General features: G+C 62.8%; 102 protein-coding genes (2 of these 102 running past the window's edge). 27 read left to right on the forward strand and 75 right to left on the reverse strand.

Going from position 1 to position 115343, the window contains the following annotated elements; all coding sequences use genetic code 11:
* From GAU_RS17190 to GAU_RS17220, 8 genes are all read right to left on the reverse strand, one after another.
* Positions 1-145, reverse strand: partial view of a VOC family protein gene (locus GAU_RS17190; protein WP_015895180.1) — the beginning only. 260 nt of this gene lie to the left of the window's left edge; 145 of the gene's 405 nt are visible here — the first part of the coding sequence; the start codon lies at positions 143-145; its stop codon lies beyond the left edge, outside the window.
* Positions 146-148: 3 nt separating this feature from the next.
* A complete protein-coding gene (locus tag GAU_RS17195; protein WP_015895181.1) occupies positions 149-415 on the reverse strand; it encodes a hypothetical protein in 267 nt (88 codons plus the stop codon).
* Positions 416-574: 159 nt separating this feature from the next.
* Complete coding sequence (locus tag GAU_RS17200; protein ID WP_015895182.1) at positions 575-886, reverse strand: hypothetical protein; 312 nt, start codon at positions 884-886, stop codon at positions 575-577.
* Between the two features lie 61 nt (positions 887-947).
* Complete coding sequence (locus GAU_RS17205) at positions 948-1442, reverse strand: hypothetical protein (RefSeq protein ID WP_015895183.1); 495 nt, start codon at positions 1440-1442, stop codon at positions 948-950.
* Positions 1443-1755: 313 nt separating this feature from the next.
* Positions 1756-2163 (reverse strand): VOC family protein, encoded by a 408-nt coding sequence (locus GAU_RS17210; protein ID WP_015895184.1) that lies wholly within the window; start codon positions 2161-2163, stop codon positions 1756-1758.
* The gene (locus GAU_RS17215; protein WP_015895185.1) at positions 2160-2408 is read right to left on the reverse strand and encodes a hypothetical protein; all 249 of its coding nucleotides are present in this window, start codon (positions 2406-2408) and stop codon (positions 2160-2162) included. Before GAU_RS17215 ends, GAU_RS17210 begins: the two co-directional genes overlap by 4 nt.
* Positions 2409-2716: 308 nt before the next feature.
* Entirely contained in the window at positions 2717-3076 is a 360-nt protein-coding gene (locus GAU_RS22330) for a hypothetical protein (protein WP_156799105.1), read from the reverse strand.
* A complete protein-coding gene (locus GAU_RS17220) occupies positions 3073-6732 on the reverse strand; it encodes an RHS repeat-associated core domain-containing protein (protein WP_015895186.1) in 3660 nt (1219 codons plus the stop codon). The genes GAU_RS22330 and GAU_RS17220 overlap by 4 nt, the downstream gene beginning before the upstream one ends.
* 126 nt (positions 6733-6858) lie before the next feature.
* Here GAU_RS17220 and GAU_RS21340 point away from each other — a divergent pair, with 126 nt between their 5' ends.
* A complete protein-coding gene (locus GAU_RS21340) occupies positions 6859-7647 on the forward strand; it encodes a sigma 54-interacting transcriptional regulator (RefSeq protein ID WP_015895187.1) in 789 nt (262 codons plus the stop codon).
* Positions 7648-7969: 322 nt separating this feature from the next.
* Here GAU_RS21340 and GAU_RS17230 read toward each other — a convergent pair whose 3' ends face one another.
* The gene (locus tag GAU_RS17230; RefSeq protein ID WP_015895188.1) at positions 7970-8683 is read right to left on the reverse strand and encodes a hypothetical protein; all 714 of its coding nucleotides are present in this window, start codon (positions 8681-8683) and stop codon (positions 7970-7972) included.
* A 29-nt stretch (positions 8684-8712) separates the two neighbouring features.
* The gene (locus tag GAU_RS17235; protein WP_015895189.1) at positions 8713-9390 is read right to left on the reverse strand and encodes a hypothetical protein; all 678 of its coding nucleotides are present in this window, start codon (positions 9388-9390) and stop codon (positions 8713-8715) included.
* A 208-nt stretch (positions 9391-9598) separates the two neighbouring features.
* Here GAU_RS17235 and GAU_RS17240 point away from each other — a divergent pair, with 208 nt between their 5' ends.
* Both GAU_RS17240 and GAU_RS17245 read left to right on the forward strand, forming a co-directional pair.
* Positions 9599-10348 (forward strand): PEP-CTERM sorting domain-containing protein, encoded by a 750-nt coding sequence (locus GAU_RS17240; protein ID WP_015895190.1) that lies wholly within the window; start codon positions 9599-9601, stop codon positions 10346-10348.
* 194 nt (positions 10349-10542) lie between these two features.
* Positions 10543-11292: a PEP-CTERM sorting domain-containing protein gene (locus GAU_RS17245; protein ID WP_015895191.1), complete on the forward strand. Its 750-nt coding sequence runs from the start codon at positions 10543-10545 to the stop codon at positions 11290-11292.
* A 100-nt stretch (positions 11293-11392) separates the two neighbouring features.
* Here GAU_RS17245 and GAU_RS17250 read toward each other — a convergent pair whose 3' ends face one another.
* From GAU_RS17250 to GAU_RS17260, 3 genes are read right to left on the reverse strand one after another with little or no spacing between them, the layout of a single operon-like run.
* Positions 11393-12373 (reverse strand): patatin-like phospholipase family protein, encoded by a 981-nt coding sequence (locus GAU_RS17250; RefSeq protein ID WP_015895192.1) that lies wholly within the window; start codon positions 12371-12373, stop codon positions 11393-11395.
* A 2-nt stretch (positions 12374-12375) separates the two neighbouring features.
* Positions 12376-13908, reverse strand: a complete 1533-nt coding sequence (locus GAU_RS17255; protein WP_015895193.1) for an aldehyde dehydrogenase family protein — start codon at positions 13906-13908, stop codon at positions 12376-12378.
* A complete protein-coding gene (locus GAU_RS17260; protein WP_015895194.1) occupies positions 13905-14651 on the reverse strand; it encodes an SDR family oxidoreductase in 747 nt (248 codons plus the stop codon). Before GAU_RS17260 ends, GAU_RS17255 begins: the two co-directional genes overlap by 4 nt.
* A gap of 103 nt (positions 14652-14754) precedes the next feature.
* Between GAU_RS17260 and GAU_RS17265 the strand changes: the two genes are divergently transcribed.
* Together GAU_RS17265 and GAU_RS17270 are read left to right on the forward strand one after the other, a co-directional pair.
* A complete protein-coding gene (locus GAU_RS17265) occupies positions 14755-15651 on the forward strand; it encodes an AraC family transcriptional regulator (protein ID WP_015895195.1) in 897 nt (298 codons plus the stop codon).
* Positions 15652-15844: 193 nt separating this feature from the next.
* Positions 15845-16351, forward strand: coding sequence for a putative adhesin (locus GAU_RS17270; RefSeq protein WP_015895196.1), 507 nt, complete (start codon positions 15845-15847; stop codon positions 16349-16351).
* Positions 16352-16484: 133 nt separating this feature from the next.
* Here GAU_RS17270 and GAU_RS17275 read toward each other — a convergent pair whose 3' ends face one another.
* The 4 genes from GAU_RS17275 to GAU_RS17300 form a co-directional block, all read right to left on the reverse strand.
* On the reverse strand, positions 16485-16715 hold the full coding sequence (locus tag GAU_RS17275) for a hypothetical protein (RefSeq protein WP_041265653.1): 231 nt from the start codon (positions 16713-16715) through the stop codon (positions 16485-16487).
* 1312 nt (positions 16716-18027) lie between these two features.
* Positions 18028-19707: a tetratricopeptide repeat protein gene (locus tag GAU_RS17290; protein WP_156799107.1), complete on the reverse strand. Its 1680-nt coding sequence runs from the start codon at positions 19705-19707 to the stop codon at positions 18028-18030.
* A 131-nt stretch (positions 19708-19838) separates the two neighbouring features.
* Positions 19839-20324, reverse strand: coding sequence for a VOC family protein (locus tag GAU_RS17295; protein WP_015895200.1), 486 nt, complete (start codon positions 20322-20324; stop codon positions 19839-19841).
* A gap of 65 nt (positions 20325-20389) precedes the next feature.
* Positions 20390-21457, reverse strand: coding sequence for a hypothetical protein (locus GAU_RS17300; protein ID WP_015895201.1), 1068 nt, complete (start codon positions 21455-21457; stop codon positions 20390-20392).
* A 144-nt stretch (positions 21458-21601) separates the two neighbouring features.
* Here GAU_RS17300 and GAU_RS17305 point away from each other — a divergent pair, with 144 nt between their 5' ends.
* Positions 21602-23362 carry a S8 family peptidase gene (locus tag GAU_RS17305; RefSeq protein WP_015895202.1) on the forward strand — a complete coding sequence of 587 codons (1761 nt, stop codon included), beginning with the start codon at positions 21602-21604 and terminating at the stop codon, positions 23360-23362.
* Positions 23363-23385: 23 nt separating this feature from the next.
* Positions 23386-24726 carry a hypothetical protein gene (locus tag GAU_RS17310; protein ID WP_015895203.1) on the forward strand — a complete coding sequence of 447 codons (1341 nt, stop codon included), beginning with the start codon at positions 23386-23388 and terminating at the stop codon, positions 24724-24726.
* A 79-nt stretch (positions 24727-24805) separates the two neighbouring features.
* Here GAU_RS17310 and GAU_RS17315 read toward each other — a convergent pair whose 3' ends face one another.
* Both GAU_RS17315 and GAU_RS21345 read right to left on the reverse strand, forming a co-directional pair.
* Positions 24806-26425: an ABC-F family ATP-binding cassette domain-containing protein gene (locus tag GAU_RS17315; protein ID WP_015895204.1), complete on the reverse strand. Its 1620-nt coding sequence runs from the start codon at positions 26423-26425 to the stop codon at positions 24806-24808.
* Positions 26426-26547: 122 nt separating this feature from the next.
* Positions 26548-27120, reverse strand: a complete 573-nt coding sequence (locus GAU_RS21345) for a cupin domain-containing protein (protein ID WP_015895205.1) — start codon at positions 27118-27120, stop codon at positions 26548-26550.
* A gap of 135 nt (positions 27121-27255) precedes the next feature.
* Between GAU_RS21345 and GAU_RS17325 the strand changes: the two genes are divergently transcribed.
* Both GAU_RS17325 and GAU_RS17330 read left to right on the forward strand, forming a co-directional pair.
* Positions 27256-27858, forward strand: coding sequence for a winged helix-turn-helix domain-containing protein (locus GAU_RS17325; protein ID WP_015895206.1), 603 nt, complete (start codon positions 27256-27258; stop codon positions 27856-27858).
* Entirely contained in the window at positions 27855-28664 is an 810-nt protein-coding gene (locus GAU_RS17330; protein ID WP_015895207.1) for an SRPBCC family protein, read from the forward strand. The genes GAU_RS17325 and GAU_RS17330 overlap by 4 nt, the downstream gene beginning before the upstream one ends.
* 3 nt (positions 28665-28667) lie before the next feature.
* Here GAU_RS17330 and GAU_RS17335 read toward each other — a convergent pair whose 3' ends face one another.
* From GAU_RS17335 to GAU_RS17350, 4 genes are all read right to left on the reverse strand, one after another.
* Entirely contained in the window at positions 28668-30647 is a 1980-nt protein-coding gene (locus GAU_RS17335) for a serine hydrolase domain-containing protein (RefSeq protein ID WP_015895208.1), read from the reverse strand.
* A gap of 81 nt (positions 30648-30728) precedes the next feature.
* Positions 30729-31460: a CPBP family intramembrane glutamic endopeptidase gene (locus tag GAU_RS17340; RefSeq protein WP_015895209.1), complete on the reverse strand. Its 732-nt coding sequence runs from the start codon at positions 31458-31460 to the stop codon at positions 30729-30731.
* 9 nt (positions 31461-31469) lie between these two features.
* Positions 31470-34040 carry a serine/threonine-protein kinase gene (locus tag GAU_RS17345; RefSeq protein ID WP_015895210.1) on the reverse strand — a complete coding sequence of 857 codons (2571 nt, stop codon included), beginning with the start codon at positions 34038-34040 and terminating at the stop codon, positions 31470-31472.
* 5 nt (positions 34041-34045) lie between these two features.
* Entirely contained in the window at positions 34046-34573 is a 528-nt protein-coding gene (locus tag GAU_RS17350; RefSeq protein WP_156799108.1) for a DinB family protein, read from the reverse strand.
* 248 nt (positions 34574-34821) lie between these two features.
* On the opposite strand from GAU_RS17350, the gene GAU_RS17355 reads away from it, so the two are divergent.
* On the forward strand, positions 34822-35430 hold the full coding sequence (locus GAU_RS17355; RefSeq protein ID WP_041265656.1) for a hypothetical protein: 609 nt from the start codon (positions 34822-34824) through the stop codon (positions 35428-35430).
* Positions 35431-35745: 315 nt separating this feature from the next.
* On the opposite strand, the gene pdeM is transcribed toward GAU_RS17355, so the two are convergent.
* From pdeM to GAU_RS22655, 7 genes are all read right to left on the reverse strand, one after another.
* Complete coding sequence (gene pdeM / locus GAU_RS17360) at positions 35746-36414, reverse strand: ligase-associated DNA damage response endonuclease PdeM (protein ID WP_015895212.1); 669 nt, start codon at positions 36412-36414, stop codon at positions 35746-35748.
* Entirely contained in the window at positions 36411-38966 is a 2556-nt protein-coding gene (locus tag GAU_RS17365) for a ligase-associated DNA damage response DEXH box helicase (RefSeq protein ID WP_015895213.1), read from the reverse strand. The genes pdeM and GAU_RS17365 overlap by 4 nt, the downstream gene beginning before the upstream one ends.
* Positions 38963-40552, reverse strand: coding sequence for an ATP-dependent DNA ligase (locus GAU_RS17370; RefSeq protein ID WP_015895214.1), 1590 nt, complete (start codon positions 40550-40552; stop codon positions 38963-38965). Before GAU_RS17370 ends, GAU_RS17365 begins: the two co-directional genes overlap by 4 nt.
* A complete protein-coding gene (locus GAU_RS17375; RefSeq protein ID WP_015895215.1) occupies positions 40549-41625 on the reverse strand; it encodes a ligase-associated DNA damage response exonuclease in 1077 nt (358 codons plus the stop codon). The genes GAU_RS17370 and GAU_RS17375 overlap by 4 nt, the downstream gene beginning before the upstream one ends.
* 92 nt (positions 41626-41717) lie before the next feature.
* Complete coding sequence (locus GAU_RS17380) at positions 41718-42182, reverse strand: hypothetical protein (RefSeq protein ID WP_015895216.1); 465 nt, start codon at positions 42180-42182, stop codon at positions 41718-41720.
* Between the two features lie 153 nt (positions 42183-42335).
* The gene (locus GAU_RS17385; RefSeq protein WP_015895217.1) at positions 42336-42959 is read right to left on the reverse strand and encodes a response regulator; all 624 of its coding nucleotides are present in this window, start codon (positions 42957-42959) and stop codon (positions 42336-42338) included.
* On the reverse strand, positions 42952-43392 hold the full coding sequence (locus GAU_RS22655) for a histidine kinase (protein ID WP_041265658.1): 441 nt from the start codon (positions 43390-43392) through the stop codon (positions 42952-42954). The genes GAU_RS17385 and GAU_RS22655 overlap by 8 nt, the downstream gene beginning before the upstream one ends.
* Positions 43393-43578: 186 nt before the next feature.
* Between GAU_RS22655 and GAU_RS17395 the strand changes: the two genes are divergently transcribed.
* The 6 genes from GAU_RS17395 to GAU_RS17420 all read left to right on the forward strand — a co-directional run bounded on the left by GAU_RS17395 (position 43579) and on the right by GAU_RS17420 (position 47478).
* Positions 43579-44286, forward strand: a complete 708-nt coding sequence (locus GAU_RS17395; protein WP_015895219.1) for a VOC family protein — start codon at positions 43579-43581, stop codon at positions 44284-44286.
* A gap of 71 nt (positions 44287-44357) precedes the next feature.
* Positions 44358-44708, forward strand: coding sequence for a hypothetical protein (locus GAU_RS21350; protein ID WP_231847934.1), 351 nt, complete (start codon positions 44358-44360; stop codon positions 44706-44708).
* Position 44709: 1 nt separating this feature from the next.
* Positions 44710-45819: an SMP-30/gluconolactonase/LRE family protein gene (locus GAU_RS17405; protein ID WP_015895221.1), complete on the forward strand. Its 1110-nt coding sequence runs from the start codon at positions 44710-44712 to the stop codon at positions 45817-45819.
* 26 nt (positions 45820-45845) lie between these two features.
* Complete coding sequence (locus tag GAU_RS21355) at positions 45846-46481, forward strand: hypothetical protein (protein WP_015895222.1); 636 nt, start codon at positions 45846-45848, stop codon at positions 46479-46481.
* Positions 46482-46528: 47 nt separating this feature from the next.
* Positions 46529-46723 carry a 2TM domain-containing protein gene (locus GAU_RS17415; RefSeq protein ID WP_197526009.1) on the forward strand — a complete coding sequence of 65 codons (195 nt, stop codon included), beginning with the start codon at positions 46529-46531 and terminating at the stop codon, positions 46721-46723.
* Positions 46720-47478 carry an alpha/beta hydrolase gene (locus tag GAU_RS17420; protein ID WP_015895224.1) on the forward strand — a complete coding sequence of 253 codons (759 nt, stop codon included), beginning with the start codon at positions 46720-46722 and terminating at the stop codon, positions 47476-47478. The genes GAU_RS17415 and GAU_RS17420 overlap by 4 nt, the downstream gene beginning before the upstream one ends.
* A gap of 47 nt (positions 47479-47525) precedes the next feature.
* On the opposite strand, the gene GAU_RS17425 is transcribed toward GAU_RS17420, so the two are convergent.
* The 3 genes from GAU_RS17425 to GAU_RS17435 form a co-directional block, all read right to left on the reverse strand.
* Entirely contained in the window at positions 47526-48155 is a 630-nt protein-coding gene (locus GAU_RS17425) for a Pr6Pr family membrane protein (protein WP_015895225.1), read from the reverse strand.
* A gap of 64 nt (positions 48156-48219) precedes the next feature.
* Entirely contained in the window at positions 48220-49125 is a 906-nt protein-coding gene (locus GAU_RS21360; RefSeq protein WP_169307723.1) for an alpha/beta hydrolase, read from the reverse strand.
* Between the two features lie 103 nt (positions 49126-49228).
* Positions 49229-50305, reverse strand: coding sequence for a serine hydrolase domain-containing protein (locus tag GAU_RS17435; RefSeq protein WP_052574521.1), 1077 nt, complete (start codon positions 50303-50305; stop codon positions 49229-49231).
* Positions 50306-50422: 117 nt separating this feature from the next.
* Between GAU_RS17435 and GAU_RS17440 the strand changes: the two genes are divergently transcribed.
* Positions 50423-52135, forward strand: coding sequence for an FRG domain-containing protein (locus GAU_RS17440; protein WP_015895228.1), 1713 nt, complete (start codon positions 50423-50425; stop codon positions 52133-52135).
* A 567-nt stretch (positions 52136-52702) separates the two neighbouring features.
* On the forward strand, positions 52703-53632 hold the full coding sequence (locus tag GAU_RS17450) for a creatininase family protein (RefSeq protein ID WP_015895229.1): 930 nt from the start codon (positions 52703-52705) through the stop codon (positions 53630-53632).
* Positions 53633-53714: 82 nt separating this feature from the next.
* Here the strand turns inward: GAU_RS17450 and GAU_RS17455 are convergent, their stop codons facing one another.
* Both GAU_RS17455 and GAU_RS17460 read right to left on the reverse strand, forming a co-directional pair.
* Positions 53715-54218 (reverse strand): cytochrome b562, encoded by a 504-nt coding sequence (locus GAU_RS17455; RefSeq protein WP_015895230.1) that lies wholly within the window; start codon positions 54216-54218, stop codon positions 53715-53717.
* Positions 54219-54289: 71 nt separating this feature from the next.
* The gene (locus GAU_RS17460) at positions 54290-54616 is read right to left on the reverse strand and encodes a YbjQ family protein (RefSeq protein ID WP_015895231.1); all 327 of its coding nucleotides are present in this window, start codon (positions 54614-54616) and stop codon (positions 54290-54292) included.
* Between the two features lie 866 nt (positions 54617-55482).
* Here GAU_RS17460 and GAU_RS17465 point away from each other — a divergent pair.
* The gene (locus GAU_RS17465; protein WP_015895232.1) at positions 55483-56526 is read left to right on the forward strand and encodes a hypothetical protein; all 1044 of its coding nucleotides are present in this window, start codon (positions 55483-55485) and stop codon (positions 56524-56526) included.
* A 42-nt stretch (positions 56527-56568) separates the two neighbouring features.
* Here GAU_RS17465 and GAU_RS17470 read toward each other — a convergent pair whose 3' ends face one another.
* The 25 genes from GAU_RS17470 to GAU_RS17595 form a co-directional block, all read right to left on the reverse strand.
* Entirely contained in the window at positions 56569-57744 is a 1176-nt protein-coding gene (locus GAU_RS17470; RefSeq protein WP_015895233.1) for a hypothetical protein, read from the reverse strand.
* Positions 57741-58517, reverse strand: coding sequence for a hypothetical protein (locus tag GAU_RS17475; RefSeq protein ID WP_015895234.1), 777 nt, complete (start codon positions 58515-58517; stop codon positions 57741-57743). The genes GAU_RS17470 and GAU_RS17475 overlap by 4 nt, the downstream gene beginning before the upstream one ends.
* Positions 58518-58525: 8 nt before the next feature.
* The gene (locus GAU_RS17480) at positions 58526-65725 is read right to left on the reverse strand and encodes a hypothetical protein (protein ID WP_015895235.1); all 7200 of its coding nucleotides are present in this window, start codon (positions 65723-65725) and stop codon (positions 58526-58528) included.
* Positions 65726-65749: 24 nt separating this feature from the next.
* The gene (locus GAU_RS17485; protein WP_015895236.1) at positions 65750-67960 is read right to left on the reverse strand and encodes an ATP-binding protein; all 2211 of its coding nucleotides are present in this window, start codon (positions 67958-67960) and stop codon (positions 65750-65752) included.
* The gene (locus GAU_RS17490) at positions 67957-69936 is read right to left on the reverse strand and encodes a hypothetical protein (protein ID WP_156799115.1); all 1980 of its coding nucleotides are present in this window, start codon (positions 69934-69936) and stop codon (positions 67957-67959) included. The genes GAU_RS17485 and GAU_RS17490 overlap by 4 nt, the downstream gene beginning before the upstream one ends.
* 28 nt (positions 69937-69964) lie before the next feature.
* Positions 69965-70195, reverse strand: coding sequence for a hypothetical protein (locus GAU_RS17495; protein ID WP_015895238.1), 231 nt, complete (start codon positions 70193-70195; stop codon positions 69965-69967).
* A gap of 54 nt (positions 70196-70249) precedes the next feature.
* Positions 70250-72922: a hypothetical protein gene (locus GAU_RS17500; RefSeq protein ID WP_015895239.1), complete on the reverse strand. Its 2673-nt coding sequence runs from the start codon at positions 72920-72922 to the stop codon at positions 70250-70252.
* A gap of 12 nt (positions 72923-72934) precedes the next feature.
* Complete coding sequence (locus GAU_RS17505) at positions 72935-74827, reverse strand: hypothetical protein (protein ID WP_015895240.1); 1893 nt, start codon at positions 74825-74827, stop codon at positions 72935-72937.
* Positions 74828-74834: 7 nt separating this feature from the next.
* Positions 74835-76361, reverse strand: coding sequence for a hypothetical protein (locus GAU_RS21365; protein ID WP_015895241.1), 1527 nt, complete (start codon positions 76359-76361; stop codon positions 74835-74837).
* Positions 76362-76391: 30 nt separating this feature from the next.
* Positions 76392-78608, reverse strand: coding sequence for a phage tail protein (locus GAU_RS17515; protein WP_169307724.1), 2217 nt, complete (start codon positions 78606-78608; stop codon positions 76392-76394).
* A 34-nt stretch (positions 78609-78642) separates the two neighbouring features.
* The gene (locus GAU_RS17520; protein ID WP_015895243.1) at positions 78643-80589 is read right to left on the reverse strand and encodes a putative baseplate assembly protein; all 1947 of its coding nucleotides are present in this window, start codon (positions 80587-80589) and stop codon (positions 78643-78645) included.
* A 2-nt stretch (positions 80590-80591) separates the two neighbouring features.
* On the reverse strand, positions 80592-81002 hold the full coding sequence (locus GAU_RS17525) for a GPW/gp25 family protein (RefSeq protein ID WP_015895244.1): 411 nt from the start codon (positions 81000-81002) through the stop codon (positions 80592-80594).
* A gap of 1 nt (position 81003) precedes the next feature.
* Positions 81004-81717 (reverse strand): hypothetical protein, encoded by a 714-nt coding sequence (locus tag GAU_RS17530; protein ID WP_015895245.1) that lies wholly within the window; start codon positions 81715-81717, stop codon positions 81004-81006.
* A 43-nt stretch (positions 81718-81760) separates the two neighbouring features.
* A complete protein-coding gene (locus tag GAU_RS17535) occupies positions 81761-82228 on the reverse strand; it encodes a phage baseplate assembly protein V (protein ID WP_015895246.1) in 468 nt (155 codons plus the stop codon).
* Positions 82225-83460 (reverse strand): phage late control D family protein, encoded by a 1236-nt coding sequence (locus GAU_RS17540; RefSeq protein ID WP_015895247.1) that lies wholly within the window; start codon positions 83458-83460, stop codon positions 82225-82227. Before GAU_RS17540 ends, GAU_RS17535 begins: the two co-directional genes overlap by 4 nt.
* Before the next feature lie 10 nt (positions 83461-83470).
* Positions 83471-84163, reverse strand: a complete 693-nt coding sequence (locus tag GAU_RS17545) for a CIS tube protein (RefSeq protein WP_015895248.1) — start codon at positions 84161-84163, stop codon at positions 83471-83473.
* Entirely contained in the window at positions 84163-84354 is a 192-nt protein-coding gene (locus GAU_RS17550) for a hypothetical protein (RefSeq protein WP_015895249.1), read from the reverse strand. Before GAU_RS17550 ends, GAU_RS17545 begins: the two co-directional genes overlap by 1 nt.
* Positions 84355-84356: 2 nt before the next feature.
* On the reverse strand, positions 84357-84923 hold the full coding sequence (locus tag GAU_RS17555) for a phage tail protein (RefSeq protein ID WP_015895250.1): 567 nt from the start codon (positions 84921-84923) through the stop codon (positions 84357-84359).
* Positions 84923-86971, reverse strand: coding sequence for a phage tail sheath family protein (locus tag GAU_RS21370; RefSeq protein WP_015895251.1), 2049 nt, complete (start codon positions 86969-86971; stop codon positions 84923-84925). Before GAU_RS21370 ends, GAU_RS17555 begins: the two co-directional genes overlap by 1 nt.
* 41 nt (positions 86972-87012) lie before the next feature.
* On the reverse strand, positions 87013-87450 hold the full coding sequence (locus GAU_RS17565; protein ID WP_015895252.1) for a phage tail protein: 438 nt from the start codon (positions 87448-87450) through the stop codon (positions 87013-87015).
* A 62-nt stretch (positions 87451-87512) separates the two neighbouring features.
* Entirely contained in the window at positions 87513-90875 is a 3363-nt protein-coding gene (locus GAU_RS21375; RefSeq protein WP_015895253.1) for a phage tail sheath C-terminal domain-containing protein, read from the reverse strand.
* A 99-nt stretch (positions 90876-90974) separates the two neighbouring features.
* The gene (locus tag GAU_RS17580; protein ID WP_015895254.1) at positions 90975-92174 is read right to left on the reverse strand and encodes a hypothetical protein; all 1200 of its coding nucleotides are present in this window, start codon (positions 92172-92174) and stop codon (positions 90975-90977) included.
* Positions 92171-92803, reverse strand: coding sequence for a DUF4255 domain-containing protein (locus tag GAU_RS17585; protein WP_015895255.1), 633 nt, complete (start codon positions 92801-92803; stop codon positions 92171-92173). Before GAU_RS17585 ends, GAU_RS17580 begins: the two co-directional genes overlap by 4 nt.
* A 1-nt stretch (position 92804) precedes the next feature.
* On the reverse strand, positions 92805-93182 hold the full coding sequence (locus GAU_RS17590; RefSeq protein WP_015895256.1) for a hypothetical protein: 378 nt from the start codon (positions 93180-93182) through the stop codon (positions 92805-92807).
* Positions 93183-93435: 253 nt separating this feature from the next.
* On the reverse strand, positions 93436-94155 hold the full coding sequence (locus GAU_RS17595; protein WP_015895257.1) for a LuxR C-terminal-related transcriptional regulator: 720 nt from the start codon (positions 94153-94155) through the stop codon (positions 93436-93438).
* A 252-nt stretch (positions 94156-94407) separates the two neighbouring features.
* Between GAU_RS17595 and GAU_RS17600 the strand changes: the two genes are divergently transcribed.
* Positions 94408-94881 carry a BON domain-containing protein gene (locus GAU_RS17600; RefSeq protein ID WP_052574523.1) on the forward strand — a complete coding sequence of 158 codons (474 nt, stop codon included), beginning with the start codon at positions 94408-94410 and terminating at the stop codon, positions 94879-94881.
* A gap of 31 nt (positions 94882-94912) precedes the next feature.
* On the forward strand, positions 94913-95335 hold the full coding sequence (locus GAU_RS17605) for an SH3 domain-containing protein (protein WP_015895259.1): 423 nt from the start codon (positions 94913-94915) through the stop codon (positions 95333-95335).
* A 48-nt stretch (positions 95336-95383) separates the two neighbouring features.
* Here GAU_RS17605 and GAU_RS17610 read toward each other — a convergent pair whose 3' ends face one another.
* From GAU_RS17610 to GAU_RS21380, 4 genes are all read right to left on the reverse strand, one after another.
* Positions 95384-95785: a DUF7079 family protein gene (locus GAU_RS17610; RefSeq protein ID WP_041265664.1), complete on the reverse strand. Its 402-nt coding sequence runs from the start codon at positions 95783-95785 to the stop codon at positions 95384-95386.
* Between the two features lie 17 nt (positions 95786-95802).
* Complete coding sequence (locus GAU_RS17615) at positions 95803-97614, reverse strand: CocE/NonD family hydrolase (protein WP_015895261.1); 1812 nt, start codon at positions 97612-97614, stop codon at positions 95803-95805.
* Positions 97615-97734: 120 nt separating this feature from the next.
* Entirely contained in the window at positions 97735-98160 is a 426-nt protein-coding gene (locus tag GAU_RS17620) for a hypothetical protein (protein ID WP_015895262.1), read from the reverse strand.
* Between the two features lie 136 nt (positions 98161-98296).
* On the reverse strand, positions 98297-99148 hold the full coding sequence (locus GAU_RS21380; protein WP_015895263.1) for a helix-turn-helix domain-containing protein: 852 nt from the start codon (positions 99146-99148) through the stop codon (positions 98297-98299).
* A gap of 114 nt (positions 99149-99262) precedes the next feature.
* Between GAU_RS21380 and GAU_RS17630 the strand changes: the two genes are divergently transcribed.
* Positions 99263-101020, forward strand: a complete 1758-nt coding sequence (locus GAU_RS17630) for a serine hydrolase domain-containing protein (protein WP_052574525.1) — start codon at positions 99263-99265, stop codon at positions 101018-101020.
* On the opposite strand, the gene GAU_RS17635 is transcribed toward GAU_RS17630, so the two are convergent.
* The 3 genes from GAU_RS17635 to GAU_RS17645 all read right to left on the reverse strand — a co-directional run bounded on the left by GAU_RS17635 (position 101001) and on the right by GAU_RS17645 (position 106576).
* On the reverse strand, positions 101001-101744 hold the full coding sequence (locus GAU_RS17635) for a hypothetical protein (protein WP_156799116.1): 744 nt from the start codon (positions 101742-101744) through the stop codon (positions 101001-101003). The two genes, GAU_RS17630 and GAU_RS17635, sit on opposite strands and share 20 nt — an antisense overlap.
* Positions 101745-101892: 148 nt before the next feature.
* Positions 101893-103554 carry a M20/M25/M40 family metallo-hydrolase gene (locus GAU_RS17640; protein ID WP_015895266.1) on the reverse strand — a complete coding sequence of 554 codons (1662 nt, stop codon included), beginning with the start codon at positions 103552-103554 and terminating at the stop codon, positions 101893-101895.
* Between the two features lie 58 nt (positions 103555-103612).
* A complete protein-coding gene (locus GAU_RS17645; protein WP_169307725.1) occupies positions 103613-106576 on the reverse strand; it encodes a sensor histidine kinase in 2964 nt (987 codons plus the stop codon).
* A gap of 487 nt (positions 106577-107063) precedes the next feature.
* Here GAU_RS17645 and GAU_RS17650 point away from each other — a divergent pair, with 487 nt between their 5' ends.
* A complete protein-coding gene (locus GAU_RS17650) occupies positions 107064-108518 on the forward strand; it encodes a hypothetical protein (RefSeq protein ID WP_015895268.1) in 1455 nt (484 codons plus the stop codon).
* Between the two features lie 47 nt (positions 108519-108565).
* Here the strand turns inward: GAU_RS17650 and GAU_RS17655 are convergent, their stop codons facing one another.
* From GAU_RS17655 to GAU_RS17685, 7 genes are all read right to left on the reverse strand, one after another.
* Positions 108566-108940: a VOC family protein gene (locus GAU_RS17655; RefSeq protein ID WP_015895269.1), complete on the reverse strand. Its 375-nt coding sequence runs from the start codon at positions 108938-108940 to the stop codon at positions 108566-108568.
* 19 nt (positions 108941-108959) lie between these two features.
* The gene (locus GAU_RS17660; RefSeq protein ID WP_015895270.1) at positions 108960-109406 is read right to left on the reverse strand and encodes a hypothetical protein; all 447 of its coding nucleotides are present in this window, start codon (positions 109404-109406) and stop codon (positions 108960-108962) included.
* Positions 109407-109747: 341 nt separating this feature from the next.
* Positions 109748-110152 (reverse strand): Bor family protein, encoded by a 405-nt coding sequence (locus GAU_RS17665; protein WP_015895271.1) that lies wholly within the window; start codon positions 110150-110152, stop codon positions 109748-109750.
* A 138-nt stretch (positions 110153-110290) separates the two neighbouring features.
* A complete protein-coding gene (locus tag GAU_RS17670) occupies positions 110291-111019 on the reverse strand; it encodes a hypothetical protein (protein WP_015895272.1) in 729 nt (242 codons plus the stop codon).
* 159 nt (positions 111020-111178) lie between these two features.
* Positions 111179-111391 carry a DUF4287 domain-containing protein gene (locus GAU_RS17675; RefSeq protein WP_015895273.1) on the reverse strand — a complete coding sequence of 71 codons (213 nt, stop codon included), beginning with the start codon at positions 111389-111391 and terminating at the stop codon, positions 111179-111181.
* A gap of 23 nt (positions 111392-111414) precedes the next feature.
* Complete coding sequence (locus GAU_RS17680; protein ID WP_015895274.1) at positions 111415-111927, reverse strand: DUF6886 family protein; 513 nt, start codon at positions 111925-111927, stop codon at positions 111415-111417.
* A gap of 68 nt (positions 111928-111995) precedes the next feature.
* Entirely contained in the window at positions 111996-112718 is a 723-nt protein-coding gene (locus GAU_RS17685) for a VOC family protein (RefSeq protein ID WP_015895275.1), read from the reverse strand.
* Between the two features lie 61 nt (positions 112719-112779).
* Between GAU_RS17685 and GAU_RS17690 the strand changes: the two genes are divergently transcribed.
* On the forward strand, positions 112780-113679 hold the full coding sequence (locus tag GAU_RS17690; protein WP_041265665.1) for an alpha/beta hydrolase family protein: 900 nt from the start codon (positions 112780-112782) through the stop codon (positions 113677-113679).
* A gap of 24 nt (positions 113680-113703) precedes the next feature.
* On the opposite strand, the gene GAU_RS17695 is transcribed toward GAU_RS17690, so the two are convergent.
* Positions 113704-114303, reverse strand: coding sequence for a GNAT family N-acetyltransferase (locus GAU_RS17695; RefSeq protein ID WP_015895277.1), 600 nt, complete (start codon positions 114301-114303; stop codon positions 113704-113706).
* Between the two features lie 102 nt (positions 114304-114405).
* On the opposite strand from GAU_RS17695, the gene GAU_RS17700 reads away from it, so the two are divergent.
* The 3 genes in view from GAU_RS17700 to GAU_RS17710 are tightly spaced (at most 9 nt apart) and all read left to right on the forward strand, a layout consistent with a single transcriptional unit that may run on beyond the window.
* On the forward strand, positions 114406-114762 hold the full coding sequence (locus GAU_RS17700; RefSeq protein WP_015895278.1) for an ArsR/SmtB family transcription factor: 357 nt from the start codon (positions 114406-114408) through the stop codon (positions 114760-114762).
* Positions 114763-114771: 9 nt separating this feature from the next.
* Positions 114772-115317, forward strand: a complete 546-nt coding sequence (locus GAU_RS17705; RefSeq protein WP_015895279.1) for an SRPBCC family protein — start codon at positions 114772-114774, stop codon at positions 115315-115317.
* Positions 115314-115343 carry the 5' portion of an alpha/beta fold hydrolase gene (locus tag GAU_RS17710; protein ID WP_015895280.1) on the forward strand. It continues 834 nt past the right edge of the window, so 30 of the gene's 864 nt are visible here — the first part of the coding sequence; its start codon is at positions 115314-115316; the stop codon falls past the right edge of the window. The genes GAU_RS17705 and GAU_RS17710 overlap by 4 nt, the downstream gene beginning before the upstream one ends.

A 115343-nucleotide genomic window follows, 5' to 3' on the forward strand; every position in this document is an offset into this window, starting at 1 on the left:
GGCACTGATCACGCGAGATGCCTGCCAGATCGATGTCGGTGGCATGCCAGTCGACGTCGAAGCCCAACTGGTCACGGTAGTACGCCGTGGACGTGGCCACATTGCCCACCGGGATCTCTGGTACTGCGGCGGAGAGCGGTTGCATCGGCTAGATGAACTTCCAACGCACCAGCACCGCCACGACCGCCGGCACCCCAAAGAGCAGAAACAGGATCGGCAGCTCCTCCCCGACTGAATATCCGGCCTTGGAGACGCCCACCCACATGTTGGCAGCAGTGATGGCCAACCAGAGACCCATGCCGAGCCCCAATGCCCAGTTCGGGGCCGACGGAAAGTGTTCACCGAACAGCTTGGACACGATCAACAGCGAGGCCATCAGCAACAGGCCTGAGACTAGGAAGAGTGCGGTTCGCATGAGGAGAGCTGCTGGGGAATGTCAAACGAACAATCCACCATCTTACACGCAGGGTAGCCGGCTTGCTTAGCGATCGGCTGGCGAACCAGGATGGCATACAGTGCGAGTCCGAGACCAACAGGAACGATGCGGATAGCGCTACGGCCCACTATGTGAACGTCAGTCCTGCCGCTCGAGCCAATCGGTGAGGTCAGTCGAGCCATCAGATTGCGGTTTGCCATGGTGGCTCATCGTGTCCCAGAGGCCGGCATTGAGCGACTCGTCCTGCACACGCTGCTCTTTCCACACCTGGCCTCCGTTCACCGCTGCTGTCGCGGCAGCCATGTCCATGGACGTCGCGTCGGCGAGGACGATGATCGACTGTCCCTTGGAACAGCCCGCATCACGTAGCAGCGCAACGACCTGATCGAGTGACTGACCGGAGTGGATCGCATTCCGAACGCGCTCGCGGAGTTCTGCATCTCTACTCACAATGTGCTCCGACGGGAAACCATAGAGCCTCCCTTTGCGGCCAATGGCGCATGCGCCCAACTCATGGATAGTCGCGGGAACCGAGGTATTCCCTCCCCGGCTCCCGATGTGTCAGTTGAAAGACGAGATCGTTGAAGTCTGGCTCCCCAAAGCCGTCGCTGCATCGCGCAAGGATCGAGCCATCCGGCTGAGGTACGAGTTCCATAGCCGCATTGTTCAGCCGGTACATCGTAGAGCCGTACTTTTCGTCCCGCCACTGATTGAAGAAGATCACACGCGCACCAGTCTTGGCCTTCACGACTTCGAGTGTCACAGCTTTGGGGGCCGTATCGGTCCAGAGCCCGATACTCTTCGCCATTGTTCCCGCGACCCGGATCTCACAGTGCTCGCATGTGATCCCGATACCCTGCACCGGACGATCGGCGGAGCGAAGAAACCGCAGCGCGATGGTGTCTCCGTTCGCTGCCGCAAGGACCAGTTTCGCATGGAGTTCCCGACCGTCGTATTGGATGGGGGCTCCGTTGGTCGACTCGAACTGGTCAGTGAAAGTAGTCATCGACGTGTTTCCGTATTCAGGAGTTTGATCACTCTTGCGGAGACCCGCCGAGCTTTCGGAGCGGATCCATCTGCGCGTGCTGCTCAGGTGTCACCCAACTCGACCGACCTCCCATCAACCCTCGCCGCTAGGCCGCTCTTCATTCGTTCCACGTTGCTACTACCCCACCTCCACGCCGCCCCTCAAGTAGTTCTTCAAGAAGTAAATGGAAAAGATCAATCAGCAGAAGAAGAAGATCGCGAGCTGAATCCGGCTGGCGATTGATGATGCACAACGGGGCCGCCGAACACGGCGCCCCCGTTTGTCTATCTGGTCATTGCGATGATTCGGTCAGGCGTTCCGGCGTCGCGAAGTCGTGGAACACCCGAAATCGATTGCCGTCGGGATCGGCGGCCGTGAACTCATGCAGCCCCCAGGGCTTTGATTCGGGCACCGCGAGCACGATGGCGTTGGCGGCGTGCCAGAGGCTGTGCAGATCATTCACGGCCTCGATGCTGTCCAGGTTGAGCCAAATCACGACGGGGCTGGTGTTGCCACGTTGCTCGCGAAAGGCTGGCCCTGAGAGGAAAAGCCGGCACTGATCACGCGAGATGCCTGCCAGATCGATGTCGGTGGCATGCCAGTCGACGTCGAAGCCCAACTGGTCACGGTAGTACGCCGAAGACGTGGCGACATCAGCTACCGGAATTTCGGGTGCTGCCGCCGGCAATGTTGTTTTCATGGCCGAACCGCGACAGACGATTCGCGCGTCCCGCACCGACGATCCACGCCATACCCCGCTGGATCCGGATACGACAGGAGGTCCACCGCGATGGAATCCGCTCGTGTGTGCGCCCTGGCGTAGGCGCCGTCACAGGCACTCGCACTGCTCACCGCGTGTACGGGCGCGATGGCCAGACGATAGGCGAAAAACCCAAGTGCCAGCAGTAGGCCAGCGGCAAAACCGTATCGACCTATCGTACGCATCGTTCCCTCTGCGTGAAGTGATGAGTATGCTCTCATGTAAAAGCCGCGCTTTGAGTACTCAGACTATCTGTGCACAGCGAAGACGATTCGTTTGGTATCTCCGGCTCCGTACTCAGCAGGCTGCGAACACTATCTCAACTAAAGAGCTCAAAGAAATTCGAGCCAGACCAACAGTGGCGCCCGGCAATAGAAGAAATCCGATCAAACATCTGATCGGATTTCTCTTATTACTGCAGAAAATCTCGCACTAACACATCAAATAGTGCCTTGGCAGGTTCTTCGAATTAGAGGATACGGAACCCCATCTATCATGAACTGCTCGATCGTCGTACGATCAAGTGCACGGTTCCTCCTCGCTCATCGGACACATCCTCGAAATGCTCATGCGGATCAGGATCTGATGAGTCCAAACGCGCCAAAGCGACGAGATAGATACCAAAAGCCTCAAGCGCCCGCGCACTGCCACTAAGTTGGACTTGCAATCGTTTCCCTAACAGCTCCGGTGGAAAGCCAAGAGTCTCATCGTCATCAACGTAGACCGCTACTCGAAGCTCATCCGTAAACTCAGGATCTACGGGGCGCGCTGTATAGATCCCACGTTCTGGATCGTCCACGCCTGCGTAGTAGGAAAGCAATATTTCGGCGGGCCTAGCGGTCGTATCACTCACGGTGACTCCTTGAGTTTGCGCAGTTGCTCGAGTGCACGCTCGACTCCGCGACGAATGGTTGGGTTCTCACGAATGGCCTTGGGTAGTTTGTTCATATCATCGGGACCGCCGATCCTCGTCTTTGGAACTCCACCTCGGCCTTTTCCCTGGACATGCACGTTGCCGGGAGTGTTGCCTGTCGGTTCTTCCCAATCGACTCGGGTCCGGCCAAGTCCCGGAATATCAACGGTGGCCGTGGTGTGGCTCTTACTGGCCAAGATCAAGCCATCAACCGCCGCACCAGTGACAGCGCCTACAAACGCTCCTTTCATGGCACCTATACTCACACCTGGGACAGTGCCGATGCCCCCCAAGAAAAATCCACCGGTTCCTCCGCCGACGCCACCGAGCAAAGCGCCTGTTGCGGCACCTGCAACAGTCCAGAATCCGGTACAATCGGATAGGTTGTCGTTATGCGGCGGACACAATCCAAACGGATCCGAAAAGTTCGCCGGATTGCTCCCCGCAAACCCGTACAGATTCAGCCCGCCCGCCAGCCCGATCGGATCTTCCTGCGTGAACCGTCCGGCGCCCGGATCATAGTACCGATTCCGTCGATAGTGCGTTCCCGTCGCGGTCTGCTTGTCGTCCAGCAGCGTCCCGCCAAACGCGCTCGGCAAGTACTTCGGTCGCTCATACGCGAACCACATGTTCGGCAACCCGACCTGAAGATTCGCCGTGCGCGTACCACCACCCGCCAGGTTGATCGTCCGACTACACTCTGCCTTCCCATCGGCACACGCCGCCACGCCCACCTTCCCCAGCGCCGTCCACATCAGTGAGACCGTCGTGGGCGGGAACACGATGCTCGAGTCGCCCTGGAAGCGATCGACGTAGTTGTACCGGGTGAGCGCTACCGGCTGGTCGAGCGTCAATCCATAGGTATAGAGCACCCGTCCGAAAAACGGATTCGGATCCTGGCTGTTGAGCACCCGTGGGTACCGCGGCAGAAACAGGTCGTTGTCCAGCACGCTATCCGGCTCAGCGCTACGCGTCGGTACTTTGACCGGCACCTGGATTTCGATGAGCTCCCGGTCCCCGTCCCACACCGTGCGCCGGAGCGTGCTCATGTCGCAATTGAGCCGATCGCGTCCGTTGTCGTTGGCAAGTTCACACTGACGATCCGCACGCACCCAGACGCGGCGCCCCAGTGCATCGTAGCGATAGGTCTCGAACGCACGCCGGCGATCATCGTCCAGCGTCGTTGAACGCCACCGATAGTCCGCTGCCGCAAGCTTGCCATCAGCCGCGTAGTAGGATTGGCGTCGTTCACGAAATCGACTGTCGTCCGCACTGCCTTCGGTACGGTGATACGACTGAGTGTTTCCTGCCGCATCGTACGCATAGGTACGCGCTCCGCCCGTACCGCCTACCTGCCCGAGGACCCGACCTACGTTGGCCTGATAACTTGCGGAATAGGTGAACGACTGTGACGCACGGCTCACGCCGCTATTGAGGCCACCACCGGTCCGCGAACTGTTGAACGTGGACGTCGTGTCGGTCAGCATGTTTCCCAGCGCATCGTAGGTCAAACTTTCTCGGCTTTCGACCCGCGCGCTGCCACCTTGGATTGCAGCCTGCTGGCTCATACGACTCGATGCCAAGTGTCCGAATCCGGTATACATGAACTGCGCGGTGTCCCGGAAGCCGGCCGCATCGTAGCGCGATTGACGAAACCCACGCGCGTCGAACGCGGACCGCGCCGAACGCACTGGCGATACGCCGATGCGCCCGTTCGTGGTACTAGGATTGGAGATGACGTTTAGGCTGTCATAGCCCGCCGCACCGTAGGTCCAAAACTCATTGTAGCCACCTGGGAAACTCAGCGATTCCGGTTCGCCTCGGTCCGTGTAGCTGTAGGTGTACGTATTGCCGAGTGGATCGGCAACAGCCAGCAACTCATCGCGATACGGGTGATAGACGCGCAGCAGGCTGTCCTGCCCAGCCGCCGCGAGCTGCGAAGGCAGTTTCACAACGGTGCGTCGCCCTCGCAGGTCGTGGCGGAACGTCAGCAGATAGTTGTGCTTCGCGGTGTCGACCGCTGCCGCATTGGAGGCACGCAGGTTCTGCCGTTCCGTGGCCAGCAATCCATTGCGGAGATAGGTGCGCGTGACACGCGCGTCGCGGTTGTTGGCGGTGAGAATACGCCCCGCGCTGTCATAGGTGAACCGCTGGGTATCCACCGGAATCAGATAGTTGCTCCCACTATTTGGCTTCCAGGGAAAAGCGAACGTATCGTATGTCGTGTCCGCCACAGTCGGGTACTGCACCGCCGACAACCGACGCGTCAGCAATTCGTTCGCCAGACCATACGTCATCGACACCGTGTCACTCTTGCGCGTGATCACGCGCTCCACGTTGCCCGCCGCATCGTAGAACGTGCGCTCGACAGCGTTGTCGGGGGCCGTCTCCACGATGCGCCGCCCCGCGCTGTCGTACTGCCACTGGGTGGTGATGGCGCCGATGCCCGCGTCCGGCAATGACGACTGTCGCTGCAACCACGTGAGGCGCCCTTCACGGTCATATCGGCTTCGCGTGGTCAGCGTCTGCGTACTCACGCCCAGCGGCGCGGTGACGGTGACGATGGAATCACGATCCATCCGATTGAACGTGGTCGCGGTGCACTGCTGCGGTGGCGTGCCACCGATACTGAGGTCGACACAGGTCTGTGCCACGCGCCCGATCGCATCATTCGACGTGTGCGTAGCCGAATGGATAGTGGTCGTCCCACCAATCCGCGACGCGGTCCGCACGTCTGAGACATTTCCCTGCGCATCGTACTGCAGCGAGTCGAAGTCTGTCCGCCCCGCCACGGTGTTGGGCTGTACCACGGAAACGAGCAATCCGGACGCCGGTGAGCCCGCCGACCCGTAGTTGAGTGTCGCGCGTCCCGCGGCTCCCCGGGAATCCTCGCGCGTGAGCACATTGCCGCGGGTGTCGTACGTGAACTGCATCCAGCCATCCATCGGCAGGAACATCGTCGTCACCCCATCGGGCCACTGCGTGCTGCCATACACGTAGCTGTAGACACTCGACATCGCCGGCCCGAGGGCATCGACATCGGTGCGCGTCTGTACGTTGCCGCGCTCGGTGTACGTGTACTGCTGCACGAATCCGGTGGGATCGGTCGCCTGGGTGACGAGTCCGGGAAACCGCGTATCGGTGCGTTGAAATGTGGAGACACTGCCGCGCGGGTCGCGGAAACTGTCCACCGCACCGTACCGGTTCACCGTGATATTCCAGGTATCGGCCACGGCGCGGGGGCCGTCGATCGTTGTGCTCGCCTCCGAGGTATGGGGCAGAACCGACGCGCCACAGGGGCCGCCACCCAGTATTCCGCGCGTCTCTGCGGCACACATCGACCAGGTGATCGGATCGGTGGATCCCATGCCGGCATATACCGTCGTGCCCGCAAGTCGCATGGCACCATCGAACGTGAACGCACGCGTGCGCGCGTGCTTGTCGCTTCGTGATACCATCAGGTTGGCCACCGTGCTGCTGTATGCGAAGGTGGTGGCAAAACCGTCGGGATCGGTGATGGAGACAAGCCGTCCACTATTCACCGAAGCACCAACCGTGCGCGGTGTGCCCGACACCGCCGGTGGCGTGACCTGCATGAGCTTCTGGTTGCCGTCGTAGGCAAACGTGTAGGTCAGCCCACCCCGTGGCAGCGTGATACCAGAGAGTCGTCCGCCCGTGCGCGCGAACGTCGTGGTATCATCGAGCCGATTGACGGTCGCGATGTGTTCGCCGGCGCATTGCAGGACACCGACGGGTTTCTCGTCGAAGCGGATCGTGGCACGGCATTTTTCGACGAGATCGGCACGCTCGCGCCCGCGGCGCAGGGTAAGCTGCTGCGCGCGCTCGAGACGGGCGCCTTTCGTCCGGTCGGTGCACGACTCGATCGCCGCAGCGATTTCCGCATCGTCGCCGCGGCCAATCAATCCCTGATGCGCAGCGTCGATGCCGGTACGTTTCGGGCCGATCTAGCCTACCGCCTCTCGGGATGTGTCATTGCCCTGCCACCACTTCGCGCGCGCCCTGACGATATCGCGCTGCTCGCCGAACACTTTGGCTCACATGCCAAAGCGCGTGTCATTCGGTTTGCACCGGGAGCGCTGGCGTTGCTCGTCGCACATCCATGGCCCGGCAACGTTCGGGAGCTACGGCTCTTTGTCGAGCGAGTCGCACTGCTGGCCGATGATCCGACGGTGACGATGAGTGACGTACAAGCCATGCTCACCACAACGGCATATGATCGCGCCTTTCCGCCCCCGCGGTCGGTGCAGGAATCGATGTCGTCATCGGTGGCGGAAGGCGACGCCACAGAACGCATCGACGAAGAGCGACAGCGGCTTCGGCATCTGCTCGACACCGCCGACTGGAATACCAAACGTGTCTGCGCCCAACTGGGGATCCACCGCTCCACACTGTATCGCCGCATGGCGCGGCTTGGCATTGCGACGCATCGGCCAACACCGCGCGCGACTGTTGCAGCACACGCACCGCTCGATGTCACACCAACCGAATGAAACCTGCGCGTGTTGGTGTCATTGAGGCCGGTCTGCGCCGAGTGTGCGTTCTTCCGCGATCATGAAGAGGTAGATCTTCGCGGCAAGACGCGCCGCCGTGGATGCAGAGGGCGTCGTGGATGCAGAGGGCGTCGTGGATCCACAGGGTCGAGAAAACACCCGTGCATCGAGTTCATCGAAATACTCCAGCTCGCTTCACAGGAGCGCCGCCCAACGATAGCCATCGAAAGTGTCGTTCACGAAGCCGAGCCCAAGCATTGCGATCTGCGGGCGCGTGGCGGAGATCCGACGAACCTGTGGCGAGTACGCACAACATGGCGCTTCACTCCGACCGGTCTGATGCACCAGACGCCGGCAGTGCACGACCAATCGTGTCCATGACCGCGCCCATGCGCGCACGCACCGCGTTCGTGGACGACACCCAATAGCGACGCGCGATGGCCAGCACACCACCGGCTCCGACCATGCCCGCACTGACGCCGAGCACCGGAGCGGTTTCGGACCATGTCATGCCGGCCAACGCAGCCATCAGCACACCAAAGCCGGCAAACGCCGCTACCGTGGTCAGGGTGCCGCGTCGATCCATGGCGATGGCCGCATCGACGCCGTCGGCAACCGGATGCACGGTCACGGTGAGTGCCTCCAGCTCGCCGCCATCATGCCATGTCATGCCCAGTGCGCTGGCATGCCCGGCGTGTATACCGGCCGCGTGCCCTTCAGCGATACGCACCGCCGACAACAACCGCGTCGCCATCGGCTCGTCGAGCATCACCGGGAAATGCGCCGCATGCTGCAGTCGCAACGGACCGCCAATCAGCCGTTCCAACAGCGCAGGGGGCTTCCGGACGAGATGCTGCCGCGCGGCCTGCGCCACGAGGACAGGATCGATTCCCACCTGCGCAGCAGCGGCCTGCATCTCGGACAGCGTCAGCCCCGAAGGCGAAGAGCCCTGCACCTCCGCGCGGCCGGACATCTCGGTCGCCGTGCGCAGGATGAGGGCAAACTCCTCGTCGCTGTAGACCCGGTTGTTCGCCACGACCAACCCCTGTTCGTGTAGCAGGCCGCTTACGATGTGGAGAGCAGCCGTACGGCCTGTTCAGCGATCGCTTCCATCTGCCGCTCGCGCTTCCGCGCCCAACCGGGCAGACGCACCACGTTGGCACCCAGTGCGGCGATGGCCATCGTGCCGAACATACCAAGAACCAATAGCGCCTTCTCCGGCTTGCCGGCTGCCGCCACCACACCACCCATCAGCAACGCCATACCGCCGAACAGCGATCCGAGCACATTCAGCACCATCGCGCTGTCATTCAAAGTACGAAGCCTGAGCTGCTGACCATGTGCCGTCGGTTCGACGGTGATATGCAGATTGCCTTCCGACCACTCGCGCATGCCACCCGAGGTGGCCATCTGGCCCTGTGTGTCGAACGTTGTCCGAAACAACGACACCAACTGCTCCCACTCCCGGTCAGAGGGAGCGCGCGGAAGATCGATCACCCGCGACACACCGATCGGCAATCCGAACGACCGTCGCACAGGCGCGACTTTCATTTGCGCATCGAGCAGCGCGGCCGCTGCGGCCACGCGCGCAGGCTCGATGCCCGCTTCCTGGCCAATATGCTTGAGCTCGCCGAGTGTCATGCCGCCTGATTCTGCCGACAGCGATGGGTCTCGTGCATCGTTCGCGGTGGCGAGACTGAAGATCTCGCGCACTTCGTCGTCTCTGTATCGACGCTCGGTCATGTCATCGATTGTACGGCGACCGCATGCCTTCCGCCACGAGCGGTTCCACACAGAGTGGCTCAGCCATACGTGGCATCGAATCGACACTTCCGATCATTTCCGATGTTTCTGAGCAATGAAAAGTGAATATATGGATGTAAGACGTTGGTCCAATAGTTGCAGTTTCTGTAAGGATCTGGTCCCTCCTTCCATCCCAAGCCCCTCCCCAATGCGCCTTGTTCACTTTCTGCGCGACTCGGCTGTGGTTGTTGCGCTCACGGCATCACTGGCCACCACCGCATCCGGCCAGGTGCTGCATGACAATGGACCAGCGGTCATTGGCGGCCTTTCGGTCCTTCGCCCCGGCGCCGCCATTTTCGGTGTCGGTATGCAGACCGACGTTCCCAATGCGGTAGCCGACGACTTCACGGTCGCGGTGGCAGGCGGATGGAACGTGACGGGATTCAGCTTCTTCGGATATCAGACCGGTGGCGTCAATGGCGCCTTCACGTTCACCGGTTTGAGCTGGAGCATTGTGGCAGGTGATGTCAACACCGGCTCGGTGGTGCAGTCGGGATCGGTGGTCCCCACCAATGGTGGCCTGGTCGGTTATCGCGTGAGTGGAACGGATCAAGGATCCACCACCCGTGCGATTTTTCAGATCGACGCCGATGTCCCCGATTTTGTATTGGGCATGGGGCAATACTGGCTGCAGTGGAGCATGACCGGCACCGGGATTTCCGGCCCCTGGCAGACCTCCACCGCCGACGGGGTGGAAGGCAACGCCCATCAGAGCCTGGATGGCACGGACTTCGCGCTTCGCTTGGATGATCTTGACGGCCTGAGCATGGAATACCCCTTCATCATCCGCGGTACGGCGGCGAGTACCGTCGTTCCGGAGCCGTCGACCTGGTCGATGATGATCGTCGGTGGTTTGGCCATGGTGGCGTTTTCCCGTCGTCGCCGTCGCATCGACTGAACACTCGGCGCCTCCTGCCGCGCACGGCCCGCTGACCGATCTGGTCGGCGGGCCGTTGCATTGGCCCGACGGTTTCCGGGCAACAGGACCCATCGCCCGCATGCGATCAGCGACAATCCATATGCCAGTCGCTGGTCCAAAAATTGCTGTTTCAGGAAAGTGTCTGTCCCTCCCTCCATCCCAGCCCCCTCCCCATGCGACTCGCCCACTTCCTGCGCGGTTCCGCCGCTGCTGTCGCCCTCTCTGCCTCGTTGGCTGGAACTGCGTCTGCGCAGGTCCTGCACGACAATGGGCCGGTCGTCCCGCCCTCCGGCCCCTCGGTGATCCGGGCAGGCGGCACAATGTTTGGCGCCGGGATGCAGACCAACGGGCCGAATCGGGTGGCCGACGATTTCACGGTCGCCGTGGCCGGCGGTTGGAACGTGACAGGGTTCAGCTTCTTTGGGTACCAGACCTTCTCGAACAGCGCGTTCACGTTCACCGGCCTGAGCTGGAGCATTGTAGCCGGTGATGTGAATACCGGATCGATAGTGGCGTCGGGCTCGGTGGTTCCCACAAATGGTGGCCTGGTGGGCTATCGCACCACGGCATCGACGCTCAGCAACCAAGACCGCGCAATTTTCCAGATCGATGCGGACGTGCCGGATTTTACGTTGGGCGTTGGCTCGTACTGGTTGCAGTGGAGCGTGGCCGGCAGCCTGGCCGCGGGTCCCTTCCAGCCCCCCACCTCCGACGGCGCCGTGGGTAACGCCCAGCAGAAGCTCGGCAGCGCGAACTTCGGAAACCTTCTCGACGCCGGTGATGCCTCGGGCGTGGAACTCCCGTTCATCATCCGCGGAACGGCGGCGAGCACCGTCGTTCCGGAACCGTCGACCTGGTCGATGATGGTCGTCGGTGGTTTGGCCATGGTGGTGCTGGCGCGTCGTCGCCGTCGCATCGACTGAACACTCGGCGCCTCATGCTGCGCACGGCCCGCTGACCGATCTGGTCGGCGGGCCGTTGTTGTTTCCCCTCGTCTCATCCGAGGTATGCGCGCGCGCATCGCTATCGGCACACCGCGAGACGCTTCGCCGCATGCCGACAGTCGTCCATGACGGCGTACGCGGCTTCGTAGCCAGCGCGAATCACCAGTGCCTGCGCCTCCTTCGAGGACATGCTGGGCACGACAATTTCCGGTGCGATCAACAAGTCCGCTTGTGCCACTTCGGATTCGGCCAGGAGACAACTTTGCGTGCGCATCACGTTGCCAATGACGGTGGTCGCCCCCGTTCCTCCCGGGCGCGGGCTTCGGCAATAGATATCCACCGCGATCACAATATCGGCGCCCATCGCGCGCGCGAAATGCACGGGCACGAGACTGGTGGCGCCGCCATCGATCAGATGCCCTCCGTCATACGACACGGGAACATTGATGCCCGGCACCGCCGCCGACGCCTGAACGACCCGTCCAGCGGATCCCGCATCGAGCAATACGGCCTGCCCGCTCTCCAGATCGGTCGCCACGGCCGCAAACCGCCGCGGAAAGTGTTCGACCGGCACACCGCTGGTGACATCGTCCATCCACTCGGCCAGATGATCGCCGCGCATCAATCCTTTCGTGCTCACCGTGAAATCGATCAGCGACGACACCTTGATGTCGCGTGCTGCCGACTCGATCTGATCCGGTGTCAGACCACTGGCGTAGGCAGCGCCCACCACCGCTCCGGCTGACGTTCCCACGATGATGTCGGCGCGTACACCCAGCTCCTCCAGCGCGCGCAGCACGCCCACATGCGCAAACCCGCGCAGCCCACCCCCGCCGAGGACCACGGCCACCACCGGATGCGCCGTGCGTTGTGCAGCGCGCCCAATGGTACCGTGCTGCTGCGACGCTGCCCTGACGCGCCGGATCTCGGCGAGATCATGCGGAACGAGATTCGCCGGCGGCTCCTCACGCTGCGAAGCGCAGCCCACGATGACCGCCGCCGAAGCGGCGATCACCAGGGTCATCGTGTAGACGGCCGAGCGCTTCATGATCCAACGCATGATCAGGCGCTCCGGTTGGCATTGCGCGCCAGCGGAAAGTCTGCCGGCACCGCAATCGTCTTCGTCTGCAGGTATTCCTCGAACCCCTCGATACCCATTTCCCGACCGATACCGGACTGCTTGTAGCCACCGAATGGTGCGTTGGGAGAGAAGAAAAATGCCCCGTTCACATTCATCGTACCGGTGCGTACGCTACGCGCCACGCGCAGGGCCCGTTCCGGCGACGCGGATATCACGGAGCCCGAGAGTCCGTAGATGGAGTCGTTGGCGATCCGGATCGCGTCATCATCGTCGTCGAACGGAATCACCACGAGCACCGGGCCGAAGATCTCCTCCTGTGCAATCGTCATCGAGTTGTCGACATCGGCGAAGAGCGTGGGCTCGACGTAGTACCCCGTGGTCAAATGCGCTGGTGTACCACCACCCACCACCACACGCGCCCCTTCGGCCTTGCCCTTTTCGATATAGGCCAACACCCGCTCGCGCTGCGCGGCATTGATCATCGGGCCCATGATGTTGTTCGCGTCGTTCGGATCGCCGTATGGCACCTGTCGATAGATGGACTCGAGAATGGCAATGGCCTCGTCGTAGCGCGATCGTGGCACCAGCAAGCGCGTGTTCAGGACACAGCCCTGGCCTGCATTGGCGCACACATAGGCCGCTCCGGCCAACGCCTGCGGAAAGTCCGCATCGTCGAGCACCACCATTGCCGACTTGCCGCCCAACTCCAGCAACGTGCGCTTGATGGTGTGCGACGCACTCTCCATGACACGACGTCCCGTCGCCGTCGATCCGGTGAAGGAGATGACATCCACACGCGGGTCCGCCGTGAGCATGGCGCCCAGGGCCCCGCTGGCAGTGGACGTGAGCACATTGAATGCCCCCGGTGGCAGATCAGGGCACTGCGATGCCACGCGACCCAGCATGGTGGCCGACCATGGCGTGTCATGCGCTGCCTTGAGCACCACGGTGCATCCTGCCGCCAACGCCGGAATGATCTTCTGCAGGTTGGTTTGCACAGGGGCGTTCCATGGGGTGATGGCCACCACCACGCCGGCGGCTTCCTGGCACACCAGGCGTCGCGCTGGGCCACCCATGGGTGAGCCGAGGTCTTCGATCTCCCGCTCGAACGCATAACTCTCGAGCAACGACAGCGAGTAGTTGATATCGGCCACCGAACTATCGAGCATCGGGCCGTGCGTGAAAGTGATGGGGCATCCACTTTCGGCGACGATCTGTCGACGCCATTCGTCGGCCACCGCCAGCAGACCGTCACGGAACTGCGTGAGTGCGCGGAGGCGACGAGGGACATTGGTCGACCAATCCGATGTATCGAAGCAACGACGTGCGGCAGCCAGGGCGCGGTCGGCATCGACCAAGGATGCGGCGGCAACCATGCCCGCCACCGCTTCGGTCGCGGGGTTGATGACATCGTAGGTACGCCCCTCTTCGGCGTCGACCAACGCACCATCGATGAACAGACGCGATTCCGCGTTGAGCGGAGACGGCGTGTGCGTGTGTGTGTGCGTATTCATGACGCCACCTGCACGAGTGCCACGGCGTCTGCACCGGCCGCGAAGTGCAGCCGATCCGAGACATCGTTCGCCGCCTGCAGCACCGTTTCCGCCACATCGATTTCACGGGTTGTGGCCGTGATCGTCCCGTATCCCGCAAACACACGATGCGCGAAGGGCTCGTAAGCGGCGGGAATCAATCCCTGCATGCGCTGCTGGCCGTTGGCCGTGAAACTCGTTGACGGACCGTACCCCGGCTCCACCAGCTTGACGCGCACGCCCAGGTCGCGGAGTTCGAGTTCCAATGACGCAGTGAATCCTTCGATGGCCGTCTTGCTGGCGGTATACGCTGCCACCAGCGGAAACGGTGCCAGTGTGGTGCTGGACGTGACATTCACGATGGTCCCCGTGCCGCGCGCGCGAAACGCGGGGAGGATGGCCTGACACATGGCCATGACACCAAACGTGTTGGTTTCGAAGATGTCGCGCACCGTGGACATGGGCGTGACCTCGAACGCGCCGAACAAACCCACACCGGCGTTGTTCACCAGCACATCGACCGGACCGGCCGCAGCCAGCGCCGCGGCGATGCTCTCCGGCTTGGTGACATCGAGCGGCAACACCTGCAGGTTCGGGGATGCCGGAAACAGCTCCTGCCGCGGCGTGCGCATGGTGGCAACCACCTTCCAGCCCTGCGCGAGGAAGTGACGAGCGGTCTCCAGGCCATAGCCGGAGGAACAGCCAGTGATCAGGACGGTCTTCATGTTTGACTCCGAGGTGTGAGGGTTGACTCGGAGAGAACGATAGGTCAGCATTTTCGGACTTATAGCCACATAAAGTCCGTTCTTTTTTAGTCAGAGTCCTGCCATGAACGACCCACTGTCCGAAGTCGTTCGACTGCTGCACCCACGGGCCGCCTTTGCCAACATCATCAGCGGCAAGGGAAACTGGGCGGTGCGTTATGGCGAATTTGGGTTGCCCAGCTTCTGCATCGTGCTGGACGGCAGTTGCCTGCTGACGGTCGACGGGCACGCGCCTATCACCATCCGCGCAGGAGACTTCATTCTGCTGCCCACGACACCGGCGTTCACGATCTCGAGCTTCGCGCCCGCGCCGCCGGTGCATTTTGACCCCAATCAGGTGGCCAGCTTTCGCGGCGAACTGCGGTATGGCCAGCAGGACGGTGCCCCGGACATGCGTTCCCTGGGCGGCTCGTTTCTGTTCGACAGTACCGATACCGGGCTACTCGTTTCGTTGTTGCCTACCGTCGTGCACATCCAGGACTCCCCGCGCTTGTCACAACTGGTGCAGATGGTGAGTGAAGAGTCCACCGAGCAGCAGCCAGGCAGTGAGTTCATGCTCTCCCGATTGGTGGAGCTATTGCTGGTGCAGGCGATGCGTTCGACCGCCACCGGTAGTGCTCCTCCAGGATTGTTGCGGGGCCTGGGCGATGAACGCCTGTCGCGTGCGCTGAAGGCCGTGCACGCCCACGTGCAGCACCCCTGGACCATCGAGCAACTGGCCCGCATCGCGGCGCTCTCCCGCTCCGCGTTCTTCGAACGTTTCACGCGCATGGTGGGAGCGACGCCGATGGAGTACGTGATGGCGTGGCGCATGGAGATCGCCAAGGGTCTCCTGCGCGACAACGTGCTGTCGGTGTCCGAAGTGGCAGAACGTGTGGGATACGGCTCGACCAGCACATTCAGCGTGGCGTTCAGTCGTCATGTCGGACAATCACCGCGACACTTTGCGCGAAGCCCGTGAACGCATCATGGCAACACGACCCGTGGTATCGATACACACCGGACACGTCGTCACGACCCGTCTTCCTTGACAGGAGAAATGCAGTGCGCGAGCATGCCGTCATGTTTTTGACGATGTGATTCTTCGCAGTACTGCGCCGCATCAACGGTCAGTTTTCATTCATCAGATTTGGGAGCCGTATACAGTGGCAAACATGTTTCTCAGTGGGCATGGTGGTTGGAAGCCGGCGTTTGGATACGTACAAGTTCCCCGTGGTGTGTCGGTGGCGTTCTACACGCACTTCGCCAAGAACCTGATCACGGGCATGGAATACAAGATTCTCGACGGCTCCTACACGACCGTCGATCGGGTCATCGGTGAATACTCACAGTGCCCCAACATGCAGATCTCGGGTCAGGAAGCTGCCTGGACGACGAAGAGCGAAAGCAAGCTCAATAAGGCGTACTGGGGCGACAAATCGATGGTCATTGGTGTGCCGGAAGGGCAGAATGGCAAGCTCCAGGAGTTTTTCGACCTGCTGTCGAAGACCATGAATCGCGGCGACACCTGCACCATCCACTGGCTGGCCTGCTCCACGCTGCAGTTGTCCCAAGTCGGTGGGCGTAACCACGGCTTGAATGCCGGCGATTTCAAGCATGACCCGAACTCACAGGGCCGCTATCGCATCAGGAACCCGGACGGCTCGTTCCTCTGGATCTGATGTCACACGCTGGCTCCTGACGCTGGCGACCGGCGCGGTTGTACATGATGAGACACGGCCCGCAGATCTTGCTGATCTGCGGGCCTTTGTTCTTCCTGCCCATCATGGAACTCACTTCGCGTTCACGTCTCGTCTAGAAGGTCCACGACAGTGCGAGGCCGCGGCCAGAGCTCGATGATGCACCAAGCCGCCAACGCGAATCCGGCACCGGTTCCCACCGATCGCTGATCATGAGGCTGCCGAAGATCATGCCGACAATGAGCCCCACACCAGCGCCGAGTCCGCCCAAGTGCCACGCATCGCGGGCACTCCCCCTGCCATTGGGGTCGATAACGCCACCGGAGAAGCCCGCAAGCGCGCCCAACGTGCCGCACCGGTTGATAGGCGCTGACTTCGGTGACCTGAATCTTCACACCAGCCGCGAGCGAGTCAGCGGACTGCGCGGTGCCTATGGCCGGTCGTAACAGAAACCACGCGGCTGCGCACCACAGCGATCGATACCAAATCCCATGCCTCGACGAGTTCATGTCGCCCTCAGGGAGAAGCGCCGGGGTGCCAACGTGAAGACGGCACGGTCTTCCATTCCTCGGTCGTGAGGAAGCTGCCAACGATCGTGCCGAGCACGAGCCCCACGCCAGCACCCAGGATGCCGAACGTTATCGCCGAGGTGCCGTCCCCTGCCGATCCCCCTACGACAGCGCCCAAGCTAGCCCCAATCCCCACGCCGAAGCCCAACCCTTCACCCGCTCGGCGATACTGGCCCCTGCTGATCTCTACGCGTGACACACTCGGTATGAAGAATGCCGAGACGGGATCGGGTGATCCATCTCGTGAACCGCGAGCGAGCCAGATCGAATCGCGACTGATAGCCACCAGGCGGCCCACATGCCGTATCGGCTGATACGCACTGACTTCCGTGAGTCGAAGTTTCGCGCCGGGCGCGAGGGAGTCAGCAGATTGCGCGGTGCTCAGAGCGGGCCGTAGGAGACACCACACAGCCGCACACCACAGCCAACGATGCCATGCTCGAAATCGGAACGTGCGCATATCTCTCCTTTCGAAGGCTCCACCATGAGTTCGCGCCGGTCTCCTGCTTCGACTAGAACGACCAGGACATTCCGAGTCCTCGGCTGGCACCTGGTCTCGTGCCAAGACGCCAGCGGGTATCCGGCACAGGTTGCCACTGGTCGCTGACGATGAGGCTGCCGACGATGACGCCGACAATAAGGCCGACTCCGGCGCCGATCAGGCCTCCAACTAGGGCGGTGTGTGTATTCCAGTTGTCCTCGGACGAGCAACACTCTTCCATTCCCAAGCCTCCCACGACGCCGAACAATCCGGCCCCTGCCACCGCTCCGAATGCGAGGCCCTTTCCGGGGTGCCTGCGCCGCCCCGTACTGATCTCCACGCGGGACAGATTCGGTGTCGCAAACACCGCGACGTTGCCTCGTGTACCCTGCGCGAGCCAAATCGAATCGCGACTGGCGGCCACCAGACGCCCAACGTGAACTACAGGTTGATAGGCACTGACTTCCGTGACACGCATCCTCGCGCCGGGCGCGAGGGAGTCAGTGGACTGCGCGGTGCCCATGACCGGTTGCAACAGGCACCACACGGCTCCGTACCAGAGCCCACGATGCCATACCCGAAATCGGGATGTGCGCATATCCCTCCTCTTAGAAAGCTCCACCGAGGCGTGAGCCTTTCAGCTCCACATCGGCAAACTGCCAAGCGGTCTTGAAATGCCCACGCTGCGTCGCAGCATCGGCAGTTTTACCCTGTGCCTCGAGCGCCAGAGCGAGACCGAGTGTGGACCAGCCGTTGTGCGGATACTGCTGCAGATCCTTCTCGTACACCAGTTGCGCCTCACTGGCTCGCCCGGCCTTGAGCAGGGCGGCCCCCAGCGACTGTCGCGTGGGATAGTACCAGAACGGCGGCTCGGTGTACGGCAGAGCATCCTGACCAGCCACAGCGGCCGTGAACTCCGTGATGGCGGCGCCGGTGTTGTTGCTCGCCAATGCGATCTCGCCCTGCAACAGGTCTTCGGCGATCTGCAGCAACTTGCTGGCCGGATAGTCGTTGCCGTCGAGCACCATCACTTTCGGATTGGCTTTCAGTGGCGTGAGCGCGGCCAGCTCCTTTCGTGCACCAGCCACATCGCCGGTGTTCGCCAGCGCCACACCGCGTGCATAGTGCCAGATGGCGTTGGAATAGCCGAGATCACTGCGTGGTTGCGGTTCGGCGAGGATCTCATCCCAGTGCGCGAACTGAATCAGCGACAGCAATGGAATAGTCTTGAAAAACTCCACGGTCGGGAACTGATCGATCTGCGCGAGGCTGACATTGTCGGCCAGCTTGCGCCCCGCTTCGATAGCGACCTTGCTCTGCCCCTGCATCGACGCCGCGGACCAGAGGAAGTGGATGTTGTGCGGGTAGTACATCGCCGGATAAAAACCCTGCGCATTGCACTGCTTGATGTAGTCCTCGTCGATCTTGGCGGCCTGCACATTCGACTGGGCCGCATCATTGTATCGACCGACGCGCCAGTAGATGTGCGCCGGCATGTGCACGAGATGCCCCGATCCCGGCACGAGTGGCAGCAGCAGATCCGCTGCCTTTTCCGCTTTCTCCGGCGTAGCCGACGCTTCCATGGCGTGGATGTAGAGATGCAGCGCCAGCGGATGTTTCGGGCTGCGCATCAACGTGTTCTCCAGCGCCGCGATCACCGGCACAATCTCCGGCCGTGGTGTGGTCGCATCGGACCAGTAGTTCCACGGCATGGTGTTCATCCAGGCTTCGCCATACAGCGCAGCCATGTCGTCATCGCTGGGATATCTCTCGACGAGCTCTCCCATCGCGCCCGCATAGGCGAAGTCCAGTGCCTCACGGTCTTCCACCGGCTCTGCGGCGTAGCGCGCAGCAAGCGCGGTGATCAGTGCCTGCTCCTTTTCCGGTTTCGATTTGGCCAGCGCCTGAGCTTTGGTGAGCGCCGCCCATGCCGCCCGCTGCTCTTCGGGCGACATGATGGCCTTGCCCTTGGAGGTCACATTGATATTCGGACCGGTGGCCAGGGCTTCACCCCAGAAACACATCGCGCACGCCGGATCGAGTTTCTGCGCGGCACGGAACGACCGGATCGCTTCGGCGTGGTTGAAGCCGAAGGCGAGCATCATGCCCTGATCGAAATAGCGCTGTGCCCCCGGATCCTTGGTATCGATGGTCCGATGGAAAGCCTCCATGCCTTTGAACAGGGGCGCTCCGGCGCGCGCGACCAGCTCAGCGTCGGATTCGACTTTGGGCGTACAAGCAGCAAGACCAGCCAGCAGGGACACTGCGGCAAGCGTGGCGCGGCGCATCGGACTCTCCGGACGAATGGGCGGAGAACGTAGCACGGCCGAGGATGCCTGGACAGCCTTCATCACAGCAACCGACTGAAGAAAGCGGCCGTCCAGGTTGCCGCGCGGGGCCCGTCATGAACAGCGCCGACTCACCCGCGCCGCGCCGCCTCGATGACAGCCACATCGATCTTCTTCATCTGCATCATCGCATCGAACACGCGCTTCGCGACCACCGGATCAGGATCCGCGACGCCCGCCGTCAACGCGACCGGTGTGATCTGCCACCATAGCCCCCACCGATCCCGACACCACCCGCACTGACTCTCTTCGCCACCGTTGCCGACAATTGCATCCCAATACCGATCCGTTTCCGCCTGGTCGGTCGTGGCGACCTGAAACGAGAATGCGAAGGTGTGCGGAAAGCCGGGGCCGCCGTTGAGCCCGATACATGGGATGCCCATCACGGTGAACTCCACCGTCAGAGCATCGCCCTGCTTCCCCGATGGAAAGTCGCCCGGCGCCCGATGCACCTTGCCGACCGACGAATCCGGGAAGGTTTCCGCATAGAACCGTGCGGCACCCTCCGCATCACCATTGTACCACAGACAAATCGTGTTCTTGGCTGGTGTTGGCATATCGCGGCTCCGTTGCGACGGGTCTTCAGAGATGGGAATGCAGAAAGTACATCCGGTATCCAACGTCAGCGCTCGCGCGCCAGGAATGCCTCCAATCCATCGTCGCGGAAGTCACACTTGGGGAAGATGAGTTCATATCGCGCCTTGGATTCCGTACCACGCTGCACCACCGTCACCTCTGGCTTCCGTTCAGCGGTGGCGTAGGCACGCATGAGCAGAGAGCGGATGGCCAGATCCTCTGAAGGCAACGAGTAGCCCGCAATGACCCACCGATCCGCTGTTCGCATCCACTCCAGCGTCGTGCGCCATACACTCAGCAGATTGGCGTCGCGGACCTCTCGCACATGCGATGGAGCCACGATGTGCAGCTCGAGACGCACATCCTGTCGACAGTGGCAGGTGTTCGGATCGATCAGCTCTTCACGAAAGGCCAATGACGAAATGCTGCCCAGCGGATTGAAGTAGACGTACCCGCAGCTACTGCACCGCAACTGGTTCACCGATCCGTGCAGCTTGTACACCCGCAGCCGCGGATCCTGTGAGGGGCGACTACGCTCCCGGCCGTCCCCCACGTGCCGCCAATCGAAGCCCAGATCGATACGCTTCGTGACCTCCGACTCCCCCAGGCGACGGTACAGCGTCGACTCGATGCTGATGTCGTAGTTGGTGGTGATCAGCGCCGCCGCGTCGCTCCGCTGCGCAAACCAGGTGGAGATGCCATCGGCCAACTGACGCTGTCGCTGGACGACATCCGCTGCGACACCACGCCGACTACGGTGGTCGTCGAGGATGAGATAGGTGATCGCCTGCTTGAGCAGATCCCGGAATCGTTGCAGCGCCCCCTGCCCGCCGACCGACAACGACTCACCATTGGCCAGGGCATACTCCACCAGCGAGAAGGCCTCGGTGATGAGAGGCAGGCTCTGATCCGTCGAGTCGTCAAATCCCGGGTACAGTGTGCGCAGAAAGGCCTGCAACGCGGTGCGGTCGGCGGCCTCCTTGCGGCCATCGCACAGCCCCTGAAACAGCGAATGATCCAGCAGTTGAGTCCGCACCAACGGCAATAGCTGGTTGGTGAGCGGATACCCCAGCGCATAGGACGCGCCAGCTCCGGTGAAAAACGCAGTGCGCATGCTTCTATCCTGTGACGCAACGGTGAACAACGCCAGCAAGCCGCAAGGCTCAGCTCGCACCTGACGACGAACCTGCTGGTCGGATGCTCGCAGGCACGCAATATTCTCAGCCGTCTGCTGCACCGCTATCACCACAGAGGAATCATGGCCGAGCGACGCAAGAAGGCGCCTTCCAAGTCGGCCGGGAAGGACGCGGCATCACAGCCTGCCCGCTCCGCCAAGGAGAAGGAGCATGAGGAACTGCGCCGAAACATGCTGCGCTCCATCATCACGGAACCGTTGCTTTCACGGATCCAGGAGCAGCCGCGGGCCAAGTTCGATGTGATCATCTCCCTGAACGAGTTGTATCAGGGAGGTCTGGAAAGCGCCCTGGAGCAAGTACAACGGCGCGCGGTGGACTGGGGCGTCAAATACTCCTCCGTCTCCAGCTATGTCTTTGCCCGACTCACGGCCGCGCAGATTCAGAAGCTGGCCCGGGAGACGCAGGATCTGGTGGCGGAGAACCGTCGTGCCGAGACGGTGGTCTATCGCATCTGGGAAGACAGTGACATCGCCGTCACGCTCACGCGGTCGCTGACCACCGTGAAGGCCGATGCCGCCCAGCGCGCCTTTCACGCGCTCGGCGAAGGCATCGTGTGGGCCGTGCTCGATTCGGGCGTCGACGGACGGCACGCCCACTTCGCCGAGAAACAGACGCTGCACGGGCGCATCGATTCACTGGGTGTACGGACACCGATCGAGCACCGCGACTACACACCCGATGGCGATGCGCAGAACCCAACGCCGGGCGATGCGACGCTCAGGGACAACGCGACCCAGCGGACCGGCCATGCCAGTGCCCTGGTCGATCGTCTCGGACATGGCACGCACGTCGCCGGCATCATCAGTGGGTACTGGACCACCGAGGAGAAGGGTGGTCTTCGTGTGGTGGGCACCGAAATGCGGGATGAGAACAGCGGTGCCGGCAGCACCAGCAAGCCGCTGATCTCCCGCGAAACACTCACGTCCATCAGCGGCGTGGCCCCGCTCAGCAAGGTGGTGAGCCTCAAGGTCATCGCCGATGTCACCCGCACCGACGACTTCAAACAGACGCGGGGACAGGGCAAGGTGAGCTGGGTACTCCGGGCCATCGACGATATCCAGAAGTGGAACCAGAACGGGCGACGTCTGTTGATCCACGGCGTGAACATGAGTATCGGATACGACTTCGATCCACGCTGGTTTGCGTGCGGCCAGAGTCCGCTGTGTGCTGAAGTGAATCGACTCGTGAAGTCGGGCGTGTGTGTGGTGGTATCGGCCGGCAACAGCGGCTACTCGTCGTACATCTCGGGCAGCGGCACAGAGTTGAACAGCTACAACAATCTGAGCATCACCGATCCAGGCAACGCGGAGCTGGCCATCACCGTGGGCTCCACGCACCGAGACATGCCGCACCTGTACGGTGTGTCGTACTTCTCCTCACGCGGCCCCACCGGCGATGGACGGCGCAAGCCCGACCTCCTCGCGCCCGGTGAACGCATCCGATCGTGTGCCGCCGGGATCGAGCAGGAACGGTACGGCGTAGATCCGGAGATTCACCCATCGCCCAAGGTGGAAGCGGCAAAACCCAAGAAGCCGGGAACACTCGCGCATGCCGTGGAGGGACCACCGCAGCCGCTGCAACCGAACGCCGATCGCGCTCCCGAAAACGGCAAAGTGCTCTACTGCGAGCAGACCGGAACCAGCATGGCGGCGCCTCACGTGTCAGGCGCCATTGCCGGTTTCCTGTCGGTGCGCACCGAATTCATCGGGCAACCGGAACGTGTCAAAGAACTGTTTCTCAAAGGCGCGGTGGACCTTGGTCGTGAACCGTCATTTCAGGGGCACGGCCTGCTCGATCTCATGAAAGTCCTTCAGGCAGTCTGATCATTCAGCGAACGGAGTCGCATATGAGTACCCTGTCAGGCTTCGACTATGTTGCCCTGCCCTACGATGGTGAAGGGAAGCCGACATCGGCAAAGGCATTGAACGAATTGCTGGCGCTGGTCAAATCCACGAAGGCCACGGATGTACTGCTGTTGGCACATGGCTTCCGCAATGATGAAAAGGAGGCCTCCAGCCTGTACGAACGGTTCCTCGACAATTTTCGCACGCACCTGACCCACGCGAATATCGCGGCGGCCATGAAGGACCGTCGGTTTGTCGCGGCCGGTGTGTTCTGGCCTTCGAAGACGTTCTATGAAAAGCCGGACAAGGATGAGGGAGGCACGCAGAGCTTCGACGGTGATGATGCGCGCGACGACGTGCGTCAGCAGCTCGCGGCGATCGATGACGGCACCTTGAGTGCGACGCAGAAGAAGGCGCTCACCAAGGCGATCGCCATGTTTGACGACATCGAAGACGATACGGACAAGCAGGATGCGTTCGTCAAGTTGCTGCTGTCGGTGGTCGAAGAGGCCGACGAGGATCCCACCGAAGGGCTGGAGTTGCTGAAGGCGCAGAGTGGATCGGAGCTGCTGGCCAAGCTCGGCCGCCCTGTCATCCTGCCCACGGCGCAGGACGGCGAAGGTGGCACCGCCGCGATCGGCACCCGCAGCGGCAACGATGGCGAGGAGGGTCGCCCGCTGTTCATTGGCGGATACATCAAGTCGGCCGCCGGGCGTGTGGGGCAACTGCTCAACATGACGACGTGGTATACGATGAAGAACCGCTCGGGCACGGTGGGTGGTGCGGGCGTGGCCGATGCCGTGCGTGCGCTCAAGACCATTCCGGGTGTGCGGGTGCATCTGATTGGCCATAGTCTTGGCGGCCGCGGCATGGCCGCCTGCGCGAAGGCGTTGAGTGCCGCCCCGATGGTCCAGGCCGACTCCCTCTCATTGCTCGAGGCGGCGTTTTCGCACTACGGATTCAGCAAGGACAATGGACACGGCACCCGCGGATTCTTCCGCGATGTGATCGACAAAGGGGTGGTACGCGGGCCGTTGATCTCCACGTATTCGTATCAGGATACGGTGGTGGGCAAGGCATACTCCATCGCATCACGGCTGGCCGACGACAACGTCAAGGCGATCGGTGACAAGGACGATCAGTTTGGTGGCATTGGCCGCAACGGCACGCAGCGTTACGCAGAAGCCACCAACCGCACGCTCGCCAAAGTGGGTGACAAGTACGCCTTCACGCTGAAGGTCGTGAACAACCTCGATGGCAGCGGTGGGCTCATCAAGGATCACAGCGATGTCACGAATCCCGAGGTGACGTACGCGGTCGCGTGCGCGATTGCGGCAACGTAGATCCGGTGGGAACAATGACACCGAGGCCCGTCTTTCTCGCGAAAGGCGGGCCTCGTGTGCAAGCCGGATGGCGCTCGCGCTATTTGCGTGCTGCCCGACGGGCCTGCTCTTCCTCCCACTCGGTGAATGGGGCATCGAAGTCCACCAGGCGTGTTCCATCGAACCACCATACGCGCGTGGCCACCTCGCGCAGGAAGGCACGATCGTGACTCACCAGGAGTACGGTGCCATCGTAGTCCTCCAGCGCGTCTTCCAGCACTTCGATGTTTTCGACGTCGAGGTGGTTGGTGGGCTCGTCGAGCACCAGCAGGTTGGCGTGTGCCAGCGTCATGAGCGCCAGTGCCATGCGGGCGCGCTCACCACCGCTCAGAGAGGCCACTTCACGCAGCACCGAATCGCCACTGAAGCCGAAGGCGCCGAGACAGTTCTGGATCTGCCCGCGATTCCACAGCGGGCGCTTGTCCTGAATGGTGTCGTACAGCGACTTGCGCAGTGGCAGGTCGCCAAGATCCTGACGGAAGTAGGCCGCCGTGATCGATCCACCGACGCGCGCGGTGCCACTCGCCGGTTCCAGATCGCCCATGATAGTGGAGATGAACGACGACTTGCCGGCACCGTTGGGTCCCACGAGCGCCACGAAGTCATTGCGGCGCAGTACGGCCGTGAAATCGTCCACCAACACACGACCGGGCACTTCCACACGCAGCGCATCGATCGCGATCACCTGATCGCCACCACGTTCAGACGGCTCGAACGACAGTGACATCGCGGCCGGATCACCCGGCGGTGGCGCGAGACGGGGCAGCCGTTCGAGACGCTTCCGCTTGCCCTTCGCCTGAAAGGAGTTCACACCGGCAATGTTCCGCATGATGTACTCCTCTTCTTTCTTCACGTACGCCCGTTGTTTCTCCAGCTCCCGCTCACGCGTGAGCCGCCGTTCAGCGCGCTGGGGCACGAACTGACTGTAGTTGCCCTTGTACCACTCACTCGATTTGGCCTCCACATGCAGAATGTGCGTGCAGACGGCATCGAGAAATGCGCGATCGTGTGATACCACAATCACCGTCTCGTCCGCCTCCCTGAGCCAATCCTGCAGCCAGGTCGTGGTGTCGAGATCGAGGTGATTGGTGGGTTCGTCGAGCAATAGCAGGTCGGCGGGTGCGATGAGCTGCGCCGCCAGGCCCACACGTCCGCGCTCACCACCGGAGAGTGACGAGATGAGGCGTGTCTTCGACTCCTCCGCATCAAAACCCAGGCCCTGCAACACCGCATCGACGCGGGCATGGTAGATGTAGCCGCCCATGTCCGCGAATCGTTCCTGGTCGTGTCCGAAGCGCTCGAGGAATTCCTCGGTGACATGCTCGCCCATTTCGCCCAGTTCGATGGCTTGCTGCGCTAGGCGCTGCTCGAGCGCGACCACTTCACGCCACGCGGCGGCACCCGCTTCCCAAACCGTCGTAGCGCCTTCGAACGCACGGTGCTGATCGAGCAGCGCGTGACGCAACCCCGGCTTGCGAGCCACACTGCCCGCATTCGGCTGCATCTCGCCGGTGATGACTTTGAAAATCGACGTCTTGCCCGCGCCGTTGCGCCCGATGATACCCCAGCGCTCGCCTTCGCCCACCGTGAACGTGATGTTCTTGAACAGTTCGGTCGATCCGAAGGAGATGCCGACGTTGGAAACAGAAAGCAGGGTCACGCGAAGTGGGGACAGGACCGGGGCACTGCGGCAGTCACGGGATCGTGCTGCTGGGTGCAAAGCGGCGTGCAGATCAGTGTGAAAATCTAAGCCCCGCGTCCCCTCCGCTCCTACACGGCACGTTACGGATTGCCGTAGGTCATCTGACAGCTATGCCGTTCTTCCGCTGCACCGGTAGGCGTTTGGACCGGCATGCGGCCTGCCGCGCTGTCGCTGACCGAACGGCCAATGAACTGAAAGCACCGCTCCACCGCTCCGCGCGGGAACACGAACATGATCCGCGCCGGCGTCCGGCTGCGATTTTCGACGGTGATCCAATGCCGGGGAGGCAAATACACCACACTGCCCGCCGGCGCGACGTGCACCGAGTCGTCCAACAGGAAGGTCACCTCGCCCTGCTGGACAATGAGCACTTCTTCGTCGAGTTCATGACGATGTCGCGGCACGCGAGTCCCGGGTGGGAGTTCCTCCGCGCCGAGGAAGAGATAGCCCGCTCCCGTGGTCGACGGGCCCACCTTCAGCCGGATCGCCCGCCCATCGGGCAGGATGCGCCGCTCACCGTCTTCGGGACGGACGACCTGGGGCTTGGCGGCCGTATGCAGAGCGGCATTGACCTGGCCGTGCGCCGACCGCACGACCAAGAGTGTCGCGGCCGCAACGGTCAGTACGGTGGCAACCTGTGGCGGGACTCTCATCGGGTGGGGGAGGACGGAGGGTGGGTATCTGTCGCAGGGGCAGAAATTATGGCGCCCCGACCATACCCGGCCAGACCGCATACCATGGGCAGGTGGCTCCTTGCCAAGATCTTTTGTCAATACTACCATCTGCCTATGTCCGACATCCACGTCATTGAGGATCCCGCGATCGCCACCGTGGCCCTCGAGCCGATGCGCAGCCGGCTGCTGTCCGAGCTCGCCACGCCCGCTTCGGCCGCGACACTGGCGACACGGGTGGGCCTGACGCGGCAGAAGGTGAACTACCATCTGAACGCGCTGGAGACTCACGGACTCGCGCGCTTGGCCGAGGAGCGCAAATGGGGCGGGCTCACGGAGCGACTACTGGTCGCGACCGCGTCGTCCTATGTGGTGTCACCCAGTGCGATGGGTGCGATCGCCGTCGATCCGGACCGCGAGACGGATCGCATGTCGGCGAACTACCTCATCGCCCTTGGGGCGCGGATAGTCCGCGAAGTGGGTGGTCTGGTGCGTCGAGCGAAAGCCAACGACAAACGCCTGGCCACGTTGTCGGTGGACACCGAAGTGCGATTCCGCTCACCGTCCGACCGCGCGGCGTTCAGCAACGAGTTGACTGACGCGATCACGCGTCTCGTGTCGAAGTACCACGATGATTCCGCCCCCGGTGGCCGAGCGCACCGCCTGGTGATCGTGGCCCATCCCCTCCCGCAGTCATCCGAGCCCAAGGAGCCAGCATGAGCGTGAAATTGGACGCCAACGGTCGCCGTTCCATCGAAGTCGAAATCGAAGTGCCCGGCACGCCGGAAGAAGTCTGGCAGGCCATCGCGACGGGTCCCGGTATCTCGGCGTGGTTCGTGCCAGCGCAGATCGAAGAGCAAAACGGAAAGCCGGTCACCTGCACCCTCGAATTTGGCCCCGGCATGGTGGTGCACTCTACGGTCACCGGATGGGATCCCCCACGTCAGTTCAACCGTTCGTCGGATGGCTGGGTGCCGGGTTCACCGCCAATCGCCACCGAATTCAGTGTGGAAACACGCGCCGGTGGTGTGTGCGTGGTACGTGTGGTGCAAAGTCTGTTTGCGGATACCGACGACTGGGATGGACAGCTCACCGGCGCCGAAGAAGGCTGGCCGGGCATCGGCCGTATCCTGCGGCTGTACCTGACGCACTTCCGCGGACAGCCCTCGGCCACCCTGCAGCTCATGGCACCAGTGGCAGGAACACAGGCGGACGCGTGGGCCACATTGACCAACGCCGCCGGCATCAGCCAGGTGCGCGTCGGACAACAGTTTGTCGCGCCGTCAGGCACACCGGAGTTCGGTGGTGTGGTGGAGTACCTCAGCGATAGTCCATTCGGCGCCCTGCTGCGACTCGACACACCGGGACCCGGAGTGGCCGCGTTGGGCACGATCGAATTTGGTGACACCGTCATGGCGACCATCACCTTCTTCATGTACGGCAGTAGTGCAGCCGACAACGTCGCGCGCATGACGCCGGTATGGCAGGCCTGGATGCAGGAGCAATTCCCGATGCCTGCCAGCTAAACGTTACCGTACCCGCGCGAACCTGATGTCTCGCGAACGACCATTGCTGGCGTAAAACGCGATGATCTGACCGTTTCGATCGCGCTCGAACGCCAGCGTGACGTCGGCAAAGTCTCCCGTGCCACCGAAGGTCTCGCGGGCACGGGGGGTGAGCGGCGCCGGCGTGAGTCGCCGCTGCGCAAGCACGAGTCGTCCGCCCTTTTCCGTGATATCGTGGAAGGTCTCGAGCTCCTCGCTGAAGTATCGCCCTGTGAAGGTCGTCAACTCCGCGGCCGTGGGCATCCACGGCTTCTGGGGCTCTCCCACCACGGGCGACGCCTTCTGATCGCTACCCTGATGCCAGGTCAGCCCCGTCACCTTCCCCTGCGCATCACGATGAAAGGTCAGCGATGCCGGCAAACCACGAAGCGTAAACGCTGAATCCGACGTGGGGCTCAGTTGCACGCGTGGCTGTCCCGTGGGTTGCACGATGAGCGAATCCGCCGAACGACTGAAGGTGAGCACCATCTGCGGCGCCGCATCGAGCGCGTAGCGACCCACGAACTGGTCGAATCGTGTGACATCGTATGATCTCGGGTCAAACGCCGCCGACGCGGTCACAGGCGGCGTGAGCTCTGGCAGAAACGCCTTCGCGATGCGATAGGCAATGCTGGCGTCGAAACTGCCATCATTGCTCTGCACCGTGACACCGGCATCGAGCTCGGGATAAAACACGAGCTGCGAACGATGCGACAGATCAGCACCACCATGCTGGATGCGCTTCACGGGCCCCTGCGAGTCGACATACAGACCGAGTCCGTACCCCGTGGACTTGCCGTTCGGCAGTGTGAAGGGCGTCGTCATCTGCGCGATACTCTGCTTGTGGCCCACCCGAGGGTTGGCAAGGTTTTCCACCCATCGCTGCAGGTCGCCCACCGTGGTGTAGACACCACCGGCGCCCAGTGCCGACGCCAGATCGCCAAGTGCACGCCAATCTCCATTGGGGGCACGGGAGTACCCCACCGTTGCCCCTCGCACGGTGGAAGACCGGTCGGTCCGTATCACGGTGCGCGTCATTCCCAGCGGCACGAACACACGCTGCGTCATGAACTCCGAAAACGATTGTTTGGCGATCCGTTCGACGATCATTGCCGCCAAGGCAAACGAGGTGTTGTTGTAGTTGAACTCCGCACCGGGTGCATTCTGCAATGATGGTTGGCGCTGGATCAGCGCGATCATCTCGTCGCGGCTCACGTAGTCGCCTTCGCCCAGCTTTCGGCCGGCAATCGTGAGTGCATTGTAGATCTCGCGATAGCCCGTGGTGTGTGTCAGCAGATGACGAACGGTCACCGTCTTGCCAAAATCCGGCAGTTCGGGGATGTACTTTCGCACATCGTCATCCAATGAGAGCTTCCCGTCTTCCACGAGCAGCATGACCGCGAAGGCGGTGAACTGCTTCGTGGTCGAGCCGATATTGGTTGGTGTGGTCGCAGTGAACGGGATGTCGTAGGCGAGGTTGGCCATCCCGTACCCTTTGGCCATCAGGGTACGACCACCACGCCAGACGGCGACCACAGCCCCCGGACCATCGGTACGGTCCCATGGCGCCAACAACTGATCGGTGAACTTTTTCGCGTCAGCCGAGAGCGCCTCGCGCGCGACCAGCGTGACCACGATATCGCCGGCCAGCGAATCGAGACCGATGACGTGCACCTGATGGGCGCCCTTCTCGAGCGTCTCCACTTGCAGCCGTTCCATGCCACGTGGCGCCGCATTGACGCCGCGAATAGCCGTGCCTTTGGGACCAAGGATGCGCACGCCGACATTGGCCGATAGCTGGTCGACCATCACACGCACGACAAATGCAGAATCCGCATCGACGCCGTACTTCAGCGTATCGCCTCGGGCGATGTGCGCGCGCTGCGGACGACCGACGGCGAGCGTGGATTGTGCCTGAAGGGGCGTTGCGAGGAACAGGAGCGCGACGGCGAGGAGGGATTTCATCAGGAGGGGATGAGGTGTCTCCCCTTGGTCCCATCCTCCCCATGGAGGGTTTACGTCGCCATCAAGGCTGTTGTTTGTCCCTCAGGTTTTGAACAGTGAGTCCACCAATACGTCGGCCAGCGTGTGGCTGATCCAGGCTGGCCAGAGACTCCGGTAACGGACGGTGAGCCAGGCCCACACCACACCGGCCACGAACACCGTGGCCAGCAGCAGCGGTGGATACTGCAGGTGCCCCTGACAGAAAAGTGCTGCAGAGATGATCGTGGCCCACCACGCGCGCTCGCGGCCAAGCACCGCGAGCAGCAGGCCGAGTATGACGCCGCGAAAGATGAACTCTTCGTAGAAGTTGCTCACGAAGTTGGCGAGCAACACGGGCCAGTCGGGATGCGGCGCAAACACGAGGGCACCGAGTGCCGCGAGCGCGCCAATCACCAGCGCGGTCAGTCCAAGGCCGGAGAACACACCGGCGAACCACGCTTCCCGTCGTCGCTCCGGCAGTCCGAGTGACAGCGCACGCGCACCCAGCACGAGAAATCCGATCGCCCCCCACACCACGACCATCAGCGTAACCATGAACAGCAGATGATCGAGCCAGAACGGCACGCCCTTCACGACCTCGTCGCGGAACCACACACGCACCTGGCGATTGAGCGGATTGAGCGCGACGGCCAGGGCCACAATGGCGATGACCAGACCGGCGCGCTCCCGGGGCCGCAGATTCAGGGTGGGCTGCATGAAGAAGCGATACGGCTTCTGCGAATACGGGGTTTCGTGTTCATCTGCCAGCGAGGTGGGCGCTCGGACAGCGTTCACGTGGCACGGTCACTTGGAGTTGCTTGTCATCGCGGCCGAGTCTTTCCGCAATGCGGCCGCTCGTTCCGGATCGCCATGTCGCGCCGCAAAGGCCGCCAGATGACCAATAGTCGTCCGTGTCAGCAGATGTCCTGGTCCGAGGCGCTCACGAGCCATTGCATAGGCCCGTTCGAGCTCCTGACGCGCCGGTTCCGTGCGGTTGTGCGCCTCCCAGAGACGGGAGAACTCCGTGTGAATCCCGATTTCCGGTACCGTACGCACATTGCCCATACTATCGAGCATCGTGCGCGCTCGGGTCAGATGTCGCTCTGCCGCAGCAAGATTGCCCGCCTTCCGTTCAACGGCCCCCAGCAGACGCAAACCGACGCCGAACTCCAGATAGTTGCGTGGCGCGAGGGTTTCCTGAATGGCGATGGCGGAATCCATCACCTGACGGGCAGCGGACAGACTGTCCAACTGCACGAGCTCTTCACCCAATCGCTGTTGGAAGACAGCGGTCAGCGAGTGGGTCGGCCCATAGATCTGCTGCATGGTGCGAAGCCCCTCGCGCTTCAGGGCAGCCGCACGCCAATGGTCACCCCGGCGCCCGATGGCCGTGCCCCAGTTGAGGAGCGTGAAGGCCAGCTCACCACGAGTACGCGTCGAGTCATGCCGGTAACTCTCCACAGCACGCGCGAACGCCGAATCGGTCGCCGCAACATCGGTTCCCGAAAGCAGTGTCGAACCCTGAGCCGCCTGCGCCGTGCCCAGCAACGCCCATCGTGGTGCGACACGACTCCGCTCACGCCCTTCCGCTTCTCTCAGCAACGCCAGCCCCTCTTGATGCTGCTGCAGGCCCACGCCCAGTACCTGACCCAGTGACACCAGGACATCGGTGACTTCCGTATCGGGCGGAGCTGGCATCCGCCGATAGCGGGCCAGCGCATCCCGCAACCCGTCGATCGCCAAATCGGACCGTCCGGTCTCCTGATACAGCAGGGCCCCGTAGTGAATATCGCGAGCCACGTCGAGCGATTGATCGCCCAGTGTCTGGCTGTGCAGGATGCGCGCGGAATCGAGCAACTGTGCCGCCACGGCGTGTTTGTTGAACACACGGAATGCATTGCCGAGTGTCCAGTACATGTCGGCCCGCACCCGTGGCTCGTTCACCAGATCGCGCTCTACACGCGCCAGTGTGGAGTCGAGCACCTCGGACAGCATGACATCACTCCGCCCGGAGCGAAACGTGCTGTAGTGCGATGGATCGGCTGCGCCGACAATCGCCCTCAGATATTCGGCCATGATCGTGGCCCGGCGTGCCTCCTCCCGAGCCCGACTGGCCGACTGTAGCGAGAACACGGTGGCGCCAACGAGAGCGAGAATGGCCACCGCTGTCGCCGCCACGATCGCGCGCTGGCGTTGCACGAACTTCCTGACACGATACGACAGTGTATCCGGCTGGGCGTGCACCGGCTGTCCCTTGAGATAGCGCAGCAGATCCTGCGACAACGCCTCTGCACTCGCGTATCGACGCTCCGGTTCCTTGCGCAGGGTCATCAGCACGATGGCCTCCAGCTCACCAGAGAGCATCACCTGCAATCGTCGGGCGTTGTCCAGACCACGCTCGCGGGCGCTGCCTTCGGTGATCACTTCGCGCAGCGCCCGGGGGGGACGCGTACTGAGAATGGACAACACTTCGCCCGCGGACTTGCCCGTGACATCGTACGGCGACGCGCCGGTCAGCAGGCGATACAGAATCACGCCGAGGGAATAGACATCTGCCGCAACGGTGACATCTTCACCACGCGCCTGCTCCGGGCTGGCGTATCCCGTGGTGAGCGGCGCCAACCCCTCGCGCGTGACATCGGACGCCTGCCCGGATTCGGGATCGGGCGTGAGTAGTTTGGCGATGCCGAAATCGAGCACCTTGACCACACCATCGGCCGTCACGAGCACATTGCCTGGCTTGAGGTCACGATGCACGACCAATTTGCCATGCGCGAACTGAATCGCGTCGCACACCTGGCGGAAGAGATCGAGCCGTTGCGCGATGAAGAGTTGTCGCGTATCGCACCATTCGTCGATCGGCATGCCAGGCACGAATTCCATCACCAGATATGGAATGCCGTCTTCGGTGGTACCGCCGTCGTACAACGCTGCGATATTCGGATGCGACAGTCCGGCCAGGATCTGCCGTTCGCGCTTGAAGCGCCAGTGCAACTCCGGACGATCGAGACCGACGCCTAGGCTCTTGATGGCCACGCGCTGGTTGAACTGGTTGTCCACGCGGACACCTTCGTACACCACGCCCATCCCGCCGCGTCCGATTTCTCGGGTCACACGGTAGGCGCCGAGGGTGCGGTCTACCAAGGTGCGCCCGGGCGGCAACGGCGCCGACCAGCCCGATCCGAGGACCTCCAGCGGTAACTCGTCGAGCAGGCCATTGGTGCGATCGGCGGCTACAACCAGCTCTTCGACCTCGGCCACGAGCGCGTGATCGCCGCCAGCGAGATCGCGTAACAACGCCGGACGCTGTACACGATCCGCAGCGACGACCTGATCGAAGATCTCGTTGATTCGGGCCCAGCGTGCGTTGTCCATAGTGCTCAGGTCTTGTCCATCCAAACGTCCCATGTGCCGGCGCCAATGGCCTCGTCTGCCAGGGCCTGTCCGGCCAACTTGAGCGTCAGCTTGATCTGTCCATGATGATAGCCCTCGTGCCAGATCATGTGCTGCAACAGCAGTATGGGATGGTCGTAGTGCCGATCCATCTGGCGCCCCTCCTGCAGACGCCGCACCACGGCGGTACGCACGGTGGCCGCGCTCTCGTTGAGCCACTGTGCCATGCGCACCCGGTCGGATTCCTGCCGCCACTCGCCTTCAGGCATTGCCGTTGCTGATTCCGGTGCATCTTCTTCGACGAAGATCAGTCGGCAGTAGTGAATGTGCATGAACAACTCGCCGATGGAGGGACTCGTCGCGATCGGACGCAATTCGAGCGCACCATCCGGCACAGCGTGCAACAGGTTCACGAGAATGGTGTTGTTGCGGTCCCACGAGTCGAGGAGTGCGGTCAGCAATCCGCTGCGTTGATCGAAGTTGGTCGTGTCTGCATCTGTCACTCGTGTGCTCATATGCGTCGCATATCGTCGGTCGTTTGCCTACGGATGACAGACGCAGGCGTGCGTCATATAGTGTGAGATTTACTTGACTCTCCGCCAAGATAGATGAGCACATCAGACATCGGTTATCACCAAGGATGGCTTGATACCGAAATCGTGGTCAGTTCTCTTGGAGAGCTTGACCTAATCTGCTAACCGGACGAAATTTGCGGCGGTTTCTCACTGGGATTTGATGCGTTCTCACGTCCAATTCGACGCCAATGGAATCCGGAACTAAGGATTTGGTCGACCTCATTGCGAGAATCATTACCTCCGCTGGGGTTCTCGTTACGGCGACTAGTCTTCTGCTGACCTGGAAGGTCAGGGTCGCCGATCTCAAATGGAGAAAAATCTGTGCGTCGCGTGACGCTCTTTTTGATATTCACAAGAACGCATACGCGATCGAAGCTTTAAATATGGCTGACGCAATTTTCTTCAAGGAGGTATACACCGCTCCAGCTGGACTGGTTGACATGAGATCTGTCGATAGCGCAGAGGTTGATGCCTTTCTCCATTGTGGTACGTCGACTGCTCTAACGCGAGAGCAAGTCGCCTATGTGCGTCGGTGTTTTGATTGGCTTCTTTATTATTTCGATCGAGTGGCCTATTTGCACGAGAATGGCATGCTTGAATCGACGGACTTCGACGCGACCGTGAAGCCATACGCGTCCTTTATCGCTGAAAGATGGGCCTATCTCGAGCGTATTGCCTCGCAAGCCTCGTATGTGAATGTGCATCGACAGATTGTGCGATTCTTGGAGGCCGCCTCGTCTCAGGACCCATTCTCTCACCGGTCTATCGAAAACGTGGGGCAGCCACTTGGCGAGTAGCTATGTCGAAAGACCGCCGGGTGCTTTGCCTACCGCACTTTTCGGCTACGAAAATCAGAACAACGTCCCCCTCGTGGGCGTGCTGCATCCAGGCCAGGAGGTGCACTCAACACACGACGCACGCGAACAAACCCGTCGATTGACGAATTGCCCACACATATGCACTACGCTGGCTGATTTTCATCGATGAGGATGCGTTAGAGTCCGCGAACCAATGCCCGAAGGTGAATGTCGCAAGAATTCGACTAGAATCCTCACAAGCACTTGGGGAGCACCAAAGGCAGCCAGTTCATGATCAGCTCTCCGCCGTGTGGTTCAACGCAATTCGATCACTTCGCCGCTGGCGATACCATAGAGCGTGTCTCCGGCTTGCCGCACGTACATGCCGCCCCCGGTGAACGCCGAAAATGCGGGCAGAATGCCAATGGTAGCGCCAAATACAAACGCCGGGAGTCGCACATGGGAACGCCCGCGCCCGTGCACGGTGACATTGGGATGCAGATGTCCCGCCAGCACATAGCCTGAGTCGACCGGCACGGGTTCGTGCACACCAACAAGCGGACCCAAACGCCATGGGTCGTCCTGGCAATCAATACGTAGCGTTGCCGGCGGGTCACCGGCGTGCCGGTCGTGATTGCCACGCACCAGCGTGATCTGCAGGGCCGCGTGCGTCGCGCGCCAACCGGCAATTGTGGCAAGCGTTTCGTCATGGCGCCCGGCTTTGGCATGCAACAAGTCACCGAGAATGGCCAGATGCTTCGCACCGGTGTCAGAGAGCACCTTCGAGAGCCTGGTGAGATCGCGGGCCGTGGTTCCCGTAGGGACCGGCACACGCGCCGCACGAAACGTGGCCGCCTTACCCCAATGCAGGTCGGCCACCACCACCACATGGTGCGCCGGAATCCACAGCGCGCGCTCGGGAAGCAGTACCACCGTCTCACCCGCCACCTCGACCGCCAACGCCCCTGCCGGCAGCGTGCTCACTTCCGCACTCGGCGCTTCTTGCCGGCTGGCGGCGCATCCTTCGGCCCGAACCGGAACACGCTCGCCGATCCGGACCGCGTCGGCCGCTCGGCCGACACGGTCATGCGCCGCACCCGATCGGCGAGCTTCTCCATGCTCAACGAGGCGCGTGTCATGTCCACCATGAGCGGGAAGGCCAACGGTGTGGGACGTTCCACCTCGACCACGCGCACATCACTACGGGACAGACGTTCCAGCACGCGCGTGAGACGGCTGGCTTCGAGCTGGCGCTCCAGCACTTCGCGGCGCGCCTGGGCGAGGAGCAGGTTGTCCGGGTCATGGTTGGCAAACACATCGTACAGCAGGCCACTGGACGCCTGCAACTGCTTCGCGCTCTTCGACTGACCGGGATATCCGGAGAACACGAGGCCGGCTACGCGTGCGATTTCGCGGAACTGGCGTCGCGCCAACTCTGCGGCATTGAGGCTGTTCGTAATGTCGTGCAACAGATGTGCAGTCGACAACAGCCCGCTCTCCAGTGCCTCCTCCAGGGGCGCACGGTCAGGGCTCAACAGCTCAAATCCGTAGTCGTTGCTGCTGAACGTGAAGGACAGTGGCGCCAGTTGTGCGATGCGATACGCCCACAGCGCGGCCAATCCTTCGTGCACCAGCCGGCCTTCAAACGGATACACGAACAGATGATGTCCGTCGCGGGTTTCCGTGCGCTCGATGAGCAGTTCATCAGGACGCGGAATCACACTGCGGTCGGCCTGGGTATCGAGTACCGGCTTCACGGCCTGCATTTCCGGCGAAACAAACACACCCATGCGCGCCTGTTCAAGCATGTCCCGTACGGCCGCCGACAGCTCGCTGCTGAGTGGCATCCGCGCCCCCGCCCACCGCGGCACCGCACCCGCGCGCTTCTTGGCCCGGCGCACCCAGGCCGTGAGATCCCGCAAGCGCACGAACTCCAGCGGTGTTCCGGCAAAGATAAACGTGTCACCAGGCGTGAGACGGCTCACGAACGATTCTTCTATGGTGCCGAGCCGTCGGCCCGTCAGATACCGCACGGCAATGGCGTGATCGCTCACGATGGTACCGATGCTGAGCCGGTGCCGCAACGCGACACGCCGGTCCGTCACACGGTATGTGCCCTCCTCGTACTGTACCTTGGCATACTCCGGGTAGGCGCGCAGCGTGTCACCGCCGTGCATGACAAAGGCCAGCACCCAGTCCAGCTCTTCCTTAGTCAGCCGATGGTAGGCACGTGTGGTCCGCACCTCGGCCAACACGCCAGCACGGGTGAATCCACCACCAAGCGCCAGTGTGACCAGGTGCTGTGCGAGCAGATCGAGTGGACGATCCAACGGTTCACGGCTTTCGATGGCACCAGCTTCGATGGCCGCGCGCGCCGCTGCCACCTCCACCAGCTCGAAGGCGTGGGTGGGCACACAGACAATGCGCGACACCCGTCCGGGGCTGTGCCCGGAGCGACCGGCACGTTGCAGCAGACGAGCCACACCCTTTGGGCTGCCGATCTGCATCACCACATCCACGGGCGCAAAGTCCACGCCCAGATCGAGTGAACTGGTGGCTACCACGATGCGATAGCGACCAGTCTTGAGACCGTCCTCCACATCTTCACGCTGCGCGCGAGACAGCGAACCATGGTGAATGGCCGTGAAGATGAACCAGTCCGGGTTGGCAGCAATGAGGCTCTGAAACCAGATCTCACACTGAGAGCGTGTATTGGTGAACACGATCGCGCTTTCGGCGTTCTCCAGTCGGCGAATCACCTCGGGGAGTAGCTTGGTGTTGAGATGACCGGCCCACGGAAAGCGGTCCATCGTTTCCGGCACCAGCGACTCCACCACCACCGCCTTGGGCACGACACCACGCACCACACGCGCCGGCCTTGGCATGCCCGTGGCATCCAAGCCCATGAGCGTGTCGGCGGCCACCTGCAGGTTGCCCAATGTGGCTGACACGCCCCAGGTGCGCAGATGGGGGCAGAGCGCACGCAGCCGCGCGAGGCATAGTTCCACCTGCGCCCCACGTTTGGTGGAGAGCAGCTCGTGCCATTCGTCCACCACCACACATCGCAGGTCGGCGAACAGCGACGCGTGATCGGCGCGACACAGCAGCAATGACAACGACTCGGGTGTGGTCACCAGCACGGTGGGAAGTCGTGTCCGCTGCCGGGCGCGTTGCGCCGCTGAAGTGTCGCCGGTGCGCGACTCCACTCGCCACGGCAAGGCCATGCCTTCGACGGCTTGTTGCAACGCCTGCTCGGTGTCTGCGGCCAGCGCACGCAGGGGTGTGATCCATAACACCCGAAGCGGCGCGGCATCGGCACGCCGGCGTGGCGTGCGCTGACGTATTGGTTCTGACAGCGCTTCGATCACCGGCCCGAGAAACGCGGCGTAGGTTTTGCCCGTGCCAGTGGCCGCATGAATGAGCCCCGATTCTCCGCGCGTATAGGCATCCCACACCTCGCGCTGAAACGCAAAGGGTTCCCACTCTCTGTTGCGGAACCATGCCTCCACCTGCGTCTGGCCGGTTTCTCCACTCATGCCGGAAGCAACGCGCGTACGGTTTCGACCGTGTCCGCCTCTGCGGCCGGTTTGTCTTTGCGCCAGCGCGCCATACGCGGAAAGCGCACGGCGAGCCCGCTCTTGTGCCGCGTACTGCGCTGGATGCCCTCGAAGGCCAGCTCGAAGACCAGCTCCGGCTTCACCGTGCGCACCGGTCCGAATTTCTCCAGTGTGTTGGCACGTACGAATCGATCCACGTCACGAATCTCGGCGTCGGTGAGTCCGCTATAAGCTTTGGCGAACGGCACCAGAGTTGTCCCGTCCCAGATGGCAAATGTGTAGTCGGTGTAAAGTCCTGCCCGACGCCCATGACCTGCCTGTGCGTAGACCAGCACCGCATCCACGGTCATCGGGTTCACCTTCCACTTCCACCAGTCGCCCACCTTTCGCCCAACACCATAGGGCGACTCGAGGCGCTTGAGCATGAGTCCTTCGCTTTGACGCTCACGCGCGGCGTCACGTGCTTCGGTGACATCTGCCCATGTGCGTGCATCGACGATGGGCGAGAGCCCCATGCTGCCACCAGAAGGCAGCGCGCCAACGATATGCTCAGCTTGCGTACGCCGCGCACGCAGTGGCTCGCTGCGGATGTCGTTCCCGCGCACTTCGAGACAGTCGTACACCAGCATGTGACAGGGTACGTCGGCCAGTAGCGCCTTGCCCACCGTCTTGCGATTGATGCGACGCTGCAGTTCGCTGAAAGGCAGTGGTTGTCCGTCGCGCCAGGCGAGCATCTCACCATCCAGCACCGTGCCATCAGGCAACCATTCGGCCACGGCTTCCACTTCGGGAAAGCGGCCCGCCAACAACTCTTCGCCACGGCTCCACAACATCGTGCGTCCGTTGCGACGCACCAGCTGGCAACGAATGCCATCCCACTTCCACTCACACTGCCAATCGCGCACCTCACCGAGCGACTCCGGCGCGGCTTCGAGGGGATAGGCGAGAAAAAACGGATACGGCTTGCTCCAGTCAGCGTCGCTGGTGTGTGCATGCACCAGTTGCTCGTACCATGCACCACTCGGTTCCCACTGCCCCATCAGTCGATGGGCAATGGTGTCCACCGGCACGCCACTCGCCTGCGACAGCGCGCGCACCACCAGGCCTTCAGCGACACCAACGCGAAACCCGCCGGTGATGAGCTTGTTGAACAGAAACCGCGCCGTGCCCCCCAGTTCGGACCAGGCGGCACGCAATGCGGTGCGCTGCTCGATGGGCTCCATGGTGGCGAGTGGCAGCAGGCGCTGCTCCACCCACCAGGCGAGGGATTCATCAGTGGTGGCAGCCGGCTCCGGCACGAGCAGAGATATGGCCTCGGCCAAATCACCAGCCTGCGCGTAGCTCTCCTCGAACAACCACGCGGGAATGTCGGCCGCCTCTGCCGCCCACAGGCGCAGATCGGGAGCCTTCACCAATCGCTTTGGACGGCGACCCACCAGGAAGGACACCGCCCATGCAGCATCTGCCGGATTGGCGATTCTGAAATAGGCCACCAATGCGGCAACCTTCTCACTGGTGGCAGTGGTGGCATCGATGGCGTCGTACAGTGCGGCGAACTGCTTCATGCAATCGGCTCCGCAGTCGGCGCATCCCCGCCGGGTGCATTGTCGCTGGACGCATCCCCGCCGGAGGCGTCATCATCACGCGCCTTCTCTTCGTCACCCCATCGAGTGGGGAGCACGTGCGCATCACGCCCCTGTTCGGTGAGCCACTGTACCACGGTGTTCGTGAAGCCGTGAGTCACCCATACCTGTTCAGCGCCGGTCGCATCGATGGCGGCCAGTAGCTGTGGCCAGTCGACGTGATCGGACAGCGTGAAACCGGCGTCCATACCACGCTGCCGACGGGCACCGCGTACACGCATCCATCCGCTGGCAAACGCCGTGCGAATATCTCCGAATCGGCGCAGCCAACTGGTGCCTGCCGCGCTGGGTGGCGCGATGAGCATGGCACCAATAGTGGCCTTGTCGCGCAGTGCATCCGAGGCATGGCGCGTGCCTGGCAGTGTCACACCGGCGCTCCGGTACAACGCCGTCATCCGTTCTACCGCGCCATGAGTGAGGATCGGACCGATCGATGCATCCAACCCGGCGAGCAATCGCTGCGCCTTCCCCAGCGCATAGCCGCAGAGCAAGGAATTGCGCCCAGCTTCCGCATTCTGCGCCCACCACGCGTTGATGTCGTCGAATACCTGCTGCTGCGACGGCCATCGGTAGATGGGCAGACCGAAGGTGCTTTCGGTGATGAACGTATGGCACCGCACCGGCTCCCACGGGGCACAGGTGGGATCAGGATCGGTCTTGTAGTCACCCGACGCCACCCACACTTCTCCCCGGTACTCCACGCGAATCTGTGCGGAACCCAGGATGTGACCCGCTGGGTGCAGGGAGATGCGCACTCCATTGATCGTGCGATGCTCACCGTAGGCGATGGACTCGAGTCCACCCGCCCACTGCCCCAATCGCTCTCTCGTGATGCCCACCCCCTCGTGCGAAACGAGATAGCGGTCACATCCCCACGTGAGGTGATCACCATGGGCATGGGTGATCACGGCCTGGGATACGGGCGCCCACGGATCGATGTAGAAGTCACCGGCGGCGCAGTAGAGGCCGTGGTCGGTGATGGTCAGCAGGGGCACGGATGCAGCTCCGGAGAGGACACGAAAGTGAATCGCTCACATCGTACCCCATGCCACCAGAAACGTCGCGGGTCTCTCGCGATGCTCAGTGCCTACTTACGCAGTCGGCGCCATTGTTCGTATGGACGAAAAGCGCCGATCAGGATGCCGAGGCCCAGCCCTCCACCACCCATGGCCAGCGCTCGATCCTGATGATCCTGCTGCGTGAGTTGAATGGCCGCGGCGGCAAGACCGAGCCCTATACCCGACGCGATCGCGCTCCGCGATCGGGAGGCGCCCCGACTGGCCCATGCCGTCGCGATGGCGTCATGCGATACGCTGAATGACGCGGCACCAGCAGGCTGCAGCCAGACGGAATCGGTGGTAGCGCGCAGCAGCCGTCCAGTGATCGTCTGGCGGGCAGGAAGGAGCGGTCCTTGTCGGAGCGAATCGTCCAGCGAGAGCCGCACGCGCGTGCCGGGCACCACGGTGGTCAATGACTGCGCGTATGCCGCAGGTGCAGCCGCGAAGGTGACAACCAACATCGCTCGCAACAAACCGCCAACGAATGAGAACATTGTCCCTCTGTATCGGGTGCACGCCGTGAAACGTCCTTCCCATTCCCGCACATCCGCCACCGATGGATGTGCGTCCATTTGAAGGATAGCGAAGACACTCTCAACGCAGGTAGCCTGAGAAGCTCCGGCTCGAGGCGGACGACAGACCGACCGTCAGATCTGGATCACCCCACGGCGAATCGCCAGGGTCACCGCGTGCGTGCGATCGTTGGCGTCGAGCTTGGACAGAATGTTGCTCACGTGTCCTTTCACGGTGTCCTCCGAGATGGCGAGGCTGCTGGTGATCCGCTTGTTGGACAAACCACCGGCCACCAGGTGCAGGATCTGCAACTCCCGTGACGTGAGGCCTTCCTCACCGGAGTGCTCGGCCATCTGCCCCGCGACTTCAGGATCCACGTACTTGTAGCCAGCGAACACCTTACGGATGGTGTCGAGCAGATCGCGCCGCACGTGGTTCTTGAGCGTGTAGGCACGCGCCCCGGCCTGCATGGCCTTCTGTGCCCGCGCGTCACCGGAGTAGGTGGTCAGCACCACGATGCGCGCCTGGGGGGCATGACTTCGGATTGCTTTGATGGCATCCACGCCGTCCATGTCAGGCAACTGCAGATCCATCAGCGTCACATCGGGGCACAATCGTTGGTGTGCGGCAATGGCCTCAGTGCCGCTTTCGGCCTGACCGACGACCACGATGTCGTCCCGATTGGCGATGAGCACCGCGATTCCGTCGCGCAGCAATGGATGATCGTCGACGATGAGGACGCGGATCGGTTCAGCCATGTTCACCGTCGCGATCTCCGAAACGCCACCATGCCTGTCGTGCGCCGCGGCGGTAGGCCACGGCCGCCGGCCTGGAATCATACGGCGCGACTTCCTGTTCCGAAGAGCGCAGCTCACCGACCGCCTTGCGCGCTTCGTCAATCACTTCTTCACCCTTCAGCAGCGTGAGATCGAGGACCGGGACCGCGCGCCCGGGTTCATCGGGCAACAAGTCGCGCACCGCTTGCAGGTGAAACATGAGCCCCTGGAACTCCTGCAACAGCCGGTCGTGTAGTTCCCGTGCCATCCGACTGCGCTCCGCCCAACGCTCCTCCAGTCGAGCATGGTACACATTCTCCAGTTGACGCACGCGCATACGATATGCCATCCCGAGCGCCCCGGCCAGCGTCAGGGCGGCCAGCAGGGCTATCAACAAGGTTCGCGCATCTCGCATGACCGAGGGCTGAGGGGACCGACTGCACAATCCATAGTCGTCACCGCCAGGGAGCGCTACCACCACGATCGTGGTGGTAGCCGGCCCCACCGTTCCCTCAGGCGCCACGCAGTGGCCTGGCCTACTGTGGGTGGCAATTCGGTACCGGGTACCGGCGATGTGGCCACGCACGAGGAGCGGTCGACGATGAGTGGTGAACGAAGTGGGACTATTGGTGCGCGATTGCAGGGTGTGCAGCATTTCGGGCTGACGGTCCGGGAAATGGAGCGCGCATTTGCGTTCTACACGGAGGTACTGGGCGGCACCGAAGTCATGCGCGATGGCGACTTCCATGGCGAACGCATTCACAATACGCTGCTCGCCGACCAGGACATCGAGGCCCGGGTGCGCGGCGTGAACCCGGGGTCGATGGGCATTCCCGACCTACGCGGTGGTGCGCAACGTCTCGACGTGCGCTTCATCCAGTTCGACAACGTGGTCATCGAGTTGCTGCGCTACCGCGACGCTGAGGACTCACCGTCTGGTCAGTCGAGCTTTGCCGAACCGCTCGATCATATGAGTCCGGCGTTCCCCCGTATGATGCACATCTGTTTCCATCTAGGGGACGACGTCGACTTCAACCAATTCATTGCCGACCTCGAAGCTGAATCGGAACGACGCGGCATGACGCAGGTCCGTGCGAATCGGATCGTGACCGTGCACACCGAACAGGCACGACGCGACGCGCCCGTCGAGGCCAACAGCAACGCCATCACCGAAGGCCCGTCAAACGGCTGGACGCTGATCTACTGCAAGGGCCCGGAAGGAGAACAGCTCGAGTTCGTTCAGGCCATCGGTCCAGTGAAGCGCACGTTCGAGGACGCACTTGCCGCGCGACGCGCCGGCATACGGTGACGCCTCTCAGTGAGCTCAAGTCCGCGGCCGTGGTGGGTGCCACGGGGCTCGTGGGTCGTGAGTGTCTCTCGTTGCTCGCCGCGCTGCCGGCGTTTGCCAGCGTCACGGCGTTGGTTCGTCGACCCCATGCGGACGACGCGCAGCACGTGAAGCTTCGTACCGTGGTCGTGGATTTCGATCATTTGGAAGCACAAGCAGAGCATTTTGGCGTCACGCACCTATTCTGCGCGCGAGGTGCGCGCCGGGAATTCCGGCTGACCGAACGACTCGCGGCGAGCATGTCGTGGGCATTGCCGGCCACATATCGGGCGGTGGACGTGGTGGATGTCGCGCAGACCCTTGTGGATGCTGCCATCGAGGACAGGCCCGGCATCCGTGTGATCGAGAATGCCAACATCCGACGCTTGGCGAAGGAGGTTTGACGTGCACGTATGGCGCAAGGCGGCCGGTATCACGGCACTGTTGCTGACCGCAACAGCGACCTATCTCGTTGCGTGGCCCATTCCGGCAGAACCGGTGGCATGGTCACCACCGACCGCACCAGGCTATGAGGGGCCGCACCAGGTCAATACACGACTGCGTGCGCTCCAGCACATCGCGATAGGTGACGAATTCGGTCCGGAGCACATGGTCATTGGACCGGATGGCAAGCTGTACGCGGCCATGACGAGTGGCGCCCTGTTGCGCATGGGTCCTGACGGCGGCCATCAGGAAGTGTTTGCCAACACCGAAGGCCGTGTTCTCGGATTTGCATTCGATTCGACCGGGCGGATGTTCGCAGCAGATGCCATGCGCGGTGTGCTCGCGATCGATTCCAGCGGACGGGTCGAGATGGTGACCGACCGAGTGAGCACCGACGACCCCATTCGTTATGCCAACTCGATCGTGGTGGCGCCGGACGGCAAGGTGTATTTCACCGATGCGTCCGGGCGATTCGCGCCACGTGACTGGGGTGACACCTACGAAGCCAGCCTGCTCGACATTCTTGAACAGGCCTCCACCGGTCGGGTGCTGGTGTACGATCCGACGACGTCGCGCACCGAGGTGGTAGCGCACGGCCTGTCGTTTGCCAACGGTATCGCACTCTCGGCCGACCATCAGTCACTGTTCGTGTCCGAAACCGGCCGCTATCGGATCTGGAAGATCGACGCGCAGGCCCGTGCACTCGATGTGCGCACCGATACGCTGCGCGCCCGCCCGCTGTTCAAGAACCTGCCCGGCTATCCCGACAACCTGATGCGAGGTCGCGATGGCCGGATCTGGGTCGGACTGTTCCGCCCGCGCAATCCGGCGGCCGATGGATCCGCGCAACGTCCGTTCGTGCGTGCGATCCTGCTGCGCCTGCCGCGATTTCTCATTCCGGTCGGCAAACCGTACAGCCATGTCTTTGCCTTCGACGAAGTGGGCCGTGTGACGGAAGACCTGCAGGATCCGAGTGGAGCCTATCCCGAAACCACCGGCGTGACCGAGACGGCAGATCGTCTGTACATCCACAGCTTGCACGCCCCCACGATCGGATGGCTCCCGCGATGACACCACACGTGAATGGTCTATACTCGATGCGATGCCCCACGATGCGGCTCACGCAGACCGCCTTCGTCGCCTTGTTCGTAGCATTGGCGGCCTGCGGCAAGCACAAGAAACACGCCAGACTCGGCGCGCCGTCGGCACCTGTCACTTCCGGGGTCGTCAGCGAGCGCGATCGTGAGACGCTCTATGTATTGCGCAGCATTCGTGAACCGCGTGCGTTCACGCCGGGAGGCTGCACGGCGCAGCGCGCAGGCTTCGAACCTTCCGCCACCGACGGCGAGCGTCACTTCTCCTTCTGGAGCGTGGAGACGAATACGACCGATGGGCAGGTGCGGAATGCGCGTGCCTCGCGTGTGGCCACACTGCACGGCTGTTTTGGCGCGACGCCGGATCGCGTACGGCAACACTTCTATGCCGAGATCGCCTTGGGGAGCCTCGCGTTCAAGGGACGCGGTGAGTGTGTCGCGCTGGCGATCGACGTGCCGGAGCGTGGGCTTATCCCCGTGCGGTGTCACCTGATCCTCAGTGATCTGCCAGCGCCCTATGTGGGGGGCCTACTCACCACCAACACACTGACCAGCAACGCACCATTCGGTGGGGATACGGACCCGGTAGGGTATGCCCAGGCGTCGGTGGCCACACTGCGCCTGTGGAAGACACGATGAACCTGCAATCACGAGAGCACGATATGAAACACCTCGATCCGGCTCACATGCGCACTGGACTCCGCGTCCATGCTATCGCCTTTGTTGTCGGTATCGCCGCGATGCTGATCATCAATGTGTTGACCGGTGCGCCGTACTGGGTCGCATGGGTGGTACCGGGATGGGCCATTGGCTTGCTGTCCCATTGGCTCTCTGTCCGTCGCCCCCTGGCTCGCTACGACCAGCAGGAGCGTGCGCGATGACGAAGTACCTCCGAATTCTCGGCGCACTGGCATGGACGCTCGTCGCCACCACACCCACTCATGCACAAGGGAGCAACGCCGCGATGAACATCGTCCTCGTTCACGGTGCCTGGGCCGACGGCTCAGGATGGCAACGCATTCACGACATCCTGCGCGCGAAAGGTCATCGCGTGAGCATCGTACAAAACCCGCTCACCTCACTCGCCGACGATGTGGCGGCCGTGAACCGCGTGCTGGCCAGGCAGGACGGCCCCGCCTTGTTGGTGGGCCACTCGTACGGCGGGGCGGTCATCAGCGAGGCCGGAGGCGCGGCCAATGTGGCGGGGCTCGTGTACGTGGCGGCGTTTGTGCCAGACGCCGGCGAATCGGTAGCGTCGCTCACCGAAGGCGGAGCGCCCCCACCGCTGCAACCCTCGGCGGACGGTTTTCTTTTTTTCGATCCAAATATCTTTGCGCAGGCATTCGCGCCAGACTTACCAGCCGCACAAGGCGCCTTCCTTGCTGCCGCGCAGATCCCGCCGGCGGGCGTGGCGTTCGGCACGCCCATCTCCAAGCCGGCGTGGAAGACCCGGCGCAGCTTCTACGTGCTGGCCACTGACGATCGTGTCATTCCCCCCGCCGCGCAGGAACGCATGGCAGCGCGCGCCAACGCGGTCGTCACCAGGGTGAAGGGCAGCCATGCCGTCTACATGTCGCAACCAGAGGCCGTGGCTGACGCGATCGACGCGGCGGCCCGCGCTATCTCGGGCAAGTAGAACGCGTACGCCGTGTGCGGTTGGCGCTCCACGCAGAATGATGTGGATCAGGCAACAGGAGAAGCTGGCCTGTTGGCTCGCATCGCTGTCCATCGGAGCGCCCACCCCACCAAGACAAACGTGATCAGCATGCCCAGCACATAGAGCATGACCGTACCATAGCCGCCAACCAGCGCAGGGTTGAAGAATGGATAGGGATACCACCCGATCTGCGCGCCGCGCAGCAGCGTGTACACCACATACGCGAGTGGGAACGAAAAGAAGACCAGCAGGTCGCGTGACGTTGGCGATCGCGTTGGTGGGGTCAGCAGCCAGTCCATCACCATGACCACAGGCATCAGGTAGTGGTGCACCGTGTTGATCCACGGCAACAGCCCGCCCAGATCCACATTGCGCAACAGTGTCACGAAGACGAGGCCCACCACGGCCATGTACAGCGTCGCCGCGCCTCGTGCGCGGTCGTACCAGACAGACACCGCCTGCTGCCGCACGCCGAAGTACGCGGCAATCAGCAACACGCTCCCTGCGATCCCGTTGGCGAGAATTGTGAAATAGCTGAAAAAATTGAGAAGCGGGAAGCCGGCGTCGAAATGCCGCGTGAACTGGATCACGATGGCCGTCCACGTGAGAACGCCGAGCCCGAGCCGGGCCGCGATACCTGCGGGATGCGAGAGCATAGTCGGAGCCGGAGGGAGAGGATTCATCACGGGAACATGTGCATTGAGTGCTCAGTGGTGCTCGTTAGCCGCCACCCGGACCGAGAACCAACCCACGCAGAAAGGTACGCATGGACCCTTCCACAGCATCTGCATGGCGATAGTGGAGATAGTGTGTTGCTCCCGGCATCGTGATCACCACACCTTGGCGCATTTCGGTTTGAAAGCGCGTCATCTGTCGGGTTTCGTATTCTTGTTGTGCGGTCAGAACACGAAGAGCGGCAACACGATTGGGTTCATCAAAACCTGCAGCGCCGGGAAACAAATCCTGCAGTGATGCATGTGGGGCATAGATGGCCAGTGCCGGTGCTTTCACACGCGCGTACTCTGATCGATTCGTGCCTTCGTAGACGCGACCTGACTCGTTTGGCGCGGGGAGGAGCTCCAACCGTCCGGTGGGTCCGAATTGACAGACCGCACGTACGTCCGCTTCCACGGGCTCGTATTCGAAACGCCGCGGCCAATAGGCCATCACCGATTGCACCGACGCCGAATCAGCGCGTGTCATCGGTGGCGGTTCCGACTGTGCTGGATACGGCGGGAATTCGCCAGGCGCATCGCTGCCGTACGAATACGCCTCCAGGTAGACCAGCGCGATCACTCGATCAGGATACGCCACCGCAAAGTGACTGAGCTCATCGCCGGCGATCGAATGACCAACCAGCACCGCCCGTGAAATGCCGAGGCTGTCGAGCACGGACAGAATGTCATGTGACCGCGTGGCAGAGTCATAGCCGCTATCCGGGCGACTCGACGCACCAAAGCCACGCCGGGTAATAGCAATCGGCCGAAACGCGTCCCGAAAGCGAGCCGCAAAATGATCGAAGGCGTGGCCGGTATCGCCCAACCCGGCCAGGAAGACGATGGGCGTGCGCGTCGGGTCACCCCAATCCAGCACTTCGAGCTGCACGCGCGGCGCAACGAATACCATCGTGACACGATGCGATGCCGGATCCACCCACGGGCTGGATTGCGCCGGGGTACATGCCGCCAAAGCCATGCCAAGGGCCACCGACGCAAGCGACCGGTGTCGCCTAGTGCTGCGTGGCCGCGAGAATCCGCAGAAGAATCTGTTCCGAACGCCGCTGTCCATAACCTCGCCCATAGGCGCTGGACGTGATCGCAATGACAAGATCATGCGCAGGCACCAGGTAGATTTTGTTGCCGCCGTTGCCGGATGCAAAGTGCACCGTGATCGACTTGCCCCCGATCTCGTACGACTTCGAATACCACATATAGCCATACGCGTCGGCAAACGGATCGACGGCCGAGATCGCAACATGCGGCGCCAGCGCGTCCCGGACCAACGCACTGTCGATGACCTGACGGCCCGCCACACGACCGCCTCGCAGGAACAGCTCACCAATTCGGGTCATATCGCGAGTGGTCATGGAGAGATTGCCCTGCCCCACGCCTTCGCCCTTGGGACCGCGACGCCACGCGAACCTGTGGATACCCAGTGGGCCAAAGAGATGCTTGGCGGCGAAGTCCTGAAGCGACAGGTGCGAGGTATGTTCCACCATCGCCCCCGCCAGAAAGGCGGTAAACGACGAGTACACGTATCGCTCCCCGGGCGGCGACGTCATGGGCACCGTGCGGGCAAACGCGATCCAATCGACACTCTCGTCCATGCGGTCTTCGTTGCCGACGGACAACGAGTCTTCATCATCCGAATCGAGACCGGTGCGCATCGTGAGCACCTGGCGGACCGCGATAGGCGCCGTCGCGGAGATCATGCTGTCTGGGAGCAATTCGCTGATCGGCTGATCGAGGTTCTTGATCAGCCCCTGCTGCAGCGCAAGAAGGACCAGCGCGGAGGTGATGCTCTTCGTGGCCGACCGGATGTCGTGCAGCGACGTCGAGTCGTCACCGTTGAAGTACCGCTCTGCAACCGTGCAGCCGTGGCGCTGAACGACCACACCCTTGATGTTGCGCGTGGTATCACGGCCCAGATCTGTGAACAGGCTATCGATGACGGCCACCTCGACCGAATCGCCCGCCAGGGTCGGACAGCTCACGATCCCGGGCGTGCTTGATGGCGCACAGGCGGTGGAGGCGACGACGCACAGGAACAACAGCACGACGCGCTGGGCTGGAATGCGCAATTTCATATGGAAGAATGTTCGTCGTACACAACAGCTTGCTGGCGTGAGCTCGCCGGGCATTGGAAGTTCCAATCGCTCGCCGCATCACCCCGTGTCAACACGCGTCACCTGGCACACCCTCCCATGACCTCCAGCGCGCCGATCTTTCGTTCGCTCGAAGCCCTGCAACAGCACCTGGACACCCTGCCACCCCCGGCGCCGGGATGGCGGCGGGTCTACCGCGGGCAAACCAAGGACTATCCACAGATGATCCCGAGCGGCGTCCGACGTCGCACGCGGGAATACTGGAGCCTGTGGCATCGCCACGCCATGCTCGTCGCCCCGTTCGAGTCCGACCTGGCATTGGCCGAAGCGAAAGGTGTGCCATCGACACTCGACATGTTGTCGTACTGGGTTCACGCCATCGCGCAGCACTACGGTGGCGACTCGAACTACCTCGATGTTACCAGCGATATCCAGTCGGCGCTCTGGTTTGCGCTGTATCAGATGGTATCCAAGGAAGGGACCATCGTGCTGGGACCGGGAACAGCGCCCGATCCGGTGCATGATGTCCCGGTGAAACAGACCTTCTGGCGATACGAACGGTGGGAAGAACCCGCGTACCTCTATGTCTTCGATGTGCCGCCGTGGGACGGGAAGGGGCCGCTGGAACATGGCACCCTGATCGACGTCGCCGCACAGGCACCGCACCTTGTGAGCGACTCCACTCGCATGGCCGTGCAACGTGCATCGCTGCTGTATGCCGACAGTGATATCGGCGATCTCACGAGCTTCTACGTCACACCACCGTTGCGGGTGGCCTGGCCGATGGAAGGCGCGGAACGCCTCTCACACGGAACGCTGGAGATCTTCCCGCCGCCAACAGTCGATCCCTGGTATGAGATCTTCCTGCGTCAGCCCCTCACGATCGTGCCCACCGCCACCGATGCCGTGCGGTACGCGCATCCGATACCCGTGGCACTCTACCTGTACGACACGCCTGCGGAGCGCAACGATCTGATCGCGCGCCTGAACATGGAACAACCACCGCTGGCCTCACGTGGAATGCGTGAGATGATGGTTGATGGCGGAGCGGACGCCGGAACGCTGGCCCGTTTCGATGCTGCCACGGTCATCTACTGCGAAGCCGCACTCCAGGCACTGCTGCAGACCCGGCGAAGCAGCTCGTGGCACTCGGCATTGCTGATGTCCGACCTCCCGTCGAATGCCGACACACAACAACTCGGCAGCGACGAGTCCGCGGGGGCTGTCGACCTGATGAACGTCATCTTCGAGTTCAGTCCACTCGAATCGATTGCCGCGGCCAGTGCCTACAACACCAGCGCCGTCGACTACGTGCGCGCACTTTGGGTCGTCCGAAACGAGAACACCATACTGGTCGTGCCATTCATCCAACAGGCAGACGGTCCTGGCGTGACCACATCGCCGTTTCGTGTGGTCCAGGAGGCGAACGCTCCCGGTGGCATGGCGTTCTACGCCGGTGAGAACCCCATTCCTCACGAAGTCGCCGGCTTTCTCGTCGCACCCGTTCGCGCCGCCCTGTTCGCACTGCGCAGCCTTGCCCGCGGCGAGAAGATCCTGCCGAATGTGCTTGCGTCTTTCGATCCGGGGGAAGCCAACGGCAAGTTTCTGGCCGGTGTCGATGAAGCCACAACGACACTGTGCCTGGCGACCGTGCGCCCGTTCGATGTGCCGTTGTACGTGCTGAGGCAGGAAGGTGAGGTGTTCTTCGGCCCCGGGAAGAGCACCACACGGTTGTTCGTGGTGCCAGCGACGCAGCCGTTTGGGTCCATCCCCGTGAACGAACTACGCGAACGGGCGAAAGAAGCAAAGTGAAATGCCTGGTGTCGATGGGCGACGGTGCCGTTCAGCGACTCACAAACCCGACGGCGCGCCAGGTGTGGCAATCGATTCGCAACAGCTCGCTCGCGCGCGCGCCGTAGGCCTGCGCGGGTATTTCGTAGTCGCCAAGTCCGGGTATTGAGCGCACCAATCGCAGGTCAGCGCCAATTCGCGGATCGCGCAGTGGGCTCCGGCACACTCCCTCGGATGCTTCCACTCCAGTGGTCGGCGGAACGAACTGGTCGGGAGCATCAATGACCGGACGAACTCGTGCGGCCTGCGACAGGCCGTGCGCACGTGCGCAACCCGCCGTTGCCACCAGGACAAGGATCACAGAACTGGTGCGAAGCGCCATAAGAACAGGTCCGGTCGACACATGATAGTGATTACGCGATGCGCAGATTCTGACAAACGATGGCAGGGCAATACCCTCCCGACCATGGTCCGCTTGTATGAGTTGTGCTCGCGATGCGCCATCCGCCAACGAATGGCGGCCTTGCTCGCCATCGGCCAGATTCAAGGTGCAACGCCCCTCCCCCCTCCCCTCCGCTGGAGACGTAGATGAAGAGAATGCTGGTGGCCCTGTTGACCATGCCGCTGCTCGCGGCGAGTGCCTCAGCGCAGGCAGGAGCAGGTGGCGCGGGTGGTGGTGCCGGAGGAGCGGGCAACGCGCAGGCTGCGGCGGCACGGGCGGCCGCGGCCAACAAACCGCGCACCATCGAGGGCATCAACACGGTCTGGCTCGAGGAACTCACGCAGCCAGAATTCCGCGACATGCTCAAGGACGGCTACACCACCGTGCTGATCATGACGGGTGGCGTCGAAAACAACGACGGCAACCTCTCGATGAACAAGCACAACATCAACAACCGACTGCACGGCGAACTGCTGGCCCGGAAGATGGGCAAGACACTGGTCGCTCCGCTGGTCACACTGGAACCCGGCAATGCCGGCAATACCATTCAGCCCGGTCGTGCGGGCCCAATGATCTCGCAGGCCACGTTTATCTCGCTGCTGTACGACATGGGCAACTACCTGCGCAGCATGGGTTTCAAGGAGATCTACTACCTGGGTGACAGCGGCGGAAACATGCGCGGTCAGCAGGCGGCGGCGGATTCACTCACGAAGGTCTACGCCGACAGCCCGGACCGGGTCTACTTCAAGCACATCGCCGAGTACTACAACCACACCAGCGTCGTGCAGCCGTATATCCAAAACGAGCTCAAGATCCCCGAAGGGATCAAGATCGGGGCAAGCACGGGCACGAGCGGTCTGCACGAAGAACTGAGCATCGACGCCACCCTGGCGCTCGCTGACCCGGTGTCCATCCGCTACGAGCAGCGCAAGAAAGTTGGCCAGGACGAGATCAATGGCATCAAGTTCCAGTCACTCGCCTGGCTGCAGGACCTCGGCCGCAAGATCGCAGACTTGCGTGTGAAGACCACGCTCGACGCGATCAACGCCTACCGGGCGACGTTGCCGAAGCCGTGATCGCAATGACGTGGTAGACAAAACGCCCCACCGATATCGGCGGGGCGTTTTCATTTGGCGGGTGTCAAGCGAATGATATCGCTTACAGGCTTGGCGGAGGCCGGCGGATGCGGAACTCCCCATGCGAGCTGCGCTGCAGCCCGCGCATCTCTTCCACGATGGCGGCCGCTTCGGTGTTCTTTCCGCTGTGCAGCGCCGCATGCAGTTTGCCGGCCGTATCGATCAGCTTTTGGAGTCCGACTTTGTAGTCGGCCACGAACTTCGCCTGATCGGCTTCGGGCACCTGCGCCTTCTTTTCGGGCTCGAACGCCAGGGCTTCCTTGGCGTTGGTTTCGAAGATCGTGAGCTGCTCCATCGTGCTCGCGTTCTTGGTCGAATCCGCGATCTGCTGGCCGATGGTGCGGAAGGCGGCATTCATGGCCGCCATGTGCTTGCCAAGCGGCGTCTTGGGTTCGCTGGGCTGCTGGGCCTGGAGTGCACTGGTGGTGAGTGCGAGCGCCAGAACGGTGAGAGTGCTCAGGTGCCGGAAACGCAGAAGCATGGCGAGTGTGTGCAGTGTGAATCGGGTCCCGGTCGACAGCCCCATGATGCCGCCTGGATGCCCGCGTGTGGTGGTCTCCCTACCATGTTACGCCGCGGTGGCCGAAGCGGAAGCGGCTACCTCTCCGGGAGTGACACGACACGCACGGCAGTCCCATAACAGAGCACCTCGGTCGCGCCACTCATGATCTCGGTGGCGTCGTACCGTATGCCGATCACAGCATCGGCTTTGGCCATCAGGGCCTGCACGAGCATCGTGTCGAACGCCTGCTGGCGTGTGCGTTCGGCCAGCGTCGTAAAGAGGGAAATGTTGCCACCGAAGATGGTCTGGATGCCGGCACCGAACGTGCCGATCAGCGACCGCGAGCGCACCACAACCCCGCGCACAACGCCCAACGATGCCACGATCCGGTAACCGGGCAGGTCGAAGGCCGTGGTGGTCATGTCGTACGGGAAGTCGGATGCCTGAGAATGGATGATGTCCGTCATGGCTCTATTCTACTGCCCATCCTGGGTTCTCGGCGGCGAAAGCGTACGACGCCGCCATGATGGGACGAAAGGCAACAACCTGAGCGTCAGAGGCAATCGGACGGGGTCGGCTTGCGGACCATGCGAATCCGATCGACTTGCATCTCGTAGGAAGCGCCTCCGGTGAAAGCGCTCATCCACGGCCCTCGAAGGGTACCCTCCCATTCCACGTAGTACGTGGAGACATAGTACGCGGAGGAGGAGTCTGGCTTCGGCCACGGTGGGCTGCTGTCCCGCGCGACCCTCCTCTCCGGCGCCAACGATCAGTGTATCGAAGCGGAGATAGCACCCGAGCTTCCGATCACCGGTGCAAACGAAGGACACCGCCTGCTGTCCTTCCGGAAGATCCGCGAGAACGTACCGGCCGACACTGTCGGGACTGGTACAAACAGTGCCTTTCCCGTGGGGAGGACTGAGGTCCACCTCGCGACAGATCTTTGTTCTGACGATCGGCCGCCTCGTAGACGAATCGAGGACGACACCACTGACTCGCGCCGTACCGCGCGGCCACACCGGCTGCGCGGGTAGCGCAGCGGCGCTGAACATCGCGAGGACGGCCACGATGCAACAGATGAGACTGCTCAACTGGAAGTTGATTGTCATGAGTACTGAATCTCGGCTCTCTCCTCCACCAATCTATCGCCGAACCGTGACGTGGAGATCAGATTGCCATTGTCGATGCGCATGTTTCCTGGAAGACGCCAGGCACTGTGCGAGTCGTTGAGCGCCCTCGGAACCGCCGGGCACGTCGCGATATCACCAGATGACTGGAACCAGCAACAATGGCGATCCCCACGCTCGCATACTGGCAGCGCAAAACGAGCAGTGTTCTCCACTCTCGCAACAATCCACTCATCACGGACATCGACACGCTGCTGACCGCATTCCACTCCAATGGGAAGTCCGATACCCAGAAGCAGAAAATTCTGATCCTGATGCTGTACATCTGCACCGAATGGCTCGTGACCAAGAGCAAGAACAATTGGCGCCGCCGGTATGTCAGTGATCTGATTGGCGAGATCGAGACTGAACTGCGCACCCCGGCGATGGTGAATGCGGTCCAGAGTCGGGTTGGTGCTGCCGACCTGACCATGAAGGAGAACCCAATCGAGATGCTCCAGCCGAAAGATCGCAGTACGAAGTACGGTCTGGCCGGCCAAACGAGCTTCCACCGCATCAATGCACACACCGCTGAGACATTCGTCAATGACTATCAGAGGAGAGGCAACCTGACGGGATATTCAGCCCAACTGCAGAACATCGTTCCTGCCGACTACGTCGACGGGCTCAAGATTCTTGCCGTGGGAAATGCCGAGGCGCTCCACGACATGAGACGCAATCTGGCCTATCTCTCCAAGGCCGATCGGCAACAGCGTCAATTGTCTCTTGGAGACAATGACTGCTTTTACCTTCACGGTGATCCCTCACCTTACACCAGCCCGGCAGATATCCCCGACCTGTGCGTGATCGACACCATGGAGTTGATATACGTCTCCAGCATCAAGGCGGCGGGGAAGTTTCATCATTCATCATTCTTCTCCGGAAAACCGGTCCTCTTCGCCGGAGAGCTTCGTTTGAAGCACGGCGTTATCAACTATATCAACAGCATGAGCGGGCACTATCTGCCCTCCACACAAGACTTGTTGCGGGCAGTGACCCTCTTGCGGGACAAGTACGGTTGCGACCTGACACGAATGAGAGTCGAAGATGGGGCGACTAACACGAAATGGGCATCCGCGATCGAATTCCTGCAGCGGCAAGGTGTACCCGTCCCGAAAGCCAGACCTGTCATCAATAAGGTAGTACTGGATGGCGACCCCATTTGATCACGCCGAGTGAGCGGCATGCGATTCCTGCGATCAGTGTAGTCAACCGACGGCAGGAATCGCGATACGCAGGGTGGCGACATGATGCGCCGCGCTGCGCGCCCCGCACATCGGCGACAAAGGCCCCCCCAATGCAATGACACGACCATCCGGCGTTCTGGTGGAAGTCCACTGAGGCGCCGGCGCAGCAAAATGTTCGAGATTGGTGGGCGACCTTTCGCCCCCCGTGAGCCGTTGCATCCCGTTGCCCCAGGGATACCGCCGGCCATCAGTGCCACGCGCCGCACACTCGAGGGTATCGGCGTCCGGAAGTGAGACGGCCGCGCCAGTCACCTGTGCGAGGCCGCTGCAAAGCGCGTCGGCATGAACAGACGTAAGCAGCAACGGCGGGTCAGTCATGAGATCCAGACGGCGCTCCATCTCCGAGTCGAGTTCATCGTTCGGCGGTGCCGTCACACCGCACATCTCAACATCAACAGTGCGCAGCGGACGCCGCGTGATGAATACGCCGCGAGGGAGCAACCAATCGCGAACAGCCTCGGTGTCCGAACCGGCGCGCACATCTCCACCAAGCAGGAACTGACCCGAAGCGATCCAGACCAGTTCGATGTCGCTACCGGCAATGAACGGACGATCCTCACGCACATCGACACCAGCCGGCAGCAGCTCGGGCAGCACATCGCGGAGGGGCGCAGGCATGACCAGCGCGTGCAGCAGCAATTGAATCCTGGTCGTCGGACGTGCCGCGTCACGTCGCACGAGGGCAGCCAGCTCGTGCTGCAGCATTGGGAAATCCGGCAGAGTGCGCGCCAGCGCCTCATCGGCCAGTGCCCCTGCACCGAGCAACGTAGCAGCCAGAAATCGCAGACCCGTCAGGAACTGGATGTCCGTCTCATCGAGCCCGTACTGGCCAACGTATGGCAAGGCGGTGTCGCGTATGGCCGAACGGAGCGTGGTGGCGTGAAGTCGGGTGGCGACAATGATCGCACTCACGCGCACTTCCCAGTCGCTGTCATCCAGTGCGGTGCGCAGAACCTCGAGAATACCCGGTGTGGGCGCGTCGTACTCGTGGCCGATCCATCGCACCACCTGCCGACGAAGGGTAGCGTCACCGAGATCCGGAAACAGTATGGATCGCCCTGGGTTGGCCAGTCGTGCATCGCGCAATCGCGTCGCGATGCGAGCAAGCCACTCTTCTGGCGATGCCTGCGTCGTCACGCGTTTGCCACCAGTGCGTGCAGCTCGTCGCCGACTTCCGCCACCGGAATGCCACCGATGGTGGCGTACACCGCACGGGCCGCCCAAAGGAGTGCCGGCCAGTCCAGTGTTCCCGTGTCGAGTTTTATGGGGAAGCCATGCACAAAGTCGAGCCAGGCCATCTCCACATCTTCGTACGGAGCACGCGATTCGATGGCCGCGGCGATATGCAGCGCGAACCCTTGCACATTGAAACCGAACGTCGCCCCTGGTGTGAAGGTCGGCAGTGCAGCCAGCCCAAACACCGACGGCACCAACGACACCTGCCGACACGCGGCAGCCGCGAGTGCGATCGTCTGTTGTTCGGACTCAGAAAACTGGCCTAGCGAGGCAACGAGCGTCGGCAGCCATGCGATCTCGGCCGCCTGCTGTTCAGTCGGCGCATCGGAACCTGCACATTGGGCGGCATTGAGGTACGAGAGCGCCCAGAGCGCATCGAGACACTGTTGTCGTGCTGGCACCGGCATCAATTCCTGAATGACACCCGGCAGCAGCGGAGCAACCTGGTCCAGAAGCACCTGAGCCGTCGCCGAGCCGGACAACACCGTCACGGCTGCCACGGCGCGGCCGGGGGCGCCGAGGTTTGCTCCACCGGTGTCAGGAGCACGGACGGCACGAATGCGATCGGCAAGATCGTCGAAGAACTCGAGGTTCTCGATCTCCTCGGGCGTGGCTTCCTGCAGCAGGACAGCCCACGAGGCCCGATCGTTTCCGTCCTGCGAACCTCTGTTCATGTCACATCTCAGTAGGGAACGGACAAATCCAGTCGCTTCGCGGTCTGACGCGAAACGTCCACCATGACGACCAATCCAAGATCGAGCTTTTGACCGCTCTTGGCCAGAGCACTGAGGTGCTTGCGCACCGTTCTCCGTTCACCCGGTGACAGATTGGTTTCATCCACGACGATCTGCGCCCGCGGTCGTGTGCCGCGTGACGCGGTCTTGAGCGATGCGATCACCCCTTCGCTCAACTTGGTGGCGCTCATGCCACCCGATCGGGAATGCACGACGAACCGTTGCTGTTTGGCGTCGACGAAACTGCTGCCTCCCTTCGCGGCCACCAACGGCGGCGTGACAAAACTCCCAAGGTTCTCCTGCGCTGTCACCGCCGCCCGCGCGATGCGTACGTTGTCCGCGCTCCCCTTGCTGGGCAGTTCTCCGGCCAGTCGCGAAACCGTCGACGACGCGTCAAGTGCCTCGAGCTTCTGGAGTCGGTCGGCGGCGGTTTTGAGGTGCTCCGCCTTGATGGATTCTCCTTTGCGGACAACAATGACGGCGTCCTTCGGCAAGCCGCGCTCCGTACGGATGGTCTCACGGAGATCCGCCAACACCGACGACCTGGCACTCGTGATGTCGCCCATGTTGGTATCATGGCCGAGACGTAATTCGTACTCGAGTCGATTGGCGTCGATGGCTGCCACCATCTCACGCGCCTGCTTCACATCGAGGCCCAGGTCCTTTCGGCCTTGTGGTGTGCCGAGCTGATCGCGCAGCCGCTTGAGGTTGTCGTTCAGGTTTTCACCGACGGCCGTGATATCGGCCAGCGGTACATACCGACCCGCATAGTTTTTCACCTCGACGAGCACGATCGTTGCCTTGCCGCTGCTGTCGAAGCGGACCACCACACCATCGAAGCCCTGACCACCACCTCGTTGGATGGCTTCGTTGGGCAACAGCATCTGCCTGACCGCGTTGGGGCGGCCCAGCTCCTCTTCGAACTGCAGCCGAAAGGCTTCCTCACCAACTGCACCCACCCGGTTGCTTTCCGAACCACGCTGCACCCAGCGGTCGACTTCCCGTCCCTTGGCATCAAGCGTGCGAATCTCTTCTCGCCGGATGATGAGATCATTGGTGCTCTTGTCGCGTACCTCGAGCACCCGGTAGGTCCTGCTGGTTCCGTCGATCTTGGTTTCCACCCATGCTGCCCCCACTTGCAAGTAGGTGGCGTCGGGGAATTTCCGGTGCAACGCCGAATGCTCGGCGGCGTATCGGGGCAGTTTGGGATTGCCACGATCGGACGGGTCACTGGGGCGGGTCGATGCCACCGGCGGTGGATCGGGATGCGCGACCTTTCCATTGACCGCGATGTAGCCCACTCCCTCGGTGAGATCCCGGGTCTCCAACGTCGTACGGTGTCCATCGATCTGACTGGCAATGCGATCGATATCCGCAAAGATCCGCTCCCGGGCGTCGGCATCGAGCTGCCCCGACCGGAGTAACTCGAAACGGTCCTCGAGCAGCGATGGCAGTTTGTGCAGTTCATGCCACGCCTCCCACGCCTTGCTGCCAAAGGGAGGCGGTCCATTCTTCACCACCCAGGAACGAGCGTACTCCACCGCGCGGACCAACGTGCCTGTCACGCCGACATAGCGCTGCATGGCGTGCACGGTGTTGAGATGCCGCAGCACGTCGATAGGACGTGCTGCGGGCCCCACGACAAGCTTCACATCGACGATCACGCCGAGCCGCTTGACACGCTCGACCTTGATGGAGTCGGCCGGTGCCTTCGGGTCCACTTCGACTTTGAGGGTTTCACGAAGCCCGCTCGGAAGCAGATCACGTACCTGCCCTTCGTCCATCACACGATGCGTCACGAGATCATTTTCATTGCGCACCATCGGATCATCGCGCACCGCCTGTCGATCGGTGGACGCCACCGTGCGCTCCGTTTCGTGTGCGGAGTCCCGTGCGGCTGACGATTCTTCTGCCTCAGCGCGACTCTCCCGCACCGCACGTTCCCGAAGCCCCACTTCGTTCTCGTGCATCGCGCGCAGGCTGGCGTACTCTTCGACCGTGATCTCCGGATACCGGCTGCGCACGGCTTCGAAGGATCCGAAGTGCGGCGCGGCCTGCCCCTTGAACGCCGCGTCCTTGATTCGCCCCATCGCTTCGAAGACACTGCCGGTGCCCTTCATCACCGGCTTCATCGCCAACCCCATTCCCGCACTCATGCCCGCCTGCTTCGCGGTACCAGCGAGAATGTTGCCCAGGAAATTGCCTTCCTTGTAGTTGTTGTCGTCCAGCACATTGGAGGCGAGCGCTGACGGAATGTTGGCCACGAGGTTCTCTGCACCCTCCGCCATGCCGATCGCGAGCACCTTCGCGGCGCCGCCGCGTTTGACCATCGACTCCAGCAGAGCACTCTTTGGGATGGCCTTGGCGAGCGCTCCCTCCGCCGGGTTGAGGAACGCCGCCCGACCACCCGTTTGCAGCGCGCGCTGAATGCCCCGACCAAACGCGAAGCGCGAGGCCGCTGGCGCGGCAGCCCGCTTTGCCACACCCAGCAGCTTCTCGCCCATGCCAGCGGTTGCGGCCGCCGTGACCGCATCCACGACACCCACGGCGATGTCGGTGTAGAGATCTTCCCAGCCATACGCCGCACCGAGGATGGCGGCCTTGAGCGCGATGGTGGAAGCGGTCGCGGCGATCGATCCAATCACCGCGGCCAGAACCAGGCCGGCGGCGCCGAAGGTGAGAATGGTGACCGCGATCCCCACAATGAACCCCACCACCGTCGTGATACGGTCGGTCCAGGTATCGAGCATCTCGCGATGGGCGGCGATACCCGCATGGACAGTGGTGACATCCTGTTCGAAGTAACCGATGTATCGCTTGCGTTGCTCGGCGCTGAGTTCGGGGTTTTCGAGCATGGCGATGGTACGATCGAGCCGCTCCAGATCTGCATCCATCACCGACTGCTGATGGCCAGCAAGCCAGTCGCCGAGCGGGCCAGCCTCCTTCTCCCATGTGATTGCTTCCAGCAAACGCGCCCGCTTTTCGCGAATGGTCTTGGGCTCGCCCTGCAGCATCTGGCCCACATCGAAGCCGGTGCGACCGCTGATGTCATCCTTGATCTCGGCGTCCATATCGAGATCGTTGTGCGGCCGGTCGCTCCACGCACGATTGAGGATCCCGCGCGCCGTCCAGCGATCGGCCAACGCCAACTGACGGAACTCGGCCCGCGCCTCATCGATCTCCTCGCTGGTGTGCCCTTTCAGGGCATTCAGCGCTTCCTCGTCGGTGCCGTTGCCGCGCACCGCAAAGAACATGGTCTGGCCCAGTGTGAGGTGCCCGCCCTGCTTCAATAGCGTTGCGGCCTTCTGGTTGTCGTAGCCAGAAGTATCAGAGAGCACCACCTCGTCGAGATCGAGCTTGTAGTCGGACTTGAACACCGCTCGCAGTGCATCCATATCGCCCAACGCCTGCGCCTGGGCGGCTTTGTCGATGCTGCGATCCACAGCGCGCTGCAGTTGCTGCGTGACCTCCCATTCTTTCGCGCCGGTCCACGCCTCCTTGGCGCGCTGCCGGGCGGTGGCCTCATCGAGGTTGGCGCGTTTGGCATCCGCGTACGCCGTGTCACGCGCCTCTTTCTCCATGTCGGCGAGCTTGCGCGCCATGACCACACGCTGCAGTGGCAGCATGTTGCGCCGTTGCTCTTCGAGCGCCCGCTGCTTCTGTTTTGCCAGGACCGCGTTCTCCACGTCGTCGCTGGCCCAGAGGCCCTGGTGCTCCATCTGAATGCGCGCCGCATCCGCTTTTCGCTGATCGTTGTCCGCGAGGGCATTGACGAAGTTCCGATCTTCGGCGTGTTGACTGAACCCGACACCGATCGCCGCCCGCAGTGCACTGCCTGCACTGTTTTCGTATGCTGAGCCAAAGTGATGATTGAACGCCCGTTCCACCTTCGCCGATCGACGTGCGATCTCGGCTTCGAGTTGATCCTGCGTCCAGCGTTCCCGATTCGCACGCGCCGTGGCTTCGGTACGGATGCGTTCGTAGATCGCCTCGATCTTCTTCTTGTCGCCGACCAGGAGTTTGCCCATCCCGGGGTGACCGGCGCGTGTCATGTCCTCGTCGAACTTCCGGATTTCTGCCGGTGTCGGCAGGTAGTCACGCAACCCGAGGGCATCTGCGGATTCATCATCGCCGGCCACGGAGTAGCGGAAACGTTGCCGGTGCCGATCATTTTGCAATTCTTCATCCGCATCGGCCAACAGCTTGGACTTGCCTTCCTTGCGATAGTCTGCAAAGACCGACTTCCGGTAGTCGACCATGCGCTTGTCACGCTTCGCCTCGTCCTTCTCCTCCCGAATATCGCGTGGCACGCGCAATAGCTTGTCGGCGAGCGCATCGTCGTACATGGCATTGTATGCGTCCTCCGAGGCCTGACGTTCCTCGAGAGACTTGCCGTGGTTGATCTTGTCGAGTTCCTCGATGTCTGCGGTGGAGAACGGATTGACCGCGTTGTACCAGGTGCCTTCATTGCCCTTGAGGGCGATGCGCTTGCCCAAAGCGTCCGCTGACGCTTGATCGGCTTCCATCAGCTTCTGCGCACGACGAAGCTCGTTGCCACTCATGCCGTAGAACGTGCCGCCCTTCATGTCGCCTTCGATCGTGCTGCCTTTGTACTCCAGTTTGTAAGCGAGCCGGATCGCCTGGGCCTGTACTTTGGTCAGGTTGGCGAGATTGGAGTAGACCGCCTGCTCGTCGGTGTCGAGCGAGTCGAGCGCCTTGTGCACGTTGACGGCGATGTCACGCGCCGAAAAGCTGTCACGCTGGGCCTTTCCGATACGATCGAGTGCCACGGCATCTTCACCGTACACGGTGAGGACGCTCGCCTCGATGTCGGCGGAAATCGGTCCCCGCAGCTCGTTCTGGATACGCAGACGGGTGCCGACGATGACGGCGCTCAACGCCCGATCGTCGCCGGGAATCCCTGGGGTGAGATACGCATCGAGAATCGCTTCCTGCGCCGCGTTCAGTCGCAGGTTGGCAATGATGGTTGCCCGATCCGCACCCTTCTGTACTTCCGCACCGATAGCCTCTGCCAGGGAGAAGTCGTTGACGACCCCCACGGCAAGCCGTGCGCGGCCCAGTTGTTCGATCGCGGCGGCATCGGCCTGCTTCTGATTCGCCTTGTCGCGCGCCACATCCGCCACCTTCTGCTCGGCCGTACGCTTCTTGCCCGTGCGCTTTTCGGCCCACACGCGGAGGGCTTCGCGTTTCGCGTCGCCAAGCTGCCGAGCCTCGTCCTGATAGGTGGCGATAACGAGATCATCGGCTGCTTTTTGTGCCTTGCGACTCGACTCCAGTTCAGCGAGGCGCGCCTCCAGCCACTTGTCGAGTGTTTCCTGCGCCTCTCCCGCCTCTGCGGACCTCGGCGTGAACCCATACAGTGCGGACACCGGATCGTTCGTCTTGCGAATGATCTCATATTCGTCTTGCTGCGCAGCAAACTTGTAGGCATTGGCAAAATCGTTGTACATGCGCGCCACAACGCTGTCGCGGATTTCACCCTTTTGTTTGAAGCGCACGACCAGGTCACTCACATCCTTCGTGACATAGTCGAGCTGCCGCTGCCGCCGCGAATCGACATCCATCGCCAACTTCACTTTGGGCGCGGCCCGCTTGACCTTGCCGGCGCGAATGTCTGCTGCCTCCTTCTTGGCTGCGACTTCGGCGGCTTCTTTTTTCGCCTTGCTGGCTGCGACACGCTGCGTGTCCATCTGCGCTTGCGTCGCCCCCTTCGCCATCTGCTCCCGCAGCAAGCGCAGTTCTTCGCGGCGCGCCGCGACGGCTTTCTCCAGATCCTGATCCGATATCCCGGCACCCTTCTGCAGCTCGCCGATCTTCGCATCGACGGCATTTTTGACGGCTGGCAGATGTGACATGCCGAGCTTGGGCTCGAGATCTTCGAGCACCGGACCGATGAGACCGGACGAGTACACCGACTTTCGGATGCCGGAGAGGATCTCGTTCGCGGTTACATCGCTCTCCGCGCGAAGGCCAGCGAGCGCACGTCCGATATCTTCCTTCTGCGCAGGCTTGAAGACGATGGGCGGAGGCGGCTCCGGTTCGTGGTACTTCGGTACCGCGTCTTCGGTCGCCTTGTCGTTTTCCTTCTTCTTTGCGAGATCGGCAATCTCAGGTGGCTTGGGCACATCGAGCAACATCTGCCGCATCTCGGCAAATGTCTTCGGACCATCGTCCACGAACGTGGCGGCCGGTGTGTCCTTCTCACCCTTCTTCTTCGGTCCTTCGGCCTCGAGTTTCTTCTTTTCAGCGGCGTTGAAGGCATCTTCCCGCACCTTGCGATCTGCCAGCCGCCGCCGGTCTTCCTCGCCCAATGCGTCGGCGAACTGCCCTTTGGCCGTCGACTTGAGCACCAGCATTTGTTCTCCCGTCAGCGGCGTGCTACCCAATACGGGAATGCGCTTGAACGGCGTGGGGCTGAAGCCATAGCGAATCGCTTCGGGCAATCGCTTCTTGCCCACTTCGACCAATGCCTTTGTGTGGGAAGGCACCGGATCCGGTTCCCGTGGACGATCCCCTTCCGCCCTCTCTCCCCCGCCTCCGCCCCCACGCGCCTGCGCAGGGCCATGCGCGGCCGCACCCGTACGGGCCAGGCGAAAACCGAGCGCCCGTTGCGCCGCCTGCGCGGCGTCGTACCCACCGGCATCGAGTTTCGGCAGCGACGCCGCTGCTTGCGATACCTCACGCTGCACCTCTCCGATCGCACTCACGGCAGTAGGTCGCGTCACCGGTGTCTCGACGGGCGATCCTGGCGCAATTGCGGGTACAGTAGCAGTGGGCGTTGCTGAGGGAGCTGGAGCCGCTGTGCGTGGCGGACCCGCCATGACATCGATCGGTGGCGTCAGGTCGCCGTCAGTGCCGGGTGCTGATGGCGCCGACTTCGCTGCCTGCCCACCTTGTGTTGCCGCTCCTGGTACAGTGACGTCAGGACCGGTTGCGACCGCCTCCCCGCGAGCCTTGAGCACCGCGAGATTGCCGAGGGTGCGCTGCATGTTGCCCGCGTCGGGGCGCGACGACGTAGAAGGAGTGATCGTCGCACCGACCAGCGATCCCCCGTCCGCGACGGCGTCGAATGCGCGGTCCTGCGGTGTCCGCCGCGGCGGCGCAAAGGTGCGTGTCGGCGGCGTCATCGCACGAAGACCCTTGAGTCGCGGTCAGCCGTGACGCGGCAACATGTCGACATACTGCCTGAACTGCGCCACGGAGGGTGTAATACCCTGCTTCACACATTGCCGCGCCATGGCCACGACAAAGTGCCGCATGCCAATAGGTTCAATCCCTCGCCCATCCGACGCCGCGAGATACGCCGCATCGAGCGCGACATTCCGAATGTCACCACCGGCAATCGGAAACGCCGTCGCGAGAAATGGGAGATCCACATCGGAGGCGAGTGGCGCCTGGGTGGGCAACATGCCGCGCCAGAGTCGCAGGCGATCCGCCTCTCCCGGGAGTGGAAATTCGACCACATACCGCATCCGGCGTGAGAACGCAGCATCGAGATTGCGGGCGAGGTTCGTGGCCAGCACCACGATGCCGTTGTGTGCGTCGAGCTGCTGGAGCAGGTATGCGACCTCGATGTTTGCATAGCGGTCGTGCGCGTCTTTCACTTCCGATCGTTTGCCAAACAGCGCGTCAGCCTCATCGAAGAAGAGCATGGCACCGGCATCGCGTGCGGCACGGAAGATCCGATCGAGGTTCTTTTCCGTTTCGCCGATGTACTTGCTGACCACGGCCGACAGATCGATCACAAACAGATCGAGGCCGAGTTCGCGCGCAATCACACTGCACGCCATCGTTTTGCCGGTGCCCGACGCTCCGGCAAACAGGGCGGTAGCGCCACGCGAACTCGCCGCACGACGCCCGAACTGCCACGTATCGAGCACAATGGTACGATCGCGGACCGCACGCGCGAACTCCTGCAGGCGGCGCATGGTACTCGGTGGCAATACGAGGTCGTCCCATGTATGCGGTGTCGGAGCCAGCACCGCGAGTGCTCCGAGTGCGTCGCGGCTGCGGGCGCGCGTCACAAGCGAAAGCGCATCGATCAGGTGGGTCGTGCTATCGACCAACGCCTCATCGTGTGTCTGCCGCCATACGCCCTCGTCGACCACCTGCATAACGATCCGCCGAACCTCGCCGGGTGTGATATCGAAACGATCAGCCAGCGCCGCAGCGACGGCATGATCTTCACTCGTCGACAAGACACTTTCAGAGAGGGCACGGCGCCAAATGGTGGCGCGTTGCGCAACTCCCGGTGACGGCACCACCAGTCGGGCAATACGCAAGTGCTGGAGCTGCCCATGCCACTTCGTGGCTGTATCGACACGGAGCAGCACCGGGCCTACCGCCTCCTGCAAGGCCAATGGCAGGACAACGCGGGTCGCGGCCGGCCGTTCGGCCTGGCACCAGGCATCGAGACCGTCGATCAATATCACCGCATCGTGCAGACGCTGGAAAAGCACCGCTTCACGAACGGTCGCTTCAATGTCGTCGATGCGATGCGGGCGGCGATCGTCTGCGTTGGGCGGTGGCGCAAGCGTGATATGCAGCAAGGGACACTCACGATCAGCGGCGAGGGCTCGGGCAAGCATGGTCCGACCCGATCCGTCGCGTCCCTCCAGAACAAGCAACGGTCGGCTCTCACCGGCCTTGGCCTGGCTCAAATCCCGCAGCGCCACGAACGGCCCGTTGTCGGCGCCATGGGATTCGGGCGCAGCTTCCACGCGGATCGAAGGTGCCAGGTGTCGCCACGGTTCATGTGCGTCGCCGAGAAGGGCCGCGGCCAGTGGAGTCACCCCGATACCAACGGCAGAGGCCGCGCTCGAGGGGGAATTGTCGAGCAATCGCAGAACGCCCGCCTGCACAAGTGGTGCGGCCACCGCGGTTGCATCGTTGAGGAGCGACGCCTGCTGCTCGTCTTGCGCCAGCAACTGACGTACGAGTGCACGGGTAGGCCAACGGCGAGTGAGATCGTCGTTGAGATATCCGAATACCGGTTCGTAGTGATCGAACAACTCCCAGGCGAGCGCGAGCAGCACAAGATCACGCTCCACCGGCTCCGGCGCGCACCAGTCGGCGAGCGCGCGCCAGGCGGGCAACAACAACAAGCCAACCGAGATGGATCGGCCATGATGACTCACCAACGAACCCTCGGCACGTACACGACGGCCGCCTGCCAGCAGCGCGTCCACGCGGTCGTGACCAACCACCACACCACGCAGTTCGTCCAGTGTGCAGTGCGGTCTGGCGCGCACCATCCGCACCGCGTCGGCCAGGCGGGTGTCGAGTGCATCGAAAGCCGCACTGAGTGGCGAAGCACAGTCAGCGATCGCCTGCCACGGCAGCTCCTGCAATCGGGCGGTCATGCGCGCTCCGACGGGAAGAGCTTCACGGCCGACGGTGTCATCCACGGCAGTAGGTAACTCAGATGGAAAAGTCCCGTCATGGACACGATCATCGCCAATGGTGGCCGCGACAGTGTGGCGACCATCCGATGTTCTCCGACCACAACCTGCGCGTCAACAGCCAGGAAGTTCGCCCAGAGATGTGGCAGCGTTGCACGTGCAAAGCCCGGCATGCGCCAGGCGAGTGTACGCAGCGTGCCTTGGGCGATCACATACAGCGCCCGTTCCACCTCCGCCGGAACCTGCAGCGATACCGGCAGTGCGATCCATGCCAGTTCATCGGCGAGCCGATCGAGACGTCGCTGGACCTGCGAACGATCGCTGGTATCGCGGTCGTCAATCTCGGGCAACAGAACAGCATCGACGGTCAGCGGCATCTCTTGTAGTACAGCGCGTGACTCGTACGTGTCGCACCACACACGCGCGGGGGTGCGCTCCACCATCGAGCCGTTGAACCAGGGCAGCAGCTCGGCCGGGCTTTGGGCCAGGCTGGCGTCGCGCTGAACAAGCCAGTGCCCGCGCGCGGCATCCAAGAGCACGACAGTCGGTCGATCGTTGCGGTCCTGCGAGTGCACCAGCAGCCAATCACCCATACCAACAGCACCGCGCGACCAGAGCCACTCGGCGTTTACGCGCTCGAGCTGTTGTACATCTGTGGCTGTACGTGCGCCGAGCCATCGCACCAGGTCAGATGTGGCGATTTGTGTACCAACACCAGACAACCGACGCACAATCGGGTCCCCAAGCACTCGGACTGCGCGCTCACCGCCACAGGCCGTCGCCATGACCCAGAGCCGTAGGAGAGCGGCTGCACTGGCGCACTGCGCCGGCGGATCGCCAGCAGTACCAATATCAGGCATGCCGAGGGTAGCGCCTTCGAACGGCATCGCCGCCACCGACTCGGCAAGCAACAATGGTGCCGCGACGGGCATCCACTCGAACTCGGATGACGGCGCATGACGTGCGGTCGCATCGACAACATCGCGCGACACCACCATCGTCAGGATCTCCATGCGCAGCGATGCGGGCAACGAGAGTAGCGGTGCGAGGCAGTCCGCATCATCCGGAAATGCCACCACCTGCAGGGCCACCTCGTCACCCAGGCGGATCGCATGAGCGATGACGGCCATCCGCTCACCAGCGCCGGCGGTCAGCGATGCAAGGCGCGCCATCGCATGCGCCAGTGCTACAAACCCGCGCGACGGGCGCGCGGCCGGGACGCGAGCGCTCTCGGCCAATACCCGAAGCACCCAACGTTCCTCGTCGTCGCGATGCACCGGCAGCGTATCACGGCGCGCCATCGCGAACAACACGGCACTGTCATCGGGCGTATCGCGGTCTTCCAGCACTGCGCAGAGCGCATCCACCACCACACGCGCATCCTGCCGCGTGAGTTCGGCGATAACCAGTACCATCGCGGAAGGCGCAAGTGTGGCAAGGGCTTGGAGTCCCACCAACGGCTTCCTCAGGAGCGCCGTGCGAATGGCGGCGGCGCGGGTCAGCAGACGCAGTCCCGTGAACTCACCGTACCACCATTTGCTCCAGCAACTGCCATTGGCGACATCGCTGAGAAAGCTGGCGAGGAAGGATGCCGGTGATGCAAATCGCACCACCGATACCCCATCACCACCCGTTTCGATGGCGTGGGTCACGGCGCGCCGACATTCCGTTGCCCAAGCGTCGGCCAGTTCGTTTTCGTCCCATGACGTATTGACGACGAGATCGAGATCGAGTCTTCGGATACGCCAGATGGTTTCGTCCGAGGCACGGGCCGCTTCGGCGAATCTGGCGTTCAACGCATCCGCCAGATGCACCTCCAATGCATCATGCAGCCGTCGACGCACACGCTCAGGCTCCGGGTGCCCCGCTGCCACGAGTACCTGTTGCCTGATATGGATAGCCCGCAACGAACTGCGGCTCCGGAGGGCCGGCGTCATCAGCAGACGCGAGGCGTGGTACCATGCATCATTGTTCCGCCGCTCGACGGAGAGGAATGGCCTGTACGGTGTCGGTAGCGGCCGCATCACGTGCGCTCGCTGTGGCAAGCAGCTCTTCCAGCGCCTGCACGGCACCACTGATACGCAACAACGACCGCCGCACCTCCTCCTGTCGAACGTCCAGCTCCTGCTGCAGCACGCGACCGGATTCAAATTCCGCGCGCAATTCTGTGATTCGAGTTTCGATCAGGTCACGCATAGCGTACTCCGGTGAGTGACACGTGATGTCGGTGATGGGCGATGACGTATGACCTTAGGCTTTCGATTTCGAACGTCGCGCTGCCGGTGCGCGCCCCGTGCCCGCGTCGGTCGCCGTTGGAGCTGATCGTGTAGGAACCAGGGCGCGGGCGACGCTGCGCCACGCACCTGCGGACACCAGTCCTATGGCGCATCGCACCAGAGAAACACCCTTGCCCGTGGCTGAACTCCACGCGGTGCCAACCGACATGGCGAAGTCGTCGACGGTGGTGTCAGCCGCGGGGACGGCAACGCCGGTGCCATCGTTGCTACCCGATGGGACGATCACGTCGCCGGCCTTCACCGCCCCACGCACCCGCACGGGAGCCTGCCCCAGCATGGCCACACGCTCGTGACGATCACGCTCCTCAGCGGACGGCATGTTGGCCAGCATGGCCGGTGCCGTAGAGATGATCAACAGATAGTCGGCGCCAGCCGTCTCGCGTCGCAGTCTGCCCGCGAACACACCAACGAGATCGCCCGGCTGCATCGCAGGTTCGCCGTCATCGCGCGGGAGCCACTCGGCGTAGTCGGCCGATGTGGTGTTGAAGGAAATGCCAGCGCCGTTTCCTTCGATGGCCCCGATGGCCGCGCCACCAGAAAAGCAGGTGATGAAGTTGTTGCTGCCACCGGCCCCGCCACCGGCCACACGCAGCGCGAGCACATCAGCGTCGTTGCCGATATTGCGGTTGTCGATCACGGCCACGTGCGCGCTCACGTTCCCCGCGCCGGCGGCGATGCTATCGGAGACGTGCAGTCGGCACAGTGGCGCAGCCGGCCCGATCGCAGTCCGCCCGCCACTCTCGTTCACCACCACGTCACCAGAATCGCCGTTCACGCCCAGGCGTCGCACCCAGCCAACCTTGTCCGCCAGCGTTGTACTGTAGACCTCGAAGCGTGGAACGCCCGACGCTTCGTCCATTTCGATCGTCACTGCGGTCCGCGCAGGTTCGGGGAACACCCAACCCGTATTCGCATCGTTGTGATGGGCATTGAACGACAGGCTACTCCAGACCGAAGGACCGTTGCCCTGACCGCCGCTCGCATAAAGGCGGTTCACTCGCAGACCGCTGTTGCCTTCTATGTGCACCAGATTGGTCGGTGTGGTGGTCTCGATACCCAGGCGACCACCACGCAGCGCAAAAGCTCCGGTATTCGATTCGTTGTATGAGAAGCGACCGCTGAAGTCCGGCGTACCGGCGTTGGCGAGATCGGTGCTGCCTTTGGTGAAATCGATGTAGCTGCAGGCTGTCGCGGATTTGGTACGCAACTCGACGCCGATATTGGCGGGCGCGCCGGCCGCCGCTTCGCTGAGCAACACCAGCGCGTTGTTTTCCCCATGCACCTCGAGGCGGTGTTTGGGGTCGGTGGTACCGATGCCGACATTGCCGCCGGGTTGCAGAAAGAGGCGACCGTCTTCGATGCCATCGGTGAAGTTGAGCCCGGCCTTGCCGCCCGCGAGCGTATTCAGTGTCCACGTGGGAATGCCGAGCGGTGACTCGAAGGCCAACAGATCTTCGCTGCCACCCTGCGCACGAACTACCAGTGGTGCAGTCGTGGGCATCGGCACGCCAATGCCCACGCGTCCCGCCGCCGTAACGACCAAACGCTCTTTGAAATCGGACGGCGTGCCGGCTCCCGTGATCGGGCCGACCACGAAGCGATTCGTGCCGGTATCCGAACTTCCAATCTGGGCGAAGAGATCGCTGACGAGGGGGCCAATCCCGGGCACGGGGCGACGGCGAATCGTCAGTGGGCCGCCACTGTCGCCGTTCGACTCATCGCGGAGCATCAGTCGTCCGCCGAGCAGTTTCGCGTCACCCTGTACGCGGGCATGTCCCTCGACCCAGAGCAGGTCATCCTCGGTGGCGCTGTTCCACACCGTTGGCGCGTAGGTGGCCGCGTCGCGCCGCCGTATGCGCACAAAGCCTCGTGCAGCATCCACCGTTTCCGCCACCACGCCTGCGTAACGACGTTTGTGATCACTCGCGACCAGATCAGCCGCCGCGCGTGCCGCAAAGCGGCCGCTGTTCACCGGATTCTGTGGCGGTACCCAACGCACCACACCGACCGGCACCAGCCACTGCGCTGCGTCCCATTGCTCCGGAAACGTCTGATACGCCACCGACTCGTCCACCAACAATGGATCGGTGGGCGCACCGAGCTTGCGCGGCACCTGCTCGGCGTCGACCGTGTAGGCACCCACGGTGATCGGCACATGCCGATCGGTATGAGCGGGCCGCTCGCCGATGACAAGACGGAATGATTCGAACAACCGTGACGACTGATCGTCGGCGGTGCATGCCTCGAAGCCATTCGCAGGTCCTCCACGCGGGCTCGCCGTGAAAGCCAACCAGACCTCGACCAACCGCCCCGGCGGAGCACCATCGTCTACGCCGGCCGTGAAGGTGATACTGCGAAACGGCTCGGTCGGAATGCGATACGGCGCGAGCACGACCAGCGGCCGTCCCAGTCCATCCCAGGCATAACCGGGTTGGAGATACAGGTCCACGCCGTTCTGGGTTGGCTTCTCGATGAGCTGCAGTCCGGAGGCAATACCCCATGAATGCGCACCCAGGTCATGCCGCGCGCGGGCAATGCGCTCGTAGTCGACGAGCGCGCTCAGGTCGGCGGCGTCGAGATACTGTTGCTCGTAAAATCGTGGTCGATCGGTCTGCATCGGCGTCATGGCAGTCTCCGGCTACTTGTTCTTGCCACGCGGCCGCTGCCGCATCAACTCATCGATCTGCTGCTGCTGCCGTTCGATGGTCTGCTGCAACGTCTCGAGCGTGACGGGCCCGGTCGCCGCACTGCTGCGCGCTGTCGTAGTGGCTGCGGAAGCGACATCACCAAACAGACCTCCGGCCATCGCGCCCATCATCGACAAGCCCTGCTCACCGACCATGGTGCGGAACATCGGCTTGGCCATCTGATCGAGCACGAACTGCTGCAGCGCATTGTCGCTTTGCACCTTCGTCCATACCGGTTCGCCTTTTTCGTCACGATCGCCCATCAAGCCGCGCACCAGTGTCTCGGCCGAATCGGAGCGCTCACGGGTGAGCAGTGCCTGGAAAGCCAGCGACATGAATTCGCGACTGGCGGTTGCGGTGAATGCCGACGGCCGGAAGTTGTCGGCGGGTGAGCGCACTCCAGTGTCGGCGGTATCCGCCATGCCGGCGGCGGGAGATGCCGACGAGGCAGCACCAGCCACCGAGCTTCGGAAGCCCGCGGCAGCGACTGCGCCCGGCACCGGCTGCGCGACATCGACCGGCTTCCGTCGCGAAGGCAACATCGGACGGCAGCACAAGCGTTCGATGGCTTCCCGCAACATGCGGCCAAAGGGAAGCACCGAGAGCCAGTACTGCATCGTCGGGAAGGTCATCACATACTTCCGCTGCGTCGTCCAATTGCAGACCGACTGCACGGTGCACCCTTTGTCGGTGCGGATGGTGACCATGGCCAGTGGCACACATCCATCGACTGGTGCGACCGGACACGGCGGCATGAGCGCCCGACACAGACATGCCATGAGGATGTCGAGGATGGCCAGCGAAAACTCACGGCGTGCCAGCGCGAGCGTCGCGTTGAAGTTCGGATCGCCCGGTTCCGGGCACACAATCGAAGCCACCCGACGCGCCGTTTCGCAATCGTAGCCCGGCCGGGTGAGATACCAGTCGGCCAGCGCGTCGTGCATGGCACAGCACCAGTCGTGTAGCTCCTGCTGCGTGGTGCCAGTGGGTGTGATCGGGGGCAGCGAGTCGCGCAACTCCGTGAGACAGGCCGCGAACGAATCGACCAGCGCACCACGTGACGTCTTGCGATCGATGGCCTTTGGAGTCTTGTAGACACGGAACGAATAACCTTCGCAGGTGACCGTGTTCTCGCACTGCATGCGCGACGCGCCGCGTGATGCACTCGATGTGGCTACCGTACCCGTGCTACCGCCGCAACCGCAGCCACAGCCGGAGGACGATGCCGCAGGCGATGCTGAAGAGGACGACGCACCGTGTGTGTGCCCGCCCCCGCCGCCGCCACAACCACAGCCACCGCTCTTCGATCCTCCGCCGCCTGACCCACCGCCACCGCAACCACCACCACAGCCGCACCCTGACGAGCGCAGCGGCGCGACACCACGCGACGCCGACTCGGCGTAACAAATCGCGAGGATCCACTGCTGCACGGGTTCATCACAACCGCCTCCGTCGTCGGGCCGGCTGCAATCGGGAGCCGTCACTGTGCGGCATTGATTGATCAGATCGCACACGTTGACACGCTGATCGGCGCACACCACCACATCTTCACCACACGGCGACAGCGCATAACCCTGCGTCACCAGCACGGAACCACTGTCGCAGCCGTCACACCGCACGTCGAGCCCGCACACCACGCCCCAGCCGTGCAGATAGCGATTGTGCAGTTTGTTCTTCGCCACGATGTAGTGATCGAGGCGGTTGAGGTCTTCTTCGGTGAGGAGCTGCCCGGCAAAAAAGCGCGGACGGCATAGGCACTCGAGTCCCCCGCACGCCGTGCAGCGTCGCGCGGCGGTGGAGCGCTGCGGCCGCGAGACCGAGCTGGAGTTCACACTGGTTCCCATGGCTGCCTCATCCCTGCTTGATCGTGAACCAGCTTTCGAACGTGCCACCCTGAATCCCGAAGCCCGACCCTGACGGTCGATCACCGGTCGGCAGTTCCGCGCGCACGAATTCGGCGTCGATAGCTCGCTTGTCCCGGTCCACGACGAAGTCGCCGCGCATGCGCACGAACAGACCGCCGCTATTGGGTCGCCTGAGCGCTTGATGTGCCTTGGGGTCGATCAGCAACGCGAGGGCCTTCATCAGACCACCCGGTGGCGCAGTGTTTGCCGGCGCCAACGCCGTGGCCATCGTGATCAACGTACCGGTGATCGAGACATCCACCGCTACGTGCGGCGTCACCAGCGGGCAACGACAATCGAACGCGCCGTTCCTGCTGTCGGTGAACAGATCCTGACGTGCGAGAGCCTCGAACACATGCGATGCCACCGTTGGTGTCCACTGCACCTCACCGCTGAAGGCCACGACGATACCGTGCCCCATCGGACGCCCATTGGGGTCGAGGAGCTCGAGCAAGTCGCCGACTTCCCGATCGTGTCGCCAGCTCAACGCGACGATGCGTGTGAGATCGCTCTCGAAGCCAGGCCCTGGAGGACCCGGCGGACCCTGTGGCCCTGGTTGCCCTTGTGCCCCGGGCACACCCTGCGGCCCCGTCGCACCGTCCTGACCGCGTGGACCAGCAGGACCGACGGGCCCCGGTGGGCCAGCCGCACCCGCTGCCCCTGGTGCTCCCACAGGCCCTGCTGGTCCGATCGGACCTGCAGGACCCTGAAGACCTTGGGGACCTGGAGGCCCACCACCACCGCCGCTTCCGTTTGTGAGGATGCAGTCGATCACGTCCTTCATGGCCGACACGCTCGGCAGGATGCGGCGATCGGTGATGTTGTCGATACGCGAACCGTCGATCACATCGCCGGGACGCCAATCCACGATCGTCGCCAGTACCACACAGTTTGCATCGTCGCAGTTGGCACACCCTGCGATCGATTGCATCCACAGATCCGCACACGCGCCCGGAATCGGAGCCGGCGGAGCAACCGGGGCGTCGACCATCACATCGAAGCGGTAGGACTCCAACACCCGATTCGGTGCACACCGCGTGTCGTCGCATCCACATTCGTCGTACAGCACCGGAATGTCCTCGGTGGGACACTCCCGGTAGCTGATGCAGATCTGCAGCCGATGGGTGGTTTCACGGTCGTTTCGATCGATCAGCGCTTTCACCGCCGGAATGGCGTGCAGGTCGATGCACTCCAGCTCTCGCAGATGAATGTCGTGCCCGCAGCAGTCCACGGCGGTGCCCGGTTCTACGCAGACATAGCGCGTGCGGCACGCCGCTGAGCTGTGTGGCACGACCTGCAGCCCACAGACCACGCCCCACCCGTGCAGGCGCGCGTGATGCAACCGCTGCTTGTCGACAAAGAACCGCTGCTCATCGCGGAAGTCGCGCTCCACGAGCAGTTTGCCGGTGAAGTAGTGGTTGCGCGCCAGCGGCCCGAAATCACAACCGGGGCACGTCGTGGTGTTATGGGACATGGAATCTCCGAGAGGGGCGCAGGCCGTCGTTCATTGCAACGTCGTCGTACTGCCGATGCGGGCACTGATGCCAACACGCAGCGGCGGAGTGGCTGAATCACCAACCGGACCGCCGAGAACAGTCGAGCGGCCAAGCGTGGTCTGATTCACGGTCACGTTCGGCTCCGGATAGCGGCCAACCACCGAGTCGTAGCCGATCATCGACTGCACACCAATGCGAAACCGCGGATGCACGAACTCGAGATGCCAACGGGCATGCGCGGGGCTTTCTTCGCGCAGCAACGCCTCCAGGCCACGCCGCGCTGCCGTGTCACAGGCGAGATTGGCCGGCACGAAGACCGTGAACGTCGACGCATAGACATGGAAGGGATCTCGGAATGGATCCTGAGTGCCGATCAACCGGGTGACGTTGGTTTGTGCGCCATCGTCGAGCCGACTGCGGCTGACAATGGCGTTTCCCCAGAGTGCGGCATCCTCGCCAAGGCGTGAGCCGCCAACGAACAGCCAGCGCCGCAACCGCCAGTGTTCGAGCAACAGCGCCGGCGCACGATGCACTCGCTTGGGCGGCGGTGGTGCGCATGGATCACAGCGCGGCTCACAGCGCGAAACCGCAGCGCCATGTTGGCAACTTCCATGGCATCCATCGCCCGCGCAGTCCGCGAGATCCGTGCATGCACCGTGTCGGATCGACGAACTGTCGTCGGGCAAGCCGAGGTACAGCAGCAACATCGCGCGTAATCCAGCCACCGTGCCGCGCTGGTCGAAAAGTGCGGGCGCGCGGCGCAGATATTCCCGGCGTCGCGCCTCGGGCCAGCTCCGGTTGAGCGCAATACCTACCCACGTTCCCAGCCACGACAGGAAATCAGGTGCGTCGGCACGCGGTGAACTCGCCGGAGACGACCGCGGATCGAACAACGATGCCTGTGTGTCGAGCCGTGACTCGATGGAACGCAGGGTGCTGTCGAACAGCGCGAGAAAACGGTCGGTGAAATCGCCGGCGTCCGCGTCCTGCTGGAACACTCCTGGCAGCCAGCGAGACAACGGAATGCGTGGTGTCTCCAGTGTCACGCAGCGAACACGCGGCGACGCCTTGCCATCACCATGCAGCCGCAACTCCAGCCAGAGAAATCGCCCACGTGGACTGCGCACCAGGCAGTCCCATTCCACACAGTCTCCACTGGTGTTGGGAGCCCGGCGCGCGACCTGCCAGGTATCCCATGCACCGTCCGGCAACGCCGCCACCAGGTCGTCTGGTTCGGCGAGCTCCGACGTTCGCGTCAGTACGGTCACGCCGCAGCCCGGGGGAATGGCTGCGGTCAGCGCGATGCGATGCCACGGACACTGCGCAATGTCACTGTCGATCGGGGCGCTGCGATAGCGACCGGCGGCGGCGTACACCACCTTGGCAACCGGCGCGCCGTCAGGCAGTAGCGCACCATGGGCATCGAAAGCCTCACAACACCGGTCGTGATGATGCGAAAAGTCGATCGCGCCATTGGCATCGACACGAAACGGCAGTGGAGCAAACCGACGTTCGATCATCATGCGTGATACGGCGGGCTCGAGCTCGGCGCCCCCGTGTGCGAACACGCGCACGTCCGACGCCCCTCCGCTCAGCACGTACAGTCGGTCATGTCGATCCACGGCCAGATGTGTCACCGCACCGAGTCCGGGCATCACTTGCTGCCACACTCCGCGCGCGGAGAACCGGTGCACAGCGCCATTGGCCGGATCGCCCACGTACAGATGACCGTGAGAATCCGCCGCGATGCACACCGGCTGCCAGGGTTGTGCCTGCGCCGACGCCGGTGGTTCCACGTGCTCACGCAGTGCATATCCGCGTTGCGAAAAGACAGACAGGCGCGCATGACCGGTATCGACCACCACGAGATTGCCACAACTCGCAACCAGTGCCCGCGGATCATGGAATTGACGCGCGCCGGTGCCGATTCCACCGGTGTGGGGAATCCGAACAAAGCGACAATCGCAGTCGTCGAACTTGGCGAGTGTGCCCGTGTCACGATCGAGCAGCCAGATGTCGCCACACTCGCTCACAGTCACCCACGATGGGGGCACCAGTCCGCCAAAGCTCCCCGATGGCTCGTCGAGCGCTCGTGCTCCCGCCGTGAGATCAAGCATCAGCGCACCGTCCCGCGGCGACACCAGTGTCGATTCCAGCAGCGATGCACGCCAGCCACGCACCGGGTCGAGCGTGATCTGCGTCGGATCGTGCGGAGGCCGAGGCACGGGAGGTAGCATCGAGAGCGTCGCCATGTATGCCTCAGTTCCCCACGGCGTACGACACATTCACCACATGCGCCAGCGAATATGCCAATTCGCCGTCGCAGAGCGTCACGTTGGAGCACTCCGGTGCCTCGATACCATCGAGCATGACCACCAGCCGCTGGATACTCTGCACACCCGGCACAGTGGCTCGCCCGTATACACGCGAGTAGAACACGTCGCCCCCGAACGGCCATCCCTGGCCGTCTTCCCCGCCGGTGAGGGGATGGAAGTACTGCAGGAGAGCGGTCGAAATCGCGCTCTTCACCGCTGCCAGATCGGCACGATCATCCACCACCACGTCCGTCGTGACCTGTACCTGCCGATACACCGGCGGCACTACATAAAGTTCGGTGGTGATGACACGCGCGGTATCGAGACTCGCGCACACGCCGCGCAGTGTGCCTTCACTCGGCGTGGGATTCGGCGCCGCACTGTCCGGTACCACGATGATGCTGACCACCCCTGGCACTTTCACACCTGGAAAGTCCGGATGTGAGAGCGGCAGCGCCTTGGCCCGGCGGATCGGCCCCGACTCGATCGCGAGTTGTTCGTAGTCCTGCGCGGTCACCGCGCGTCCGCGGCTGCGTATGGCGCTCGGCGCGCGCAGCTTGGCCTCCGCCAACGATTCCTCCGCACTCCCACCCGTGGCCGGCTGCAGGTTGCCGATCGCATTGGCATCGACAGCATCGATGCTGCCAACCAGCGTGCGGATTGTGCCCGCAGCCACATTACCCGACGAACCACCGCCGAAGCGGTATTCTCTCGCGACAATGTTGCTGGCCGGGAGGTCGCCGTTGCCCACCGGAATCGCACCATGCGTACCGTCGCCAAACCGCACTTCGCCTGTCGTACGATCGAGAACGTATACACGATCACGCGTGCCGGCATCGAAAAAGTCGCGAGTCTCGGTCCACACCACAAAACCATCGCCTTCGTTCACTTCGAGCTGCAATGTGCCGGCCAGCACCGGGGCACTGCTCAACCGGAAGACCTGGTTGCCTCGTCCGTCACTGCCACCGAGCACTTCGTTGCGAACAGTCTGTGCCTGCGTGGCGGAGACCGTGTTGGTACGGATGCTGCGCAGCAACGGCGGCCGCTCGTATTGTGCCTGTGTCAGCCGAGCACGAATCCAGATGCGGGGCGCCGTGATTTCGCCGACCGTGTCGGACACCATCGCACCGGGCGCCGGTGTCCGGAGACGTACATGCCCCGAGCGTGTGAAGGCGAGCGTGTCATCGACGAGCAGGTCGAGCGGACGCCAATCGGTTCCGTTCCAATATTCCCACGCCATCCGAGCGGAGGCGAAACGAGCCGATGATGTGCCACAGTTGACGTACTTCGGCGCACCGGCTGATGCCGTCACGAAGGCCAGGTCGAGCTCCACTTGCGGAAAGAGCGCTGCGGTCTCGAAACCCAGATACAGCGCCGAGTCGATTCCGGCCGCGTTGCCAAACGGGGCAAACGATTCCAGTGCGGACCCGTTGGCCACACTCATGTCTTCGAAGGCAAATCCGTCGAATGCCTGTACGGATGACAATCGCGCGGCAATTGCCGTAATCGCCCGATCGGTCTCGAACACGATCGGTGCGGGCGAACCGGGGGCCGCAGCCGATACCTGGGTGCGTCGCGGGATGATCACGAATGGCTGCGGAGCGGTGAGAGTCAACGGAAAACTGATCTCCGCCATCGCCGGCTCGGCGGCCCGCAACTCGATACCCAGCAGCTCGAGAAACTTGAGATAGTTGAGCTCCGGTACCTGCCCCATGCGGTACATCAACATGTCGCCAAGCCAGGCAAACAGTTGGACCAGCGTCATCCCGGGATCGCTGTCATTGAAGTCCGTCCACTCCGGCGTATAGCGCGGGATGCGCGTGCGCAGCTCCGCCACGAGATCGTCGTAGCGTCGGTTGTCGATGACCGGAAGGTTCGAGGCGAGCGGCATGATCAGGCTCCCTCTCGCAGGTAGAACGGATAGACGATGTTCGCGAGCGCGTTGTTGGCACGGATGCGATAGCCAACACGAATGAGCAGCAGCGTTGCTTCACCCGGTGGCGATTCGACGACCAGGTCGAGCACGTCGATGCGCGGCTCCCACTGTACCAGCGCGCGCCGCACCTGCTGTGCGACAAGCCCGATAGTGCCCGGCGTATTGGGCTGGAACACCAGATCGTGAATGCCACACCCGAACTCGGGGAGCATCACGCGTTCGCCCTTGGCGGTACTGAGAATCAGGTAGACCGATTCTTCCACACGATGTTCGTAGCTGGCGCGCGCCATGCCGCCGGCGGGCGTGACCTGCAACGGGAACTTCCAACCCTGCCCCAGGAAGGCGCGGGTATCGCGAGAGGTGGTCATGTCAGCTCACCGTGATAGTCGCTTCGGCGTAGGCGGACGCCCCGCGCTGCGTGACACCAGTCATGAAGAGCTTGTGCGCGCCGGGCCCCAGTGATGCCATGAAGGCCGCCGACAGCGTGCAGATCACGGTCAGGGAGGGCGACGACCAAGCACCGCCGGCAGGCGCCACCACCAGGCCGCTCGGCAGACCGTTCGTGGCATCCATGCTCACACCCGGTGGCGTGGTCATCAGCACACGCAGATCCCACGCCAGCGGAAAGGCGGCCGTCAACGTGAAAGTGACGATGGCCGTCGGCGGCAGCATCGTGGCGCTCACAAACGGCACGGCGGGCGGCACGACGACCACCACCGGAGGCGCGTCATCGAGCATGGCGGGCGATGGCTCTGCCGCCGTCGCTCCCTCAGGCAGGGGCGCCGGTGAGCTATCGTCGATCAACGTGGTGGTCTCGCTGATGGTGAGCGGAAGACCGGTGAAACTCTTCTGGATGTCGGTGGCGAGGATGACTTTGCGATCGGCGATGGTGGTGGCGTTCAATCCCATCGATTGCAGCGTATAGCCCGCGCACGGGGGCAGAAACACACAGGTGAGGGTGCCCGTGTCTCCTTCTCCGGTTACCACACCAGCCGCGTCCACGTACGGCGTGGAAGGGACGGTGGTCCCTACGCCCCCGTGCGGACAGGTGATCACGGCCGATGTCGTCAGCACCTTGGGCATCGTGGCTCCGCGTCAGTGACGGATGACTGTGAGACGACGGGGATCATGTGATCTTCACCTGGCCGGATTGCATCGTGACGGCACGGCCGCCACCGGTGAGCGTGATCGACTGCTGTGCATCGTCCATGGTGAGCATGAGTCCACCCTCGGTTTTCACCACGACCTTCTTTGCTCCAGGCTTGTCTTCGAAGCGCAACTCATGCCCCCCCGGCGTACGGATGATGCGCATCTGCGGTTCGTTCTCCGGCGGCAGATCGCTGCCGTTCCAGAGAAAGCCCAGGATGAACGGGTGATCGAAGTCGCCATGTTCGAACGCCACCAGCGCTTCATCGCCCACTTCCGGCATCATGAAGCAGCCACGATCCTTGCCCGCCAGCGGTGTGCTCACCGGAGCCCACGCACTCTTCATCGCTGGCCCCATCCACGGAAACGACAACCGGATCTTTCCCTGTCCGGTAGGATCTTCCAGGCTCTCCACGATGCCAACGGCCACACCGGAGGGCTTTCTCATCGCTTCCACTCCGGCCACTCGTCTTCGCGGTAGCAGTTGAACTGCGTGGTGTAACCCGACTCGCCGATCGTGTGGGTCGTGTCGGTGACGAAATACACGCCACTGAAGCGCGAACCGATGTTGCCGATCGCCACAAGCTGCCCAGCGCGCAGATCGGGTAGCCCAACCGTCGTGGCACTGGCTTTGACCATTGCCCGCTGCACCTGCAGCAGCCGGGCGCGAGCGGCACTTCGCGCCTGGTCCTTCGTGAACACCGGCAGGTCCACCACCACATCGTCATGCGGATCGCAACTACCGAGCAGGCGATGCAGATCCGTATTGCGCTGCAGCTCCTTGTCGTCGAGATCGACTTTCTCTTCGATCGGTTTCTTCGTGGCGCGATCCCACCCCCGCACCGTAACTGACCTGACCTGACCGGCGGTGGTGAGTGTGGGCTTGAACTCGAGCAGCGAGCGGCCCCACTCGAGACGGTAGATCACGTCGCGCAGCACCACTCCCTGCCCTCCATGCGGCGGGCCAAAGTACAGGCGCCGGGGACGCACCGTGCCACCTTTGGTCTTCGATTCCTCCATGATGAAGATCACGTAGCCGCGCTCACGCGCACGCCCGAAGAGAAAATCGATATCCGTCTGGCTCTTCTGCGCGATGTACTCGAGTCGCGGCTCGTCGCCCTCAACGGCAGGATCGGTCTCCACCGGCAGCGGGAATCGCTTGAGTTGGGTTTCCTCGTCCTTGAGAGTCGCCAGTTTTTTCGCGATTTCGCTGTCGGTGACTTTCTCCCACGCAAAATCGTACGGCTTGCGGCGCAACTGATGCAGCACATTCAACCCGCGCACCGTGAGTGTCGGCGCACCACCGGACGGAAAGTTCGGTTCCATGGTCGTGACCGTGCCAGTGAGCATGGTGCGCATCTCGTCCACATATCCCATGCGCACCGTGACTTCGCGGCGGCAAGGCTCGAACAGTTTGAAGCGCAGTCCGCGCGCATCGTTGCGTTGCAGCTCCTCGTCTGTTTCAGCGCCGACATACTTGAACTCGCGCGTGCTGGCCTCCCAGTTGTTCACGGTCATCTCGAAACCGTCCAGCTCACCGGTACTGTCGTGATAGGTGAGCTGCGATACATCACGCAGCACGTCGCGCGGCAGGCCCACCCCTTCGATCTTGACTTCGAATCGGGGGACGCGGAAACCACCCTGCAGTTTCGACTCTTCGAGCAGCGACGTGAGATTCATGACTCGTGTCTCAGAGCAGCGGCGGAACGCGTAGGAACACGCCGACGTCGAGCCGCCGCGGATCGGCGATGCGGTTGGCGTCAGCCACTTCGCGCCAGCGATGCGGCATGCGATAGTGACGCCCTGCGATGCCGCTCAGCGTGTCACCACGCTGTACCACGTGGCTTTGTGTCTTGTCTGGGGAATTCAGGTTGAGCTGTTTGAGTTGCTCGTCCAGTGTCTTGTACTCGCGCAACGATACCGTCACGATGGCACGAAGCGGGACCCCTTCCGGGCTGAACAGCGTGAAGCGTTGTTTCACACTCTCCACCACACACTGAAAATCCGATCGACGTTGGTTGCCGACTTTCTCCGACACGTCGCTTCCTGGGAACTTCTTGTGCCAAAGGAACGAGCACACCGGCGGTGCGTGCGTGTCCGGCTCGATCTTCACCAGTTGGTATATCTGATCCGTGAGCGTGGTGACACTGGTAGCGTTGGTGCCCATCCCATCATCGGTCGTGTCGAAATAGAGATCGAGTGCCAGTGTTTCCGTCTGGCCGCGCACGAATTGAATCAGCGGCGTGTCGAGCCCAGGAATCGCAATCTCGGCCAGTTGCGCGCCTTTGGTGAGCGTGTACTCGGTCGGATTGAACTGGACGGGAATGAACTCCATCTCGTCTTTCCACATCACCACGATGGTGGCCTTCTCGAGTTGCTCCATCAGTCGATGTCCTCATGATGGCGACCACCGCTGATGTCACGTTCGGCGCGAACCCGCTGCGTATGTGCGTCCGCTGCACGTACCTGGGCCATGAACTCGGCAAAGAGCTGCTTCTTCACCCGTGGATCGACCAGGGCCGCACCGTCCACGGCGCGGACCGTGCTCTCGATGGTGCCAATTTCGATGTCCATCGTCAGAACCCTCCCGTGATGGCGGCACTCGCACCGAACGACGCGGCCGCGGCGCCGTAGCCCACATAGGGCACCTGCCAGAGCCCCTCGTGCGTGATCTCGATCCCTTCGATCGCGACGGCGTTCTGCCCCGCCACCAGCGACGGACCGGTGTACTTCGTCGGCAGGCCGCGCCGGAAGTGCCAGATGTGCGACGGTAGATGCAGGTCGTTGAGCAGCGTGATGATACCGTCCTTCCGTTTTCCCTTGCCGATGGCAAAGTCGTAGTGCCAGTCCCAAAGCGAGGAGCCGGCGCCCATACCGTGTTTCAGCACGATCGGCGACCAGGTCACACGGGTCGGAAACTTGAGCACCGCCCCGTTGCGTCCCCCCTCCTTGAACTCCTCGACGTCTAGCGCCATATCGAGCCCCGAGCATTCGGAGAAGCCACCGAGCAACGTGTCGGTGATCGCCGACATTGCCGCTGATGTGAGTGTTGCCATCGTGCTCGAGGTGTCGATCAGATTGATGGTGAAGTTGTACGCCATCAGGGGATCGAGTCGCAGTCCCACTGCACCGAGCAAGGCCATCAGGTCACCCTCCCGCCACGCTCAACCGCCCACTCCGCGATTTCGAGCTCATTGCGCGAACGCCACACCCGTACCACCACGAACTCGAAGGGGATCGCCGGCGCAATGCCGATGTCCACGCACAGACGACCAACCGCCACGTCCGATGGGCGATTGTTCGTGTCATCGCACCGTACGAAGAACGCCTCGTCCATGCTCGCACCGGCGAGCTGTCCCTGTTGCCAGAGTGTGGCTAGATAGATGAGGATCGACATGCGCAACCGCTCGCGCGTGCCGGTGTCATTCGGCTCGAACACCGCCCACTGCGTCGCCAGGTCGAGCGCTTTCATCACCATGAGCACGAGGCGGCGCACGGGCAGGAACCGCCACGACACATCGCTGCTCACGGTCCGTGCCCCCAGGATGCGCAATCCGCGACCCGGCAGTGCGCGCAGCACGTTGATGCCGAGCGTATTGAGCAGACCATGCGACTCGTCGTCCATGGTCACCGTCAAATCCTGCGCCCACACCAGCGGATCGTTGGCGGGCGCTTTGTGCACGCCCACCGCACGGTCGGTTCGTGCCATCTGACCGGCGACGTGCCCGGAAGGGGGAATGGCACGTGTGGGCTCGCGGCGCACACGCAACGGGTCGACCACCCTCACCCAGGGATGATAGAGCGCCGCCATCTTCGAATCGAAACGCTGCCGCCAGGCGCGGATGCCGGCGAGACCGAGCGTGGTGCCATGCGCGCTCTCGAACGGTCCATCAAGCAACGCGACGCGGTCGCGCCGGCTCTCGCAGTGCCAGACCAGATCAGCCTGCACACGGAACACATCCGCCTCGCTGAACACTGGCGGTATTTCGCCTGGCTCCTGCGGTGACGGCGACGCCGGCTGCGGCGTGGTGACGAGTGCACAGGGATCGGGAATGCAGGGTGGGAGCGGCGCGAAATCGGGCGGGGCTATTGGACGGATATGAATGTCGGGAATCGCGACCATTGCGATCTCGTCCACCGTACCCAGGGCGCGAAGACCGCGTCGCCGTGATGCCTTCACCAGGTCGGAGTCGTCCGCTGCCCACTCGGCGCCGATGAAGTCCGTCGCGAGCAGACCACGCAGTCCATCGCGCCCGCCTGTCAGCACCAGCGAAGATGGAGGCAAGAGATCGGCAGCTACGATCGACATGGCCATGGGGCGTGGTACCAGCGGATCGCCACCGAATGCGACACGCAGTTCATCGATGCCAATCCGCAGCGGTGGAGACGCCGCCGTGCGCCCCTGGTCACCGCCCGACACTTCGTGCGAAGCGGCGAGGGACCGTGGTCCGTACGACGGGTGCTCCGGTACCAACGTCAACCCCTCGTGCACGGCCATCGAGACGCCACCTTCACTGACAAGGATGGTGTACTCCACACTCTCCACCATCACCGGCTTCGATGCCTCCAGTGGTGGCAACAGGGCGTCGTAGGGCAGACGACGAGACGGTTGATCGGCCACCCAGAAGAGACGTCGGGTTACGGCGTCGACATCGTTCACCACGCGGTAAATGGGTGCCGCCGTTGCTGATTGAGACAGGCGCACCAGCGAACCACGAGTGAAACCGCTGGTCGACGCCACTTCGGTATACGACGGATCACCGCCGGCAACTGTGCCGCTCGTCTGCGCCCGATGGGTGGCAACCACCTGGATAGACAGACGATTGCCCCAGGTGCCCGGACTCGATGCGCGTATCCGCCATACCGGCGTAGCACCAGTCAGCGACAGCAGCGTTGCTTGCGCTGACTGCACGCCCGCATGCACATCCCGTGATGCCACACGAACCACCCAGCATCGTGCGCCGCCGTTCTCGAAAAAGGCACGCACCGTGTAGGCGAGATAGCCGCTACCTGTCACCTCTCCAAAGTGCGCGCGGAACTGTCGCCACGATTCGAGCGGCACCGGAGTATCCACTGGTCCGCGCTCCGCGATGCCGACAAAACCCGCCACGTCGGTGCGTACCGACGCTACGCGGGTATCGACCGCATCAACCGTCTCGTAGTAGACGCCAGGTGTCGCGAGTGCGGCCATGGCCGATCAGCGCGTCAGGCGCGAAAAGAGTGAGCGCGGCATCAGGCGAGCTCGATCCCTTCGTGCACCAGTTCGCACGACTCGATGGCCACTTCGTTGGCGGTGGCGTTGAATGTCGGCCCTTCGATCTTGTTGATCCAGGCGTTCGACACGTTCCAGCGCATCACTTCGTTGTGTTCTTCGTCCTGCAGGATGATCGAGCCGTCACGCCGTTCGGCCACGCCGTTGGCGATCAGCTTGTACCAGGCCCACAGCTCGCCGTTGACGGTGTAGCCACGCTTGAGGACGATGTTCGTATACTTCCGCATGCCAATCAGCTTGCGCACCGACAACTGCATGTCGGTGCCCTCGCGGTAGTCCACCGAGTCTCCTTCGGCGGTCAGTCCGCTGACCTCACTGAAACTGCCGACGGGCAAGCCGTCGAATTCGACCTTGAAGTTGAAACTGCGAAACGGGTCCGGGCGGTCGGCGGTGGCCATGGTTTTCTCTGCGTAGCAGTGGGTGACGAGACGTCGTGGTGTCGACGGTCAGGACGTGCGAATCAATCGCTCGCGTGCGCGGTCCACAGACCGATGCGCACAATCACGTACTCCGCCGGCTTCACCGGCGCGATGCCCACCAGACAGATGAGCTGCCCGTTGTCGATCTCGGCCTGTGTCATCGTCGTGCGATCGCAGCGCACGAAGAAGGCCTCTTCCACCTTGGTGCCTTCCAGGGCACCATTGCGCCACACCGTGCGCAGGAAGTTGGAGATCGTGCGTACCACGCGGGCCCACAGTGGCTCGGCGTTGGGCTCGAATACCACCCATTGCAGGCCGCGCTCGATCGACTGTTCGATGAAGATCACGAGGCGTCGCACATTCACGTACTTCCAGTCGCTGTCACTGGTGATCACACGCCCACCCCAGGCGCGGATGCCGCGGCTGTTGCTCCGGAAGTCCCGGATCACGTTGATGTTGACGGGATACGGATTCAGGATGTCATGCTCTCCCTTGCTCAGGCTGCGCTGCAACCCGACAATGCCACGCACCACCTCGTTCGCTGGCGCCTTGTGCACACCACGTTCGATGTCGGTACGGGCGTAGACGCCCACCATGTGACCCGCCGGTGGGATCATGTACGGCAACGCCGGGCCGGGCACGGTGGGATACGGCTGCGGAATGAGCAGCCAGGGGTAGTACAGCGCCGCATACTTGGTATCGAACTGTTGCCGCTGCGCCCGCACGTCGGCAATCGCGTCGTGCGGCGCGCGCTGTGAATCGAGCACCGCAAAGCGGAAGCGCATTTCTTCACAATGCGAGATGACGGCGCCCTGCAGCTCCGCCGCCGTGCGACCGGGCACGGCCACGATACTGATCTCCTCGATGTTCTTGAGAGCCTGCAATCCGGTACGATCTCCCGGATCGACAGCATCGGTGCCGATATAGACCGCATCGCTGAGCAGCGCGAGAGAGTCGTTGCCACCCATCAGCGCATGGCGCGCCGCACGCGGCAGACCATTCGGCAACCGGTCGATCAGTGTTTCGGGGCCAAGCCGGATTGCCTCGCGCGGCGCTCCGCTCGCTGCGAGATCCGTCGCCCGTACGTACCACGAGCCTCCATCCGGGCGGCCATCACTCAGCCTCGGATCGCCGTTCACGTCGCCGATGATCGACACGAAGTAGCGCGAGTGCCGCGGATCCATCGACAGATTCGCAAAGACCTCGCGATCCACGGCCGCATCATCGCGCGATGGTACCATGGGATCCGGACGACGCATCAGCAGCACCGACAGGCGGAATTCGCGCGACCGCACTCGCAGTTGCAGGCCCATCCCGAGCGCGTTGGTGTAGGCGGTGTTCTGCGCCCCACTCAATGCGGTGGCCAGCGTAATGCGGTTGTTCGAGCGATTGATCGACGCGACCTTGAGCAATCCGCCAATGATCGTGTCGTCGCCGGCGGGCGCCATCAGCTCGAGTACCGTACCGGGCTCCACCCCTGTTGGGGACGAGAGTCGGATATCGGTTGGACTGTTCACCATCGCCAGTGTGGCTCCCGACACCAAGCCGTTCGGCTCGTCCTCCACGGCGACACGCAGCCGATCGCCCCACCGCCCGGCGTCGATCGCGAAGATACCGATCATCCCGGTGCGCTGTGCAACGTCGGCACCCTGTTCGTGACTGCGGTCGAGTGGCGTGGTGAGTTCCACTTCCATCGGTGAAACGGGCGCCGCCGGTGCCGACAGTTCGTGCAACCAGCGGATCCCCGATGGTGTGGTGACAGCCACGACATCGTTCGCCACAAAGGCGTAGTTCTCCGAGATCATCAAAGCCTCGTCGCCGAGGCCCGCATCGAGCAGGAGCGATGCCGGCTGGCGAATCGCCGACGCAGCGCCCACACGCACCCGCTGCACCGCGACGCCTGATGCATGCGTCAATGCCAACGGCCCAGACAACACCAACGCGCCGGCATTGGGGGGTGCCAATGGGTCGCCGGTCAGTGCCATGATCGTGGCATATTCGACGTTGGGAGTCGTGCCGATGCGCAGCACATCTCCCGTCGCCAGGCCCAGACGGGATGCCAGTGCGATGCTGACGTCTCCGGTGGCCGTGGCCGCCGTGAGCGTGGTCGGCAGCACATCCACAAAGGCGCCGGCGGCCGGCGTGCCGACCAACGCCGCCGTAAAGGTCACCGTCAGTGCCGTCGTGTCGACGGCGCGAATCGTGCGTACTTCGGGCGTCCCGGTCGGATCCACCGACAACTGCTGTCCCGGCGCGAGGCCGGCGACGTCATCGATGGTGATGGTATCTCCCGCGGCCGCCGCCGTGAGCGTACGACGGTCATCAGTGACGGCCACCTCGATGATCGACGAACCGCGCGGGTAGCGATCGTAGGCGCCGCGTGCGAGTGACAACTGATGCAGATCACCGATGCGCCGCACTTCCACATCAGGCGTGCCTGCCTCGAACACCACCAGATGGGTGACGAGCGTGAAGTCGGCGCCGATCGCATCCCCGAAGATGATCGTGTCGCGGGCATTGGCCGCCGCCAGTAGTGTGGTGGCCGTACCACCCGAAACATCGAGTGGTGTGACGGCCGCCGCAGCCGCATAGGCCAGCACCAGCGGAGCATCGAGTGTCACGGTACGCGAGGCACCCGTGCCCGTCACACGTTCGATGCGCCGATGTTCGGCATCGACGGCGGCGCCAAATTCGAGAATCAACCCCGCCACGAGCAACGCCGCCTCCCCGGCCGCACCTTCAGTCAACGTGACGGTCGTCGATCCCGCCGGAATGGCCGTGGCGATGGTGCAGGGCGCGGTGAATGCCGCCAGCGGCGTACGGGCGACATCTGCGATTGCCGAACCGGCATCATGCGCATGTGCGAGGGGATAGGACAGCACGACATGACTGCTGGCGGTCGGGTTCGCGGCCAGCGTGCGGTATTCGCTCTGGCTGCCATTGCCGATGCGAATGCTGTCACCGGACAACAACGCACCGGGCGCCAGGATCGACACCAGCGGCTGATTCACGAGTGTTCCAGAGCCCGCCCGCACGGCGCGCAGCAGTCGTGAAGTCACGGAGGTCGCATCGCCCCGATCGAACAGGCCAAGCTGCGACGCCTGGGCATCATCGCGCAGTACCCGCGTGACGTATACGCGTTTGCCACCGTTGGTGAAGAACCCCTGCACTGCATGCGGCAGATAGCAGTGATATCCGTTGGCGTTCCGGAACTCGACATCGCTGAGCGGTTCCCCGAACCATCGGGTGTACTCACCCTGACTGGTGATGAGAATCGGCACATTCAGTGGCCCGCGCTCGGTCACACCGACCATGCCAGCCGTGCTGGTACTCACCCCTTCGATCGGCTTCGATCCCGTGTCGACTTCTTCGACGTAGACGGCGGGTGACAGGTACTCGGGCATCTCACTCCTCCTGAAGATCGTGCGGCCGAACGGGATAGTGAACGGTGACGGGTGCGGCGGTCGCCGCGCAGGCGGTCTGTACGACGGGAACTGTGCTGGCTAGCTGAATACGAAATCCGCTCGCTGTTCCCGGCGCGGATAGGCCGGTGCGAGCCGTCGTGTGATCGTGGGGTGGGCGCCATGCGTCGCCTGCAGCTCGACGAGCGCAACTCGCGACAGCGGCGGCAGCGACCAGAAGCCGTCTGCATCGCTCGTCGCCGTGTACGTCGTCAGGGCGTGATATTGCGGAACGGACGCACCATCGAAGATCTCCACCAGGCCTGTTGCCAGTGCCGCCACGTTCGAGACCAGCAGTGTTGTATCACCAGCAATGGCATCGAAGGCCAGCGACGTGTTGGCACCAACCACAGCCACATCCGCACGGTGTGCGCTTGCACCGGCCTGGTGCAGGAAAGCCAGCGGATACTCGAGCGTGACCAGAGCCGGCTCGGCCGGTGATGACGAGCCGGTGATCGAGGCGATCACAATGGCTTCACGACGCCATGGATCACCGTTGTCGAGCAGCAGGCGCTGTCCTGCCACAACGGCCACCTGATCAGACAACAGAAGCTCCCGCGTACCAGCCGCTGCGGGGCGCAGCAGGTGCTTGGCATTCGCCACATCAGGCGTCAACGTGACCATACGCAAGGTGGTCGTAGCGGCGTCCTGCCTGTCCCAGAGCGGCGGAAATGCGGCCACCAGTTCGGGAGCCAGCGGCGGCGGCGACAAGGCCTGCGTGGGCGCCAGCCGCCAGATCCCCGAGATCGTCACGACAGCACCGGCGAGGGGCACCGTGGCCGACGCCGTGCGCACCACGGTGCGTCCGGCAAAGAGCACCGGTGTGCGATGCAACAGCAGATCCGGCAATCGGGCCTGGGTGAACTGCGCCGGAAATTGTGGCTGTGGGCCCAGATTCTGTGTGGCGCTCAACGGCAGATAACCGGCTGCCGAAACACGAACCCCAACCTCGTAGGCCACGAGCTGCAGCAACGGCAGGGCACGTGACGGCAAGCCCACCAGACCCACCACCCCGCCACTCGCCGTCCGCGGATTCACGGCGGCACGCGCCTGCGGCGATTCGAACGCGGCGCCGGCCGGCATTGCCGTGATGACTCCCGCCACCGGCTCCAGCGTGAGCTCATCGACCGCTCGGCTTTGCACCAGCGCCGATGTCCGGAGACCGGCGGGGATGGGATCGTCGGGGGCCAGCAGTTGCACCTGACCGTCGATGACAACGGCATAGCGAGTCTCGGCGCTCATGGCGCGCCGTCCGCGACCTTGAGTGCATACTGCGATTCCACACTGCTGACCGGCGTCACCCGTTCGGGTTCACTGCGTGACGTGATCAAAGCCAGCGTGACTTCAAATGAAACAGAGAGTTGGTATTGCGCCTGCAGCGCCGCCCACACGCGCGTGATCTCTTCGAGGGACATGGACTCGAGCCGCACCACCACCTGCCCATCGCTGCCGGTCAATGTGTCGGTCAGGGTCGCACCACGGATGATCGGTGACTGATGTACCATCTGCAGGACTTTGCCCAACAGCTCCTGTTCACGCGCGGCACTGGACTCGGGATTGGCCTGGTCGATCGGTACAAACGGCGTGACCAGATAGTGCAGGCGCATGGGCAGGGGAGCGCGCACCAGTTGGTTCGGGGTCGGACGGCTGGGCGGTACGTTCAGCCGCTGATCGTCGCGCTCGACGCGATAGAGCCACAGCGAGACACCCTGCAGATTGTTTTCGCGCATCTCGCGTGGCGTGTTCAACGAGATCGTCATGGTACCGCCGAGCATGGGATCGAACAGGACCCGGAGATCCGGGTCGTCGGCCATGCCATGCAGGAGGTACGTCTGCAATGTGCGGCTGGTGGCGCGCAAGGCAGTGTGCATCTCAACGAGACCCTTGCACCATCGGTTCGTCCAGCATCGCCCATGCCGCCCGATGCGTACCATCATTGGCGATGATCCGCATCAACTCCGCCGGACTGATGGGCCCAAGTCGACTGCGGGTAGGACGCAATTCCGTCAGGTACCCCATGCCATCCTGCTGCTCGATGAGCAACAGCCTGGCCGTCGGCGTCCGTTCCAACAACACACGTGACACGTCGACGCTGTCGCTGACCGTGATGATGATGTCGGCGTCCCGCATCGCCGGTGCACGCAGAAACGCCTCCACCGTAGCGGCTGACGGCGCGAGCATCTCCACCGACGCGTCTGTTGCGCACGCACGGCGCACCAGATCCTCCATCAGGGCTGGCAACGCAACCATGGCGATCCGCTTCCGCCTCACAGGGAAAGACAGTCCGAGGACATGGCTCACAGTGTGGGCCGCGAACACCGGTGCCCAGAGAGCGGACGATCCCATTTCGATCCTCCAGCGATCCGGTGGCCTGACCCGGATCGCAGGATCCGGATCCAGGACTACACCCTGATGCGGGGACAAAAAAAAACAGCGACGGAACCGTGGTTCCACCGCTGTCAGCCACCGAACGATCGTCCCCTGTCCGCTTACCTCACCGGCCTCACGCCCGGGTATGGTGCGGGAGCTGACCCATGCTGCGCACCCGGGCCGCGGCCTCGATGCGGGTACGAACCCCGAGCTTCTCCAGTATGCGATGCACGTGATTCTTGACAGTGGTCGTCTGAATGTGCAATTCGCCGGCAATCACCTTGTTGGAGCACCCCGTCACCAACAACCCCAGGATGTCCTGTTCGCGGGATGTCAGCGGTGCCACCACGTTGGACATGGCGTTGGTCGCCGACGTCAGCGAGGCCAGCACCGAGAGGCGCCTGAGGAGCATGGCCGCACTGCGGGGAGAGCAGTTCAACTCGCCGCACCGCGCCGCCAGCACGGCATTGGCGATCTCTTCGACGGTGACATCTTCGGTGACAAAACCATCCACGCCGGCCTCGGCACACCGATCGATGTCCCGCTCATGCTCACCCACGGCAAAAGCAACCACGCGTACAACGGACGGCGGCGCCTTGAGCGCACGCAGGAGTTCGAACGCATGCGGGGTATGGATATCCACAAGCACCACGTCGGGAGCGGCAATCGGGGTGATCGCGATCGCGTCTTCAGCCGTTCCGCATTGGCCCACCACATCGATGCGCGCATCGTGGGCCAACTCTGATGCCAGCCCCTCCCGATACAGCCGCACGCCGACCACAAGCAGGACCTTCGTCCGATTGCCCGTATTCGATGTCGGCGCGTTTTTGGATTCCCCAGGCTTCGAAAACACTCTTCAACCGTCGCCGTAAAATGAATGTTCTGCGTTGCCAAATATTCGCGCGTCTGTCGTAGTGCGCTACCGAACACGGCTGCGGATCTTGTTCATTTGTCACAAACATGGCGGTGTATTTTCACCGGATGCCGGCCAACGCCGATATGCATGGGCGCGCTTGCTTTCTTTCACTGCCGCTGAGTGCTTTCACGAAGCTGGCGCGTCACCATCGGCGCGGCCTGCGGTTCACTCTCCAGGGACTATCCATCCATGATCATTTCCACTCGTACGCGCACCATCGCCTCGGCGATCGTGCTCTCGCTCGCCGTTGTGGCGTGCGGTCCGAAAGATGCTGACATCAAGGCCAGTGTCGATGCCGCCATCGCCGGTGTGCCGGGCGTGTCGGTGAACGTGGTGAAGGGCGTCGCGACCATCTCCGGTCAGTACGCTGATTCCGCCGCCAAGGCCTCCACCGAAGCACTGGTGAAGGGCGTGAAAGGCGTCAAGTCGGTGCTGGACAGCGCGACCGTCGCGCCGCCGCCGGTCGTGATCTCGCCCGACGAGATGCTCAAGACCGGTGTCATGGCCGCTCTCGCTGAGTTCTCGACACTGTCTGCCGACGTGATGGACGGTGTGGTGACGTTGACGGGCGAGGTGAAGAGAGCCGATCTGCCGAAGGTGATGCAGGCGTTGTCCGCGCTGCAGCCCAAGAAGATCGAAAACAAAGCCACTGTGAAGAAGTAACGCTCTCCATCTCCCATTCGATCAAGCAGCCATGCCAACACTTCAGGACAAATACGCGGAACTCATCGCGGCGGCCAGCGCCGGCGGGACGACCAATCTGCAGGTGCGTACGCAGGACAACGTGCTGTACATCGACGGCGTCGTACCAACGGGCGAAACGAAAGATCAGCTCTGGAACATCTACGACAAGATCGACCCGGACTTTCGCAGCGCCGACCTGGTGCTGAATCTCGACGTCTCTCCTGCCGCTCCCAGCACCAAGTTCAAAGTCACAACGGAGAGCTCCAACCTGAACATCCGGAAGGGGCCAGGCACGGATCAGCCGATCATCGGCAAGGCCGCGCACCATTCGGAAGTGACGTTGCTCAGCCGATACAACAGCGAGTGGGCGCTGATTCGTTCGGCCAACAACGAAGAAGGGTATTGCTCGCTCAAGTACCTGACCGCGATCTGATACAGACCATGACGGGCTACTCGCAACATCGCGGGTAGCCCGCAGTCGTCAACGCTCCAGACCGCGAAGCGCGACAATCATCGGCGTCAGTCGCGCCCAGTACTCGGCGTTGGCACGCTGCACGAACCATCGCCATCCGAAAAACGCCGCAAGTCGACGTCCGAGCGAGCGACGCTCCACCCGCCGACGGCACGCTGCCTCGAGCCAGTCGGGATCGAATCCACTCCAGGCGCCCGCCACAGCATACCAGTTCAACCACAGTACCGGCGCGACCTCCCAGAGATCGATCTCGCGCAACTCCGCGACACTGTAGGGTGAGCGCGCGAGTTCGCGCGCCATCCAGCCCAACGCGTGGTCATCGTGTTCGGTGTCGAGATACATCTCCGACAACACGTGCCACACGGCGACCCGCTCTTGACCGATGGCCAGGGGAGGCGTTCGTGGATCCATCGTGTTGCCCGGCAGACTTACCGGTTCGGAACGACGGGCAGTTCCAGCCGGGACAACACGCCGGCGCCCCGATGCACGGTCAAGGTTGGTGTCCCATCCGCCGGCACCCGTGCGAGCACACCGTGATCGGCACCGGCAATGGCCAATCGCAGCCGATGACCCGCTTTCACGACCACAGACGTTGGCAGGATTCGAATGCGCACGCGTTCCGGCTGACCGGGTCGCATGGGCGCAGCGTCCTGTTTGTTGAACGAGTGATAGGGTACCACACCATACATCGGGTCACGGGATTCCTTGCGGTGGATGAGCCGTAGACCACCCTCGGTGAGGTATCGACTGCGCCCGGTGGCATCGACATCCTCGAGATAGACCAGGACCGCACCGTCTGCGTGTGTGGAACTCAGAGTCAGCTCGATCGTGGGTGATCCGGCGATATGCATGTCCTGCAGTAACGGTGCCGATGTATACGTGAGCATGCGCGCATCCATCACACCGCGATCGCCGAGTCGGAGCACGGGCCGCCCGAGCTGGGTGGCCCATCGGTTGTTGGCACCCGTGCTCACATCAAAGTCCACCAGATACGGGTCTCGTCCCGCGCGCGTCGGTGCCCGCAGAGCAAGCACGCCACCCGCGTCCAGAAAAAACGGTCTGGTGGTGGTTCCGGCGAGTGGCCATCGCGGTGACGTGCGATACTCCTCGGTGCCCATCGTGTAGTATCGCACCATCGGCCAGTCATTCACCCCGTTGCGGGCACCCTTGAGATGGTGATCGAAGAACTGCAGACGGAGCTGCGCCATCTCCGTTCCGGTGGGGTTGTTCGGCACCCGTGTCGAGTCCACGACATAGGGACTTGCGTGCTCGGCACCGCCATGGGATGACGCCATGATCACGAGTTTCTGCGGATTCCGAAACGCACGGAATCGATCCAATGCCCCTTCGGCACTGCCGGCATCCATCCAGCTCACGAGAATGAGCATGGGCACATTGGATCGTTCGATGGCCGCCTTCCACTCCATCGGCCCCAACTCCGCGAACGACGGTCCACCCGCCATACGATCGTCCCGGAATTCGTTCTGACGCACCCACGCACTGACATCGGGATTACGCGCATGTTCGCGTACGGCCGCCGCCACCATTGCGCCGGTGGTATCGGCATCGACCCGGCGTACGTTGGCGTGCAACACGGCCGCATCATTGCGATCCATTGCGCCCGTGATCTGCCCCCATTCGTCGATGAATGCCGTCACCATGCCGTAGGGTCTCGCGGGGCTGGCATACACATCAAAATCCGACCATCCGGGAATCACCGCCTTCACCGCCGGATGCTCGGTCGCGGCAAGCAACTCCGCCGTGGTGCCACTGTAGGAGGTCCCGTATGCGCCGACGTTACCACTCGACCACGGTTGGCGTGCAACCCAGTCGGCCACGTCCCATCCATCACGTACTTCCTGGGGACTGTATTCAGCGAGCCTCGTCCCGAACGACGCACCACTGCCTCGGGCATCGACCTTCACAACGGCGTAGCCGTTCTCCAGAAAGAGCTGGTCGAGCGTGCTCAGCGAGGGTTGCCGCGCACCTGTGCTCGGGTGCTGGGAGGCGCGCCAGTAGCGAGTGAGCTCCAGGAGCACCGGCACACGAACCCCGGGTGCACGCGCGGTGGGAAGATGCACATCGACGGCGAGCCGTGTGCCATCGCGCGTGGTGATGTACTCCGACGTCGTGACGAATACCGGCGCGGCCTGCGCCATGAGCGACGCAGCAGGAAGCACAGTGAGCGCCAGTCCCAGCGCTACCGCCGTCTTACGCAGAGCCTTCAGAGGATGGAACATCGAGTCAACTCCCGGCTCGGCCACAAGGCCGCGTGGTCCGTATCACTCCCTTCGCTTGGGAGATAATACTCCTTTGCCAGCGGCGCGAATCGTGCGAAGGGCAGGCCGCACACCGACGAACTAGTGGTCAGCGGCTCGCAATGCGGCGATCCATTCGTCACCGCGTGCGCGCATACGCCGAACTTCCTGTATCTGCTCGGATGCAGCGTCGAGGTGGCTGCCACGCAGGTTGGCAGGACGTCCGAAACTGAAGCGGAGCACTGAACGACCTCGCGCGATTTTGAGCCCGCCGCCGAAGTAATACCACGGCACCCACACGCGCACCTCCGTGGTTGGCCAACGAAAAAGCACGGAGGAGGCACCGGACTCGACAGCGGCCGCGAATCCCGGCGCGCCAACGTCATGCTCGAGTGTGCGCAGTTGTCTCGGCCAAGCCGAACCGGTATCTGTGGCGACAAAGGAGAGAGATGAGCCCTGAAGGGCCAACACGCCGGGGATGCTGCTGATGCCGCGCAGCAACCAGACGGGGGTGCGAAGAGAAGGCATTCAAGACCTCGAGGATTCGTTCCTGGCTTCCGATTCACCCTCTACCACCCCGTTGCGCGCTGGTGACCCGGATGAAAACCCGGAGCCAACGCCGATACCGCACGATCCCTGATCGCCGAAATCGACTCGGGCGCGCTCACGCACGATGCAGCGCCCGAAATGTCGATGGTGTCACGCCATAGGCGGCGCGGAATGCGTTGCTGAAATGACTTTGGTGACTGAATCCGCAGGTGAGTGCGATATCACTCAGCGAACGCGCCGAAAAGCGCAGCAACGTCCGCGATTGTTCGAGACGGCGTTTCCGGAGATAGTCAGCTGGATTCACGCCCATGTGTTGACGAAACACGCGCGAAAGATGTACGGGATGCACCCCCGCCACCCGGGCAATCTCGGCGATGCTGCTCGCGCCACTGAGTGAGTCGTCTAGCTGTTCGCGTACCAGGCGCAGCCAGGCCGGCGCACTGCGGTGATGTTCGAGTTCACGCACGGCAATCTGCGACAGCAATTCCAGCGCGAGGGCGTGTCGTGTGATCGGCGCATCTCCGCCGGTTTGCGTACACGCGCGCGACAATCGCAAGCCGGTGGCCATCGCATCGACCGAGTCGAGCACCACCGCGCGTTGCGGCAGCGTGGAGAAGGTCGCGGCTTCGTGCATGATGTCCGATGCCAGGGAGATCGTCATGAACCGCCCGTCGACCACTCGATTGCGTGCTTCGAAACGATCTCGGTGTGTGGTGCCGGCGGGGTTGAAGATCAGTTGTGCCCCCGAACTCACCGGTGGGGCCCCATCGGCGGTGGACACATACAGTCCGTCCAGCACCAGCACAACGTGTGCCTCGTCGTGCGAATGTCGCTCCACGATACGATGAGGGTCGACCCGAAGCAGCGACAGTTCGAGCCCCGGATCACTGCGACGAACATCCTCCCGCCCATAGAAGCTCCCGAAGGGCAGTATAAGGTGTCCGTGGCTGTGGGAAGAAGCGGGCATGGTCAGGAGCGGCGCGTCGGGCGGACTCGGATGTTGCACGGTTGCAAGACGGCACCGCCGTCAGCGACCAGATTCACGGGGAATGTGACTTTCATTCCAACGGGGCCTCACCGCATGATGTTTCGCCGCAAGATCTGCCTGGGCCTTCTGGCCGCCGGTTCCACAATCTCGCACACGAGCGGCGCTCAGCCGAGTGCCGCCCGTGTGGGCGACGATCTGTTGGGACTCTGGGGTGCGGAGCCGGTCCTTGGCCCGCAGGTGCGCGGTGGGCTGACGCTCGAGCGCCGAGGGCAGACTTGGTCCCTGCGGGTCGCCGGCTTCGAGGTCAGTGCGACTCAGCAAGGTGACAGCGTGGTGATGGCACTGCCCGGTGGTCAGGGCACGCTCAAGGTCTGGCCCCGCACCGCAGGCGATCGTGTACCGGAGGTGTTCTGGGTGCAGCCGCCGGGGCTCAACGCGTCGTATGCAACGCCCGTGCATCTGCGTCAGGCGCGGGCCAATCAATGGCGTGGTCTGGTCGCACCGGTGCCCGAACCGTTTTCCCTGTACCTGATGGTGACCCGCGCCGCCGACGCCACATTGCGGGGCACGTTCCGAAACCCCGAGGCCAACTGGCCGGGACGAACCCAGTCTTACGGCGTCAGTCGATCCGGTGACCACGTGGTCTTCACACACCCACGGACCGGCAAGGTGCAGTGGACGCAGCCGTACGACTCCGCGCGTCGCACCATCGCCTTCGATTTTGGGGCGCCCATCGTGCTCTCACCGCGCACTCGTGAGCAGGCTGTGGGATTTGTCACGCGATCCCCGTCGCTGGCACCGTACGTCTATCGCACACCGGCAGACATGAACGACGGATGGACGACCGTCCATGCCACCCGTACGCAAATGGACACGTCGGCACTGCAATCGATTGTGCAATCGCTCGTTGCGGTGGATCCGCTCAGTGAGACCGAACCACGGGTCCATGCGCTGCTCGTGGCACGGGACGGGCGCCTCGTACTGGATGAATACTTTCGCGGGTACGACGCCGAGATGATGCATGACCTGCGCTCGGCGTCGAAAACGATGACCTCCATCATGGCAGGCGCCGCGATGCAACGCGGTGCCACCCTCAATGGCGCCGCGATGCAACGCGGTGCCACCCTCAATGGCGCCGCGCTCTCCGCCAACACCCCAGTCGGCCGCGCCGGTATCACACTGGGTCACCTGCTTTCGCACAGCGCCGGCCTGGCCTGCAACGATGACGACAACACATCGCCGGGCAACGAAGACACGATGCAATCACAGCAGGTGCAAAATGACTGGTACGCATTTTTCATGGCCCTTCCCCGGTTGACGACGCCCGGCAGCACGTACTCCTACTGCTCGGCGGGCATCAACATGGCCGGTGATGTGATCGGACGAACCACCGGACAGTGGCTGCCACGACTGTTCGAATCCGCGTTGGCTCGCCCCATGGCGTTCGGCGATTACGGCATCAATCTCATGCCCACTGGTGAAGCTTACTCCGGCGGTGGCATGCGCATCCGGCCACGTGACCTGCTCAAGTTCGGCCAGCTCTATCTGAACGGCGGCCTGTGGCGTGGCGTCCGACTCGTTCCGGCGTCGTGGGTGAAGACGTCGACTGCCTATGTCATCAGCCGTCCCGACGGCTCCGACGACGGCTATGGATGGCATCGATATGTGATTGCGGCGCGCGGGCGATCATTCCAGACGTACCAAGCGGGCGGCAACGGTGGTCAGTTCCTGGTGGTGGTGCCGGAGCTGCGTCTCACCATGGTGGTCACCGCAGGCAACTACGGGCAGTACGACATATGGAGCAAGATTCGCGAACAGTTGGTGCCGGCGATCATGGAAGCGGCACGTTGACTATCGAGGCGTCTGGAGATTTTGGAATCGGCCAGGGGTCACCGTCATCTCGGACCTTGACCACGCGATCGGTGCGCAAGTCGATCTCGAATACCCAGGAATGCTGGTGAATGCAGCCGGACAAGCAGTCGCCCCATCTTCTACTCAACCCCAATCGATAGCCATTTACCACCCTCGCGAGTGTCAGCCCACCCCAGTCGCCCATCATGAGCGTTCCGAACGTCCACTGCCTCACCCCAGGGATCTGCTCATACATTCGTGAGACTTCGTTGATGTAGATGGGACTGGGAAAGCGCGGATCTACCAGCCACGTTCGCCGGCGCATGAAAGCCACGGCGCGCACCGAGACCTGCCTCACGCCTAGTCGCGCGTGCAAGCTGTCGAGTTCCGGGATCGCGGTGAATTGCAATACGGTGTCGCCCTGCCAGTCGACAGGGAAACGGCTTTCCATGAATTGTGCCGCAGTACCATAGAGCTCTACAGTGATCCCGGTATGGGACCGTACCGTGATGTCGGCTCCCTCGGGAAATGCGCGTCGGGCCAAGCGCAACACTCGCACAATGGTGTCGATGGCAGCATCGGCAATGAAAGGCCCCTTTCCGCTATCCGTCTGCAGGAGTACCGTCGCCTCGTATCGCTCTCGCGCCGGCACCGGCTCTTTCCTGCCGCTGACTCGATGGCATGAAGCCAGCAGGAAGAGACTTGTCAGAAGCAATCGTTGCATAGCTCTTAGACGACGCTGGGAGCACAGATTGCACAAATCCGCGACGCCTGCCCCCGAAACACCACGGATCGACCAGCAGCGCATGACGCTGCCGATCGATCCGTAAACGTGCTTGCGACGGTTACTGCAAACGCTACCGCGACAGACCTCAGCGATTCGAGTCTGCTGCGCGCTTGGTCGGCCCGGGGCACGCGGGCCATGGACGCGGCGTGCCGTCCTGTGCATTCCCCTGCGGCACGAGATCACGCGGGAATTTCTGCGTATCTTCGGACGCCATGTACGCCAGCATCGCGATCAGCGTCGCGTTGTTGCGCAGGTCTTCGGCGATGATCTTGTCGTACGTGTCACGGTTGGTATGCCACGTGGTGTTGCTGTAGTCCCAGCTCAGTGCACCAGTGCCGATGCCAGGCGCCTTGTGACACACGAACACCGTGTGGTCGGTGCCACCGGGGCCGCCGAACGGCGACGTGTTGCCGAGTCGGATCCACTGGGTCACTTCGGACGGCAGCTCACCCAGGTAGCGCGTCAGGAATGCCCCGGCGTGCACAAACGGGCCCGGGCTGATCGACGAGATACGTCCCGTGCCGTTGTCCTGGTTGAACAACATCTGCATGCCCGAAATCACCTCGGGGTGCATCTCGGCGTATGCCTTGGAGCCGTTGAGGCCCTGCTCTTCCGAGTTCCACAGCCCGATGACGATGGTGCGCTTCGGGTTCGGGTACACGGTACGCAGGATGCGCATCGCTTCGATCATCGTGAGCGAGCCGGTGCCGTTGTCCGTGGCGCCCGATCCACCCGTGAACGAATCGAAGTGCGCCGACAGCACCACGTATTCGTTGGGCAGCGTCGAACCCTTCATCTCGGCGATCACGTTGCCGATCTCGCGCTCCGGACCCTTCTCGGCGTCCACCATCAGGCGGATCTTCGGACCCTGATTGTTCGCCGCGAGGCGGTACAGCAGGCCCATGTCTTCGCAGCCCACATCGACCGTGGGGACTTCCTGGGCCGGTGAGCCGAACACCTTGTTGATGCCCGGATACTGCGAGAAGTTGGTCGTCAGCGCGCCGAGCACACCGGCGGCCTTGAGCTTGGCCTGAATGGCACGCGGTCCACCGCCGGCAAGCACCCGCTGATTGAACGAGGCCGACAACGCACTCTGCTCCTGACGCAGACGGTCACGCGTTTCGATCGTGCCGAACTCGGCGAGCTGTCCCGGCATGCGGCACGAGAGCTGCGGCGCATTGAGCAGCACGAACTTGCCACGCGCCGACGGCACCCACGCCGTGAACTGCTCCGGCGTGACCACGTCTTCGGGGATCATCACCACGCTGCCTTCCACCCACTTGCCGGCCGTACCCGGCGACCAGCCCATCGCGGTCACTTCGAGGCCACGGACACGCGGAAACAGGAGTTCGGCGAACGCGGCACCGTTCTTCCACCGGTTCCATGTGCCGTAGTTCTCGATGCGTGCCGGGATGCCCCACTTCGCATAGTTCGCGAGCATCCACGCCTGCGCCCGGTCGGCGTCCGTCGATCCGGTGAGGCGCGGCCCGATGGAGTCGAGCAGCGTCTGCGCGATCTTCATGACCTGCGAGCGCTGCATGCCTTCCTCGAAGATCTTCTGGATCGTCGCATCGGAAGGCGGGGTGGAACGCACATACGGCGCCGCAGAGCGATCCACAGGGAGGGCCTGTGGATTGGTCGGGGGAAGCGTCGGCCCCGGCGGGGCGCCACGGCCGGGCTGCGCGAGCGCGGCCGACGCGCTCAGGGCCACGGCCGAAGCGGCGAGGAGGAAGGTGTTTCTGATCATCGTACGGTGTGCTGGGGAACCGGGTGGTGGCCAGACTGAAAGGCTGCGAAACAGAAAGTTACGCACGGGCCTTTGCAGGAGCGACCACCGGATGGCCTTCGGGTGCCCTCGGAAAGGTGGAGCGGCGTCCACGTGCCTGATACGCAATCGATGCCGGCACCGTCAGTTCCACTTCGGCCCCTCCTTCCGGCAGGCAGCGCACCTCCAGCACGCCGCGCAACCTCCGGGCGCTCTCGCGCATGCCGGGAAGTCCGAAATGACCCTCCCGCTCCCCGCGCGTCACGACATCGGGATCGATACCCACGCCGTTGTCGGTGATGCGAAGACTGAAATTCGTGCCGTGGCTGACATCGATCGCAATGCGTGTCGCCGATGCGTGACGCCATACGTTGAAGACGGCTTCGCCAGCGATCCGGGTGACCTCATCGAGGACGAGCAGGTCGAGCGCGCGCTGTGTGCCATTGCACGTCACTACGACCTCGACGGCCGCATCAAAACCCTGTCGCTGCACGATGCCGGCGATGATATCCTCGATAGCGCCGTCACGGAGCAAACGCAGACCCTGAATGCGATCGCGTCCTTCGGCGATGACCGCATCCGCTCGGTCAATGGCCTCCTCCAGTGCGCCGCGGGCCGGTAGCTCGACGGGGAGTTTGTCCACGGCGAACTGGAAGTGTAGGGTCAACGCCTGCACCGATTGCAGCAATGTGTCGTGCAGCGCACGCGCGATACGCTCCCGTTCCTCCAGACGCTCGGCCATGCGACCATGAATGCGCCTGGCCACACTGCGCATGCGCTGCGTGTACACGAACCACAACAGGGCAACCAGCGTCGCCCCCACGAATGCCTTGAACGGCCCGCTCTGGAGAAACGTCGGCGGAATCTCCACGTCCAGCGTCGCACCGTCTTCGTTCCACACGCCGTCTTCGTTCGCGGCGATGACACGGAAGCGATACTGCTTGGGACCGAGATTGCTGAAGACCGCTTCCCGATGCCCGCCGGCGTCGGTCCACGCCGTATCCAATCCCTCGAGTCGGTAGCGAAAACGCACACTCTCCGGCGCACGGAGCGCGGCCGCTGTGTAGGCAATCGTCAGAGACGTTGTGCCCTTGGGTACCGTGAGTGGACTGGCCGTCGAATGGGTCACGCCCTGGACGGTGGCAGACAAGATCGCAATGGGAGGCGGCACAAGATTGCGTGCACGACCGTCGGCATTGAGAAAAGAGACACCGGTATTGCTGATGAACCATGTGCGACCGTCGATGCCGGTCGCCACCGTCGGCGCATGCCAGCCCTGTTGCGCCACGCCGGGCAAACCGTTGCGTCTATCGTACAGCGCATAGTCCGGCACATAGGCCGGATCAGCGAACGCTTTCCGCAGTTCTTTCGTGTCCATCCTGACGACGCCCATCAATCCGTTGAAGAGCACATCACCGTCGGATGCCTGCCCCATCCCGGAAACACCGAACAGCGCCTCCACCTGATTGGAACCGATCGTGTGAAAGCGCTCGTGGTCGAGACGAGCAACACCAAGCTCACCGCCAACCCATACCGCACCGTCCAGAATGGCAAGGCCCTCCACATTGCCCACCGTGAGGCCATCACGAGCGGTGAACACTCGCATCCCGGCTGCATCGTGACGGGAAACCCGACTGTCGGCATAACCGAACCAGACAGCACCGGTGGTGTCTGCTCCCGCAATGACGGGTGTTGGCAAGCCGCCGAGATCGATGGGTCCTGTCCACCGACCCTCCTTCAGTTGATAGACATCCGATCCCTCGAAGGCCACCCAAAGCGTACCAGTGCCGTCCTCAGCGATCGCGTTGACATTTCGATCGCGCACCTGCGCAGGCAAGGCGATTCGAGTGATCTTGCTGCCCACGTGGCGGTGCATCGCACCTCCATTGCCGTACCACAACGCGCCATCCCTGCTTCTGAGCAGCACCGTATTGGCCGCCGCAGCAAGCCGCACATGACGACGCGCCGCTTCGTGTGGTAGCGCCCGATACAACCAGACCCCGTCGGTGATGTACGTGGCGTCTGGCAACGTCGCGATGCTGTAGCCATAGGCGGTCGCTGGAGGAACCACCACATCGTGAATGATCTCGCTGGTACGGAAGCGGTTGAGGCCAGCGCTCGTCCCAACCCAGATGTTTCCTTCCCGATCGCTCAGAATGGGAATGCTGCGACCCGCCGTGAGACCGTCCGTGCGCCGAAATACGTCCACGTCTGACGCCATCAGACTGTGCGTTGGTTGCGGTGTACGCCGGGGATCGAAGCGGAAGATGCCGCCGTTCACGCGGTCCGTTCCCCATATGACACCTTGTCGGTCGACGGCAAAACTGGCCAGCGACAGCACGTTCCCGGACGGAACCGTCCTCTCCTTCCACGGGCTGCGACGATCCGCACCGACATAGTTGGGCATTGGCCGCAATCCGTGCGGCCGGTCGGCAATCCATATCCGCCCATCGGGCGTTTCCGTCAACGTGGCATGCTCCGCAACCGCGCCAGTCGGCTCGAACCGCTGCACTCCCGGCCGCGCGAAGTAGAGACCTTGTGCGGTACTGAGCCACCGAACACCGTCGCGTGCGATGAACAAGCCGACGATGAAGTCCGCGGGCACATCCCAATCCGCGCCCACGCTGCGCCAATGGCCGTTCAGGAACCGTGAGAGCCCTCCGTGAGAGACGGCCCACAACACGCCGTCGCGGTCCTGGCGAAAGTGGACGATCATTCCAGGCCCGATCCCGTCCTTTTCCGTGAACGTGGTGACACGTCCGTCCTTGAGACGCGAAACACCGCCATCGGAATACCCGATCCAGATTTCATTCGACGGCAGTACTTCGACCGCGGTGATATCGATGGACGCGAGCTGCTCGCCAGGCGCCAGCCGATACCGCTCGAACGTCATCCCGTCAAAACGATAGAGTCCCGAACCGGTGCCGAGCCACAGGAAGCCGTCCGGACCTTGATCCAATGCCCAGATTTCCGGTGGCGCCCCATCCTTGGCCGTCCACGTCATGTGGTGGAACTGGCGTATGGTGTGACTGCGATCCTGCGCGTGGACTGGCACACACGTCGGCAGGATCGTCAGCAATGCTGTCAGGGTTGCGACAACACCCTTGCCCATAATGTGTCCCCAATAAAGGAACCCGCACTCACGGGCGACAATTTCGTATTGTCTTCCGGAGTGCGCTACGGGCAAAGATGTCACGACAATTCCCACTCTCGCGCCGACTGATCGGCAGCCTGATGAATCGCGTCCTGACTATTGCCGATCGATCGAATCGTGGCCGGGCTGCGCTTCAATAGCGCTCACCAGCGCGGATGTCGGTTCCATCCAAAGAGAGGCGCCTGCAGCAGGCCCATCCAGCACAAGACGGCGAATGCGCATGCGATTTCCGCGTTGAACGCAGGAAGTTCTCCTGTCGAGCTTGCCTCTTCCGCGTACCGAAAACGACCCTTGGGGACCAGTACGATCAGTCCTTCCTCCCGGCACCGAGACTCGCATGATCGGCAAGATCCAGCCCTACCAAGCCCCCACGATCAACAAGATCGCCCCCAAGGATCGTGAGAGCCGGTGGCCGCTCGTGCGAGACGTCGCGGAGGCGTTTGCGGGCGACCCGGGCTCCGACACCTTTGGGTTCTGGTTCAACTACTTCTGGACTGAAGTGCAGCAGCTCGATCGTATCACCGCCTTGCAGCAGCAGAAGGCGGCGGAGGTGTTTTTCAGCGTCTTCGAGGGCGCTCAGGCACCGTTCACGCTGCGGGCCGACTTTGCGGGGCGCGACGATGCGTTCAAGGAGAACGTGCTGCGCCAGCTCTTGCTCATCGGCTTCAAGCGGGTGGCGCTCGATGCCCCGGCCATGACCGTACGATCACCCGGTGGCCGGGCGCTCGCGCCGGCGCCGCTGGTAGCCAGCGATGCGCGGGCGATGAACCTCAAGCTTCTCAAGAGTGCAACGGGTGGGCCCACGCCCATCGCTTTTCGGGCCGACGGACGGAGCTACGACGAACTTGTTCAGCACAAGGGATTCCGTGTCAGGGCGCGCTCGAGCGACTCACCCATTTATGCAAGGAACGGATTCGACAAGGCGTGGCATCCGTTCAACAACCCGGTGTACGCCAATTCGATGTTCCTGCGACTGGGGAGCAAGAACGCCGACAACTGTCTACAGACGGTGATTTCAGTCGGCGCCAAGTTTGCCGGGGTCACGCACTTCCCGATCCTCAGCGACTACGTGCTGGTTTTCGCGGCAAAGAGCCCGTCGGATGCGCGGTTTCTGGCGCTCAAGCCGCTGTCCGAGTGGACGCCGGCGGATGAACAGACCGCCAGGACACATTCGCAGAAGGTGCGCGCGGTGCGCGGTCCAGGCGGCGTCATCGATCATCTCGAGAAAGACAACTACATCTACGCCTTTCTGACCGATGGCATGAAGTTCTTCAACACGGAACAGTTCTTCCAGAGCCATGGGCACACGCCGTTCCCCGAGCGGGGCGCCAACGAGGTGCCGATCGCGAACATCCTGTGCGAGATCCACTTCGTCCAGAAGTGGTATTTCAGCGAGGCGGACGGCCAGATCATGTTGTACGAACTGGCGTTCGACCCCATCAGGTGGCTGCCATCGGTGGCTTTCATCGAGACGTTGATCGGCACCAGCGGCCGGCAGGAGCTGGAAGCGAAAGCGCTGAAAGAGATCGCGAATGCTCGCTCGCGTTCCGACATCACGGGCGAGAAGGTCAAGTTCGAACGCCAGACCCGGCTCCGCTGGACGCCCCAGGAGCGAGAACAGGCCGCGCGGGCACTGGCGGAGCATCTCAAGGTGACCACGGCCAAGACGCCCAACTCTCCACTCGAGAAGAAGGCCGTGATCAGCAAGCACCCCTCGCTCAAGGACAAGATCGACGCCATGGGGCCGGCGGATTGGGGCGGCATCCGCGTGGAGGCGAAGAAGTACGCCTGACGAAGTACGCCTGGCGAAGTACGCCTTTCGATGACGGCAGAGCCGCGTTATGCCGCGGGCTCGCGATCGGGTGAGGGCTGCCCGAAGGTGAGCCAGAACCGGTTGGGATCGCGAACGATGAATTCGCGCATGCCATACTCGGTGTCGTGGATAGGCTCCACGAGCTCTGCCACCGGACCAACCTGGGCGTATGCCGCCTCGAGGTTCTCGACGTACACGTAAAGATCCACCTCGCGGCGCAGAGCCTGACTGGGGGTGCCGCCGGCATTCAGCATGAACTCGCTCGCCCCCAGCGTGAGGCGCGCCCACAACATCTCGCCACAGTCCACATGGGTGCCGTCGAGAGTGAACCCGATCGACTCATACCAGCGCGCGGTGGCTGCCACATCCGGAACATGCATCATCGGTACGGCGCGGATCATCGTCCCTCCGAAGGAAGTGTCAGTCTTCGTCCTGGATCCAAAACACCGCTGCCCGACCATCACCAAGACACACCACACCAGAGTCGAACGTAGCGTCCGAGATCGGATTCCAGCCGTGGAGCGTGGCCTCGCCGTTCCCACTGGGATTCATGGTCCAGTCACCGTTGGTGAAGTACGTATGTGGCTCTGGAACCGCATCGAACATGGGTGTTGCCAGATCCGACGCTGCAGCCAATGACATGAGCTTTGTGCCATAGGCGAGATCGCGGTGCAGCAAGGTGGTCACGATGGCATGTGCGTCTGCCGCACTGACCTCGATCCATTCCGATGCGATACCACGAAAGCCATGCCCCTGCACGACCTGATCGACGACACTCGTGCCACGTCCAGGCGAAGGAAGATCGACAACCGTGCACGTGGTGACGCCCGTATTTCTCAATTGTGACACTCGTTCGATCGCGCTCATCGGTTCCGGGGTCGAGTGACGTACGATGCCGGTCCTTTGGGTTTGTTGTCGGCAGACGTAAAAAATAAGTCCTGCGGCTCTAGGTCACAGGTCGGCGTTGGCGATCAAGCGCGTGTGCGTGGGTCGTGCCAAAGCGACCAACAGGGCGACACCAGCCAGCGCCTCCAAACCTCACCCGCGCCACGACCGCGAGGGCAAACACCCCGGCGCCGATCTGAACGAAATAGCTCGCCGCGAGTGCGATGAGCGTGAGGTTCGGCAGAGCTCTCTGCTGCACGGCATTGCCTCCAGAACGGAACGTGGGAGGAGCATGTTTCTCCTCCCACGATACCATCCGCAACTCAGAACTGCACCAGCACCGGCACCTGTTCGCGAGCGGACTGGTCAGCGGCCTGATGGATGGCTTCCTGGCCATTGCCGTTCGACTTGATCGTCGGGCTGCCAGCGTCGGACGTGCGCCCCTGCCCACAGGTGACCCGGATCGACATCGGCGTATAGATGCCAAACGTCACGAAGCTCACGAGTTGATTGGGCAACGACAGTTGGGTTTCGACCTTGGCCACACCACTCGGGCAACGCTGCGCCGTCTCCACGATGGACGGGGGCACAAGACCATAGATCCAGCCACTCGCCCACGGCTTCTCGACGACCTGCGAAGTCGGGGTGGCTCCCGTCTCGACGGTGGCGTGATAGCAGCCGGTGCTGAGTGCAACAACCAATCCAAGAGAAAACAAACGGCGGATCATCGACAAATCTCTAATGAGGGTGATAGGCGGCAAACGTGACTGCCCCAACCGAAGGGCACCATAGGCCGTCGGTTCGGGGAGCAGCACGCGATCACCCATACCTCCTGGTAGAGCAGCGCGTCACACTGACTGCGCCGCTTACCAGACAGACACCATCCGATCCGCGACCCAGAGCCATGCCTTGGTACCGCTGCCGACAAAGTCGACGGCATGAGCCATGAAAAACAGCACCATGATGGGCAGGTACGGGCTCTTCAACATCGGTTGGTGGAGTCGCACTTTTGCGTACAAGAGGAAACCAGCAAGCGTGGCGTAGATGAAGGCAACAACCGTCAGTATCCCTGGTAGTCCGCCCACAACATAGAGTCCGAGCCGTGCCAATCCTGGTGTTGCGACCGCCAACGAAGCCGCGACCATGAATGCCACATGCTGATGCAGGTTGCGACGTTTCCACAGCGCCAGCGTGTAGAACAGCACGAAGAGCGACAGCGCCGTGAACGATTGTGCCAGGAGAGACAGCACTTCGTCCCTCGGTGACTCCACAATGCTCTGTGCATAGAAGTGTTTCATGACCTGCACCCCGGTGAAGCAGAACAGGGCGACCACAATGATGGACGCTTTCCCAAGCAGTCGATGCAGATCCAGGCGATTGGCCCGGACCAGGAATGGCTGGGTGGACAGGAGTGCGAACCATGCCATGGCGGCTAGGGCATGCCAATGGATGACCGACGGGATCTTTCCGAAGGTTGAAGCGCTACCGAAATAGCCGAAGAACGGCGTGCCCGGAACACGTGGTGTGAAACCTGCCAACACCAACACAAAAAGCAGCAGGAAGAAAAACCCGATGTTCTGGTACGGGCGCTTCATGGTCGACGCTCTGAGAGGGAATCAACGGATTTGCCTGGGCTGGTGTGAGCCCGCAATGGCGCTGGTCTTCGTCTTGCACCCCGAACATCGCCGCACTGATCTCGATCCACATCAACTGCGCTCGTGCCGGAATCACGCCGTGGAAGGACGCAGAAGGAGCTACGGCTTCGCGGCGAGTGCATACGCGACGATGGCATTGGCATGTCCATGGCCCAAGCGGTGCTCCGTCTTGAGCCAGGTCACCAATTCCATGTGTTTCATCCCCGTACGGCCTCGGACGAGTTCGAGCCAATGCTCGATCGGGTGCCCGTACGTCTTCTCGATGGAAGGGAAGTACGACGCGGGACCCTTGGGTTTGTCGTCTGCAGGCATGGTGAGGATGGAATTGAGGGATGTCAGAAACTTCGCGCAGTCGGCGGTGCCGCGTTGCGCATACGGATCATGGAGAACTGCAAGCTCGAGCTGGCGACGGCGTCGTGCAGTTCCCAGAGGGACGGCAACAGGCGGATCTCAATCCCCTGCCTCAGGAGTTCGCCAAGTGGATCATCTATGATCTCCACGTGCACCGGAGCCACGGGTTCACGGCTTACATAGTAGCCGGCGCCCGCATCGATGCACTCGAACGTCGCCGACGGCAAGTGATACCGGTACAGGCGGCAGTGCCGGAGCCGCTCATACCACGCGCTCTCGATGGCGAGTACCGCGCCGCCCGTCGTCAGAAACCGCGCACGATCTGCACGGCTCGTATGTGGCCCATCGTAGAACGTGACGCGCGGACACGCCCGAGGCACGAGGTAGTTGCGCACATGTTCAGCGTCGATCGCCCATACGAGTGGTTCACCACCGGAGTCTGGGACACGTGGCTCGAGCCGGTCGATATTCGCTTCTTCGCTGAGATGAAAGAGCATTTCCGTCCTACGCACGCCGTTCGGCAAAGTTCTGGTGTCCCTGACAAGAGAGCTGCGCACTAGAGACGCTACCCCTCCGCCAGTCGCACCGCATCTTCAGCTTCGATGAGCCCGAACGCCGCCCCTTGTGGGTCTTCGCACACCGCGACGCGTGCGCCGTTGGAAAACTCGATGGGCCCGAGGACGGTCCCTTCTTTCGTGCGCACCCGATCGACGGCCAGATCGAGAGACGGAACGGCAAAGAAGAACAGCCAGTGGGCGTGTACTTCAGGACGTCCCTCGATACCGGACACCTGCCCGATGAACGACTCGCCCGCATCGAACGCAAAACGTCGATGGCGACCGAACGCACCCAGATCGATCTCGCTCTCGGCGAACGACCAGCCAAACAGTGCCGAGTAGTTCGCGGCGGCACGCTGTGGATCGAGGGTGCTGAGCTGATGCCAGACCACTCGCGACGAGGACTCAGCGGCGTTTCCGGTGACCGCGACGATCGCCCCGCCCGCATCACGGAAGATGGCGAAGTCTGCGACACCGGGCGGCGGCCCCAAATGCATGGCACCACGCTCCACAAAGCGGGTGATCATGGTGTCCACGGCACCACCGTGGCCGACCTGTACATGGCCGAGCCAATGGGGGCGTGCGCCGCGTGCGATCGCGGATTCGTGCAGCGGGAGGATGCCGTCGCCGCGATGATCGAGCACGGCGTCATAAAACGCGGCCGCTGCTTCGACGTCGGTGGTGCGGAGCAGGTAGCGTGAGAAGCGGGGAGGGCGCACGGCGGAGACCATGGTCAGCAATGTACTGCACGAGATCAGGCACGCATTCGCAAATTTCCGGCTATTTTTCCAGATGACAACCAATCCTGCCTCGACCCTCCGCGAGCGCCTCGCTCTCGCCGCGCCCGGGCCGGTGGAATTCCAGCGAAGCGATCTCAGGGAGACCAGCGGATTTCGCCGAGAACGGATCGAGTATCCCGGTCTAGAAGGCGACATCATCCCGGCCTTCCTGTTCACGCCGACGCATCGCCCTCCGCTCGGCGGCGTGGTGGTCTTTCATCAGCACAACGGGGAATTCCATTTCGGAAAGAGCGAGGTCGCCGGTGATGTCGGCGACCCGTATCAAGCGTTCGGGCCCGCCCTCGCCCGGAGAGGCGTTGCCGTTCTGGCTCCCGATTCCGTGACGTTCGAGGATCGACGGGGCGCTGTGCAGGGCGTCGAGCCGGAGCACTATGACTGGCTGCGGCATTACAGCGCGATGGCCTACCGATTGCTCGATGGTGACACGCTGATGCGAAAGTGCCTGGACGACGCCCAACGCGCGCTGAGCGTGCTCGCGGATGCCACCGGAGTAGATGGGCGACACATCGGCATCGCGGGACATTCGTATGGTGGATACACGGCGCTCTACCATGCGGCCGTCGACGCACGATGCCAGTTCGTATGCATCAGCGGCGCGGTGTGCAGCTTCGAAACGCGGCGCCGCGAGGGCACCGGCATCACGCTGTTCGAAACAGTGCCCGGGCTCGCCCGCGATATCGACACGCACGATGTGCTCTCTGCCATCGGGCCTCGACCGACCTTCGTGGTATCGGGAACCGAGGACAAGTACTCACGGGATGCCGATCAGGTCGTGGCCAAGGTCACCGGCCACTTCATCACGGAGCGGCGAGTCAATCGTGGGCATGCGCTCGATCAGGAACGATTTGATGCCATCGTCGAGTGGCTGGTGGACCACGCAGGCGATCCGTGAGCACGGGCGCCTGTGTCGGCTTCTCTAGAGACCACGAGGCTTGTTCAGCAGATAGTGGAGATGGGCACGCACCTCAGGCCACTCCCCGCGGTGAAGACTGTACATCACCGTGTCGCGAATGGTGCCGTCACGGCGCAGCACATTGCCGCGAATCACCCCGTCTTTTTTGGCACCAAGTCGTTCGATGGCCCGCTGGCTCTCGATATTGAAATTGTCGGTGCGCCATCCCACGACGTTGCATCCCAGCGTGTCGAATGCGTGAGTCAGGAGCAGTAGCTTGCAGGTGGTGTTGACCGGCGAGCGCTGCACACGCTTGGCGTACCAAGTGTAGCCAATTTCCACGCGTTTCACGTCGGGCAAGATGTCGTGATAGCTCGTGGAGCCAAGCACCATGCCGCTGGCATTCTCCATCACCGCGAACGGAAAACGATGGCCTTCATCGCGCCCCTTCAGCGCGGCGTCGATGTAACCACGTGTTTCGTGCGGTGCCGGCACCGAGGTGATGCGGAGGTTCCACAACTCCCCGTCTGCGGCGGCAGCACGCAGCCCCGCTTCATGGTCGATGGCAAGCGGCACCAGGTTGATGTCGCGCGAGGTGAGAACGACGGGCTCGATAAAGGGCATCGCATATTCAACACCTTCGTGCAGCAGAGGGGTACTTGGCGCCGGCACCCTTGACGTCCATAACCATATGGTTATTATAACCACATGGTTATGGACACAGCGATGACGGACTCCCAACGTCTCGACGCTACCTTCGCCGCCCTGGCGGACTCCACGCGCCGGGCGATCCTCGCTCGGCTCGCCCAGGGGGGCGCCTCGGTGGCGGAACTGGCGGAACCCTTCGCCATGAGCCAACCCGCGATCTCCAAGCACCTGAAGGTGCTGGAGCGCGCCGGGCTCATCTCGACAGTGCAGGACGCGCAACGCCGCCCACGCAAGATCGAAGGCGCGCGTTTGGGCGAAGCGACCGCCTGGCTCGAGGAATACCGGCAGTTCTGGGAGCGCCGGTACAGCGCGCTCGATGCACTGCTCAGTGAGCTGCAAGCCACGCCGGCCAAATCAAAACGCAAACGCCACTAGGAGGCTCCGGTGACCACACCGATCAACAACACGGCGCAGGTTTCCCTGCCCAGTGACATCGAAGTGCGCGTCACGCGCGACTTCAGGGCGCCTCGCACGCTGGTCTGGCAGGCACACAGTGATCCGGCACTTTTTCAGCGCTGGATCGGCGGCTATCCCGGCTGGACAATGCCGGTGTGCGAAATGGACGTCCGCCCCGGTGGCAAGTATCGCTGGCGCTGGCGCTCAGAGGACGGCAACGAATTCGGTTTTTACGGTGAATTCCGCGAAGTCGATGCGCCGGGAAAGATGGTTCAGGCGGAGTTCTACGATCCGGGCACGTTTGGCGGCGCGATGCCCACCACGCCCACCATCACCCAAACGACCTTCACAGAGCAGAGCGGCGTCACGACGCTCGTGGTGTTGATCACCTACGGCTCGAAGGAGGAGCGCGATGCCGCCATCTCCACCGGCATGACCGACGGCATGGAGACGAGCTACGGGCGCCTCGATACGCTCGTTGCGGAACAGCAGGGACACGGACCTCGCCTCGAGCCCCTGAGTCCACGCCCATGACCCACACGACGACGGTAGGGATAACC

The sequence above is a fragment of the Gemmatimonas aurantiaca T-27 genome, from assembly GCF_000010305.1.
In the GTDB taxonomy this organism is placed as follows: domain Bacteria; phylum Gemmatimonadota; class Gemmatimonadetes; order Gemmatimonadales; family Gemmatimonadaceae; genus Gemmatimonas; species Gemmatimonas aurantiaca.

Coding starts and splice junctions, on each gene's coding strand:
- GAU_RS17195 (WP_015895181.1), bottom strand. CDS start 415: ATGCGAACCGCACTCTTCCTAGTCTCAGGCCTGTTGCTGATGGCCTCG.
- GAU_RS17205 (WP_015895183.1), bottom strand. CDS start 1,442: ATGACTACTTTCACTGACCAGTTCGAGTCGACCAACGGAGCCCCCATC.
- GAU_RS17210 (WP_015895184.1), bottom strand. CDS start 2,163: ATGAAAACAACATTGCCGGCGGCAGCACCCGAAATTCCGGTAGCTGAT.
- GAU_RS17215 (WP_015895185.1), bottom strand. CDS start 2,408: ATGCGTACGATAGGTCGATACGGTTTTGCCGCTGGCCTACTGCTGGCA.
- GAU_RS17220 (WP_015895186.1), bottom strand. CDS start 6,732: ATGCAGGTCACGCCACCGGCGGTGTCGGGCACACCGCGCACGGTTGGT.
- GAU_RS17235 (WP_015895189.1), bottom strand. CDS start 9,390: ATGACCGAGCGTCGATACAGAGACGACGAAGTGCGCGAGATCTTCAGT.
- GAU_RS17240 (WP_015895190.1), top strand. CDS start 9,599: ATGCGCCTTGTTCACTTTCTGCGCGACTCGGCTGTGGTTGTTGCGCTC.
- GAU_RS17245 (WP_015895191.1), top strand. CDS start 10,543: ATGCGACTCGCCCACTTCCTGCGCGGTTCCGCCGCTGCTGTCGCCCTC.
- GAU_RS17250 (WP_015895192.1), bottom strand. CDS start 12,373: ATGCGTTGGATCATGAAGCGCTCGGCCGTCTACACGATGACCCTGGTG.
- GAU_RS17255 (WP_015895193.1), bottom strand. CDS start 13,908: ATGAATACGCACACACACACGCACACGCCGTCTCCGCTCAACGCGGAA.
- GAU_RS17260 (WP_015895194.1), bottom strand. CDS start 14,651: ATGAAGACCGTCCTGATCACTGGCTGTTCCTCCGGCTATGGCCTGGAG.
- GAU_RS17265 (WP_015895195.1), top strand. CDS start 14,755: ATGAACGACCCACTGTCCGAAGTCGTTCGACTGCTGCACCCACGGGCC.
- GAU_RS17270 (WP_015895196.1), top strand. CDS start 15,845: ATGTTTCTCAGTGGGCATGGTGGTTGGAAGCCGGCGTTTGGATACGTA.
- GAU_RS17290 (WP_156799107.1), bottom strand. CDS start 19,707: ATGCGCCGCGCCACGCTTGCCGCAGTGTCCCTGCTGGCTGGTCTTGCT.
- GAU_RS17295 (WP_015895200.1), bottom strand. CDS start 20,324: ATGCCAACACCAGCCAAGAACACGATTTGTCTGTGGTACAATGGTGAT.
- GAU_RS17300 (WP_015895201.1), bottom strand. CDS start 21,457: ATGCGCACTGCGTTTTTCACCGGAGCTGGCGCGTCCTATGCGCTGGGG.
- GAU_RS17305 (WP_015895202.1), top strand. CDS start 21,602: ATGGCCGAGCGACGCAAGAAGGCGCCTTCCAAGTCGGCCGGGAAGGAC.
- GAU_RS17310 (WP_015895203.1), top strand. CDS start 23,386: ATGAGTACCCTGTCAGGCTTCGACTATGTTGCCCTGCCCTACGATGGT.
- GAU_RS21345 (WP_015895205.1), bottom strand. CDS start 27,120: ATGAGAGTCCCGCCACAGGTTGCCACCGTACTGACCGTTGCGGCCGCG.
- GAU_RS17325 (WP_015895206.1), top strand. CDS start 27,256: ATGTCCGACATCCACGTCATTGAGGATCCCGCGATCGCCACCGTGGCC.
- GAU_RS17330 (WP_015895207.1), top strand. CDS start 27,855: ATGAGCGTGAAATTGGACGCCAACGGTCGCCGTTCCATCGAAGTCGAA.
- GAU_RS17335 (WP_015895208.1), bottom strand. CDS start 30,647: ATGAAATCCCTCCTCGCCGTCGCGCTCCTGTTCCTCGCAACGCCCCTT.
- GAU_RS17345 (WP_015895210.1), bottom strand. CDS start 34,040: ATGGACAACGCACGCTGGGCCCGAATCAACGAGATCTTCGATCAGGTC.
- GAU_RS17350 (WP_156799108.1), bottom strand. CDS start 34,573: ATGAGCACACGAGTGACAGATGCAGACACGACCAACTTCGATCAACGC.
- GAU_RS17355 (WP_041265656.1), top strand. CDS start 34,822: ATGGAATCCGGAACTAAGGATTTGGTCGACCTCATTGCGAGAATCATT.
- GAU_RS17365 (WP_015895213.1), bottom strand. CDS start 38,966: ATGAGTGGAGAAACCGGCCAGACGCAGGTGGAGGCATGGTTCCGCAAC.
- GAU_RS17370 (WP_015895214.1), bottom strand. CDS start 40,552: ATGAAGCAGTTCGCCGCACTGTACGACGCCATCGATGCCACCACTGCC.
- GAU_RS17380 (WP_015895216.1), bottom strand. CDS start 42,182: ATGTTCTCATTCGTTGGCGGTTTGTTGCGAGCGATGTTGGTTGTCACC.
- GAU_RS17385 (WP_015895217.1), bottom strand. CDS start 42,959: ATGGCTGAACCGATCCGCGTCCTCATCGTCGACGATCATCCATTGCTG.
- GAU_RS22655 (WP_041265658.1), bottom strand. CDS start 43,392: ATGCGAGATGCGCGAACCTTGTTGATAGCCCTGCTGGCCGCCCTGACG.
- GAU_RS17395 (WP_015895219.1), top strand. CDS start 43,579: ATGAGTGGTGAACGAAGTGGGACTATTGGTGCGCGATTGCAGGGTGTG.
- GAU_RS21355 (WP_015895222.1), top strand. CDS start 45,846: ATGCGATGCCCCACGATGCGGCTCACGCAGACCGCCTTCGTCGCCTTG.
- GAU_RS17415 (WP_197526009.1), top strand. CDS start 46,529: ATGCGCACTGGACTCCGCGTCCATGCTATCGCCTTTGTTGTCGGTATC.
- GAU_RS17420 (WP_015895224.1), top strand. CDS start 46,720: ATGACGAAGTACCTCCGAATTCTCGGCGCACTGGCATGGACGCTCGTC.
- GAU_RS17425 (WP_015895225.1), bottom strand. CDS start 48,155: ATGCTCTCGCATCCCGCAGGTATCGCGGCCCGGCTCGGGCTCGGCGTT.
- GAU_RS21360 (WP_169307723.1), bottom strand. CDS start 49,125: ATGGTATTCGTTGCGCCGCGCGTGCAGCTCGAAGTGCTGGATTGGGGT.
- GAU_RS17435 (WP_052574521.1), bottom strand. CDS start 50,305: ATGAAATTGCGCATTCCAGCCCAGCGCGTCGTGCTGTTGTTCCTGTGC.
- GAU_RS17440 (WP_015895228.1), top strand. CDS start 50,423: ATGACCTCCAGCGCGCCGATCTTTCGTTCGCTCGAAGCCCTGCAACAG.
- GAU_RS17450 (WP_015895229.1), top strand. CDS start 52,703: ATGAAGAGAATGCTGGTGGCCCTGTTGACCATGCCGCTGCTCGCGGCG.
- GAU_RS17455 (WP_015895230.1), bottom strand. CDS start 54,218: ATGGGGCTGTCGACCGGGACCCGATTCACACTGCACACACTCGCCATG.
- GAU_RS17460 (WP_015895231.1), bottom strand. CDS start 54,616: ATGACCACCACGGCCTTCGACCTGCCCGGTTACCGGATCGTGGCATCG.
- GAU_RS17465 (WP_015895232.1), top strand. CDS start 55,483: ATGGCGATCCCCACGCTCGCATACTGGCAGCGCAAAACGAGCAGTGTT.
- GAU_RS17475 (WP_015895234.1), bottom strand. CDS start 58,517: ATGAACAGAGGTTCGCAGGACGGAAACGATCGGGCCTCGTGGGCTGTC.
- GAU_RS17480 (WP_015895235.1), bottom strand. CDS start 65,725: ATGACGCCGCCGACACGCACCTTTGCGCCGCCGCGGCGGACACCGCAG.
- GAU_RS17485 (WP_015895236.1), bottom strand. CDS start 67,960: ATGACCGCCCGATTGCAGGAGCTGCCGTGGCAGGCGATCGCTGACTGT.
- GAU_RS17490 (WP_156799115.1), bottom strand. CDS start 69,936: ATGACGCCGGCCCTCCGGAGCCGCAGTTCGTTGCGGGCTATCCATATC.
- GAU_RS17495 (WP_015895238.1), bottom strand. CDS start 70,195: ATGCGTGACCTGATCGAAACTCGAATCACAGAATTGCGCGCGGAATTT.
- GAU_RS17500 (WP_015895239.1), bottom strand. CDS start 72,922: ATGACGCCGATGCAGACCGATCGACCACGATTTTACGAGCAACAGTAT.
- GAU_RS17505 (WP_015895240.1), bottom strand. CDS start 74,827: ATGGGAACCAGTGTGAACTCCAGCTCGGTCTCGCGGCCGCAGCGCTCC.
- GAU_RS21365 (WP_015895241.1), bottom strand. CDS start 76,361: ATGTCCCATAACACCACGACGTGCCCCGGTTGTGATTTCGGGCCGCTG.
- GAU_RS17520 (WP_015895243.1), bottom strand. CDS start 80,589: ATGCCGCTCGCCTCGAACCTTCCGGTCATCGACAACCGACGCTACGAC.
- GAU_RS17525 (WP_015895244.1), bottom strand. CDS start 81,002: ATGACCACCTCTCGCGATACCCGCGCCTTCCTGGGGCAGGGTTGGAAG.
- GAU_RS17530 (WP_015895245.1), bottom strand. CDS start 81,717: ATGCCCAAGGTGCTGACGACATCGGCCGTGATCACCTGTCCGCACGGG.
- GAU_RS17535 (WP_015895246.1), bottom strand. CDS start 82,228: ATGAGAAAGCCCTCCGGTGTGGCCGTTGGCATCGTGGAGAGCCTGGAA.
- GAU_RS17540 (WP_015895247.1), bottom strand. CDS start 83,460: ATGAATCTCACGTCGCTGCTCGAAGAGTCGAAACTGCAGGGTGGTTTC.
- GAU_RS17545 (WP_015895248.1), bottom strand. CDS start 84,163: ATGGAGCAACTCGAGAAGGCCACCATCGTGGTGATGTGGAAAGACGAG.
- GAU_RS17550 (WP_015895249.1), bottom strand. CDS start 84,354: ATGGACATCGAAATTGGCACCATCGAGAGCACGGTCCGCGCCGTGGAC.
- GAU_RS17555 (WP_015895250.1), bottom strand. CDS start 84,923: ATGGCCTTGCTCGGTGCAGTGGGACTGCGACTCGATCCCCTGATGGCG.
- GAU_RS21370 (WP_015895251.1), bottom strand. CDS start 86,971: ATGGCCGCACTCGCGACACCTGGCGTCTACTACGAGACGGTTGATGCG.
- GAU_RS17565 (WP_015895252.1), bottom strand. CDS start 87,450: ATGGCCACCGCCGACCGCCCGGACCCGTTTCGCAGTTTCAACTTCAAG.
- GAU_RS21375 (WP_015895253.1), bottom strand. CDS start 90,875: ATGCCCGAGTACCTGTCACCCGCCGTCTACGTCGAAGAAGTCGACACG.
- GAU_RS17580 (WP_015895254.1), bottom strand. CDS start 92,174: ATGAGCGCCGAGACTCGCTATGCCGTTGTCATCGACGGTCAGGTGCAA.
- GAU_RS17585 (WP_015895255.1), bottom strand. CDS start 92,803: ATGCACACTGCCTTGCGCGCCACCAGCCGCACATTGCAGACGTACCTC.
- GAU_RS17590 (WP_015895256.1), bottom strand. CDS start 93,182: ATGGTTGCGTTGCCAGCCCTGATGGAGGATCTGGTGCGCCGTGCGTGC.
- GAU_RS17600 (WP_052574523.1), top strand. CDS start 94,408: ATGATCATTTCCACTCGTACGCGCACCATCGCCTCGGCGATCGTGCTC.
- GAU_RS17605 (WP_015895259.1), top strand. CDS start 94,913: ATGCCAACACTTCAGGACAAATACGCGGAACTCATCGCGGCGGCCAGC.
- GAU_RS17610 (WP_041265664.1), bottom strand. CDS start 95,785: ATGGATCCACGAACGCCTCCCCTGGCCATCGGTCAAGAGCGGGTCGCC.
- GAU_RS17615 (WP_015895261.1), bottom strand. CDS start 97,614: ATGTTCCATCCTCTGAAGGCTCTGCGTAAGACGGCGGTAGCGCTGGGA.
- GAU_RS17620 (WP_015895262.1), bottom strand. CDS start 98,160: ATGCCTTCTCTTCGCACCCCCGTCTGGTTGCTGCGCGGCATCAGCAGC.
- GAU_RS21380 (WP_015895263.1), bottom strand. CDS start 99,148: ATGCCCGCTTCTTCCCACAGCCACGGACACCTTATACTGCCCTTCGGG.
- GAU_RS17630 (WP_052574525.1), top strand. CDS start 99,263: ATGATGTTTCGCCGCAAGATCTGCCTGGGCCTTCTGGCCGCCGGTTCC.
- GAU_RS17635 (WP_156799116.1), bottom strand. CDS start 101,744: ATGCAACGATTGCTTCTGACAAGTCTCTTCCTGCTGGCTTCATGCCAT.
- GAU_RS17640 (WP_015895266.1), bottom strand. CDS start 103,554: ATGATCAGAAACACCTTCCTCCTCGCCGCTTCGGCCGTGGCCCTGAGC.
- GAU_RS17645 (WP_169307725.1), bottom strand. CDS start 106,576: ATGACGTGGACGGCCAAGGATGGGGCGCCACCGGAAATCTGGGCATTG.
- GAU_RS17650 (WP_015895268.1), top strand. CDS start 107,064: ATGATCGGCAAGATCCAGCCCTACCAAGCCCCCACGATCAACAAGATC.
- GAU_RS17655 (WP_015895269.1), bottom strand. CDS start 108,940: ATGATCCGCGCCGTACCGATGATGCATGTTCCGGATGTGGCAGCCACC.
- GAU_RS17660 (WP_015895270.1), bottom strand. CDS start 109,406: ATGAGCGCGATCGAACGAGTGTCACAATTGAGAAATACGGGCGTCACC.
- GAU_RS17665 (WP_015895271.1), bottom strand. CDS start 110,152: ATGATCCGCCGTTTGTTTTCTCTTGGATTGGTTGTTGCACTCAGCACC.
- GAU_RS17670 (WP_015895272.1), bottom strand. CDS start 111,019: ATGAAGCGCCCGTACCAGAACATCGGGTTTTTCTTCCTGCTGCTTTTT.
- GAU_RS17675 (WP_015895273.1), bottom strand. CDS start 111,391: ATGCCTGCAGACGACAAACCCAAGGGTCCCGCGTCGTACTTCCCTTCC.
- GAU_RS17680 (WP_015895274.1), bottom strand. CDS start 111,927: ATGCTCTTTCATCTCAGCGAAGAAGCGAATATCGACCGGCTCGAGCCA.
- GAU_RS17685 (WP_015895275.1), bottom strand. CDS start 112,718: ATGGTCTCCGCCGTGCGCCCTCCCCGCTTCTCACGCTACCTGCTCCGC.
- GAU_RS17690 (WP_041265665.1), top strand. CDS start 112,780: ATGACAACCAATCCTGCCTCGACCCTCCGCGAGCGCCTCGCTCTCGCC.
- GAU_RS17695 (WP_015895277.1), bottom strand. CDS start 114,303: ATGCCCTTTATCGAGCCCGTCGTTCTCACCTCGCGCGACATCAACCTG.
- GAU_RS17700 (WP_015895278.1), top strand. CDS start 114,406: ATGACGGACTCCCAACGTCTCGACGCTACCTTCGCCGCCCTGGCGGAC.